This is a genomic window from Paenibacillus sp. J22P277, assembly GCF_059383675.1.
Genome location: NZ_JBXENS010000003.1, coordinates 57672 through 173014, shown reverse-complemented (window position 1 = coordinate 173014; position 115343 = coordinate 57672). Strand labels below are relative to the sequence as shown.

Genomic DNA, 115343 nt, shown 5'->3' with positions numbered 1-115343 from the left:
GAAACTGCGTCCGATGCGGCGCGGACGGGTATATACAAGTTGTGCAAGACTCCTTCAACCGGTTGGAGAACGCAAGCCTAAATTGCTTGTCCAAGGAGGAATCCATCATGAAAACGATGTCCGATTTACACCGCACGGGAGAACAGGTCGAAGAAGCGGGCAAGTATGTCTGCGAAATCGGCGAAACGAAGCAGCTAAGCCGCGGGGATTCATTTCCCGCTTGTCCCCGGACGGGAAAGGCTACGAACTGGCGGCATGCCGACCACGAGCATAAGACGGGCCAGTCCGTTACGGAAACCGGCCGGTACGTCGACGCGAGCGGCCAGCAGGTGGAGCTGAAGGTCGGAGACGCCTTTCCGAACTGTCCGAGTTCGGGCAAGGAAACGAGCTGGAAGCATCTATAACCGAGCCGGGGGGCAAGCTCGAGCCATCTTGAACCGAGCTGGAGGCATCTAGAACCCAATTGGAGACTCTTAACCGAGCCGGAAGCGCTATCATCGAGCGGGAAGCTTTCTAATCGAAAACGAATGCAAACGGTCCGCGAACGAACGCGGACCGTTTTGCCATGCGCTTAAGCAACTGCTTAAGGGGCACAAACAATTGTACGGGTTACCCGATAATCCCCCCATTCGCCGACTCCTGTAGCTGCTCCGCTTCCGCGGGAAACACGTATCGGGTTCCCCTGGCGGGCGTTAAGCCGACGAACAGCAGCAGGATTGCCGCGACGACGAGAAGCAGCATCGGCACCGTCCAGTTGCCGACCGTCCCGTGCAGCATCCCGAACAGCAGCGGACCGACCGCCGCGAGCAGGTAACCGATCGATTGGGCCATGCCCGAAATCTCGGACGCTTCTTGCGCGGTTCGCGTGCGGAGGCTGAAGAACATCATGGCCATGCTGAAGGACGTGCCGCCCGCCGCGCCAAGCACGATGACGGAGACCGCGGTCAGGACCATGCCGCCGTGGGTGACCAACAGGCCCGCGAATCCGGCGAGATACAAGCAGCAGGTGGCAACCAGCAGGCCAAGCTGACTTGGAAGCCGGCCGGCCAGGATCGGGATCAGGAAGGTGAACGGAATCAAGCCGATCTGCAATAACGAGAGCATGTAACCGGACTGCGCGCTGCTCATTCCCTGATCCAGCAGCATATCCGGCATCCAAGCGACGAACACGTAGAAGATGAACGATTGCAGCCCCATGAAGAGCGTGATTTGCCAGGCCGGCCCCGAACGCCAGACGGAACGCTTTCTGCCGGTCGTCGCGGCGGAGATCCGAACGGTTTTGGTATTATGCTTCAACTGCGGGATCCAGAGCAGGACCGCCGCCAAGCAGGCGATCGAGATGACCATCAGCGTGCCTCGCCAGCCGTAATCCGTCCGGGCGGCGATCGGTACGCTGACGGCCGAGGCGGTCGCGGCAAAACTGTTCATGGCGATCGAATAGAAGCCGGTCATGAGGCCGACGCGCAGCGGGAACTCGCGCTTGATCAGCGCGGGCAGCATCACGTTGCCGGCGGCGATGCCGAGTCCGGTCAAGACCGTGCCCGCCAGCAGCGCAAACTCGCTGCCGGCGTCGCGGACAAGGCTGCCGGCGAACATGACGGCCAACGCGGCGAACAGCGTATGCTCCATGCCGTACGCGCGCGCCATCCGGGGCACGAAGGGCGAGAGTGCCGCGAACGCGAGCAGCGGCAGCGTAGTCATCATGCCCGCCAGCGTGCCGGATATCGGAATGTCCCTGCGGATCAGCTCGATCAAGGGACTCATGGAAGTGAGCGGCGTGCGAAGATTGGCGGCGATCATCAGGATGCCGGCAATCAGCCATACGGCGTTTCGGCCGTTCGACGGGCGCTCGGGATGCAAGGTCAACGCGCGTGCGTTCGTAGGTATCATAGGAATCTTCCTGTCTATTTATAAATGAGGTCAAGGGTAACAGGGTCAGGCGTCTTGATCATGCTTGCGGAGAACGCTTTTGTTCACGACGATGTACGCGTCGACTTCCTGGACGGCTCGCTCTGCATTCCGATCCCGAATCGCCTGCAGCAAAGCGGGATGACCGACCAGCGCGTCATTGCCGAATTCCGTCGTGCTCGCGATGGACATCTGGATTTCCTCGAACAGATTGGCGTAAATATCGGTCAACAGCGCATTATGGGAGGCGGCCGCGACCGCTTGGTGCAGGAGCCAATCCGCCCGGACGAACCGCTCCAGGTCTTGTTCCCGGAAGGCCGTCATGCACAGGCGCTGAAAATGCCCGAGCGTCGCCAGATCCTCGTCGGTACGTTTCGCGCAGGCGAGGACAACGGCCTGCCTGTCCAGCGCGTGCCTGACCTCGATCGTCTCGAGCAGCGTCGAATGCTGCACGCGCTTCTGCAAGATCGCGTTCAGCTCGCTGGTGGCCATGACGAACGTGCCGTCGCCTTGCTTCGTCTCCAGCATCCCGACATGCACCATGGCGCGGATGGCTTCGCGCAGCGTGTTGCGGCTGACGCCGAGCTGCTCCATCAGCTCCGTCTCGCTCGGAATTCGGCCGCCGGACGGCCATTTCCCGGAGGCGATCATCTCGCTCATCTCCATGTAGACCTGATCGGCAAGCGAGGTACGGTTCAGTTTCTTCAGCATAGGGCTCACTCCCTCCATATTTAAACGTAGGATGTTTGGTTTATTGGTTGTTTTATCTTAAAGCATAGCCGCGCGAATGTAAATGGGACGCCTTTACATCGGCCTTCCGTTGTTGGCTTTCGGCCAATTTTGATTTCCTTGCGGGCAGCGGCGGATTTTGCATAATGGGGCAACGGCAAGTAAATACTTCCATAGAGCCTGAGAACGGATTTCCTTGGGAGGGACGATATGGAAAAGCGGTCGTTGGAAATCGAAACCTCGGTTGCCGGGAACGTGAGTACGCTGAGGCGGGAATACGCGGATAACGAACAAATCTGCTTCCATCACTTTAGATCGAAGGACGGCGAAGCGTTCGCGGCCATCGCCTATCTGAAAGTCTTGATCGACGAGCTGCGATTAAACCAGCATATTATTCCGAAGCTCCGCAATAACCTGCGAGAAGGCGCTCCGGACCCCGTCGAGTCGATTCTGGAGTCTGCGCGTGCGCAGGGCCTCGAAATTCCGCTTCCGGATATGGATGAAGCGGTTCGCATGATCGCCGATGCCGGCATCGTCCTGTTTATCGAAGGCCGGACCGATGCGTTAGGCATTTGTTTGCCGGGTTACGGGAAACGCGCGGTGGAAGAGCCGATGATGGAAGTGAACGTCCGCGGGCCGCGCGCGGGCTTTATCGAAGATTTGGATACGAATCTGGGCATGGTGTACCGCCGATTGAAGACTGCCGAGCTGAAGTCCAAATCGTACGCGATCGGTCAGGAGAGCCAGACGGACGTCACGATTCTGTATCTGGAGGATCAGGTGGAGCAATCCGTGCTGCGCGAGGTCGAGCGGAGGCTGTCGGACATCCGGTTGAACGTGGTCGTGGACAGCGCCCAGATCGAAGAATGGATTCAGGATAGTCCTTATTCGCTTTTTCCCCAAATTCAGAACACGGAACGGCCCGACCTCGTCGCAACGGCGTTGAATCAAGGAAAAGTCGCCATCTTGACGGACGGAAGCCCGAACGTCCTCTTGGCGCCCGCGGTCTTCACCGATTTCCTGCATCCGAGCGAGGATCTGTACGAGAAGTTCTACTTCGCCAATTTTCTGCGCGGCTTGCGCGTGATCACGCTCGTTATATCCTTATTCCTTCCCTCGCTCTATATCGCGATGACGACGTTCCATCTGGAGATGATTCCGACGCCGCTGATGCTGACCTTCCTGTCGACGAAGGCCGGCATTCCTTTCCCGACTTTTCTGGAAGCGCTGATGATGGAAATCGCGTTCGAGGTGCTGCGGGAAGCGAGCTTGCGCCTGCCGCAGGCCGTCGGCCAATCCGTCAGCATCGTCGGGGCGCTCATCATCGGCGAAGCCGCCGTGCAGTCCGGCATCGTGTCCCGGCCCATGGTTATCGTGGTCGCGTTGACCGGGATCGCTTCCTTTACGATTCCATCGTTCAATGCGGCCATTACGCTGCGGATGCTCCGGTTTCCGCTTATTTTTATCGCGGCCTGGACCGGCGTGCTGGGACTGGCTTTGAGCATGTTCGCCATCGTCCTGCATCTATGCTCGCTGCGATCCTTCGGGAAGCTGTACCTGCCGACGTTCGACACCCGTCGCTGGAAAGACGTGCTGGAGCATTATGTACTCCTTCCGATCAGGTTCCGCAGCATTGCGAATAACCAGGCTTCGCCTGCAAGGCTGAGAGGGCAGGATCATGAAGAGGATTAGCAGGCATGTTCTGTGGCTGGCGCTGCTGCTCCCCCTCGCGGGCTGTTCGCCGGACGTGCGCGAGATCAGCGACATCGCGCTGGTCATGATTACCGGGATCGACTACGACGAGCAGAAGCACAATTATATTTTCACGATGTATTGCATCCACGCCTCGACGAACAGCACGCAAGAATCGGAGCGCAAACTCGAGTGGATCGCGAGCGAAACCGGCGAGACGATTTTCGATGCGGCCCGTAATCTGCGAAGCCGTGCCGGCAAGAGTCTGGTCTGGCAGCATGACAAGTTTTTCCTTGTCGGCGAAAGCGCCGCCCGCCATTCGATTTACGAGATCATAGATTTCTTGTCGCGCTCCAGGGAATTTCGCATGTCGAGCTTCATGCTGATCAGCGAAGGGAGCGCAAGGGAAAGCATGCAGGTCAAATCCGAAACCGGGGATTTAAGGGCGAATGAAATTCTCGGTAAAATCAAAAACGAAAAACTATGGGGCAGAAGCTTGTCTCTGACGATCAAGGACATCACCAATTATTATACCAATCCTTATCGGGGCTTCGTGACGGGGAAGCTGATCAAATCCAAGTCGTTAAACAAATCGCGCGACGTGCTCTATCTTAGCGGAGGTTCGGTCGTTAATCGAGGAAAGCTCGCAGGCTGGCTGCCGGGAAAGGACGTGCTTTCAATCCATCTCATGACCGATAAGAAGGAGTGGCGGAATATGGAATTCGCGGAGAATATTCCGTACAATTCCGCGAAGGTCAGCGTGCTGATGAAGGTCGCCAAGCGATCCATGCGCTTTACGAGTACGAACGGAAAGCAAGCCTTCGATCTTCATATCCGCATCAATGGTACCTTAAAGGGCATGAACCGTCCGCTGGAGGTGGCCGAACCGCAGATCGTCAGCGAGCTTGAACAAGCGGCCGGGACGTATATGGAGCATCAGATCGAGGACAGCCTGGCGCTATTCCAGCGGACATTGAAGGTAGATGTCATCGGCTTCTCCGATTTCTTGCGGCAGCATCACCCGTATGCGTGGAAAAAAATGGCCGGCGCTTGGACGACGGACATCTACCCGTCGATCCCGATTCGCGTCCATGTCGAAGTTGCCATTCCGACGATCGGAATGAGCGAAGAGCTGGGAGGTCCTTAACATGCTGGGCTACGTGCTGTCCGTATTCTATTCGATTTATTGCGCCCGGGTGGTCGTCAACCAGATAAAGCGGCGGAAGAAGCGCGACGCCTTCGTGCTTGGATTCTTTGCGCTGATCAGCATCGGGTATTTCGTTCCGGCCTCCGCCGCCGTAATGCCCACGATGGAGACATTGAACAAATTCGTCTACCTGCCGATATCCGATTACGTGGAGGGATTGCTTAAGCTCAAGCCGGAGGTCCAAGCCTCATGACGAACGAACGAATTTCGCCGTTTCAGCTCGGCTGTCTTTGTTTCTCGTTCATGTCCGGCTTCTCGACGCTTTTTTTCCTGGAAGCCAAGATCATCGTGCAGGATGTTTGGATCGCCAACATAGCGGCCATGTCCGCCGTCCTTGTGTTTTTGAAGATGATGACGTACGTGCAGCGTCGTTTTCCGCATCGGAATATGAGCGAAATCATCGAGATTTTATTCGGCAAATGGGTAGGGAAGCTCATCCTTTTGGTGTATCTCCAGGGCATGGCGGGGCTTGGCGTCTTATCGCTAAGAGCCGTTTCGGCGTTTTATACGACGGCCATTCTGCCCAATACTTCGCCGAATTTGATCATGCTGCTCGCGCTCGCCCTTACGACGTATGCCGTCTCGCTCGGACTTGGCGCCATCGCGCGATCCGTGCAGGTGATTCTTCCGTTCTTCATTCTTGCCATGCTGGTCATTTGCGTGTTCATTTACCTGGATATCGACGACAATCCGTTCCTGCCGCAGTTTCAGCACCCGTTCCCTTTGATCTTGTACGGGTCGATGATTTCGTTCGGATTTCCGTTCGGTAAAACGACCGTCATGATGTTCGTCTTCTCCGAGGTAACGAACCAGAACAAGCTGTTCAAAAGCTGCGGCACCGGGGTGGCCATGTCGTGCTTGTATTTGCTGGCTTCCACGTTTCTCGCGCTTGGCTGTCTAGGCGAGGAGATGTTCAGAACGGTATCGTTCCCGTTCTTTTCCTCCGTCCAGCTGGTCAAGTTCGGCGAATACCTCGAACGGATCGAGATCACGATCATCGGTATCTGGACGATTCTCGTCTTGTACGAGGTCATCATGGTGCAGTACGTATTCGTGAAAATATTGGCAAAGCTGTTCGAGTTGAAGCAGGCGAAAACCTTTATATTGCCTGCCGGCGTCTTCTTTTTTGCCCTGGCCGTCAACAGTTTTGCCAACCCGACCGACTTGATGACCTACGACAAAAAAGTGCTGCCGTTCTCGGTTATTTTGCCTTCCATCATCGTTCCAATCTGCTTGGTCGGGTTGACCTGGCTGAAGAAACGAAGAAGCGGAACGGCAGAAATCAAGCATCCTTGACGATGCCGGCCATCGCGCGGAATCCAACGCCAGCGACAAAAAACCACCAATGCCGGCATTGGTGGTTTTTTGCCATTCCTTCAAGACTCGACCGGCAGCCGCAATTCCGTATTGACGTATCGCGTAATCCGTTCGAGAAGCATCGCGATGGCGTCCGGATAAAGCTTTTGCATCAGGATCGCGCCTTCGACCATCGAGAAGATAAACATCGCGGCGTCGCGCGCATCGAGTTCCGGCCGAATCTCGCGATCGGCGATGCCGGCCCGAATGGTCTCTTCCGTGAAACGCAGCACGTTGTCCATCGCTTCCTTGGCTTGCGAGAACAGCGGCTCGGAGACGAAGCGGGTTTCGCTGGCCATGTTGGCGATCGGGCAGCCGCCCGGATAGTCGACCCGGCAATAGGCGGTCAGATAAGCGAGCAGCCGATCCACGGCATTCGGGCCGGCCTCCTCGGCCGCGCGGTGCACGTACTCGCCGAGCGCGTCGCAGTTGTGTTTGAACGATGCCAGGGAGAGCTCTTCTTTATCCCGGAAATGATTATACAAGCCGCCCTTTTGCAAGCCGGTCGCATCCGTGATCTCGGACAGGGTCGTGGACAAATATCCGCGTCGATTGAGCAGCAGGGAAGTCTGCTCGATGACATGCTGTTTGGTTTTCTCGCCCTTTCGAATGGTGGACCCCTCCCGGTAGAAAACATATTGCATCCATTGTAGACGCAATGAATCGGCTCGTCAATCATTATAAAAGACAGTACGTTCATACTTTCAATATGGAAGCAGGCCGGGATCCTCTGCTGCGCCCGCTGCTTGTTCGTTATCGACCGGAGCGGCGGTGAAGCGTTATGTTTTGAAGGCAATCATGTATTTCACAGCGATCGCGGCGGCCGGATAAAGTCCCGGATGCAGGAATTCGCATTTTTTACAGCTTTATTTCCGCTTTTCGCGGATCTCGCAGTATACGGACACGAGCGGACTGCGCGAAAATAAGGAAGGAAGGAGGGAAGCAAGCAGTCGATCATAGGAAATCAGGTATATCGCAGTCAAACTACGGAATAGAAAAGAGGGACTCATGACGATGACCAGAAATACCCGGCAATCCGGGTCGACGATGACCAGAAATACCCGGCAATCCGGGTCGTGGAAAATGAAAGCGATCCGTTTATTCGGCGCGGCCGCGCTGCTGCTGCCGGTCGTTCCGGCAACCTCGGCCTTTGCCGCCACGATCAATGTAACCGCTTACGGCGCGAACGGAAGCGATTCGGCGGACGATTTGACCGCGATCCAAAACGCCGTCAATGCCGCGTCGAGCGGGGATACGGTGCTGCTCCCGGCAGGAACCTACTACTTATCCGGAACGGTCAACGGCAAGTCCGGCGTCAAGATCGCGGGCGCGGGCCGCGACGTCACGACCGTGAAGCCGATCGCTTCCTCGGCGACGACGTTCTTCTATCTTCATAACGTAAGCAACGCGGAAGTATCGGACATGACGCTGGACGGCAGCAGCAGCACGGTCCTGCTGTCCGCGGTCACGTCCGAGTCGGGCGACGGCAACAAGATGCGCCATCTGCGGGTCAAGGATCTGGCCGCCTCCGCGGGCTTCGGGCCGTTCGCGCTCTACGCGATCGGGTCGACCAACCTCGAGATCTCCGACAACATCGTCTCGAACAGCGGCGTGAACTCCGATTGGGGCGCGGGCGTGCGCGCGGGCTGGGGCTCCAGCCATGCCCTGATCGAGAACAACACGATCTCGAATACGGGACGCGGCGGAATCTTCGTCAATGACGACAGCCCGTACGCGACCGTCCGCGGCAATACGATCACGGGCACCGGCAAGCACATGGAAGGCCTCGGCATCGAGCTGCACACCAACGTCGATTACTCTCTCATCGAGAACAACAACGTCGACCACTGGATCAGCGCGGTGCGCTCCAAGTACATCGCGGTCCGCAACAACGTCGTCAAGGCGAACGACGGATCCGTCGGCAACATGGGCCTCGAGGTCATGGTCGATCACGGCATCACGTCGGGCAACCTCGTGGACGGCGGCCAGCAGGTCGGCATGCAGCAATCACCGGGCACCGGCTATCAATTGTGGAATTACAACACCGTCCAAAATATCGTCATGTGGGGCATGCAGCTTCAAGGCGCGGGCACGGGCTTCACGGAGCAGTATCAATATTTCTATAAAAACACTTGGCAGAACGGTCCGACCGGCAATCCGGCCGCGGCGTATCCGGGCTACGACGGCAATGCGGTCCGTATCCACGGCGATACGAAGAACATCGTCTTCGACAGCAACCAGATTCTGAACAACGGCCGCAAAGCGATCGAGATCACGACCGCTTCCGGCACGGACCGCCTGAGCTTCATCAATAACACGATCACGGGCAACGGCGGACCTTCGATCGACCAGTATCCGTCCTCCGCTGCTGATCTCGAGTGGAGCGGCAACACGGTAAGCGGCAACGCCACGAACACGCAGCTGACGAGCCGCGGCTTCGGCGATGCCAAGCCCGTGGCGAATTTCACGGCGCCGCTGACGGTGCAGCTCGGCCAGCCGATCGCCTTCACGAACACGTCGACCGATAACGGCACGATCGTCGAGACGCTGTGGGATCTGGGCGAGGGCATCCCGGTCACGACCGCAAGCCCGACGTATACGTATCAGAAAGCCGGCACCTATCATGTCATCCTCGGCGTCTGGGATAACGGCGGCCGCGCGAGCGTGAAGGAACAGACGGTCACCGTCTTCACGGGACCGCCGGACACGACCGCGCCGTCCGCGCCGGGAAGCTTGACTTCGCCGGCCAAATCGAACGTCACGGTGAACCTGTCCTGGACGGCATCCACCGATAACGTCGGCGTCATCGGCTACGATATCTACAAGAACGGCGCGCTGGCCGGCTCTACCTCGGGCGCGACTTCCTTCGTCGTCACGGGCCTTACGCCTAGCACGGCGTACAGCTTCACGGTCAAAGCGAAGGACGCTTCGGGCAACGTATCGGCTGCCAGCAACACGCTGAACGTCACGACGGACGCGGGCGATACGCAAGCGCCGACGGCGCCGTCAAGCCTGACCTCGCCGGCGAAGACGGATACGAGCGTGAGCTTGTCCTGGTCGGCTTCGACGGACAACGTCGGCGTCACCGGGTACAACGTCTACAACGGTTCGACGCTGGCGGGAACGACGACCGGCGTGAGCGCAACCTCCTTCACGGCAACCGGACTGGCTTCGAACACGGCGTTTACGTTCACGGTCAAAGCGAAGGATGCCTCCAACAACATATCGGCCGCCAGCAACGCGGTGACCGTGACGACGGATCCGGCGGCGAACTGGGTCAACTGCGCGGGCGAGAACAATCCGTGCAATTTCACGGGCACGAAGCAGGTGCGATACGGGGTTCCGGGCAGCTACGTCTACGGAACGTTCACGAATACCGTCATGTGCTCCAATAACGCTTTCGGAACCGACCCGGCCGCTGGCCAATACAAGACTTGCGACGTGAACCTTGCGGGCGGGGGAGGAAGCGGCGATACGCAAGCGCCTGCGGCGCCGACGGGACTAACTTCTCCTTCGAAAACGAGCAGCAGCGTGAACTTGTCGTGGACGGCTTCGACGGATAACGTCGGCGTCACGGGTTATAACGTCTATAACGGCAGCACGCTTGCCGGTTCGACAACGGGCGCGACGTCCTTCACGGTCAGCGGCCTCTCCGCCGGCACCGCGTATACGTTCACGGTCAAGGCGAAGGATGCGGCGGGGAATGTATCGGCGGCGAGCAACGCGCTGAACGTGACGACGAATGCGAGTAGCGACACGGCGGCGCCGACCGCGCCGACCGGGTTGACGTCGCCGTCGAAGACGAGCAGCAGCGTGAGTCTGTCCTGGACGGCCTCGACGGATAACGTCGGCGTTACGGGCTATGACGTCTACAACGGCAGCACGCTCGCCGGTTCGACGACGGGCGCGACGAGTTTCACGGTCAACAGCCTCGCGGCAAGCACGGCGTATACGTTCACGGTCAAAGCGAAGGACGCGGCCGGCAACGTATCGGGGGCGAGCTCCGCGCTGAGCGTAACGACGAACGCGGCCGGCACGCCGACGAACGGCTTGCTCGGGCAATATTATTCCGGCGATTTCGGTACGCTGGCCTTGTCGCGGACCGATGCGACCATCGACTTCGATTGGGGCGGCGGACGCCCGACGGACGACGTGCCTGGCGAATGGTTCACGGCGCGCTGGACGGGCAAAGTCCAACCGCAATACTCCGAGACGTATACGTTCTACACCAACACGGATGACGGCGTGCGCCTGTGGGTCAACGGCGTGCAGCTGATCAACAACTGGGTATCCATGAACGGGGAGCTGAGCGCGACGATCACGCTCGCCGCCGGCGTGAAATACGACCTGAAGATGGAGTTCTTGGAAAACGGCGGCAACGCGCACGCGCAGCTGTCCTGGTCCAGCGCTTCCCAGACGAAGCAGGTCGTGCCGAACAGCCGGTTGTTCACGAGCTGATCATTCACGAGAACTACGATCACGCAGGAGCAGCCGACCCGCTAGGGGTCGGCTGCTTTCTTGTTATAGCGAATAAACGGAAAACGGGCGATTTGCTGCGGACGTGCTTCCTTACGGCGATCAAGCTACAGGCGATCAAGCTACAATAGAGAGCATCGAGCAGTAACGGCGCATCGCGATGTGTCGGTAGAACTGCAATCTAATGGAGGCATACGGCATGAAATTAACCGACGAGCAAATCATCGGCGAAGTGGTTGCGGCGATGGCGATTCACGGCGGCGATGACGGCATATAACGGATTCAGACGGCCCATCGGCTTAAGCTCGCCCGTTTCTGGGGCATCGCGGGGGGGGACCGCATTCTCGAGATCGGCTGCGGGCAAGGCGACACGACAGCCGCGCTTGCTTATTTGGCCGGGGAAAGCGGCTTCGTTCACGGACTGGACGTCGCCCCGCCGGACTATGGCGCCCCGCTACCTTGCGGGAAGCTGCCGAGGAGTTGGCGAAATCCAAGCTCGGCGGCAGGCTGCGCATGGATTTCGACACGGACATGTTGTCGACGGAGATCGATTTTCCCGAGCGCGCCTTCGATAAGATCGTGTTATCCCATTGTTCCTGGTATTTTCAAACCGCGGCGCAGCTATCGGCCGTCTTGGGCAAAGCGCGAAAATGGGGCCGGACGCTCTGCTTCGCCGAGTGGGATGCCAGAATCTCGGACATCGGACGGTATGCGCATTGGCTGGCGGCGTTGACCCAGGCGCAATACGAATCGCTTAAGCCGTCCAGCCTCTCCAATATCCGCACGTTGTTCACGCCGGATACGATCGAGGAGATCGCGGCGTCGGCCGGATGGAACATAACCGCGGAAGAATCGATCGATTCGCCGCTTCTGCAGGACGGCGATTGGGAAGTATCCCATGCGCTGAGTCAGGCGAACGCGGAAATCGGCGAGTTTCGGCATGTGCCGGACAAGCTGGCCGCGCTCGTCGAATCCGAACTAACGCTCTTGAAGCAAGCCGCGGCCGCCCACGGCGTCAAACTGATGTCGGCATTCGCGTTCACGGCGAAGTAAGTTCAAGACGTGTAATCCCGGCCCAGGCCAAGCTCCGTCAGCAGCTGCCGGTACGCGATCGAAGTCCGGTCGGCCGGGATATGGGCTTCGGCCATGAGATCGAGCGGGAGGTCCTCCGGGGTCTGGGCTTCGACCATTTCCCGGTCTTCGGCGAATACCCGCAGGTTGAAGGCGATCGTGTCCTCGGCCGGGACGGATTTATCGAAGTTGCGCGAGACGGGCGAGAACAGCCGCGTAGATCGGGCGGATACCGGAGACGCGCAATTCAGGATCATCAATCTGCCGTCGTTCGGAAAATGAACCGTGATCGAAGCCGCGAACGGCGCGAACACGCGAAACGCGCGCAGCCACATGAACCCGTCCGGCGCCGGATTCTCTTGGCCTTTGCCGTAATTGCTGACCGTGCTCCAATAGTCGGCGCGCAGCTCGTTTCCTTCCCGCGCGACCTTGTACTGCGGCACCTCGGTATTATTGCGGTCGCCGAACGTTTCCGTGTGCACGTAGGCAAAATGAGAGACATCCAGAAAACCCTCCAGCTGACGCCCCGCGGAGCCCGCGATATCGAAGCCCGGAGGCAGCACGTTCACGTAGTCGGGATCGTCCCACCCGGGGAAGTCCGGGATCGTTGATTCGGACGCTCCGGCAAGCGACGTCCAGATCAAGCCGTAGCGTTCCACGGCGGGATACAGGATCAGTTTCAGCTTAGGCGAGATTTTGGCGCCGGGATGGGCGGGAACGGCCGTGCAGGCGCCTTCGCAATCGTACCGGAAGCCGTGGTAGGGACAGACGATTTCGTCGTTCTCGAGCCAGCCTTTGCTGAGCGGGGCGCCCCGGTGGAAGCAGAGGTCGCGGGCGACCACCACGGTGCCGCGGCTCCGGTAGCAGACGAGCTTGACGTCGAGCAGCTTCGCGGCGACCGGCTTATCCGCGATGTCGCCGGCGATCGCGATCGGATACCAGTATCGGGCGAGCACCTGCCAATCGTTCGGCGTGAACGTGCAGTCGCGGGGGAGTTGCAGGCGGGAATCGGCAGACGGGTTCATGGCATTCATCTGGAATCGCTCCTTTTGAATAAGGTCCGGGTACCAAAAAGCCCCAAGCGAAAGAGGCGCGAGGCGAAGAAGGCTTTACTTCGAACATCGAAATAAACGCCGTTCCTCGCATGCGGCCTCTTGTAGCCTGGGGCAATTTACGGTTGCCTGGTCGAGACGCTCACTCCGATCAATGAGCTTATACAAGAGCGTAAAGGATGTGTTAGATAAACTAACATTAAGAATGTAATTTCATTCTATTCACGCACGTATCTTTTGTCAATAACGACTTTCGTTGAAAATAACGTTAAGTTATATGACGTTGAATTGGGCGAAAACAACCGTTGACCCGCCATTGATTTGCCTTCGCTGCATGCGCTACACTAGATAGGCAATACATCTATCCGCATAAGGAGTCGACGCCGATGTTTCATACCGAACACTACACGGAATCCAAGGCGCAAAATTACGAATTGGTCATCCGTCAGCTGCAAGCGCTCCTGGATGGCGAATCGGATCGCATCGCCAACCTGTCCAATAGCTCGGCACTGCTCAATCAATTTCTGAACGACATAAATTGGGTCGGATTTTATGTATACCGGGACGGGGAATTGGTGCTTGGCCCGTTCCAGGGGCTGCCGGCCTGCGTGCGCATCCCGCTGAACCGCGGGGTTTGCGGGAAAGCGGCGGCCGAGCGGACGACGGTGCGCGTGGCGAACGTCCACGAGTTTCCCGGACATATCGCGTGCGACGCCGCCTCGCAATCGGAGATCGTCATCCCGATCGTCAAGGACGGCGAGCTCATCGGCGTGCTCGACATCGACAGTCCCGTGCTCGATCGCTTCGACGAGGAGGACCAGCATTTCTTGGAAAAATTCGTGGCCCAGCTCAGCTTGCACCTGTGAGCGGCATGGCCCGCTAGAACCGCCCGTCAAGGGCGGTTTTTTTGTATCTGCGGTTCAAGTTCCCGCTGCGGGAATGCTGTCGGTGTATAATGGCACGATCGCGCTGAAGCTGGACCCGCGTGTTCCGGTACTGTTGGAGCTTATCTAACCGCTCCCGAAGTCGCCGCCATGCCGAAAAGGAGCTTACCCGCCTGTCATGCACGCATGATCAGGGGGCAAGCTCCTTTGTTTGTTCGTTGACCTCGTCAGGTCAGCCGTTGGCGCGCGTGCCGGCAAGCCAGGAGACGGCTTCGTCCATCGCGTCGAAGTTCACCAGCTTGTAAGGGAGCAAGCCCAGTCCGTCGAGGGTGCGATCCAAGCTCAGCTTCGCGACCATGCTCGTCGGCAGCACCATGGCAAAGTAACGGAGTCCCGCCGCGTATGCGCGGCCGACGAAATGCTGTGCGACCCATGCCTGATCCTCCGCTTTGATCGCGGAGCCTTTGCGGGCGTCCATCAAGATTCTGCTGCTCTTATGTTGTTCCAGCACGTCGATGCCCTTCAGCAAGATGGCGCGAAATTCGTCTCCGTGGGAAAATCCTTTCCACTCGATGACGATCGCGAGCAACTCTTCGTTCCAGGCAATTTCCCCGTGGGCGGAGTGATAATCGATCATGGCTTCAGCTCCAATCGTGTTTTTCTTCTGCACCGGTTGCAAACCGTTTCCTTCCATTTAAAACCAACCGTTCGTTTTTTTATTATAATCCTTCTTGCGGAATCGTCAAGATGTATCGTAAATGCGCGCCATGACCTTTCCGTTCGGAATGAAGGAACTTGGCGTCGGATGCTTATGGAGAGGCCGGCGAAAATGCCGACGAGAAACGGGACATATTAAGCGTTGACAGCAATCAACGTCCATGATTATAATTAAAAACGAACGGTCTGTCTTTTATGGTGGTTTCGGATAGGCGCTGCCGCAGGCCGATTGACTAACCGGCGCCGGACATCTACATTTCATTGCACAGAGGAGCGATACAGGCATGAGCAGAGTATGGTTTATTACGGGAACATCGACGGGATTCGGCCGCAAATTCGTGGAGCAATTGATTCCGACGGGAGACAAAATCGTCGCTACCGCGCGCAATATCAACGACATCGCCGACCTGAAGGCGGCATCGCCGGACAACGTTCACGTGGCGGCGCTGGACGTCACGAACAAGGAACAGATCCAAGCGGCGGTCGATGAAGCCGTGGCGACGTTCGGGAAAATCGACATCGTCGTCAACAATGCCGGTTACGGCTTGTTCGGCATGCTCGAGGAATACACGGACGAACAGATGCGCCATCAATTCGACGTCAACGTGTTCGGCATGCTGGACGTCATCCGCGCCACGCTGCCCGTATTCAAGAAGCAGCAATCGGGTCATTACGTGAACATTTCCTCGATCTTCGGCGTTTGGGCCATTCCGGCCTACAGCATGTATGCCGCATCCAAGTTCGCGGTCGAAGGCTTCTCGAAATCCATGGCCGTCGAGCTCGCGCCGTTCGGCATCAAGACGACGATCGTCGAGCCGGCCATTTTCGTGACCGAATTCATGGGCCAATCGAGAAAAATGGCCGATCCGCTGCCTGAATACGCGCCGGTGTACGACGCGTTCAACAAGAGCTACGAAGCCGTGCCGAAGGGCGACCAAGGCAAAGCGGTCGAAGCCATCATCGCGATGATCGACAGCGGGAATCCGCCGCTTCATTTCCCGGTCGGCGGGATGGCGTCCATGGGCATCCGCGACGAGCTCGGCAAACGGATCGACGAAGTGGTTCAGTGGGAAGCAACGTCGCGTCTCGCGGACTGAGCGTCTTCGAGGCATATCCATAAAGAGGCGAAGCAGCCATCGCCGCTGCGCGCTTCCATCTGATTCGCAAGTATCAAACGGCAAAACGAAAACAACCGCTTCTCATTCGAGGATCGGTTGTTTTTGTCTGTCTGCCAGCGCGGCAAAACTCGCATTCATCCTTGCGTCGTCCCCTACCGCGAAGATCCGTATTCTTAGCCGGCGCTGCTGGCGAGCGGCTTTCGCATCCAGTTCGAGATTAGCACGCATAGGGCAAGGAAGGGAATGTAGCCGTACAGCAGGATGCTGCCGGCGTACCGGCTGATCGTCTCCAAAAGCGCGACCGCCAGGATGTCCTCCGACCATGTGACGACGACGAATACGATCGCGGCCGTTACCCACAACGAGACGCGGCCGGAGAGGGGCGTGGAGAAGCGGAGAATGCGCGCGCTGCCCCATAGGACCAGACAGCAAGGCGGCGTGATGATGAAGATCCAATTGAAGATGTAGAAGTAGTCGAACCGCTCCAGGAACGTGAAATGAATGATCTTGGACATGCCGAGCGTCGGCCAAACCGAGTGCTTGAGCTGGCCCAGGTTGTAATACGCGAACGTGGTTATAGTGAAGATTCCATACAGCAGATACGAATGCATGACGCCGATATGCGCCCATTTGATCGCTTTCGCGTTGTCTCGAATGTAGGGATAATAAAGCAGCAGCAGTTCCGCGCCCATGTAAAGCGGGACGCTGCGTTCGGCTGAATACGCGTAATCGGGCAGCGCGTGATTGAACACCGGAAGAAAATTACGCCAATCCGCGTACTGCAACGGGATGAACAGCGTGATGATCAACAGGCTCGGGATCAGGACGAACCAGAATGAGAGTCCCGTGATGACGCGCAAGCCGCCGTCGGCGATATAGACGAACAGCAGCAGAAAGACCAGGCCTACGCGCCATGTCGGAATGTCGGGGGACACCAGCGTCTGAATGACCTGCGAATACGTGACGAGCTGATTGCAGACGAACAGGAGCAGATACAGCCAAAAGACGCCGTTCAGCAGGGTTCCGAGCCATTTCCCGAACAGCTGGACATGCAGCGAGATGAGATCGCCCTTTTTCGCATGCTTGAGCACGTAGAACATCAACAGCACGACCAGATGCATGGACATGCCCACCAGCAGCACGGACACCCAGGAATCCTGTTCGGCCCCGTACGCGATCTTGCATTGGAAATCGAGCACGGCGACGCCGGTCTGCGATTTATGGATCAGAAACCACAGCAGGTACGGCGATACGGTTTTGGAGAGAGAGGCTTGATAGCTCATGGTTTTTATTCTCCGGCTCCGGAATTTTTTAGAATCGCCTTCACGCGCACGTCGAACTTCATGGCCGGATAGACGTTCCGGTAGAACTCGGCCGCGCTCCAATGCCGGTCCACCGATCTGAATTCTTCTCCGACTCCCAATGAATCGATGCCGTTCGCTTGAATCTTCTTCAAGAGCGCGTGCAGCTTTTCCATAAGTTGATGTTCGATCGAAGCGGCCAGATCGTCGACTTCGAAGAGGTTTTTGGCGATGCGGTTTCCTTGGAAACTCCGAATGCCGCCGTTCAAGCGCACCTCGAACCGCGCTGCGGCCGGGACCGCGCGAATATTGGCGGAAAGCCGGGTGCTTCCGTGATGGATCGATAATACGTAGAGCTCCCCTTTGTACGTAAAAGGCACTTCGCCCTTGACTTTCTTGCCCAGCAGGATTTCGAAGAGGGTCATTTCGGACGTGTCCAAAACAAGCTGGAGCCGCTCTTTCTTGAACAGCGCATACCCGTCGATTTCGATTTGCCGCTCGGCGTCCAGCCTCAGGCTCGGCATGGAGGGATCCTTGCCCTCCGAATAGTAATCGTGAAGGAACAGGTAGAGGTTGGACAGCGGGACGCTGCCGTCGTGAACGTTCTGCTGCACGACATTGTAAGGCGAATCCTCGAGTTCCTGACGGTCCAGGCTGTTGATCACCTTCTCCGCGGAACACGAGGATACGGCCAGCAGCACGTTCCCGCCGAGCGAAGGATCGCGAGCGACCGTGTCGATGAGCCTGGAGATGCCTCCGGCCGCGATTTCCCGGCTGAAGACGATCGTATTGATTTTGTTGTATTTGATTTTGCGCGGCGTTTGCAGCGAGAGATGCTGCAAGATCAGCTTCGGGTTGCTGCCGGTTCCTCTCATGATCGCCAGGCTGCCTTTCCGGTGGATATAATTCGGATAAGCGACGGTTCCTTTGTACGCCTCGCTTTCCCGATCGAAGCCGACCGCCACCAAGATTCGAATCCGATTGACGATGTTCGCGTTCCCGCAGCCGGCGAGCAGCATCGCGCTCAGCATAAGCATGCCCAGCAGCTTAGTCCTCATGATCGATATCTTCCTTCACGGTGTCCGGTTTATAACGTTTCTTGCGCTGGGGGTTCAAGTACAAGGCGCGGTTGGTCGTATATTGATAGGAAGAACGGACCAGGCTGTCGGCGAAATTGCCCGCCCGAAACGGATAGAACGGAACCAAGTACGGCGTATCCAAACTTTTGAGCCGCAGCAGGTGGGCCAGCAGCAAGATAAAACCGATCACGATACCAAGACCTCCGAGAAATGCGGAGAGCAGGATCAATGGAAACCGGAGCACGCGAATCGTATTGGCCATCTTGAAGATCGGCGTCTTAAACGAAGCGAGCGCTGACAGAGCTACGATAATCAGCAGAATATTGCTCGTCAGTGCCGCCTGCACCGAAGCTTCGCCGATGACAATGCCGCCGACGATGCCGAGCGTTTGTCCGATTTTGGCGGGCAATCTGGCGCCGGCCTCCCGCAGCAGCTCGATGGTCGTCTCCAAGAACAGCACTTCCATTACCGGCGAGAAAGGCACGTGCAGCCCCGACAGCATGATCGGATGCAGCAGACGCGTCGGAATCACTTCGAAATGATAGGTGAGCACGGCGATATAGATCGGCGAGGCGAACAGCGAGAACAACACGCTGAGCATGCGGATGATCCGAAAAAACGTGCCGGAAATCCAGTTCAAGTAATAGTCCTCCGGCGAAACGAAAAAATCCATGAAGGTCGACGGACCGGATAGCACGTAAGGCGAGCCGCTGCTTATCACGGCCACTTGGCCGGAGGACACGGCGTATGCGATCCGGTCGACTCGTTCCGTGGTCAGAAACAGCGGAAATGGCGTATTCGAATTATCCGCGATGACTTGTTCGAGTAACGCGCTGTCGTAGACGAGATCCAAGTCGATGCCCTTCAGCCGTTTTTTCATCGTTTCGACGATCCGAGGATTCGTGATTCCTTCGATATAGGCAATAACGACCGTCGTTCGGGAGAGCGAGCCGATCGTCGTCTCTTCGAAGATCAGCTGCGGGACGGCGATTTGCTGCCGCAGCAGGTGCATGTTGATCGTCAAATTCTCGACGAAGCCGGATTTGGGGCCGATGACGCTGAATTCGTTCTCGGTATCGTTGTTCGTCCGATGACCCATGTTCTCGTCGCGGACGTTGACGAGCAGCGCTTGGCCGTTGCCGGCTTCAATCTGGATCATGGCGTAGCCCTGCTGCAGCTTCTGGACGATTCGGTCCGTCTCGCGCTCGGCTTTCACGTCATCGAACGGAAGATGCGCGATAATGTCAGGCCAGCCTTCGACTTTCTCTTGAATCCTGCGGAGCGCGGGCAGGAGGTTGTCGTGCACCTCGCGGCTGTCGGTCATGGACAGATAATAGCTGAGCGTAAGGCGGTTGGGGCCGGTAGCCATGGTAATCCGCAGAAAATCGCTGGACTTGCCGATCAAGGATAGCAGCTGATCGAGCGATTCGATTTTCAATTGTTCGGCCGGGTCCACGCGGGTTATCCTCCCCCCAAAGAAAATCGCCGTACGAAGAAATTGGAAATAACTGAACGTAGTGTGGCCAGAATTCGGCGAATTATTCCGGAAGACGCGGGAGACCGCGCGCCTCGCGCTTGACCTCGAGTATACTCCATCGGCTAAGATGCAAATAATAACGGTCAGCCATCCGGTCGGCCGGAACTCAAGGAGGCGGCGAATCATGGAACCCGTATTGTCGATCGCGGACATCGCCGAAAGGACGGGGCTCAGCTACGATACGATCCGCTATTACGAGAAGATCGGGCTGCAGCCGCCCGCCAAGCGCGCGCCGAACGGGCAGCGGACATACGACAAGTCGGATCTCGAACGATTCGTCTTCATTACTCGTCTGAAACGGACGCAAATGCCATTGAAGGAAATCGAGCGCTACATGAAGCTCGCGGCGGCGAAAGAGCTCGAGAGCTGCAGCCGCATGTTAATCGAGCACAAACGCCATATCGAGTCGCAGATGGCAGAGATGAGCGATACCTTGAATGCCTTAAGCTACAAAATCGAGCATTTCGAACACATGATGCAAGTGTCGGGAATAGGAGGGAACTAAGATGCAGACGAACACCGCATATTGCATCACCCCGCAGGCGCCGATCCCTTCGGGCTTCGGTCCGCTGACGACCGCTCGCGAAGCGTTGGGCGGCCGCGATCTGGGCGGCAGGACCGCCATCGTGACCGGAGGTTACTCCGGCATCGGCCTGGAGACGACCCGGGCGCTGGCGGAAGCGGGCGCGACGGTGATCGTGCCCGCGAGGACGCCGGAGAAAGCCCGCACCGCCGCGGCCGGCATCCCCGGCGTCGAACTGGAGACGCTCGATCTGACCGATCCCGCATCGATCGATGCTTTCGCGCGGCGTTACCTGGATTCGGGACGGCCGCTCGCCATGCTCGTCAATAACGCCGGCATCATGGCCGCGCCGCTGACGCGCGACGCGCGCGGCTACGAGTCGCAATTCGCGACGAATCACCTCGGACATTTCCAGCTCACGACGCGGTTATGGCCGGCGTTGAAGCAGGCGGGCGGCGCGCGAGTCGTCTCCGTCTCTTCGGCCGGCATCCGCTTCGGGGGCGTCGATTTCGACGATCCGAATTTCGAACGGCGTCCTTACGACAAATGGACGGCGTACGGCCAGTCCAAAACCGCCAACGCGCTGTTCGCCGTCGCTCTCGACAAGCGCGGCTACGAGCATGGCATCCGTGCTTTTTCCGTGCATCCGGGCCGGATCATGACCGATCTGGTCCGGTTCATGTCGGACGAGGAGAAGGCCGCAGGAGGGACGGCGTACAAGACGGTCGAGCAGGGGGCGGCGACCAGCGTCTGGTGCGCGGCGAACGCCGGATTGGAAGGAATGGGCGGCGTTTATTGCCTGGATGCCGACATCGCCGAGGTCATCCCGGCCATCGCGCTCGAGGGTACCGGCCAAGTGCTGGAAGGCGTGCTTCCGCGGGCGGTCGATCCGGACTTCGCGGAGCGGCTGTGGCGGCTTAGCGAGGACATGACCGGCGCGCGGATCGAATAGCCGGCGAGGATCAAAAGATTGAAGAAGGATGAAAAAGGATAAAAAAGGCCGCCTTGCGCCGCAAGGCGGCTGTTCGCGTTGGCCGAGACCGGGACTCCGGAACCATGCGCTTCGACGCGGATCTGCAGCCGATGGAGGGAAACGCGCGCGCTTCTCGAAGTAGTTAAGGGAGGAACGACTACTCATGGAGGTGCGAAGAGGTGGAAGAACAGCAACGAAATTGGGCCGGCAATTACAGGTACGGCGCCTCGGAAATCCATTTTCCCGATAGCTTGGAGCAGGTACAGGATTTGGTGGCGCGAAGCGGACGGTTGAAGGTGCTCGGCACGCGGCATTCGTTCAACGACATCGCCGACACGACCGGCGCGCATGTCTCGCTGCAGAAGCTGAGCCGGGTGATCGCGCTCGACCGCGCCCGCAATACGGTAACGGTCGAAGCCGGTATTCGGTACGGCGACCTGTGCGCGTACCTGCACGACAACGGCTGCGCGCTGCATAACTTGGCGTCGCTGCCGCACATCACCGTCGCCGGCGCGTGCGCTTCGGCCACGCACGGCTCCGGCGTCCGGAACGGCAATCTGGCCACGGCGGTCCGATCGCTCGAAATCGTCCAAGGCGACGGGGAAACCGTCGTCTTCTCCCGCGGGGACGAAGACGGGCGATTCGACGGCGCGGCTGTCGGGCTCGGAGGCCTTGGCGTCGTAACGAAGCTCACGCTGGATGTCGTCCCGGCGTTCGGCATGACCCAGCAGGTGTACGAGAATCTGCCCCTGGCTCAGCTGGAGTCGAACGCGGACGCGATCCTCTCGGGCGGCTACAGCGTCAGCTTGTTCACGGATTGGAAGCAGCCGGCGTTCAATCAAGTATGGGTAAAGACGAAACACGCGGGCCGCGCGGACGTTCAAGCCCTGCCCGAGCTGTTCGGCGCGAAGCCTGCGCGCGAGAACCTGCATCCCGTGCCGGGCCACTCGGCGGAGAATTGCAGCGAGCAGCTCGGCGTGCCGGGGCCGTGGCATGAACGGCTGCCGCATTTTCGCATGGCGTTCACCCCGAGCGCGGGCGAGGAACTGCAGAGCGAATATTTCGTGCCGCGCGAACGGGCGTACGAAGCGCTGCGCGCCGTCGATCGGCTGCGCGACGCGATCTCGCCGCTGCTGTATACGTCCGAAGTGCGCACGATCGCCGCGGACGCGTTTTGGATGAGTCCGTGCTATCGGCAGGATTCGGTCGCGATTCATTTTACGTGGAAGCCGGATTGGGCCGCGGTGCGGGCCGTGCTGCCGTTGATCGAGGAGGGGCTGTCGCCCTTCGACGCCCGTCCGCACTGGGCGAAGCTGTTCACGATGGCGCCCGCGCGGGTGCAATCGCTGTACGAGAAACGGCCGGATTTCGTCCGCCTGCTTGAGGACTGCGATCCGCAAGGGAAGTTCAGCAACGGCTTCCTGCGAAAATACATCGCCGAGAATGCCGTTTAGCTGTTTCGCATAACGGCAGAGCGGTGTAGTTATGCTAGGGGAATAAAACGTTCGTTCGCGTCTCGAGCGCGCCATGCGCTTGGCGAAGATCGATCGCAGCCCCGGATAACGGTTACATTGGGGTCTTCAGGAGGTATGCGACATGCAGGATTTGGACGTCGTCGGTCAGCAATCGGTTTTCGAACACGTATTCAAGCATGCGCCGATCGGCATCGCGCTCGTGTCGATCGAGGGGGATTGGATCAGCGCGAATCCTGCCGTCTGCGCGATATTCGGCTGCACCCTCGAAGAATTGCTAGGCCGGCCGGCAACGGACTTCATCTACTCGGACGATCCCGCGGTCAACGCGCGGGTACTGCAGGAATTGTTCGACGGCGACTCCCATACCTTCGAGGTCGAGAAACATTTCATGCATCCGAACGGCTGCAGCGTTTGGACGTCGCTGCATGTCTCGCTCGTTCGCGATGAGGAGACCGGGGTGCCGCTGTATTATATCTCGCAAGTGCTGGACATTACCGCGACCAAAGCGACGGAGCTCAAGCTGCAGGAGAGCATCGAACGCTACACGTCGCTGAAGAAATACAACCACGACGCGATCGTCTCGTTCGGGCTGGACGGCACGGTCATCAACGGCAACGTCAGGACGGAGAGCTTGACCGGTTACAAGATACCGGAGCTCATCGGCACGAATATCGCCAACTTGATCGGCGAGCTTAACCTGCGCAACGTCTTGACGACGCTCGACGATTACACGTCGGTCGAGAACGACATCAACCTCATCCGCCATAGAGACGGGCATCAGGTGGAGGTGCTGGCCACGGTCGCGCCGATCATCATTCACGGCAAGAACGTCGGCTTCTACCTGATCGCCAAAGACATGACGGAGCAAAAGCGGCTCATCATCGAGAAAGAAGCGGCGGAAAAGACGAATCGGGCGAAGAGCGATTTCCTCGCCATGATGAGCCACGAGATCCGGACGCCCATGAACGGCGTCATCGGCATGACCGACCTGATCCTGCAAACGCCGCTCGATGCCGAGCAGCAGGATTACGTTCAGATCATCAAGAAAAGCGGGTCGACGCTGCTCGCGATCATCAACGACATTCTCGACTTCTCCAAGATCGAATCGGGCAAGTCGGAGCTCGTCGAGGAGCCGTTCAGCGTCAGGACCACGCTCTCGGATGCGCTGAACGTGATCCTGCCGAGGACGCTCGAGAAAAACCTGGCGCTCACGACCTCCATCGCGCCCGACGTCCCGCAGATCGTGCAGGGAGACGTGACGAAACTTCGCCAGGTGCTCATGAACCTGATGAACAACGCGATCAAGTTCACGCCGAACGGCGCGGTGTCGATCGAGATCCGGCGCGATCCGCCGTCGGTAGAGGGCACGGTCACGCTGCGATTCTCGATCCGGGATACCGGCCTCGGCGTCGCCGCGGACAAGGTCGTGCATCTGTTCGATCCGTTCTACCAAGCGGATTATTTCATGACGCGAACGTTCGAAGGCACCGGCCTGGGGCTCGCCATCTGCAAGAAGCTCGTGGCGCTGATGGACGGCCGGATCTGGCACGAGCACAACGGCGATCAACCGGGCTCGACGTTCGTCTTCACGGCCGTCTTCCGCCAGGTGGATCTACCGGTCGTCCCGTATGCGGAATCGGAAGTGATCGATTCGGCGGATCCGCTGCGGATCTTGATCGCGGAGGATAACGAGGTCAACCAGACGGTGCTCAAAAAAATGGTCGAGAAGCTTGGCTTCAATTCGACCCTCGTGGTGAACGGGGCGGAAGCGATCGAGGCGGTCGAACGCGCCCCCTACGACATCGTCTTCATGGACATTCAGATGCCGGTCGTCGACGGCGTCGAGGCCGCCCGCGTGATCAAAGAAAACGTGTCGGCGAAGAAGACGCCGTACATCGTGGCGGTTACGGCCCATGCGCTCAAAGGCGACAGGGAGCGGTATTTGGCGGCCGGCATGGACGAGTACATCAGCAAGCCGATCCAGATGGACGCCGTCTCGTCTGCGATCGAGAAGTGTTTGGCAATGAAACGCAGATGCTGAACGCCCGAAGCCTTGGGCGCAAGCAAAGCAGCCGATCCTCCGCATCAAATGGAGGGCGGCTGTTTCCGCGTTCGCGGCGGAACAACATGATATGCGACAAGGAGAGATGGTTATGTCCGAACGGACGACAGGCATTCATCACATTACGGCGTATTCGCGGGATCCGCAGACGACCGTGGACTTTTATACGGGAATATTGGGACTGCGGCTCGTGAAGCGGACGGTCAATTTCGACGCGCCGGATACGTATCATCTGTATTTCGGCGATCCGACCGGCGCGCCCGGAACGGTGATCACGTTCTTCCCGTCCTCGACCGCGCGAGACGGACTGGTCGGCGGGGGACAACCGGGCATCACGACGTTCGCCATACCGGCCGGCGCGAGCGGGTACTGGGAGGAGCGGCTGACGGAGCGCGGCATCGTCACCTCCTGCGAGACGAGGTTCGGGGAATCCTATCTGCAGTTCGAGAACGGCGAGGGGCTGCGCATGGAGCTGGTCGAGCGGGCAGAGGGGGAAGAACGCGAGGACGATTACGCGGGCATTCCGTCCGGTCAAGCGATCAAGGGCTTCGGCGGCGCGGTTCTCTTCAGCAGGGATTACAAGCCGACGCTGGATACGCTTGAGCACGTGCTGGGGCTGGCGAAGGTCGGCGAACAGGACGGCTTTGCCCGGTTCGTCGGTTCGGCGGACAAGGGCGGCGTGATCGACGTTCCGTTGAGCGACATGGAATGGGGCAAAGGCGGGGTAGGTACCGTGCATCATATCGCTTTCCGGGCGAAGGACGAGGAAGAACTCGCGCGCTGGCGGGAGCTGCTCGTTCAGGGCGGCTATCAGCCGACCGAGATCAAGGACCGGCATTACTTCCATGCCGTCTATTTCCGCGAGAAAGGCGGCATTCTGTTCGAGATCGCGACGGACGCGCCTGGTTTCGCGCGGGACGAGGCGCCGGGCGAATTGGGGAGGAAGCTCATGCTGCCGGCCTGGTTCGAACCGCGCCGCGCCGAATTGGAAGCCGCCTTGAAGTCGATCGCGGTACGGACCGCGAACGAATCGCAAGGGCTCGGAGGCTAATGCTCCATGCCGCGCCGGTATACGCGGGGCGAGATCCCGTACCGCTGTTTGAACAGCTTGGAGAAGTGGAACTCGTCGTAAAACCGCAGCGACGCGGCGATCTCCTTCACGGAGGCGCTCGTCGTCTCGAGCGCCGCCTTGGCGGACGCCAGCTTAAGCTCCTGCATATAGCGGGCGGGCGACATGCCGGTTCGTTCGCGGAAGCGCGCGAAGAACGCGGTGCGCGACAACCCGCTCCGGCGGACGAAGTCGCCGACCGGCACAGGCTGCCCGATATGCTGATGCATGCGGAACAAGATGTCGTCGAGCTCCGGATGCCGCCGCTGGCCGGTCGCTTCCTGCTCCCTGGCGAAGAGCAGCAGCAGTTCCTGCGCGGATTGGCGGACAGTGTAGCCGTAGCCGATCGGCCGGACGATGAGGCTGTCGATGAGCCGCTCGCACAGCCGGACCGCTTCGGCCATTTTGGCGGTCGAGACCGGCCGTCCGACGGCCAGCTCGAGCTCGTGCGCCATGTCCATCGAATCGAATTGCATAAAATAAAATTTCCATTCGCCTGCCGGACACCGGTAGGCGCACGGAACGCCGCCCGGGACGACCATATAGGTTCCGGCGTCCAATTCAAAGGCACGATCCGCCAACGCGATCGTGCCTTTGCCGTCGAACGTGACAAAGATGCCGGGATACTCGAACCCCTGCGGCTTGGCGGCTTGGTAGGTATCGTTCGTCAGTACTTTCCAGATCATGTTGAACTGAAATTCGCGGAGCGCGACGGGATCGTCCAATCCATAAGGGATGTTCATGTAGGGCATGCAGGGCGGCCTCCAGATTACGCTAATCTAACTTGCGATACATGTACGATTATACATGTTTTAGCGATTTCGCTCCATGGAACGTGGCGCCGGCGGCGGCTACAATGAAGCTATCACGCGCGATAGGAGTGCTGCCGCATGTTCGTCAAGGTAGGAAGCCGGGAGCTGGAGCTTGGAGGGCCGCATTTAACGGAATTGAAGGATTCGAACGACATTTTGCACGATGCCGATGCGCTGCGGAAGCGGATTGCGGAGGACGGGTACTTGCTGCTGCGCGGGTTTCACGACCGGGAGCAGGTGCTGGAGGCGAGGCGCGCCGTCCTGGAAAAGATGCGCAGGATGGGCAAGCTTGACCGGGACACGCTGCTGGAGGAAGCCGTCATGGCGGACGGGAGCAAGTCGCTCTTCATGGGCGGAACGAACGAGGACCTGCCGGAGCTGCTGAACGTGCTGAACGGCGATCGCATCATGCGCTTCTTCGATCGGCTGCTGGACGCGCGGGCGCTGACGTATCATTTCAAATGGCTCCGGGCCGTCGGCAAAGGCGACTTCACGAGCGCGCACTACGACATCGTCTATATGGGCCGGGGCACGCATAACGTGTACACGGTCTGGTCCCCGCTCGGCGACGTTGACTACGCGATGGGCGGGCTCGCGCTTTGCCTGAATTCCCACCGCTTCGAAGACCTGAAGCAATCGTACGGCAAGAAAGACTCGGACCGGGACGGCATCGGCCATTACACGGACGATCCGCTGGTGATTACGAACAAATACGGCGGCCAATGGGCAACGACGGAATTCCGGGCGGGGGATATTCTCATCTTCGGTATGTTCCTCATGCACTGCTCGCTGGAAAACACGACGAATCATTATCGGCTCAGCGTGGATACGCGATATCAATCGACGCTGGAGCAAGTCGACGACCGCTGGAGCGGCAAAAAGCCGCGCGGGCACTACCAAGATCCGGTATCGCCTTGACGAACGCACAAGGCGACCTGCGTTGGATTCATCGGCGGCAGGATTCATCCTGCGCTTCGGCCAGCTTGCCGCAGCTGGCTATAGGTGCGTAGGCAGCAGGTTCCGGTCCGCTCATCGTCCAGACTGCACCTATGGCCGCTCTAAGAAAAATGCTTGCCTTAAAGTAAGCTTTAAGGCGTAAGATGGGATGACATTCCGGAAACTTAGACAATCTATAAGGGACCAAACGGAATGAATTCTATCGAAGGCGGTAACCGCATGACCCCATATACAGCAAACGACACAACGCCGCAGGCGCCGATCGGCTCCGGATTCGGTCCGCGCTCGACGGCGCGGGAAGTGCTTGCCGGACGCGACTTGACCGGTAAAATCGCGATCGTGACGGGCGGCTATTCCGGCATCGGACTGGAAACGACGCGCGCGCTGGCCGGCGCGGGCGCCACGGTGATCGTACCCGTGCGGTCGCAGGAGAAAGCGCAAGCCGCGCTTGCGGGTATACCGCGCGTGGAGACCGATCTGATGGAACTTACGGACCCGGCCTCGATCGACGGCTTCGCCGAGCGGTTCCTGGCTTCGGGCCGGCCGCTCCATATATTGGTGAACAGCGCGGGCATCATGGCGAACCCGCTGATGCGCGATGCGCGCGGCTACGAGTCGCAATTCGCGACGAACCACCTCGGGCATTTCCAACTGACGGCCAGACTGTGGCCCGCGCTGCGAAAGGCCGGCGGCGCGCGGGTCGTCGCGGTCACCTCGCGCGCGCATCGGCTGGGCGGCATCGACTTCGACGACCCGAATTTCGAGCGGCGGGCGTACGACAAGTGGAAGGCGTACGCGCAGTCCAAGACCGCTAACGCTTTATTCGCCCTGGAGCTGGACAAGCTGGGCAAATCCAGCGGGGTCCGCGCGTTCTCCGTTCATCCCGGTCTCATTCCGACCGATATCGGCCGCAGTTTGTCCGACGAGGAGAACGGCGTCCAGCAGGTGACGGACAAGAACGGCGCCAAGGTCGGCGACGCGAACGCGGATCAGATGAAGACCTCCCAGCAGGGTGCGGCAACGAGCGTCTGGTGCGCGACGAGCAGCCGATTGGAGGGGCTGGGCGGCGTCTACTGCGAGGATAACGATATCTCCGAAGCCGTGCCGGCCGACAGCGTGAAGGGTACGGGCGTTCGTCCGTGGGCGGTCGATCCCGAAGCGGCCAAGCGCTTATGGACGCTCAGCGAAGCGCTGACCGGCGTGAAGCTCGACGACTGACCGCGGACGGCCGCAAGCATCGGACGGTCGCTTGACATGGAGTTTGCTCCATCGGGTACGATGCAGGTGTACGCCAATCAAGCATCGCGAAGGAGGAGGCTCCATCCATGAAACGCAGAATTCTCGGCGCAACCGGCATCTCGGTCAGCGAATTTACCCTTGGCGCCATGATGTTCGGCGCGATGGGCAACGCGGATCATGACGAATCGGTCCGCATGATCCACTCGGCGCTGGACGCCGGCATCAACTTTATCGACACGGCGGACGTCTACTCGAGAGGCGAGTCGGAGGAAATCGTCGGCAAGGCGCTCAAAGGAAGGCGGGACGACGCGGTGCTCGCGACGAAGTTCGGCCTTCCCATGGGCCCGGACGCGAATCAACGCGGCGGTTCGGCCCGCTGGATCAAGCGTGCGGTCGACGACAGTCTCCGCAGGCTCGGGACGGATTACATCGATTTGTATCAAATCCACCGCCCGGATTACGATACGGATATCAACGAGACGCTCGCGGCGCTGTCCGATCTGATCCGCGCGGGCAAGGTGCGCGCGATCGGCTCGTCGACGTTCCCCGCGGAGCTGGTCGTCGAAGCCCAATGGGCCGCGCGGCAGGGCGGCCATCATCGTTTCCTGACGGAGCAGCCGATGTACTCGATCTTCGCGCGTAAGCTCGAAGCGGCTGTTCTGCCGACCGCGCAGCGCCATGGCATGGGCGTGCTCACCTACAGCCCGCTGAACGGCGGCTGGTTGTCCGGACGCGCCGACCAAATGGCCAGCCACCGGGCGGGAAGCAGGCCATCGCTGTACGACACGACGATCCCGGCCAATCAGGGCAAGGCGGAAGCGCTGCGACAACTGAACGTCCTCGCGGACGAGACGGGCATCGCGCTGCCGCATCTCGCGCTGGCATTCGTCCGGTCGCATCCCGGCGTAAGTTCGGTGATTATCGGCCCGCGGACGCAGGAACAGCTGGACGGTCTGCTTGCCGGCGCGGAAGTCGAATTGAGCGGCGAGATCCTCGACCGCATCGACGGGATCGTCCCGCCCGGCACCGACCTCAATCCGGCGGACAATTACAGCGCCGATCACCCGGCGGTTCTCGACAAACGACTGCGCCGCAGATAACGGCAGCGGATCGCTAAGCATTGATCTCTTCGTCTGTCGTCATGCGATAGATTCGATTTTTCATACCGCGAAGAACCTCCGACCTGGACAAGTCGGGGGTTTTTGTCGTCCGCCGGGGCGCCCGAGACCGCACCACGCCGCTCCGCCGGGTACGGAATTTAAGAAATATTTTATGTTTAACGCGTTTTCTTTTTAACTAGTTCGCCTTATGCTGGGACAGACGAACGTTCAGGAGGAACATTGCAATGAAGAAATGGATCGTAGTGCTTGCCGTCCTGCTGCTGATTGGCTACCGGGCGTCGCAGCACAAATCGGAAGCGGACCGCGAGCAACCGCCGGCGGTTGCGGGCCAAGCCCAGTCGTCCGATCAAGCCTCCGGGCCGGATCCGGCCTCCGAACCGGAACTGGCGCCTGCATCCGATAATCAAGCGCAGGAGACGGATGCATCCGAACCGGAGATGAATATCGACGTGACCCGGGAGCAGATTCACCGGGGCGATCTCCTGCTGGTCAACAAGGACAATCCCGTGCCGGAGGGCGGCGCGGAGACCGAGGCGGTCAACTTATACCGGCATAAGGAGCTGTTGGACGGCTTCGGCTTGCTCGACAGCTCGATCATGCTGTCGCCGGACTTGGCCGAGAAATTCTCGACGATGGTCGACGCGGCGGCGAGCGAAGGCGTCAAGCATTTCATCGTCAGCAGCGGCTACCGGGACGAAACCAAGCAAGACGAGCTCTACAGGCAAATGGGCGCCGACTACGCGATGCCTGCAGGCTACAGCGAGCATAACCTGGGCTTGTCGCTCGATATCGGTTCCACCCTGGGGGAGATGAACGCCGCTCCCGAAGGCAAGTGGTTGGAAGAGAACGCGTGGAAATACGGCTTCACCTTGCGTTATCCGGCGAACAAGACGGCCGTTACGGGCATCTTGTTCGAGCCTTGGCATTTCCGGTACGTCGGATTGCCGCACAGCGCCATCATGGCGGATCATGATTTCGTCTTGGAAGAGTACCTGGCTTATCTGAAAGAACAGCAGAAGGCGTCCGTCACGGTCGACGGGGAAACGTACGAGATCTTCTATTTCCCGGTCGCGGAGGATACGACCCTGCATGTGCCGGCGAAGGGCAGCTACGACATATCCGGCGACAACACGGACGGCGTCATCGTAACCGTGAAAATATAAGCGTGCCTATCCGACCGCAACCACGCAAGCCTAACCTACGGCACGAAACGGCCCGTCCAGCTGAACATGGCATGAACGGGCTTTTTGGCCTGCGGACCATTACGGACGCCTATGACGAAAGGCAGGGGGGGAAGATAGTGTCGATCACCATATTGATCGCCGACGACGAAGCGGAGATCGCCGATCTGATCGGGCTCCATTTGGAGAAAGAGGGTTACCGCTGCCTGAAAGTATACGACGGCCAGCAGGCGATCTCCGCGATCCAGGCGAATGCCGTCGATCTGGCGATCTTGGACATCATGATGCCCAAGATCGACGGGTACGAGGTCACGAGGCAAATTCGCGAGCAGCATCATCTGCCGATCATCTTCTTGAGCGCCAAAGCGAGCGACCTCGACAAGATCGCCGGACTCGTCAGGGGGGCGGACGATTACGTGACCAAGCCGTTCAACCCGATGGAGCTGGTGGCGAGAGTGAACGCCCAGCTCAGGCGGGCCAAGCAGTTCAACGCGTCCGCGCCAGCGAACAAGCCAACGATCGAAGCCGGCGGACTGGTCATCCATCCCGATGAACGGGCCGTCTTCCTGTACGGCGAGCCGATCGAGCTGACGCCCAAGGAATTCGATATCCTGCATCTGCTGGCCAGTTATCCGAAGAAGGTCTACAGCTCGGAAAACATTTTCGAGCACGTATGGGGCGAAACCTATTACGAAGGCAGCAACACGGTGATGGTGCATATCCGCACCTTGCGGAAGAAGCTCAAGGAAGACGCGCATAAAACCAAATTGATCAAAACCGTCTGGGGAGTGGGGTATACGTTCAATGGCTGACATTATCCGGAGCTTCCGTTTCAAAATGATTCTGCTGTTCGGACTGAGCATGCTGTGCGCCGCCGGGATCACGTACGCCATCTATAAAGCGCTGCAGCTCTATTACTATACGACCAAGGTCGAGAATCCGCTGACGAAGGTGCGCTATTTCATCCGGGATATCGGCGATGTAAATTTTTTCCTGATCGTATTCATCCCGCTGTCCGTCTATTTCTTCTTCGTGCTCACCAAGCGGTACGCCGGGTATTTTCGCGAGATCTCGAGCGGCATCAACCAGCTCGCGAACGGCGACTTCAACAATCGCGTCCGCATCCCCTCCACGGACGAATTCGGCGCGATCGCCAGGGATATCAACCTCGCCAGCGTGAAATTGCAGGATGCGATGGAGCGGGGGGATTTCGCCGAGAACAGCAAGGAACAGCTGGTCCTGAACCTGGCGCATGACCTGCGCACGCCGCTCACGTCCGTGCTCGGGTATCTGGATTACATCATTCGCGACGACGGATTGTCGGCGGCGGAGATGAAGCATTACGCGAATATCTCGTTCGCGAAGTCCCAACGGCTCGAGCGGCTGATCGACGAGCTGTTCGAGATCACCCGCATGAACTACGGCAAGCTTGCCGTCGACAAGAAAACGATCGACCTCAGCGAGCTGCTCGTTCAATTGAACGAGGAGCTCTTTCCCGTGTTCGAGCGCAGCGGCCTGACGACCCGGCTGGAGGTGCCGGCCGGCGTGAGCATCCAAGGAAACGGCGAGCTCCTGGCGCGCGTATTCGAGAATCTGATGACCAATGCCATGCGCTACGGCAAGGACGGCCAATTCGTCGATATTCGCTGCACGGCGAACGCGGACGAGGCGACGATTCAAGTGATCAACTATGGCGATTGCATTCCCGCGGAGGAGCTGCCTTTTATTTTCGACATGTTCTATACCGGCGATCATGCGCGGACGCATCAAGAGGGGAGCACCGGCCTCGGCCTGTTCATCGCGAAGAACATCGTCGAGCAGCATCAGGGCGACATAACGGCCCAGAGCAGCCTGATCCGCACGTTGTTCGAGGTGCGGCTGCCGTGCCGGTAAGCGCGGCGGAGCTGCCTTTTAGGGAAATTTAATCTTTCGCCTACTTCTTTCTTTATCCGCCCGCTTTATTGTTGAGGCATGAAAGGCAGGTGGACACAGAATGTGAGGAAGAGATGGCAGGGATGGAAAACGGGACGTAGGCCGGCGCGGTGGTTTCGCACGGACGCGGCGGCGGCTTGGCTGTTTCTGGCTCCGAGCGGCGCCGGGTTCGCGCTGTTCTATCTGATTCCGTTCGCGATGGGCGTTTTCTATTCGGTGCTGGACAGTCCGGTGGACGGGCATTTCGCCGGTCTCGCGAATTACCGCGAGCTGCTGGCGAGCGGCTCGTTCCGCAAGGCGGCAGCCAACAGCGCTTATTTCAGCGCGGTCAGCGTTCCGCTCAATCTCGCGATATCGCTGGGCTTGGCGCTGCTGTTGAACAAGAGACTATATCTGCGGAGATGGCTGCGGACGGCTTACGTGCTTCCGCTCGTCGTCCCGGTCGCCTCCATCGTGCTGGTCTGGCAGATGCTGATCGATTGGAACGGTTCGCTGAACGCGTGGCTGAGCGCGTTCGGCTGGGAACGGACGGATTGGATGAAGACCGGAGCGGCGCGCAACGTCATCGTCGTCGTGTACCTCTGGAAGAACGTCGGCTATAACGTCATCTTGTTCTTGGCGGGCTTGCAGCAGATTCCGAAGGATTACTACGAGACCGCCCAGATCGAAGGCGCGGGACGCTGGCGTCAATTCAGCGGCATCACGCTCGTGTATCTGACCCCCACGATGTTCGTGGTCGCGATCATGTCGATCATGAACTCGTTCAAAGTATTTCGCGAGACGTACCTGATCGCGGGGGATTATCCGCATGACAGCATCTATATGCTGCAGCATTACATGAACAACATGTTCATGTCGCTCGACATTCAGAAACTGACCGCGGCGGCGACGCTGATGGCGGGCTGCATCCTGCTGATCGTCCTCGGCTTGTTCGCGGTCGAACGCCGGTATCGGCAGTTCATGGAATAGGAGGGAGCGCGCGTGCCCATCGCCAAGGCGCTGCAAAAAAGCGCGTTAACGCTCGTGCTCGGCATGATAGCGCTGCTGTTCGTGAGTCCGATCGCGATCACGTTCACCAATTCGCTCATGACCGCGCAGGAGCTGGATATCGACTACGGTCCGATCGGGCAGGTGAAGACGGCATCGGGGAACGAGCCGCCGTTCGCGAACCTGAAATTGCTGCCGGATCTCGTGTCCCTGAAGCAGTACGGCGAGGTCTTGCTGAGCAGTCCGAGGTACTTGCGGATGTTCTGGAATTCGGCGTACATGGTGGTGCCGATCATCGCCGGTCAGACCCTGATCGCGGCGCTTGCCGCCTATGCGCTCGGCAAGCTGAACTTCCGCGGCCGGGAAACGATTTTTCTCGTCTACCTGCTGACGATGCTCATGCCGTTCCAAGTCACGCTCGTGCCGAATTACATCATGGCCGGCAAGCTGGGGCTGCTGAACAGCCCCAATGCGATTATTCTGCCCGGCATCTTCGCGGCGTTCGGCGTGTTCATGCTTCGGCAGTTCGCGCTGCATATTCCCTATGCGTATATCGAAGCCGCCAAGATGGACGGCGCCGGACACCTGCGGATCTTTCGCGCGATTATCCTGCCCATGATCAAACCGGGCTTGGCTTCGCTCGTGATTCTCTTGTTCGTCGATTATTGGAACATGGTCGAGCAGCCGCTTATTTTTCTGGATAATCCGTTCAAGCAGCCGTTGTCCGTCTATTTATCGCGGATCAACGGCGAGAAGGGAATCGCGTTCGCCGCGTCGATGCTCTACATGACGCCGATGGTACTGTTGTTCTTATATGCCGAAACGTATTTCATCGAAGGCATCCAATTATCCGGCATCAAAGGATAACCAGGGCCGCGCAAAACGGCGACCGCGGATCGCGGTTGGCCACACGAATCGAACGGAGGAGAAGACGGAAGATGGAATTGGCAGCAGCGCAGTCGGACCGCAGGCGCAAACGGATCATGCTGATCGCCTTCTCGGTTTTTGCGGGACTGCTCGCGTTCATGACGTTATTCGGCAACACGCTGCAATCGCTGACGCTGCCGAAGGTGCGGACGGAACAGCCGGTTCGCGGCAGCCTGGGATTCACGCTCGAAGCCGGCGGCCGGATCGAACCCTACGCGGAAGCGGAGCTGCCGAACCCGGCCGGCTGGAAGGTACGGGCGGTACGGGTGAAGGCAGGCGAGCGCGTGAAGAAAGGGCAGCCGCTCGTCACGTACGACGGCGCGTCCGCGGCACGCGAATTGGAAGACGAACGCTCCTTTGCGAAGAAACAGGACATCGAGCTGCAAAACGCCCAAGACCAGTTCATCCTGACGTCGGCGGGGGGAGACGCGCTCGAGATTCGCAAAGCCAAACGCGCGATCGAATCTTTGAAGCTCGATCTGGGCGCGCAGCAGCGGAAAATCGCCGATCTGACCGAAAAGCTGGCCGCCGAGCGGGAAATCCGCGCGCCGTTCGACGGGACGGTCACGCAGGTGAATGCCGTCGAAGGCCTGGCCTCCGCGGGCGAACCGGATGTTCGCATCGCGAACGGCAGCCTCGGCTACCGGCTGGCGGTGACGGCGGATCGCGCGCTGATCGCCAACCTGGGTTTGACGGTCGGGAAGCGGCTTGACGTCGAGGTACATACCGTTCAAGGGCAACAGACGCGCATCGTCGCCGGAACGATCGACGAGCTGGAAGAAGCGCCGTCGCGCGCCGCCGGCGACGATGCGGCGAACGCGCCGCCGATCCCGCAGCAGGCGATCAAGCTGAAACTCGCGGATGCCGGCTTGCATGGCGGCGAGGAGGCGAAGCTCCTGCTCAAGCAGGCTTCGCCGCAATCGGGCTTGCTCGTCTCCAATGCGGCGATTCATCGCGACGGCACCGGCGCATTCGTCTATGTCGTCGAAGAGCGGCGAGGCGCGCTCGGCAATGTCTTTGCGGCCCGCCAAGTCCGAATCCAGGCCGTTCAATCGAACGACGACCAGACGATGGTTCAATCGGACCTCTTGAGCGAGGACGAACGGATCATTCTCGAGAGCGGCGAACCGCTCCAGGACGGGAACCGCGTTCGCTTGCAGTAACCGAAGCAGGATGAATAAACAAAACGGAGGCATTTCAACGATGAAAAAATGGCTGTGCACGGCAGCGTTGTTCCTGACCTTGACGACCGCATGCAGTTCCGGAGACGAAGGGGAAGCGAACACGGCAGACAACAAGGGAACGGAAGGCGAAAAGTCGACCGTGACGTTGTCGGTCCGGCAATTGACCCCCTTCTACCAGACGCTGGAGAAGAAGTTCGAAGCGAAGTATCCGGATATCGATTTGCAAATCAAGGCGTATAAGCAAATCGGGGAAAAATTCGAGCCCGAGGATTACGAGAAGTACCAGAAGACGACGAATACGGCGCTGCTCTCGGGGAAAGGCGCGGATGTCTACGAAACGGACAATTTGCCGATCGAGGAGTACGTGGACAAGAAGCTTTTTCTGAACATGGACGATCTCATGGCGAAGGACGACCTGCCGAACAAAGGCGACCTGGAAACGAACGTCTTGAACGCGGTGAAAATGAACGGCGGCACGTACGCCATGCCGGCCGGCTTTAACGTGCGGGCTTTCGTGGGCGACGAGGACGCGCTCGCGCAGGCCGATTACGACGAAGCGACCTGGACCTGGGAGCAGTTCGTAACGATGGCGAAGGCGATCATGCAGCAGGACCAGCAGAACGGCAAGGAACGCCGATATGCCATGGCGGATATGCCGCCGGATGTCCTGCTGCAAGAAATGGTGGTCGATAATTACGCCAAATTCGTGGACGCCGACGCCAAGAAGGCCAGCTTCGACTCCCCCGAATTCGTAAGCTTGCTGAAGCAAGTCAACCAAATCTACGCGGATAAGGTCATGACCGCGGAGCCGACGGACATGGGCAAGCAATTGTTCTATTCGGCCGTCGTGCAATCGCCCGCCGACGTCATCGACGGCCTGCATACGTATTTCGCCCATCCGCGCGTGGTGCAGAAGCCGCACATCGGCGAGGCGAGCGGCATGCGGATCATTCCCGTGATGCAGTTCGCGATTCAAGCGAAGTCTCCGGCGAAGGAATCAGCCTGGAAATTCATCGCCTTCCTGCTGTCCGAGGAAGGGCAAACCGCGGAGGGGAAAACAGGCTTCTCGCTGCTCAAATCGGTGAACGACAAGCAGTTGGACGATCTGGCGGAACAAGTGAAAAGCGGCTCCCGCAAGCTGCCGAACGGACAAACGGCGACCGTGTCGGACGAGGAATTCGCCCGCTTCAAGGAGCTGCTCCATGCAACGACGAATTATGCGCAGCTGGACGGCAAATTGGTCGGGATCGTCGGGGAGGAAGCCTACGCGTATTACGGCGGGCAAAAGACGGCGGAGGAAGCGGCGAAGCTGATCCAGAACCGCGCCACGACCGTTTTGAACGAGTAAGCGCGCCGATCGGAATCGACGAAGGAACAGCCCGTGCCGCGGGCTGTTTTTTCGTTCCTGCCGGGCAGCGTTTCGGTCCGGAATGCAGCTATCGCATTCGCGAAGGACGCAAGTTTTATAATTATTTAAGATTTACCTACTTTCTCTTTAAATTGTTTTTCTTATGCTGAAGAGGTAGAAAGGCCAGGAAGAAAGCGAGGAAACGATATGACACCCAACAGACGGTTGAACGGCTTTATGATTCGCGCGCTGCTTGCCATGTACGTATACGCGTTATTCGAAATCATTTTATTTAAATTCCGCCTCATCGACGCCAAGTATCTGTGGCACCAGCTTCTGAGGAGCTTGGCAAGCCCGGATTATCTCAGCTGGCAGCTGCACAGCGGCAACCTGACGCCCTTCAAGGAAATCGCCAGAACGCTGCACGGCCAGTCGCCGCACGACCTGATCAACCTGGTGGGGAATATCGCGATCTTCATTCCCCTCGGCCTGTTTCTCGGCTTGCTGTCCAAGAACGGCGGCATGGCGCTGACCGGCACGATGCTGGCTTCGTTCGGCCTGAGCTTGCTGCTCGAAGGCGGGCAGGCCGTATTCGCCATCGGCAGCTTCGACGTCGACGATCTGCTGCTCAATACGGCAGGCGGCGTGATCGGCGGTTTGGTATTCAAATTAAGCGCGGCTTACCTGGCGGCGGCATCCGAAGGCAGCCAAGCCGCGCCTGCCCCCCAGCTGGACCAAGCAGGAGGAGTTCTCCATGCAAAAGGATGAAGCGACGATGATGGATCTTGGCGCAAACGACGTATTCAACGCGCTGTATCAGAAGCATTACAAACAAGTGTATTATTATGCGTATTCGATCTTAAGAGACCATTTTCTGGCGCAGGACGCGGTGCAGGAAACGTTTATCAAAATATTCCGGCGGTTCAACGCGCTGAAGTTCGACGACATCCAGGAGGCCTGGCTCAACGTCATCTCCCGCAACACCGCGATCGATCTGTACCGGAAGCGGATGAGAAGCCAGGAATTCTCGTACGAACGCATGGAAGTCATCTCGGGTGCAGTTGACGGAGGCATGGAGAGCGCCCTCGAAAAATCGGACGAGTTCGAGCTGCTCGAGGTCTTGAAGCCGGAGCAGCGAAAGGCGCTGCTGCTCGTGTACGGCTACGGGCTGACGTACAAACAGCTGGCGTCCATTCAAAAAATATCGATCGGCGCCGTGAAGACCCAGATCCATCGCGCCAAGAAGAAGCTCCAGGCGATGTCGCGCGAGATGGAGCCGGCGTATTGACGGGGGACATGCCCGCCGCGGCAAGAAAAAAGCAGCCCGTTCGGATGAACGAGCTGCTTTATCGCATTTGGCGTCGGTTACGGATTCAGCCGCAAAGCCGCGCATCGGCAGGGCCGATAGGATCGGCGCAGGCCGGTCGCCGGCTCCGCACCGGATAAGTTCCTACCACTCCCAAGGCATTTTGACCGGGTAGCCGACTTTCTCGCTGCGGAGCAGCTGCTGGGAGCGCTTCGGCAGGGCGTCGTACGTTTCCCGCGGGATTTGGATCTGATAGCCGCTGCCGAACCAGTCGCGGTTATAGATCAGCGCGATGTTCGTTCTGCGGTAGTCCGAACGGTTCGGCGTGCCGCGATGCCACATCCGGATGTCGCGGATGACGATGGAGCCGGCGGACATGTAGACTTTCTCCGAATGCATGTGTTCCGCCGCGCGCACGATATGCATATGCGGATTGACGATGCCGCCGAGCGTATCCTGGTTCGCGCGGTCGCCGTGCAGATGCGTGCCGCCCGGCCAGACTTCGAGCGGGCCGTTCTCCTCGGTCGTGTCGACGAGCGGGATGTTCAGCACGAGGCTGAACGGCGGCAGGGCGACCGACATATCCGGGAACAGCGGGTTGATGTCGCAATGCACGGCTTGATAATCCGAGCCCGGCATCGGCGTATCGGACGCGAAGTACGAGATCTTGTTATACGCGCCGAGCAAGCCGTCGATTACGGCCATCGCGATCGGATGCTCGATAATGGAAGGATCGTTGAACGGCGCTTGGAACGGCAGATGCATCTGCGCCCGGTTCGTGCCGGTGTTGTAGCCCCGGCGCTCGATGTATTCGTCGAACATCGGGTCGAAGGCCCCGCGCAGCCCGGCGACCTGCTCGTCGCCGTACACTTTGTCGAACACGATGTAGCCGTTCGCTTTCACTTGTTCGATCGCGATCGCGAGCTTCTCGGGTTCAAGCTTGCCGTTCTTGATTTCTTCGGCTGTCAATGTCATTTTCATGGTCGTATGCCTCCGTGTAGGCACCGAGAGGGCGCCGGTTAGATTAGTTAATGAATCGGTTATCGCTTGTCGGAATACAGCAGGGGGAAATACTGATTGTCGTACGGTTGTCCTTCCCGCGGACGCGGACCCAGCAGTCGGATGTTATCGACATTGTGACGACCGTGCTTCTTGTAGGCCATGCCGTCCGGCATCAGATGGGCGACGACGGACAAGCGCGGCTGCTCGGCATAATTTTGCCCGGAGCCGTGAATCGTCAGCGCATGGTGGAAGCTCGCTTGACCGGCCTTCAGGGTCACCGGGACTTCCTTCCATGCGCGGCCCGATTCCTCGGCGATTCTGTTCTTGACCGCTTCGAGGTCGCGGTTGAAGAACGCGTCGCTGCCTTCGAGCAGGCCCCACTTGTGCGAGCCGGGCACGACCGACATGCAGCCGTTCGTCAGGTCCGTATCCTGCAGCGCGATCCATGCGGTGACCAGATTGCTCGTATCGGTGCATTGCCAGTAGATATAATCCTGATGCCAGCCGACGTTGCCGGGGGAGAGCGCGTCCTTCTCGCCGGTGCCGGTTCCCGGCTTGTAGATCACTTGGTCGTACCATAACCGCGACCCGCCGCTGTCCATGAGACCCGCGCCGAGACGCCCGAGCACGGGATTCGTCACCGTCTTGCGGACGGCATCGTTGATCCACCAGGAATTATCGATCTTGCGGAGCATCTTGGGATTATTCGTCGGGCGCCATTCGTCGAGCGGATAACCGTCGCCGTCGTAGTCGTACGCCCAGATGCGCTCATGCGCCCGGCGCAGCTCTTCGAGCTCCTGCTCGTCGAACAGGACCGGGCTGACCCAATAGCCGTTCTCCTTGTAAAATTCCTTGTCCGCTTCTGTGATAAGGCCGATGTTGTCCTTCATGCTTCACATCCCTCTTGTCGTGTTAGGAAGCCGCGAATCTGAATTGAGTATAGTGCAGAATCCGGAAGCCGTATTGTATAGTTGATCGATCAATTGTAAAATTGTAAGAAAAAGTGAGGATTGCTATGCGGATGCACCATTCAAAGCCGGCGTCGCATTTGAAGACGCTGATTGAACTGTTCGACCGGGAATGGCAGCGGTTCATGTTCCCTTCCTTCGGCTTCTGGCGAGACCGGGGATGGAACGGCTCCGGCTCGGGATTCGAATTGAACTATTACACCCGCGGCGTCAACGCCGTCGTCCAGGACAACCGCACGCTGCACTTCAAGCACGGCGATCTGATCTACGTCCCGGACAACGTGCGCAGCAGCTTCTGCGAGGAAGGCTCCTTCGATTTGTATTATTTGATGTTCCGTTTCGATTGCCCCGATCTGAACGCGCGGATGGGCGAGCTGTTCCAGCGCCTCGAGTTCGAGAAGGCTCCGCTGCCGATGCCGGGCTTGCAGGCGGAATTCCGCGCGCTCATCACCGAGCTCCGCATGGACCGCCAAATCTCGGTGACGGCCAAAATTTATTTTCTTCATATCTTCGTGCGGATCTATATGGACCAGATCGAGAATACCGGGCATCCCAACAAGCACGAGATCATCGTGCGGCAAGTGATCGAAGACATTCAGGAGCGGATGGACAGCGGCGGGAAAATCCTGCTGCCGGACATCGCGGCGCGGCATGCGCTAAACGAACGGTACCTGAATCAGCTTTTCAAGAACGTCACCGGCACGACGATCGGGAAGTACGTGCTGTCCGCCCGCATCGAGAGCGCCAAGCGGCTACTGGAAACGACGGCGATGCCGATCACGGAAATCGCGATCGTCAGCGGCTTTTACGACGGGGCGCATTTCTCCAAAGCGTTCAAGGCGAACGTTGCGCTGACGCCGCAGGAATACCGCGAGCAGAACGGCTTCTTGTAATATGGGGGCGGAGCGGAAGGGGAATGGAGTTCGTGCTCGAAAAGTAATAATTTACAATTGGACAAGGCAGGATTTTCGGGCAGGAAGAGAGGATGTGCGGCGAACCTGTCGAAAAAAGCCGCGTCAGGAAGGAATTTTACCCGAAAAACGAAAAAAATGGCGAAGCCCGAATTCGGGACCGCCATTTTTTTATGACAATTTTACAAATGAACTCCCGATTGTACAATACGGTCCAAGATAGAGGCACTATAATGCAGACAGATGTTCTAAAGCGCTTACATATCCAGCGCTGCAAGGATGCGCTCACCCGGGTCCAGCGGAGCATGCAAGGAATGAAGCAGCCGACTTATTCAAAACGACGGGCCGATGCGGCTCGTACAGGGGGAAGATCTGCATGAATAAGAAGAAGGTTCTCGCAAAACCGGTTTCGCTTGCGGTATGTCTATCGTTATCGCTTTCCTTGGCGGCTTGCGCCGACAATGCCGGTTCGAACGGCTCCGCGACGAACGGTGCCGCGACGAACGGTACCGCGTCTAATGCCGGTACGGCGAACGGCGATGCGGCGTCCGACATTTCCAAGCTGCTCGATCCGAATGCGGAGCCGGCGAAGGATCCGCTGGGCAAATTCGATCCGCCGATCACGGTCACGACCGTGCATACGAACAACGAGGTCGCGTCTAACCTCAAGAAGCCCGACACGCTCGAAAGCAACATCTATACCCGCACGTGGTCGGAGAAGCTCGGCATCAACCTGAAGTTCAATTGGACGTCGCCGGGCGCGCAGGGCGAAGAGAAGATGAACCTGATGATCGCAAGCGGCGATTTGCCGGATTTCTTCTACGTTTCCCCGTCCCAGTTCGAGCGGCTCGCCTCGACCGGCCAACTCGAGGATCTGACGCAAGCGCTGCAGGATTACGGCTCGAAATACATGAAAAAATATTTGACGGGCGATTACGCCGGTCTGCTCGAGGGCGTAACGAAGAACGGCAAGGTATACGGCATCCCGAACGGCCAGACGTATCACGATTCCGGCTTCATGCTCTGGATGCGCTCGGACAACGTGGAGAAGGCGGGGCTGGCCCTGCCGAAGACGGTCGGCGACCTCGACAAGATCCTGGCCGCGTTCAAGAACAACGACTACGACAACAGCGGCGGCGAGAAATACCCGATCGCGCTCGCGGACGCGAATATCGCGTCGAACTTCTGGGGCATCGGCGACGCCTTCTTCAATATGTTCCATGCCTACCCGAACATTTGGGTGGAGAACGGCAAGGGCGAGCTGGAGGACGGCATGTTCGGTCCCGAGCACCGGGAGAACACGCGCAAGGCACTGCTCAAGCTGCAGGAGTATTACAAGCAGGGCTACGTCAACCCGGATTTCGCGACGTTCGACGACGCGAAGTACAACGAATCGATCGTCAACAACCAGTCCGGCGTCGTCTTCGGCGGCTTATGGGATGCCTGGTGGCCGCTTAACCTGAACCTCGACAAGCATCCGGATTCCAAATGGCTGCCCGTCGCCATTCCGTCCGCGGACGCCGAGCCCGCCAAGTCGTCCGTCACGGCCGCGACCGTCCTCGGCATCAGCGTCGCCAAGAAGGGCGTCGCCCATCCGGAAGCGCTCGTGGAGATGGAGAACCTCTACCACGACCTGAACAACAACCCGGAGACGATGCAGTTCGGCAAATACAATACCGATCCGGTCGACAATTCGGGCATCTTCCTGGCTTACCCGATGCCGGTCTATAATCCGTCGTTCAACTACGAGGCGTTCCAGGTGGTAAGCGGAGCATTCAAGACGGGCAAGGCCGACGGCATGCCGGAATCCGACAAGCTATTCTACGACCAAGCCAAAGCCTATGCCGACAAGAACGACAAAGCCGGCTTCCCGTCCTACCTGTCGTACACCGACCAAGGCAGCCTCGCGGTCGTCGACGGCTACATCAAGAACAAAGCGTTCCAAATGAACGAATACACCGCGATGCCGACCCAAGAAATGATCGACAACGCGCCGATCATCAAGAAAGCCTACGACGTCATGTTCCTGAACGTGGTCAAGGGCGGCGACATTAGCCAATACGACGACTTTCTGAAGCAGTACGACGCGCTCTACATGTCGGCGGTATACCCCGGCGTGAACAAATGGTTCGAGGCAAAGAACAAAGACAGCATCCAAAAATGGTTCGAAAGCAAATAAGGCGCTCCGAGTACTCGTAATCCTTGAATAGAGGTGCAGCCATGAAACTTTTGCAAGCCTTCACGATCCCGCGCAAGCAGCTTGCGCTTTACGTCATGCTGATCGCGCCGGTCATCGTCTTGTTCGTATACGCTTATCTTCCGATGTTCGGGGTCGTGATGTCGTTCCAGCGCTTCGAGCCGAGTCTCGGGTTCCTGCACTCCGATTGGGTCGGATTCGATAACTTCCGCCGCCTCATGTACATTCCGGACGTGAAGCAGGTCGTCCTTAACACGCTGTTCATCGCCGCGATGAAGATCGTCGTCGAGACGCTCGCGGCCATCGTCGTCGCGATCCTGCTGAACGAGATCATCTCCAAGCTGTTCAGGCGCGTCGTGCAGACGATCATTTACTTCCCGTATTTTCTCTCGTGGGTCATCCTCGGCGGCATCCTGCGGGATATGCTCGCGCGCGAAGGCTTGATCAACGTGCTGCTCGGCAAGCTCGGCATCGCGCCGATCGTCTTCCTGTCGAAGGCGGCGCTGTTTCCGTTCGTGCTGGTCGGCACGGAGACCTGGCAGGTGACCGGCTTCGGGACGATCGTCTTCCTGGCCGCCATCACGACCATCGATCCGACGCTGTACGAGGCGGCGGTCATGGACGGGGCGAGCCGCTTCAAGCAGATCCTCCACATTACGATTCCCGGCATCAAATCGACGATCATCCTCATGATGACGCTCAGCATGGGGTACATCCTGAACGCCGGCTTCGAGCAGGTGCTCATGCTCTACAGTCCGCTCGTCTACTCGACCGGCGACGTCATCGATACGTGGGTGTACCGGATGGGGCTGCAGCAATCGCAATATTCCCTCGCGTCGGCGATCGGGTTGTTCCGGTCGGTCGTCAGCCTGCTGCTGATCTCGATCTCCTACTACGTCGCGCGCAAGGTATCGGATCATCGGATCTTTTAGGAAAGGAAGGCGAGGACAATCATGCCGGATCGTTCGATAGGAAGACGCGTGTTCACGTCGCTAAACGGGCTGCTGTTCATCCTTTTCTCGCTGAGCTGCGTGGTGCCGATGATCCATGTGCTGTCGGTATCGCTGAGCGCGAGCAGCGCGGTCAACGCCGGCGACGTGACGATTTGGCCGGTCAAGCCGACGTTCAAGTCGTACGAATACATTTTGAACAAATCGGAATACTGGACCGCGATGGCCGTATCGCTCGAGCGCGTCGTGCTCGGCACGGCCGTCAGCATGCTGCTGACGATCCTGATCGCCTATCCGTTGTCCAAGAACAAGGCATCCTTCAAGCACCAGTCGACCTTCGCCTGGTACCTTGTCGTGACGATGCTGTTCTCCGGCGGGCTCGTGCCGTCGTTCATGATCGTCAAGTACACGGGCATCCTCGATTCCATGTGGGCGCTCGTGCTGCCCGGCGCGGTCTCGGTGTTCAACGTGCTGCTGCTTTCGAATTTCTTTCGCAATATTCCGCGTGAGATCGAGGAATCGGCCTTCATGGACGGAGCCGGGCATTTCCGGATTCTGGGGCAGCTGTACCTCGCGTTGTCGATGCCGATCATCGCGACGCTGATCGTGTTCATCGCGGTCGGCCATTGGAACGCCTGGTTCGACGGCTTGATCTACATGAACAACCAGAAGCATTATCCGCTGCAATCCTACCTGCAGACGATCCTCGTGCAGTCGAATTCCGTAGTGATGACGCAGCAGTACGCGAAGCTGATGAGCATGGTGTCCGACCGCACGATCAAGTCGGCGCAGGTGTTCGTCGCGTCGATTCCGATTCTGTGCGTGTACCCGTTTCTGCAGAAATATTTTATCTCGGGCATCATGCTCGGGTCCGTGAAGGAATGACGGTCGGCTCGAACGGCTGGGCGGATCCTGCCATGCCGCGCAAATAAGCGCCTGAATGCCGGGAACAAGCCGAGCCGCGCAAACATGCGTACTGGTACGACGCGCAAGTTACTTGGCCGAGCCAAAAGACAATCCAGCCGAACGCCGCCGCGCCGCCCGCGGGCGGCGTTTTTTTCGTCCGATTTCCTCTGCCCGCGGAGAAATTGTTTTGATACAATGGAACAGTAATTATTTTCCACGGGAGAGGTAGTGTATTCATGAACAGCCGGCGCGTTGCTTACGAGGATTTCAAAGGAAAATTGCAAACGGGGGACCTGCTGCTCTGCCACGGCATCTTTCCGGAGGCGATTCAAGTGGAGGCGGTAGAAGGCGCGCCTTGGTCGCATATCGGCATGGTCGTCAGGCTGCCGGGCGTAGAAGAGCCGCTGTTCTGGGAATCGACCACGACGCAGACCATCCCGGACGTGGAGCTGCACCGCATCAAGACCGGCCCGATGCTCGTATCGCTGCGCGACCGCATCTCGACGGACGTTTCCGAGCAGTACGATGCGTTGTTCGCCTTCCGCCTGCTCGAGGGGGAACGCGGCGCCGATACGGCGGAGAAGCTGCAGGCGTTTATCGAAGAGGTTCACGGGGCGTCCTTTCCGTCGCTCGAACGAATGGCCTTCGAACTGCTGGAGGGGAAGCTCTTCCGCGCGCAAGCGGGGTATGCCAGCTTTTTCTGCAGCGAGCTCGTAGCGGAAACCTACATGCGGCTCGGCATCATGGATCGGACGGTGCCTTCCAACGGTTACCGGCCCGTCGACTTCTCCGACCGCACGAACCTGCCGCTGAGCGGAGGTTATCGGTTAAGCGACGAGCTGCTATATCTGAACGATGTCTAGACCGCTTCGACTCCTGTCGCTGCTCGTTCTCATCGCGATCGCGCTGGCAGGCTGCAGCGCGGCCGCGGCGGGCGGGGGAGCCGATAACGCGCCGCGCGCGGTTGCCGGCGCATTGGATTTGTCGGACTGGGATTCGCGGCAAGACGGGCCGGTGTCCTTGAAAGGCGAGTGGGCGTTCTACTGGTCGAAGCTGCTGACGCCGGACGATTTTCGGGGACCCGAGGTTCCCGATCCGACCGGTTATTTCGCGTCTCCCGGCTACTGGAACCGCCACGCCGTAAGCGGCCGGAACTTTCCGGCCGACGGCTACGCGACGCTGCGGCTGCAGGTTCGCGTCAAGCCGGGAGACGGCGTGCTCTCGCTCAAGGCGGCGAATCTGTTCACCGCCTACCGGATCTGGGTGAACGGCGAGCCCGTCGCTTCCGCGGGAACGGTCGGCACCGATTCGGGGAGCGCGGTCGCGCGGCAAATCGTGCAGACGGCGCCGCTGCGCATCGCTTCGGGGGAGGATCTGCTGGACATCGTCGTGCAGCTGTCGAACTACAGTTATACCAAGAGCGGCCTTCAAAACAACATCCAGCTCGGATCTGCGGCGGGCATCGAATCGCTGTACAGGCGCAGCATGGAAGGGACGTTCATCGCCTTCGGCGCCTGCACCATCATGGCGCTTTATCATCTGGTGCTGTACATGCTGCGCCGGCGCGAGCGCTCCGCGCTGTACCTGGGCATCTTCTCGCTGCTCGTGGCGGTGCGCATTCTCTTCGTGAACGACAGGTACATCTATAACTGGTTTCCGAACCTGAATTGGCAGCTGTTCTGCAAGGTGCCGTACGCCGTCTTTTTCTTCGGGCTCATCCTGATCGTCATGTTCGTGCGGACGCTGTATCCGCGCTACTTCGACAGACGGGTCGCGACCGTGACGCAAGCGGCGGGCGGTGCCGCGACGCTCTTCTGCCTGTTGACGCCGCAGCGGTGGTACGACAAGATCCTGATTCCGTTCGAGCTGTTCACCTGCGCGCTCATCGCCTACACCTTGTACGTGCTGCTGCGGGCGATGCGCGACCGGCAGGCGGGCACGCTGGTCTTCCTGATCGGGTATGCCGGGCTCGCAGGAACGATCATGCACGACTTCCTGTACATGAGCGAGAAGACGCATCTCGGTTCGCTGGCGCCGTACGGCTTGCTCGTGTTCATCGTTATGCAATCGCTCATTCTGGCGGGCCGGTTCGTCCGCGCCTTCGCGTCCGTCGAGCAATTATCCAGTCGGCTGCTCGCGATGGATAAGCTCAAGGACGAGTTTCTGGCGCAGACCTCCCATGAACTGCGGACGCCGCTGCACGGCATGATCGGGCTGTCCGAGTCGCTGATCGACGGCGTGGCCGGTCCGCTGCCGCGGCAAGCGGTCGACAATCTGCAGCTGGTCGTCGCAAGCGGGCGACGGCTCGCCACGCTCGTGGGCGACGTGCTCGATTACGCCCGGCTTGAGCATAAGGAACTGACCCTGCACCGGACGGAGATCGATCTGCGCACCGCCGTCGACGCCGTTCTCCGATTGAACGGGCCGCTCCTGCGCGGGAAGAAGGTCGATCTCGTCAACGAGGTGCCGGAGGACCTGACGGTGCTGGCGGACGAGAACCGGCTCCAGCAAATCCTGCACAATCTGATCGGCAACGCGGTCAAGTTCACTGAAGAAGGCAGCATCGCGGTAACCGCCGAGGCAAGCGCGGGGGAAGCGGAAATCCGGGTGACGGATACGGGAACCGGCATAACCGAGCCGCTCCGCGAACGGGTATTCGAAGCTTACGAGCAGGGCGAGGGCGCCGCGCATCAGGGCACCGGGCTCGGCTTGGCCGTGACGAAGAAGCTCGTAGAGCTGCACGGCGGCGCCGTATTCGCGGAATCTCCACTTGGCGGCGGAACGCGCATCGTCTTTACGCTGCCGAGAGCGGCCCGCTTTCCCGCGGGGCTTCCGCGCGCGCCGGTTGCCGCGATCCGCCTTGAAGAAGCCGCGAGCGGCTTCTTTGCCAGTGCCGATTCGTCGCCGGCCGACCGGGAAGCGGCGGGGATGGCCCTGGCCGATTCGTCCGAACCGGCAGAGACTTCAGCACGGACAGAACCGGCAGAACGCACAAAAACGGCGGGGCGCATCCTGATCGTGGATGACGAAGCGGTGAATCTTCAGGTGCTGCGCAACCAGCTGACGATGGCCGGCTATGCCGTGACGGAGGCTGCCGATCCCGCCGAGGCGCTGCGGCTCATCGAAGCCGAGGGCAAGCCGGATCTGGCCGTGCTCGACGTCATGCTGCCGAGAATGTCCGGCTTCGAATTATGCGCCCGCATTCGCGAGTCGTATTCGGCGATCGAGCTGCCGGTTATTTTCCTGACCGCGAAGCCGCTCGACATCGATCTCGTCGAAGGCTTCGGCGCGGGCGGCAACGATTACTTGACGAAGCCGGTCGTCAAGCGCGAGCTGCTGGCGCGCATCCGGCTGCATCTGCAGCTCGCGCAATGGAACCAATCGCTGGAGCAGCGGGTGAAAGAGCGGACCGAGCAGCTCGAGGAGACCCTTGCTTCGCTGACGCAGGCGAGAAGCCGGCTCCTGCAATCGGAGAAGCTCGCCTCGCTCGGCGGGCTCGTCGCCGGCGTCGCGCATGAGATCAACAGCCCGATCGGGATCGGCGTAACCGCGTCCTCCCACTTGGTGGAGCGATCGAAAGCGCTGCTGGCGCGGTACTCCGAGGGGCTGCTCCGGCGCAGCGAGCTGGAAGCGTTCTTCGCCGAATGCGGGGAGACGGCGTCGATTCTGCTCGGCAACTTGCAGCGCACGGAGAAGTTGATCGCCAGCTTCAAGCAGGTGGCCGCGGACCAGTCGTTCGAGGAACGGCGCCCGTTCCGCGTGAAAGCGTATCTGGAGGAAATTCTGATCACCTTGTCGCCCAAGCTAAAGCAAACCCGCCACGAGATCGCGCTGATCGCGGACGACGGGCTGGAGGTGCGCGGTTACCCGGGCGCGCTGTACCAGATCGTGACGAACCTGGTGCTGAATTCGCTGCTGCACGCCTTCGACGAATTCCAGGCCGGGCATATCGTCATCCGGGCGGAATCCGACGGACGCTCGCTGATCGTCACGTTCTCGGACGACGGCCGGGGCATCGAGCCCGGCCTGCTGCCCCGGATCTTCGATCCCTTCGTCACGACGAAGCGGGGGCAGGGGGGCACCGGTCTCGGGCTCAGCGTCGTGTATAACCTGGTCGTGCAAAAGTGGGCCGGAACGATTGTATGCGACAGCGTCGCGGGCCACGGAACGGCTTTTCAGATGGCGCTGCCGCTGCAAAGCGCGGAATTGGAGGGAGCAGGATGAACGATACGATAGACTTGTCATCGGATTTGGTGCAATTGGCGAACGACGATCCCGTCGACGCTGCGGATATGCGCTCCTGGAAGTTTCTCATCGTCGACGACGACCGGGATATTCATAAGGTGACGAAGCTGGTGCTGGAAGGCCACGCGTTCGAGGAGCGCAAATTGCATTTCTTGAGCGCTTACTCCGCCGGCGAAGCGATTCTCCTGCTCGAACGGCATCCGGACATCGCCGTCGTGCTGCTCGACGTGGTCATGGAGACGGACGATGCCGGTCTCGCGCTCGTTAGGCACGTGCGCGGCGCGATGGGCAATTCGCTCGTCCGAATTATCCTGCGGACCGGGCAGCCCGGGCAAGCGCCGGAGCATACGGTCATCCGCGATTACGATATCAGCGATTACAAGGAAAAGACGGAACTGACCAGCACCAAGCTGTACAGCGCCGTCTATGCCTCGATTCGCACGTACCAGCACTTAAGCGGCGTCATCGCCGCCAAGGAAACGCTGGAGCAGCGGGTTCGCGAGCGGACGGAGGAGCTGGAGGCGCGGGCGAAGGAGCTTCAGGCATCCATCCGGCAGGCCTACGAAGCGATGATGGAGGTCTCGGTCCTCGAAGAACGCAACCGTATCGCGCGGGACATCCATAATGTCGTCGGCCATACGCTTACCGCGGCCGTCGTCCAGCTGGAAGCGGGCAAATTATTGATCGACGTCGACGCATCCCGCGCCGCGTCCAAAATGGAGCTGGCGGGGCAGCTCGTCCGCAAGGGCTTGAACGAAATCCGCAGCTCCGTCCATCAGCTGGCGGAAGAGCGGGAGACGATCGATTTGCGCGAGGATGTAGAGCGGATCGTCCGGGAGACGGTTGCGCACGCGGGCGTCGACATCGACTGCAGCATAGGGCCGCTGCCCAAGCTGACGTTCTTTCAGATCAAGCTGATCTGCCACGCGCTGCAGGAAGGGCTGACGAACGGCATTCGGCACGGACGAAGCTCCCGCTTCCATTTCGAGCTCGGGTTGCTGGACAGCCTGATCGCGTTCACCTTGCGCAATAACGGGTCCGCGCCGCCCGGCGTTCGTTTCGGGTTCGGCCTTGGCGCGCTGCGGGATCAGGTGGAGCTCGCGCACGGCACGCTCGCCCTGCAAGCGGCGGCGGAGACCGGCATGGAGCTGCGCATCCTGCTGCCGGTGCCGCATACGGAGACGGGAGCATGACGGCGCTGCGCATCGTAATCGCCGACGACCAAGCGCTCATGCGGGACGGCCTGCAGACGATCCTGGAGCTTCAGCCGGACCTGGAGGTGGTCGGCACGGCCGAGAACGGGCAGCAGGCGCTCGAAGCCGTCCGCGCCCGGAAGCCGGATCTGATCCTCCTCGACATCCAGATGCCGGTCATGAACGGGATCGAATGCACGCGGCGGATCAAGGAAGAGGCGCCCGGGACGGTCGTGCTGCTGCTGTCTACCTTCGCCGAGGATAAGTACATCATGGACGGCCTGTCGCAAGGCGCGAGCGGATATCTCCTGAAGGACATGGAGGGCGCGCGGCTCGTGGAGGCGATCCGGGACGCCGCCGCCGGGAAATTGATGATGCCGGCCGTCATCGCCGCGAAGCTGGCGGCCAATCTGACGCGGTTGTCGGCGGCGGCGGAGCCGCGGGACGGCGCGTCCCATGCGCTTCGCCGCGAGATCCGCTTGACCGAACGCGAAGCGGAGGTCTCGCGGCTCATGCTGCAGGGGCTGTCCAACAAGCAAATCGCCAAATCGCTCTATATGCACGAAGGCACCGTGCGCAATTACGTCAGCGTCATCTATTCCAAAATCGGCGTCAGCGACCGGGCCAAGGCGCTGCTCGCGCTGAAGGAACTGCCATCGTTCTAATCATTCCGCCGACCCTTAGGGGTCGGTTTTTTTGTCATATGACAAAAACGATGACGGCCGTAACTGCCGTCATGACTGTCATTCCCGGTATAACTGTATACAGAAAGACCATCACATTCGCGCAAGAGGAGAAAGGAGGAGCGTCAATGGGAAAAGGACTCGATACGACGGTCAACTGCCATTCGCTCGCCGCTGCCATCAAGGAAGCGGGGTATGACTTTGTGTGCAGGTACTACAACCGGAACAATCCGGGCAAGAACCTGACCGCCGCGGAGGCGGCCGCGCTGTCGAATGCCGGCCTGCGCATCGTCGCGGTCTGGGAAAACGGGTATCCGACGTCGCGGGCGTATTTCTCTTACGAGGCCGGCAAGAAGGACGGACTCGACGCTCACCGTTGCGCCAGGTCCATCGGGCAGCCGGCGAAGACGCCGATTTACTTCGCCGTCGATTACGATGCATCGGCGGAAGACTTGGCTGGCGGCGTCGGCGCGTACATGCGGGGGATCGTCGATGCATTCCGGGCCGAAGCGGCAACGGGCGGGGAATACGAGATCGGCATTTACGGCTCGGGCAGGACCTGCCGGCACATGCGGGATGCGTATCCGGGCATTCGCTATGCGTGGCTGGCCGAATCGCGGGGCTGGGGCGGATACGACGCGTTCGGCGATTGGAGCATCAAGCAGCTGTCCGGCGCGACGGTGGCGGGCATCCCCGTGGACACGAACGTCAGCTCCGGCGACGGCGGCGGCTTCCAAGTGAAAGGAGCGTGACGGACGGATGGCGCAATTGCGGCTCGCGCCGCTGCCGAGAACGATCGGCCTGACCGGATTCGCCGGCCTGCTGGGCATCCTGGCGCTGCTGCTCGCGCTTCCCGGCTTGCTCGTGCACGCCAATCTGACGAAGCCGGCGGCGAAAGAGCTCGTCATCGCGCTCGACCGGGAGCTGTACGGCAAGGAACTGACGATGCGGGACCTCTCGGATGCGAGCGTCATGAAGACCGAGCTGAACCGCATCCTGGCCGGCGTCCAAGACGGCGCGAAGCCGCCGGTATCGGACGAAGCGCTTCGTCAGGCGGCCGCCCTCGGCGAGCATGCCAGCGCCGGGCAGGGCGCCTTGTGGATCGCGGCGCTCGTCCTCATGGGCTGCTTCTTCATGATCGTCAGCCTGCGGGTGACCGGGAGACCGTTCGGGCTTCTCGTGAACGAACGCAATCTGATCAGCCTGTCGCGATTTCAGACGGTGCTCTGGACGCTCGTGCTGCTGTCCGCTTACTACACGGCCGCTTCGCTGCGCATCTACGGACTGCAGGATATCGAGAACGCCCTCGATATCGCGATGGATTGGCATCTGTGGGCGCTCATGGGCATCAGCTTCACGTCGCTCGTCGCGACGCCCCTCATTCATACGACGAAGCAGATCAAGACGATCGACCCGGACGAAGCCGATAAACTGCAGCCCGCGGACGTGGAAGGCAGCGACGGCATCCTGTTCGCCAATCCGAGCTTCGCCGACGCTTCCTGGACCGACATGTTCGAGGGAGAAGAAGTGAAGAACGCGAGGTACGTCGATCTTGCGAAGCTGCAAATGTTCTTTTTTACCGTCATAGCCGCGCTTAGCTATGCCGCGCTGCTGCTGCAAATGTTCGGCAGCCGGGCGCCCGGCGAGATCGCGGCCTTCCCGGCCGTCAGCGAAGGATTGCTGGCGCTGCTCGGCATCAGCCATGCAGGCTACCTGACGAGCAAGACGATCGACCGCACGAAGAGTACCCAATCACCATAATCAGAGGAGAGATAACGATGAGCGACAGCAAAAACACGCTAACCGATTTCGATCTTAGTTTGGCGCTTTCCCAGAAAGCGATCAACAGCCAAATGGCCTATGCATGGAAGGCGTGGAAACGACGGAAGCAGCTGGACGAAACGCTGTCCGTCTATCCGAAGAAAGAAGACGGCACGACGTCCAAATTCGGCATGACGGCGGTCATTGCCCCGCTTGACGTCAGTCTGAACGTGGCGGACGGGAAGCTCGGCCAAGTGAAAGTGACCCTGACGCTGCAATCGGGCAACGTTCATTATTACGACGAAGACGAAGAGGAGACCGGCGATCAGGCGATCGCGGACTGGCGCGTCTCGTTCCTTACCGATCTGGACAAAAAGCCGGTCGACCTGAAGACGCTCGCGCTGATCGACGCCGACGCGCACCAGGCGGCGCAGCAGACGATCGACGCCAGCGGACTGCCGGAGGACGTGTTCTCGATCGAGTACTTATTCATGAAATTGACGGAAGTGGATCTGCTGCTGTCGGACAACAAGGACGTAGCTATCCCGGACGGCGTGTCGAAGCATGCCCGGACCAAAGCGCTCAGCTGCCTCAACCTCCTGCTTCAGGGCGATCTGGGCGATTACATGCTCGGTACGGTCGTGCGGCGCAACACGACGCATCAAACGCCGACGTTCGCGATGACGGATTTCGTCTTCGACGTGCACGCCGATTGGCAGGCTGCGGATGCCGCGACGCTCAGTTATCTCGGCATGTTCTCGGGCAGAAGCCTTCCCGCCGACATCAACGCGGCCAGGATCAAACTGGCGGACGGTTGGATCGATCCGGCGATGATCGACGGGACGAAAGGACTCGTGTCCGGCTTGATGGCGATCCGCAAGGAAGTGTTTCTGGACAATTACCTGATGCCGCAGTTCAAGCGGGCGCTCGGTTCCGATCCCGTCGTCGACGGGTTGAAGCGGCGGTTCGTATTCGAGGATTCCGGCAGCCATACGAACCGGGATCTCGTGGACCGGAAAGTGGTGCAGACCCGCAGCTACCTGCTCGAGATCGCCATCGTCCCCGGCGCGAACCGCCTCGACATCTCGGGCAGTATCGACGGATCGTTCACGTATACCGAGCATACGCTCGGCCCGCTCGGCACGGAGACGGCCCGCCTGGAAGCGGCGGGGTACCGGCCGATCAGCGGCGCCGTCACGCTTACGGCGCGGGGCGGGACGAAGGATTTCACGGTGGATTCGCAGTTGAATTACGGCATCGGCGACTTCAAGCAGACGAAGGACGATGCCAGCGGCTTCGGCGTCGTCGAGAACGGCGTATCGTGGATACCGAAGATTCTCGGGATTAACGGCGGCACGATGCTGGAGATGCTCGGCAATATCGTGACCGACAAGGTGGACGCCATGAATGCCGCATTGCAGAACGCGCTGGGCCACATCGCGGTCGATCTGTCCCAAAGCCACTTTATTCCGCCGGGCGGCGGCGTGTTCTCGTTCCAGAATCTGCGGTTCTCCGACCAGACGGGCGACATGCTGCTCGATGTGATCTATCAGGCGCCGTGAACGCAAGGTGCGGGCAACAAGCTTGAAACAGTTTGAAACCTATAAAAGCTTGCAATCGAAAGGGGAATGACCATGAACCAACCGCGAGTGGCGCGTTTCAATGCGAAGGATACGTCAGGCAATCCGGTGCAGTTTACCGTCTCGAACGACATTATCGATCATATGGAGGCCGCCCGGACGTTCGGCCTCGAGGATCTGGCCGACCCGTCCGCGCACGGCAGGTTTCAGCGGCGCGTCATCGCGATGCCCGACCGCAGGTCCGGCATCGTCACGCCGATGGTGCTGACGATCGGCAATCAGAACGGACTTTACCTCGTCCGCAAGGACGGGAACGCGGAAGGCGGCTGGAGTCGGACCGATCTCGGCGCCGCGCTCGCTTCCGCGGTCGGCGGCCCGCCGCAAGTGCGCGCCGTCGGGGCCGGCTGGACGGACGACGACCGCATGACGGTCGCCGTCGCGGTCGATGCCGGACCCGGCCAGACGCAAAGCCGCGTCTTCGTGGCTTACGACGTAGCCAGCGCGAACGGCGACTGGACCAAGCTCGCCTGGGCCGATTGCGGCACGAGGGAGAGCGTCCGCGTCGAAGGCATCCGCGTGCTGGACGAGGGCGACGGCACGTGGACCGTCGCGCTTGCGGGAAGCAGCGGCCCGAACGAAGCCGTCTATCTGCTGCGCAGCGGCAGAGCGGCCTCGTTCCCGGGAGCGCTCGTCTTCAATCCTGCCGTGACCTTGGAGGAAATCCTCGATTTCGAAGCCGGCGTCCACCCGACGTACGGCGGCGGGCTTCTCGTGCTGGGCACGGGCGGCGGCGACCGGGTGCTCGCCTTCCGGCCTTTTCCCGACTACGACGACGCCGGCAAGCCGACCACGATTCCGCCGGTCGTCGGACTTCCGTGTCCGGCAGGCGCCAACGTGATCGAGACCGGAACCACGACGGAGAACGGCACGAACGTCTATATCGGGGGACAGGGGCTGCAGCTCATCGCGGCCGAAGAGCTGGACAACGCCGACGATGCGCAGGTGGCGCCGATCGTCGATGCCGCGGCCGCGGCGAACGTCCGGGACGTCATCGTCGGCGAAGCCGCGGACGGCAGCGTCTCCGTTTGGGCGCTGCTGCAGAACGGAGACTTGATCGTCGCGAAAAGGCCGAACGCGGGCGCGGATTGGACGCCGTCGCTCCGGCTGAGAAGCGGCGTGCAGGAGATCGCGCCCGTCCCCGGCGACGGCCATGCAACGACCTCGATATTGGCCGTGTATGCCGACGCCCATGCCGGATACGTCTGGCAAGACGCGGCGACCGGCGTCTGGCAGGAGACGACGCTGCACGTAGCCGATCCGGAGGGCATGATGCAAACGACCTGCTACGGCACGTCGCTTCGCATCCTGGGCGACGGAGTAGCGCCCAAGCAGGCAGTGAAAGTGTCGGTCGCGGCGTCGGTGCTCTCGAGCGTCTCTTTGAATGGCAGTGCCGTGCTTATCGGACCCGGCGCCGCCGTCGAGGCGGACACCGACTTGAACGGCGGTATCCTCCTGTTCAACCGGGTCCGTTCGTTGACGCCGGCCGTCTACCGGTTCACGGTGGACGGGATCGACGGGCATATCGACGTTAACCCGGCTTCCGGCGTATTCGACCGGTTCAAGACGATGACCGGCGACGAGCTTCGCGGCGCGACGGTGAGCACGCCGAACGGCGAGCAGCCGCTGCTGCCGGATAACTTCCGTTCCGGCGCGGACCGGGATCAAGTCGACGCGGTGGCGGCTTCGCTCAATCAGGCGGCCGGCATCGCCTTCTCCTCGGACGGTGCGGCTCCGGACGTACGGACGGTGCCGGCGAATGCGCCTTACAGCTCGGCGCTGCGGGCCGATGCGCTGCCGGATTCGTTTCGTTGGGGCATTCAAGCCGACGGAAACGGCGTGCGGGCCATGCAAGGAGACGCGTTGTCGAAGCTCATCGGAGCTGCGGAGAGCGCGGAGCATTTCTTCGTCAACCTGGGCCACACGATCGCCGATTTCTTCGAGGGCATCGGAGAGAAGGCCAAGGAAGGCCTGACCTTCGTGCTGCACAAGGCGGAAGGGGCATTCCGGTTCGTGTGCGCCATAGGCGACAAGATCAAGAAATTCGTGCTTTCCACGCTCGAGGAGGCCGGCGCTTTCTTCAAATGGCTCTGGACGCAGGTGAAAACCGGCTTGGAACGGCTGTGGGATTACTTGAAGTTCCTGTTCGATTGGGAAGACATCGTCCTGGTCCGCAACGCGATGGTCGAGGCGACGGACGAAGCGCTGACTTCGCTCAAGGACAAGGTGGATTTCCTGAAAACGCAGGTCGCGGGCGGCTTCGGCAAAGCGATCGCCCAGATCGAGTCATGGCGGGGAGACGGAAGCAATCTGCCGGCGAAGCCGAGCCGTCCCGGTCCGGGCCTCAGCCTCATGGACGATATCGGCCGGGCGACGGCGCCGATCCAGAAGCTGCTCGACGACGTAAGCGGCAACAGCGTCGTAGGCTGGGTTACGCAGAAGCTCGGAAAGCTCGCGGACGATATCGTGCACGTGGAGGGACCGAACCCGGCGACCGAAGCGGTCGCTGCCGCTGAGGCGTTCGTCGAGGGTTTGCTCAGCGACGAGCTGAATGATCTGATGGCCGTGTGGGGCAAATTGCAGCACGACCTCGGCCGGCTGTTCGACGGCACGATGCCGAAGGCGGGGGAGTTGAATTTCGAGACGATCAAGGCCGTGCTCGTCACGATCGGAGCGGATGTCCTGGAAGGCGTGCTGGCAGGCCTTCGCGACTTCGTGCTGCGCGCGCTCGACCTGATGCGGGATCTGATCGGCGTCGCCCGCGACGCGCTGTTCGCCAGGATCAGCTTCCCGTTCATCGAGAAGCTGGTCAAACTCGTCGCGCCGGGCGCCCATATCGATACGTCGTTCCGGATGATCGACGGCGTCATGATGCTGACCGCCATTCCGGCCACGATCGCCTACAAGCTTATGCTCGGCGAGGCGCCGTTCAAGAAAGGCGACGTCATTCCGTTCTCGTTCGGCAGCGTCACGGTCCAATCCGGCGTCGACGGGCTGCGCAAATTTTCGTGGGCGGGAGGCCTGGCCGGGTCGTTCATGAGCATGATCATCGCGGGTTACCAAGCCTTCACGCAGGCCAGCGTCGCGACGAAAGGCGGCAAATCGGAGCCGGCCAAAGCCTGGCAGCTCTGGCTCGGGGCGGGCTTCGGCGCCATCGGCGTCGCCGCGGAAGCGTTCGGCATGCACGTGAACAAAGGCGAAGACGTGTCGGCGCTGGAGTGGACGATGCTGGCGCTCTCCGGGGTGCTGTCGGTCAAATCGGTGGCGCTGCTGCTCGCGGAGAACAAGAGCGGCGCCGATGCCGACAAGCTGCGCAAGGTCAGCTCCGGTATCGACGTCGTCGGCAATGTCGTGCATTTCATCCTGCGCACGGCCGTATTCGGCAAAGTCATCGACGAGGACGTCAAGGCGAACACGCCGGAAGCGAACGACGAGAAGACGACGGAATCGCTCGCCTGGATCGAGAGCTTGTTCGATCATGCCGGCTCCGCGCTCATCTCCGCCGCGGATTTGGACGACGACGAGGAAACGAAGGCGATCCTGCTCGCTTTCGGCGGAGGCGGCAAAGGTCTTGCCTTCGTGCTGGACTTGATCCGCGTCCCGATCACGGCCCAGAAGGAGCAGCTGCTGACCAATTAATCGGCGGCGAGGTCGCGCGGATCGACGGCCGGCCAGCGGAGACCGTCGGCGTCCGCGACTTCCCGCCGGATACGGCGCAGCCGATCGACCAACGCATCGACCGATTCTCCCGGGAACGATTGCCGCAGCGCGGCTAAGCATCCGGCGACGACCGCGGCCGCGCCGCTCGTCTCGCCGGGCTCGCCCGGCAGGGCGAAGAAGGTCGTGCTGCATCCGGTAAGCAGACTGGCATGAAGGCGCTGGCTCGCGTTCGCGAGCATGGCGCCTTCTTCGCGGCCGGCCAGCGCGCCGGCGCTGACGGCTTCGCGGATGATCGCGGGCCACGCCATGCCGTGCCGGCTGCGGGCGCGATGCTCCGGGTACCAATTGCCGGCCGCGGCAGCCGTCGGGACGCCCGCATCGCGCAGCTCCGCGATCAGCCGCTGCACCGACGTGCCGCGCAGCGTCTCGTCCGAGACGCGGTGGCTCGAATCGGCAAATGCCGCGCAGACGACGCCGATCTCGAACTCTTCCCGGCGCGCCGAGATCCAAGAGAAAGCCGATTCGATGAGGGAGACGTCGCGCAGCACGCCGCGCCGGTTCATCGTCTTGACGGGCAGGAGCCGGACATCGGGAGCGATTCGCAGGATCGTGGACGCCACGGCGGTGCCGTGCCCGGCCGGATCGCCCGTGGCGGCGATATCCCCGTCGCCGCTGAGGTTCACGCCCGGCAGGAGAACGGTTCCGGACGGCAGCCGGTCCGGATCGATCCCGGAGTCGACGACAGCGACGACGGTACCCGCAGCGGAGCTTATTGCGTGGTAGTTAACATCGTTAAACAAAGAGGAACGACATCCTTTCGCACAAGACTACGGAATTGATTTCGAGACGAAGCCGGCGAATCCTTCACGAACCTTCGAGCCGTCCGAGTATCCCGCGACCGTCATTCGGCGGATAAGCAGCGTAATGGCGCCGAGAGAACTGAGCTAGCTTAATTACAAACGAAAATCCCCCATAAGCGGCACCTGCAGTCTTGTTCTGCACGTGTCTGCTTGAAAGGGGATTCTAACTGATTCCGAACCGTCCGGTTAATACTCCGTCATCGGCATGCTCGTATTCATGGCTTATCGACTCTCTAAAGCGATCTCGGCTTCCCTTACGGCAGTTCGATCGACTTCCCGATCGCGCTCATCGTCTTCTCGCCCATGAGGCCGAGACGCCAGAAGGCGACGCCCTTGAGGCCGTATCGTTTGGCGAGCCCGATCTTGCCCGCGACGGTCCGGTCGGTCTCGCTGCCCATCGAGATGCCGAGCACCAGCTTGGATTTCGGCACGGCGTTCGCCGCGAGGCGAATCGCCTCGTCGATGCGGTTCAGCGGCTCGGGTCCGCTCTCGTACGAGTATTCGTAGGCCATGATGATGATTTCGTCCGCGTAGGCGCTCAGCTGCTTGTAATCGTACCCGCGATAGGAGCTGTTAAGGGGATGGAGGGCCAGCGTCAGCTTCAGATTCGCGGCCTGCGCGCGCTGATCCAGCTTTTTCACGAAAGCCGTGAACGACTGCTGGATCGCCGGCAGATCCCCGGACAGCCCAAGCCCTTCGAAATCGAGCGTGATGCCGCTGAAATGGTTGTCCGTTGCCAGCGTTACCAGCTGCTCGATGACGCTCGCCTGGAGCGCCGCGTCCTGCAGCAGCTTGGTCAACTCGCCCTTGCCGTCGGTCGCGACCGCCATCAGGTTCGGCTTGCCTCCCGCATCGACCGCATCCTGGACGATCGATTCGGGCGTCACGTCGCCCGCTGCTTGGGGCCAGAAGAAATCCTTGCCCTGCAAGGTCAGATTGCCCGTATCGTCGATGCGCGTCCATCCGAACGAGACGGCATTGAATCGCTGCACGAGCCCGACTTCCTTGTACGAGGAAATGGCGTAGAACGCCTCGGAGTACATGGGCTCGACAGGCGACGTGATCGAGACGGTCAGCGCAGCGCCGTCCCAGTTCACGGCGGCTCCGAACTGCGAGCTGAAGAAGCTGAGCGGCACGAAGACGGAGCCGCTCTTCGATATCGGCGCCACGCGCAGGAGCTGCTGCTGTCCGTTCACGGCTGCTTTCTTGTCGTTCTGGCGAAGCACGACCGTCGTCGTCGCGCCGTCGCGCGATTTGGTAGCCGTGACGGTATGCGCCTGCGCGGACCATACGACCTGGATGTTCAAGGCTTCGGCGATCGCGCGGAAAGGAACCATCGTCGTGCCCTCCGTAACGAACGGCGCGGCGGGGAAGGGAAGCGGGAAGCCGTCCAGCAGAATGCCGATCGGCTTCGGAGGAGCCGCGGCAGCCGAGGCGTTCGCGGCTCCCGTCAGTCCCGACAACAGGACCAGTGCGGAACCGGCGGCAAGCAACGAGGTACGGAGTTTCGTACCGAAAGCAATATGAGGCATCGTACATCTCCTTATGGGCAAAATGATAGAATCGCCTGCCGGGAAAGCGCAAGCGGTCTCTATTATAACGCATCGGAGGTACGCCGAGTTGCGAGATTGAGAGAATTTTCCATGCAAAGGCATCTGCGCGCATCAAGCGTCGCCCGCTTCGGATGAAGCGCGAAGACTTTCGGCGTCCGGCCGCGAGCGGACGTTCACGTTTGCGTCTCGCGGCCGTTAGCAGCTCGATAGAGCACTTTCCGGCAGCGTGAAGCTCGCGCCGCGACATACCGTCATTACATCGATGTCCGCATAAGACAAAATCTTGGCTTGACCCGTCAAATACAATCCGATCGCAAATCGCTATAATTATGGCTATTATAGCGAATGCGGCACTCTTGTCCGCCATGAATAGGAGCGTATACCGTGCACTATCCGACAAAACCATGGAAACTCCATATCCTGCACCACTCGCATACCGATATCGGGTATACGGACCGCCAAGAGAAGATCGAGCGGTATCACGTGAATTTCATCAAGCAGGCGATCGAGATCAGCGAAGCGGCGCATTCGGGCAAGCGTCCCGAGTGGAAAGGCTTCCGCTGGATCTGCGAAACGTTCTGGGCCGTCGAGCGTTTCCTGTTGTCGTCTGGCGGCGATTGGCTGGAGCGGTTCAAGCTGGCCGTTCTGCGCGGCGACATCGAGCTGACCGGCAATTATTTGAATTTCACGGAGCTACCGGACGAAGAGCTGCTGGCGGCATCCCTGCGCAGGGCGCAGCAGTACGCGAGCGAGTCGGGACTGTCGATCCGCTCCGCGATGACGGCCGATATCAACGGCTATGCCTGGGGCTATGCGCAAGGACTGCTGGATGCCGGCATCGAGAACCTGTTCTCCTGCGTGCACACGCATCACGGCATGTTCCCGCTCGGACGCAAGCAAATTCCGTTCTGGTGGGAAACGGCCGGCGGCGAGCGGCTGCTGGTCTGGAACGGCGACCACTATCATCTCGGCAACGAGCTCGGACTCGCCCCCAAAGCGATTCATTCCTACATGATCAGGGACGAGTTCGATACGCCTCCGATCATGGAGAACCACTTCGCGTTCGCCGAGACGCGGATCGGCCGGTACGTGCGCCAGCTGGAGGAGGAGCAGTACCCGTATGACTTCGCGCCGATCATGGTGTCGGGCCTGATCACGGACAATTCCCCTCCGAACACGGCGATCGTGGACTTCGTCAAGCAATGGAACGCGAAGCACGGCCATCGCATCGAGCTGGAGCTGACGACGCTGCAGGGCTTCTTCGATACGCTCCGGGCGTCGGACGCCGACATTCCCGTGCATCGCGGCGACTGGCCGGACTGGTGGTCGGACGGCGTGTCCTCGACGGCCTTGTCCACCCAGTTGTTCCGGGACGCCCAGCGGACGCTGCGTTCCGTTCGCGCGCTGGATGCGGCGAAGCGCGCCGATCACGGTTTGTTGGATGCGGCCGAATACAACCTGATGATGTACGCGGAGCATACTTGGGGGTATTCTTCCTCGATCGGCGAGCCGTGGCATCCCATGGTGCAAGCGCTCGAAGCGCGCAAAGCGCAATTCGCGGCGGAAGCGCATCGCTTGGTCTACTCGGCCTTGGACGACGTCCTCGAGAGCAGGGGAGAGGTCACCTTGTCCGCAGAGACGGACCTCAGCTATCTCGTCATTAACTCGCAGCCTAACCGGAAAACGGGACTTGCCGCCCTCCATATCCATTACTGGCAGCTGCCGGTCATCAGCCAAGGCTTCGAGGTGTTGAACGAAACGACCGGCGATTACGTCGCGCATCAGAAGCAAAAATCCGCCCGCGGCACGCTCGTCATCGTACCGTACGACCTGGAAGCGGGGAGCGAATCTCGCTACCGGATCATTCCCGCGCAAAGCGCGAAGGCCGCGGGCTCGACCTCGAGCTTCCTGTTGATCGGCGCCGACGGCGTTATCGATGCCGGCATGACGGAAGAAGCCGCGGAATATCCCGTGCAGGTGCGGGAAAATACGCTGACCTCTCCTTACGTGCGGATTCGCTGGCAGCCGGGCGAGGGAATCGTCTCCTGGCAGGATGCGGTCAGCGGCCGGGAGCTGCTGCGCGACGACCGCGATCACGGCGCGTTCACGCCGGTCTACGAAGTCACGCCGGTCGCCGACCGCCGCCAGACGACGGGCACGCGAACCCGCATGGGACGCAACCGCAAAGGCGAGGCCGTACGGCGCACGGCGGGCCGTTTGACCGCGGCCAACCGCGTGGAGCAAGGACCGCTGATGGCGACCGTCGAGCTGATCTTCGAGACGGACGGCATGGAGTTCTACTCGGTCTTCGTCACGGCGTACGCGCTGGAACCGAGAGTCGACGTCAAAGTCAGGATGCACAAGCAATCCGTGTGGGAGCCGGAGAACGTCTATCTCTCGCTGCCTTTCCGCACCGGTCTGCAGGGCGAGCAGCTATGGGCGGAGAAGACGGGCACGCTCTTCCGTCCCGCAGTCGATCAACTGCCGGGAACGGGCACCGATTTCTATTGCATTCAGGAAGGGACCGCGCTCTGGGCAGACGGCACCGGTATTGCCATCGGGATGCCGGATACGCCGCTGCTGCAGACGGGCGCACTCGCCTTCGGTTCCCGCAAGCTGATGGGCCATCCCGCGCTTGGGTACGAGAAACGGCTGTTGTACGCATGGGCGCTGAACAACTATTGGGAGACGAACTTCAAAGCCTCCGTCGGCGGCTTCTACGAATTTCGGTTCCCGGTGAGATGGGGCAGCTTCTCCGACCCGGCCGCGGCCATTCAAGCTTGCCGGCTCATGAATGCGGAGCCGAACGTCATTAAAGTCGCGGACCTGCCGCAGCCTTAGCAACAAGCGCGCACGAACGATCTTCATCATTGAACGCAGGACAGCCCGGCATGAATGCTCATGCCGGGCTGTCTTTTTGACGGTGAAGGATAAGATATGGCGTTATGGATTGCCATCATGCCGGATTGTCTTCGATCTGCCGATGTTCGCAGCTTCTAAGCCGAGAAGTCGTAGGCATCGAATCGCATCCCGTTGCGCAAGCTGGTCCAGATATCGCTGCTCTCGCCGCCCATGTACCAATACGCGGTTCCGGCCAGGGAATACGCATCGCCCAGTCTCGCTTTGAGGGTTAAGGACCGTCCGTCCTCCAGCCATATGCGATGCAGAGCGGACTTGTCGCCGTATTGCGCGACGTATTGACCGAGCCGTTCATCCCACTGCAGCGCCGGTTTCTTGGTCAGCACGAGGCTGTTCTGCCGCAGGAGATCGATCTCCGCAGATACGGCGCTGCCGTCGGCGCTTGTTTGCCAATCGCGCGTGTAGAGCGGCACGGCCAGGATGGTTTTGTCCGCGGGCACCTGCAGGAGCAGCGTGTTCAGCCCTTGCCGCAGCCATGGCAGCGAAGAGACCGAGCCCGCGACCGGATCGCCGCCCCAATGCTCGTCGTAGCCCATCAGGACGACGTAATCCGCGTTTTTGCCGAGGGCTTCGTAATCGAAGACTTCCGTCCAGTCCGAGCCGAGATCCGGAGAGACGTTCACGGACAGGACGGCCGGAACGGCCATCAGTTGTTGATGCAGGGCCGTTATGAACGCGGTGAAGCCGTCCCGGTCCTGGGGCATCACGTTCTCGAAATCGACGTTCAAGCCGTCGCTGCCGTACTTCCGAACGCGATCCGCCAATTGCTGCACGAAAGCCTGACGCCGGGCCTTGTCGGACAGCATCGCGTGCGTCGCGGCCTGGTCCGAGTGATTGCCGACCATCGCCCATACCTGCTTGCCCTGTCGATGCGCCCATGCGATCAAGGCGGCGTCCGTATGGTCTTCGATCGCGCCGGTCTTCCCGAGGTAGTACCACGGCGGGGACAAGGTATTCACGGTCGATTGCGCGACCTGCCGTTCGAACTGCGCCGTCGTCTGGGCATACTGCCAGCCGAGCTGGATCGTCTCGGGCGGCGATGACTGCATCTGATCGGACCATCCCGGATGCGTCCACGCCCGGTTCATGATGACGGCGGCGTCTTGCCGCGTGATCGAGGTCCCGGGACGGAAATTCCCGTTCTCGTCGCCGGCGATCAAGCCGAGGACGGACAGGCGCGCGACGGAAGGCTGCGCCCACGAAGCGATCCGATCCTGATCGAGATAGCGCGCATCCGGCAGGGCGACCGAGGCTGCCGCAGATTGCTTTAAGGCCCTGGCCAGGATGACGGCCGATTCTTCCCTGGTGACGGGGCGGTTAGGCTCGAACGTGCGGGGCGAAGTGCCCTCCACGAGTCCCAGCTGGATCGCCGGCTGCACCCACGCGTCGTACCAGGCTGCCTTGGGCACGTCGGCGAAGGGCGGAATCGCGCCGGATACCGGCTGAATGCCGAGCATGCGGCCGATCATCGTCATGAACTCCGCGCGGCTGATCGCTTTGTCCGGCTGGAAGAGGCGATCTCCCGTTCCGGTTATGAAATGAAGCTTCGTCATATTGACGATCGCTTCCGAGGCGTAATTGTCCCGTATATCGTCGTAAGGCAGCGCAGCCGAGGCCGCGGATGAAGCATGGGGATAAAACCCGATGGCCATTCCCATAATAAGCAGAAGTGAAACCGTCGTTCGTCGAAACGCTTCCTTGCGAATCATAGCCAGGTTCCCGCTTTCCGAATGTTTTTGCAAGCACGACTGATCCTATCGTAATCATTCGAAGCCGGATTACCTATCCTCAATTATTGGAAGCGGGATGTAAGCGTTGACGGAGAGATTCGACCGGAGCGAAAAATCGGACCGCGATCCGCGGATGCCGGTTTACAAGGCGATTGCGATTTGTTACCATTGACAGCATATCCAAACGCGATGACGAGAAGAGTAAGGGATGGCGCGCTTGCACAGGGAGCTCCGGCAGTTGAGAAGGAGCGAAGCGGCGATCCTCGAAACAAGCCTCCGAGCAGCGCGCCGGAACCTGATTGCAGTCGGGGGATGGCATGACGGGCGCTCCCGTTACAGGGCTAGAGTATCGCATTGTCCGCAATGCCGTACTCGAAGAGGTTAATATGGCGACATATTAATGAACCTGGGGTGGTACCGCGAAAATTTCGTCCCCAAGACCGGAGGTCTTGGAGGTGAGGTTTTTTTATTTGCGCGGATTTCCATTCAGCTTGTTCATAGGAGGCGTCGGCCATGGGGCATGAGAAGGATAGCCATAACCGTAAGCATCACGGGAACGGTAACGATCACGCTAGCGGAAACGAGAATAACAAATTCGAGAACGAGAACGAGAACGTTAACTATAAAGAACGCGGCTCCGACCATTTTCTGGCCAGGCTGATCGACGAGGAAGCGGCGTCGAATCCCTTCGATCGGGCGATGTGCACGCGTTTCCCGCCCGAACCGAACGGTTATCTGCATATCGGAAGCGCCTACGCGATCCATACGAATTATTCGCTGGCGGCCAGATACGACGGGACGTTTCATTTGCGCTTCGACGACACGAATCCGCTGAAGGAGGATGCGGCGTATGTCGACGCGATCCTCGAGGATATCAAGTGGCTCGGTTACGATCCCGGCGACCGCGTCTATTACGGGTCGGATTATTCCGACGCCATCTATCGGGCTGCCGTCGCGTTGATCGAGAAAGGCAAGGCTTACGTCTGCGACCTGACGCCGGAGGAAGTGACCGCATACCGGGGAACGTTGACGGAGCCCGGCAGGAACAGTCCTTATCGCGACCGGTCGGCCGAGGAGAACCTCTCGCTCTTCGAGCGGATGAAGAACGGCGAGTTCCCGGCGTCCTCCAAGGTCGTCCGCGCCAAGATCGATATGAGCTCGCCCAACATTAATCTGCGCGATCCGGTCCTCTACCGCATCATTTTCGCCGCGCATTACCGCACGGGCACGGAATGGTGCATCTATCCCCTGTATGATTTCGCCCATCCGATCCAGGACGCGATCGAGGGGATCACGTATTCCCTGTGTTCCAACGAATTCAAGGACCACCGGCCATTGTACGAATGGGTCTTGAACGAGCTGGATACGCAAGAGCCGCCGCGGCAAAGGGAATTCGGACGTCTGAACGTGACCGGCGTCGTGACGAGCAAACGGTTCCTGCGCCAGTTGGTCGAAGGCGGCTTCGTGGACGGGTGGGACGATCCCAGGCTGCCGACGCTGCGCGGCCTGCGCAGGAGAGGCTTTACGCCGGAGAGCATTCGCGGGTTCATGGAGCAGATCGGCAGCATCCGCGCCGAAAGCACGGTGGATATCTCGCTCCTCGAGCAGGGCCTCAGGCAGGAGCTGAAGGCATCGGCGGCGAGCATCATGGCGGTGCTTCGCCCGCTCAAGGTCGTCATCGTCAACTATCCGCCGGATGCTGCGGAATACTTGACGATCGAGAACAACGCGGAGAACGAAGCGCTCGGCACGCGGGACGTTCCGTTCTCCCGCACCGTCTATATCGAACGGGATGACTTTATGGAGCAGCCGGTCAAGGGCTTCCACCGGCTCGCTCCGGGCACTGAGGTCAGGCTGAAGGGCGCTTATTACATTCGCTGCGAGAAAGTAGTCAAGGATCCGGCGACAGGCGAGGTCGCAGAGCTTCGCTGCACGTACGATCCGCTTACGAAGAGCGGCACGGGGTTTGCCGGGCGCAAGGTGAAGGGGACGATTCATTGGGTCTCGGCGGAACATGCCGTCCGGGCCGAGGTTCGATTGTTCGACAAGCTGCTGCTGGACCGGCATCATCCGAAGGACGACGGCGGCGATTGGGCGAATGCGCTGAACCCGGATTCGCGGATTATCCTTGGCGATGCTTTGTTGGAGCCCTCCGCGCGAAATGCCCGCCCGGAGGAGCGCTTCCAATTGATCCGCCACGGGTATTTCTGCGTGGATAAGGTAAGCGGGCCCGGCGGCGGACTGATCCTCAACCGGATCGTGCCGTTGAAGGATTCGTGGAACAAGACATGATCGCCGCCGTCCGGTCGCGGCGCGAATCGTTGAATCTTTGCTGCAAGCCGCCGATTGCATTCGGCGGCTTTTTTGATGCGAACATTTGCGGAATTGTTGCCGCTCGACCGTTCGCGGCTCAACCGATGGTGAAGGCCTTTACTTACTTCAAGGTTACTGAGTAATCATTTTTTCAGTTCTTATCAGGCTCCGGCGCGCGCTGGTATACTGGAGACGAGACCATCATGGAGAGGGGACAAGCAGATGAAGCTATTGATTACCGGCGCGACCGGGAGCGTGGGCTCCGGGGCGGCCGAAGCGCTGCGCGCGACGCACGAGATCCGTTTGTCGGATATTACCGCGATGGATACGACGCTGCCGTTCTACCCGGCGGATGTCCGCGAGCCCGGCGCGTTGGACCAAGCCGCCGAAGGCGCGGATGTCATCGTCCATACGCCGGCGTGGCATGGGATCCATATGGGACAGCGCTCCGAGCGCGATTTTTACGAGCTCAATATTACGGGGACCTTCAACATGTTCCAGTCCGCGGTCAACAATCGGGTGCGCCGCGTGGTGTGGCTGTCGAGCATGTCGTTCTACGGTTCGGATTTCTATGCGTACACGAAGAAAATCGGCGAGCAGCTGTGCCGCTATTACCACGATCAGCATGGCATCGAGGTCATTCTTCTGCGTCCGGCGGATTTTACGCCTTATACGGACGCGCGCCACTATGGCGAAAGGCTGCTTCACGGCGGCGTCGACCGCCGGGACGTGATTCAAGCCGTGGCGTCCGCCGTCGTATGCCCGCAGGCATACGGGACGTATCATATCGTGCGGCATGACGCGTTCACCGAAGCGGACAAGCAGAGCTATGCGGCCGCTCCCGCCGACGCGTGGGAACGGCTGTACCCCGGCGCGAAGCGGCTCATCGAAGCTTATCGCTTAGAGCTGCCTGCCCGGCTCGAGACGATGGACTTATCGCGGGAACGCGCGGAGCTCGGGTATGAACCGCATTATCATTTCGGCACCTTCATCCAGGAATTCACGCAGGACGGAACGATCGTCGGGCGATAATAGCGCACCAAGCAAAGAGAGGAGCCAGGCAACCATGAGCAAGGAATCAAAGCTGGGCTTAGGCGGACATTCATTCATCGAGGAGCTCGGAAACGATCCCCATGCGTCGTTCGAAGAGCAGTGCGCGATCGTGGCCGCGTGTCTCGATACGGCATCGCCTTGATCGACACGACATACTATCAAGAACGCGTCGCGCTCGGGCATGTGCTGAAACGGCTCGGCCGGCGGGACGAAGCGCGGATCATGGCATGGAATTTCTTCAAGCAGCCCGGCCGGGAAAACGAGCTGGTCGACTATACGCCGTACGAGCCGCAGCATCTCGATCTCATGCTGGAAGAACTGCAGACGGACGCGATCGATCTCTTGGTGATCCACGCTCACGACGATACCGCGAAGCTCCGGGAAGAATTGGCGCTCGCGCAGGACTGGGTGCAGGCGGGCAAGGTCAAGCGGGTGGCGCTCGGCATGGCGCAGCTCGGGCATTTGCGGCAGCTGCCGGCCGTTCATCCGGTATCCGCGGTATTGGCACCGTACAATGCGTTCCATCCGGAAGCCAAGGAGATGTTCGAGACGGCGAGATCGCTGGGGATGGACGCGATCGCCTTGTCGCCGTTCGTCCGCGGATGGAAGCTGGATGAAATCGGAGCGGACAAGGACGCCGCCATCCTGCTCCGCTGGGTCGCCGCCGAGCCGCTGGTCGACCATGTCGTCGTTTCCATGCGCAAGGCGGAGTGGGTTCGCGCCAATCTGCGGGCCGTCGGCCAAGGGCCGCTGACCGAAGCGGAGGACGCGCAGCTGCGGAAATGGCTTGCGCCGCGTTAAGGCAGAATCCGGCCGAGGATAGCAGCATTGTGCGAGAGGGGCGTACAGCCCCTCTTTTTCTATGCCGGCGCATGGTCTTGCGCAGCGGTGCGTCAACTATTTCCGCCTAGGGGTAAACAGAACTAAGTTCGAATTCAAGACCGAGAGGAGTGGCGGATCGATGACAACGTTAAACGACGGGCAGCTGAGGGAACTGGACCGCATGCTTCGCGACGAGAAAAGGGAGCTGGAGGCTCATTTCGAGCGCGGGGACGCGGGAGGCGGCTTGGCGGAATCGGAAACGGCGGCGACCGGAGAGCTCTCCGCCTACGATAATCACCCCGGAGACTTGGGCACCGAGACGTTCGAGCGCGAACGGGACATGGCGATCGACGAGCGGCTGCGGCAACAGCTTGACGAGGTCGAGGCCGCGCTGGGCCGATTGGCGGACGGTACTTACGGCCGGTGCGAGACATGCGGCGAACCGATTCCGTTCGATCGGCTCCGGGCGATTCCGGCCGCCGCGCGCTGCGCCAAGCATGCCTCGGATACGATATCGGAAGAACGGCCGGTGGAGGAGCAGGTCATGACACCGCCGCCGGCCGGAGCCGGCGCGGGCAGACAGTCGCACGCCGGACGGTTCGATGACGCGGACGCTTGGAAGGCGCTTGCGGACTACGGGAACGCAAGCGGCACGGCGCGAACGGACGAGGACGTCTGAGCACGAGCCGAAGGCGCGGATAGAAGGCATGGATAAAGGGACCGATAGAAAAGGCGGCATCAAGGCGATGCCGCCTTTTCTATCGGCCCGGCGGGGGACCCGAGCCGTGTTTGACCAGCGGATCGCCGCTCATTTCGGCCTCCGGTTCAATCCGAAGCTTCGCTATGGTAAACTAGCTGTAACTATAATTAGCTTGGAGGCAGCGCAATGAGTAAACGCTATCGCATTACAAGAGAACTTAACGAAAACGGGGATCCGACAACCATCACGCTGGAGGAATGCATGCTTTATTTCGGGTCCAAGCCGGAATTCTCCTATACGCCCGTCTTTACCGTGACCGGATCGACGACCATGTCGATCGAAGGCGATTTCTTCATGTGGAGCCACGGGGACGCGAAGATCCCGTTCCGTCATTATCAGGGAGATATCTACGTATCCGGTACCAACGAAGCCGTCATTCCCAAGATGATGGAGGTGGCCGGCGATCTGGAGGCCGCGGTGACGGAAGGGTAATGACAAGGTGAATGGCTTGCAACGAAGGGCTGGCATCGGCAAACAATCAGGAGCACATCATGCGCAACGAGCGAAAGATCCAACCGTGCCCAACCGGCTCGTCATCGACGAATCCAAGGCGTATTTCAGCGGGCAAAAGTCGGCGGAGGATGTCGCGAAACTGATTCAGAACAAGATGACGACTTATCTTAACGAGTAGCCCGAACGTTGCGCGCGAATCACAATTGGATGGTCCGAACCGCCGTCAATTGGCGGGTGCGCTCTCGCGGCCGGTTCATTATAATGAAGCCGGGTGATGAGAATGACGGGGTTAATCGTGCTTGTCGTAATCGTGTTGTTAGCCGGCTTGGTGGGGACGATCATGATCGGGGAATCGAAGGACAACAAGAAGGAAAATCCGGGTTATTTCCAAAATACCGATCGAAAATGGCGCAGCTTAAGCGGGATTTACGTGATCGGTCTCCTCATAGCCGGCATTTGCTTGCTGGTATTCTTTAACCATTGATTCGCACGCAAACGCAACAGAACCGCGCAGCTTATGCAGCTGCGCGGTTCTTTGCGTTTACCGGGACGAGGGCTGGCCGCCGGCGGTCCTCGCCGTCGCTTCCCGCAGCGCATCCGCGAATCTCGCGATGCCCGGGCCGATGTCCTCCGCGCGCGGTCTCGCGTACGTGAACCGCACGAAGCCGGAATCCGAGCCGTATACGCCGCCGGGCACGAATACGACGCCCGCCCGGATCGCTTCCTCCAGCAGCTTGCCGTCATGCACCTCGCGAAGCAGCTTGCACCATAGGTGCAAGCCTCCGTCGGGAACGGCGAACGCGATCTGACCGGGGAGCTCCCGGCGCAACGCATCGATCAACAGGTCCCGTTTGAACTGGAGCTGCATCCGCAGCCGTTCGAGATGCGGCATGAAATAGGGCGATTGCATAAATTGCGCCACCACCTGCTGCGGGATTACGCTGAGGCCGAAGTCCATTTGCTGTCTCGCGTCCGCGAGCCGCTCCACGATCGCGTTCGGCGCGACCATCCATCCGATGCGCAGGCCGGAAGCCGCGATTTTCGAGAACGAGCCGATATACAGGACCGAGCCGTTCGCATCGAAGGATTTGAGGGGAGCCGGGACGTTCGGCTCGAACGAAGTCAAGCCGAACGGATCGTCCTCCACGATCGGCAGCCCCAGTTCGCTTGCGACTTCGAACAGTTGCTTGCGCCGCTCGGGGCTGAGCACGGTCCCGGTCGGGTTCTGATAATTCGGGTTCGTAAACACCATCTTGATGCGATGCTTCTTGTACAACGCGCGTATATCCTCCGGACGAATCCCGCGTTCGTCGACGGGCAGGCGGAACAGCCGAAGGCCCGCCGATTGAAACATCGGCAGCGAATAGCAGTAGGAAGGATCTTCGATCGCGACGGCATCGCCGGGGGACAACAAGCACTGCGTGATCAAAAATAACGATTGCTGGGATCCGGACGTCACGAGAATCGAAGATTCGGTCGTGCGGATGCCCCGATATTGCTCCAGGTAGGACACGAGCGCCTGCCTCAGCGGAATGTAGCCTTGCGGGTTGTCGTATCCCAGATAAGCGGTATAGCGATGCTCGTTCATCAGCGCGGCGATCTCCTCGGTCGGCGCCAGATCCGCCGAAAGCTCGCCGCTCGCGAAATCGATCAGCCCGGGATGCTGCGCGAGCGATTCGCGGATTTTGCGCATGAAAGGGACATTGGGCAGGAAACCGCCGCCTTCGGCGTACCGGCGCCAATTGGGCGTATGCTTGGGCGTGGCTCCCCATTTGGTCATGCTCACGCGGGTCCCGCTGCCCGTGCGGCTCTCGATGATGCCGAGCGCGCGAAGCTCCCCGAACGCCAGAATGACGGTGCTGCGATTGACGCCGAGCTGTTCCGCCAACCTGCGCTCGGAGGGGAGCTGGCTGCCCGGCGGGAATTCGCCGAAGGCGATCCGCTGCTCCAGATGATCGGCGATTTGTTCATACAGCGGCTTTTTGCTGTCTCGATCGGGCTTCCACATGTTAGGACGACCTCCGGCTTGTCGATAACGACGATTCGATTGTTATCATACCACTTTTTCCCCAGTGAACAGGCTTTGATTCCGCGTTAACCGTGACGATTCTTCGGCTTTTCCTTGCCTTGCAAGCAGAGGGACGCGCCGCACGGGGAGTCCCGAGCAGCAAGTGGAGGGTCCGATTTCATCCGTCATTGGATGGTTTCACGCTTTTGCTTATCTTCTATGATTGTCGTCAAGCAGATACGCAGCGCTTGGGTGACAAGGTCTTCAGATCGATGTGAAGCTTGCCCGCGCCGACCGGGTCCGGTGAACGAGCATCTGCATAGGAGGGAGTGGTGGAATGAAAGCGCAACGGATCAAAATCGCGGTCGTCCAAGCCGCGCCGATCCTGTTCGACAAGCAATCCGCGATGGACAGGATCGCAAGCCTATCGAAGGAGGCGGCCGCGCAAGGCTCGGACTTGATCGTGTTCCCGGAAGCTTTTCTCCCCGGGTATCCGCGCGGCTTGAGCTTCGGCGCTCGCGTCGGCAGCCGCACGGAAGACGGACGCAAGGATTGGGAGCGTTACTGGATGGGCGCCGTCGACGTGCCGGGTGCCGAGACGCTGCTGCTCGGCGAATTGGCCAAGGAGCTAGGGGTATACCTGGTCATCGGCGTCGTGGAACGCGACCAGGAATTCAGCGGAGGCACCTTGTATAACTCGCTCGTCTACTTCGGTCCGGACGGAGCGCTGCTGGGGAAGCATCGCAAGCTCGTCCCCACGGGCTCCGAGCGGCTCATATGGGGACAGGGCGACGGCAGCACGCTGACCGTGATCGATACCCCTTTCGGCCGAATCGGAGGGCTTATCTGCTGGGAGAATTACATGCCGCTCGCCCGTACGGCGATGTACGCGAAGGGCATCGACATCTACCTCGCGCCGACGGCGGACGCGCGGGATACTTGGCAGGCGACGATCCGGCATATCGCCTGCGAAGGCCGCTGCTTCGTCGTGTCCTGCAACCAGTTTGCGACCAAGGCTTCTTACCCCGCGGACTACGCTGCGCATGAGGATATTCGGGACGATCGCGAGATTCTTTGCCGAGGAGGCAGCGCCGTCGTCGGGCCGCTTGGCGAATACGTCGTGGAACCGCTATATGACCGGGAAGGAATCGTGCTCGCCGAGCTGGATCTTTCGCAAGTCGCGCAAAGCCGCTTCGATTTCGACGCGGTCGGCCATTACAGCCGGCCGGACGTTTTCCAGCTGGTCGTCAACGAGCGGAAGCAAGAGATCGTTCGTACGGCAAGCCGCGATCCGGTCGCCGGTTGACCGGCTTCCCGGGCAACGGCTATAATACTCGGCATAACCGACAAGGATGGTGCCGAATGCTATGATTACTGGAACGAAAGTCGAATTAAGGCCGGTATCGCTGGAAGACTTCAAGCGGACTTGCGAATGGCGCAACGATGAAGAAACCGCGAAGCACGAGGCGGGCACCGGCTTGTACCGCTTCAGCCATGTGCCCGTCGAACAGCTCGAGCATACGTATCAGGCGGCCGTTCTTCAGCTGGACAAACGGGAAGAGGGAAAATTCAGCATTTATTCGCGCGAGGAGCAGCCGAAGCATATCGGCATGATCGTATACCGGGAATTGAATATCGTCTCCCGTCGCTGCACGATCGGCATCGGCATCGGGGATAAGGCGTATTGGAGCAACGGATACGGCTCTGATGCGGTCAAGGCGCTCGTTCGTTATCTATTCGAGACCATGAATCTGAACCGCGTGCAGCTCGATACGTGGAGCGGGAATACGCGAGCCATCCGGGCGTACGAAAAATGCGGGTTCGTCGTCGAAGGACGCTTGCGCAGCGACGCCTACATCGACGGGACGTATTACGATACCGTGATCATGGGACTGTTAAAGGACGAGTTTACCTACTAAGGCCGCCTGGCGACAGGCGGCCTTTCGCTTCGGATTCCCGGCAGCGAACGCGCCGGCCCGCTACTTAAAGAGCTTCTGCAGGAACGGCACGGGAAACGAAGGCGGATCCACCTCCGACAAGCCGTACAGATCGCTCCAGTTCAGTACGACCAGAAACGGCAGGAGACCGATCGCGACGATGGCAAAGACAAGGCCGACGAGAAACAGGCGAATGGCTTTTCCGGCATGCAAGGCACTTCATCTCCTCAAGCTGGATTGTGCGGAACCTCATAGCATTATCTTATGCCGGCAGCATGCATTTCAGCAGCGGACTATGAAACTGCCGGAATCGGCCGCGTCAAATCTAGAAACAAGAGCTCCACGTTCGCGGTATAAAGCTGTCGGAAACGCTGTTGCTTGGCTATATAATTAATGTCATTAAGTATGTGTGCTTGTTGAATGCCGTACGGATGAAATGCGCGGCGAATTTCTGTTCAGGACCTATTGTACGAATCGCATCGGAGGTATATAATCAAATGTGCCCGGGCACATGAATAATGTAACCGCTGACATTGACCCTTTGTCCTAACCTTCACGCTCATGTATCGTAATCCCGATTTGTCTGGAGGGAGCAAATTGAACCGTTATTCAGCCGATGCATCTCTTCAAGACGGCATGACCGTAATCGTGTTGACGGATATTGCGAGTCGGTCCGAAGCGAAGCTGCTGCCGGAAGCCGGCAACAATCTCTTCGGGTTCGGCAGCGCGGGCCGCGAGGCGATCCGGACGCGGGTCGGCCTGCGGACGCTGCGCGATTCCGCCCGCACGAAGTACGGGACGCCGCTATTGTTTCCGCCGAACCGGATTCGGGACGGACAGTTTCGTTTCCGGGACCGGTCGTACGATTTTCCCATCAACGAACCTCCCGATCACCACCTGCACGGCGAGCTCAGCAATCGCGCATGGAAAGCGATGCAGTACGGCGCCTCGGAGGAAGACGGGGCTTGGGTGACCAGCCGGCTGCGCTATGGCGATCATCCGGATATTCTGGCTTATTTCCCGCACCCGCTGACGTTTACGGTGACGTATCGTCTCTTGGAAGGGAAACTGCACATGGAAAGCACGATCAAGAACGAGGGAGCCGATGAAGCCCCGTTCGCGTACGGGCTGCATCCTTATTTTTCGATTCCCTATGAAAGCGATCTCAATGTGGAGCTGCGACTGCCGGCCAAGGAAGAGTGGCCGATCACGAACCTCTCCTTCGCGACCGGAACGCCGGCGCCCACCGCGTTCAGCCGCGCTGTCGATGGCGGCGCCTTGCTGGGCGGCTACCCCAAGCTCGGCTGCTCGATGCTGTCGCTTGACCCGGAGGCAGAGCCGGTCTGCCGCATCGCCATGAACGATACCGGCTATACGATCGCGTACCGGGTGGACGAACAATTTCCGTTCGTGCTGCTGTTCCGCCCCGATTGGGACGATGCGTTCTCGATCGAGCCGTATACCTGCGTAACGGATGCGTTCAATTTGCCGTACGCGCATGCGCTTACGGGAGCGGGAGGCATTCTTCCCGGAGAGGAACGCGTTCTGCGAACGTCGCTCTGGATCGAACCGCATCACACTTAGCCGCAAGGGAGGATACATGGATGGCGCTTATCGATTTCGACGCAATCATTCGACCCGAGCTACCGAAGCGAATGGATTACCGGATCGGCTGCATCGGCTCGGGCTTCATCATGCGGGATTGCCACCTCGTCGCTTACCGCGATGCCGGGTTCAATCCGATCGCGATCGCGTCCCGCACGTACGAGAATGCCCAAGCCGCCGCCGAGCTCCGCGGTATCCCAAGGGTGCACCGCACCTGGCAGGAGCTGGTCCGGAATCCGGACATCGAGATTCTGGATATCGCGTTTCCGCCGGACCGTCAGCTGGAGGTCGTGCGCGAGGCCGTCAAGCAGCCGCATATTCGAGGCATCCTGTGCCAGAAGCCGCTCGCGATGAATACGCGCGAAGCCCGCGAGATCGTCGGACTGTGCGAGGCGGCGGGGATCAAGCTCGCGGTCAATTCCAATATGCGCTGCGACCAGTCCATTCGCGCGCTCAAAGCCGTTCTCGATCAAGGCTTGTTGGGACAGCCGGTGCTGGCGACCGTCGAGATGCGGGCGATTCCGCATTGGCAGCCGTTCCTCGAACGGTACGACCAGCTCGAGATTCTGAACATGGGCATCCATCATATCGATGCCTTCCGGTATCTGTTCGGCGACCCGGAGCGAATCACGGCGGTCGCGAGACGAGATCCGCGCACGGCGTTTCCGCACATCGACGGCATCGCGCAGTATACCTTTCAATACGCCGGCGAGCTGATGGCGACGAGCTTGGACGACGTCTGGGCATGGCCGGGCGAAGGCACGGAGAAGGACATCTACATCAAATGGCGCGTCGAAGGGCTGGACGGCATGGCCGCAGGAACGATCGGATGGCCGCTGTATCCGGAGAGATCCCCGAGCACCCTGGCGCTGACGACGAGACAAGCGCCGAACGAATGGATTCGTCCGAAGTGGGATCAGGCGTGGTTCCCGGACGCGTTCCAGGGCACGATGGCGCAACTGCTGCGCGCCGTCGAGACGGGCGGCGAGCCGGAGATCGGCGGGCGCGATAATTTGCGGACGATGGCCGCGGTCGACGCCTGCTACAAGTCGATCGCCGAAGGCAGAACGGTACGATTCGCGGAAGTATTCAACGAAAACTAACTCGTGGGAGGTATGTTTCATGCTTTCAGTCGGTATTTTCAATGCGTACTATCCGTATTCGCTGCAGGAATCCATCGCCCGGATCAAGAAGGACGGCTTTTCCTGCGTGCAGTTGGACCTGGCCTTCAAGGACATGGATCTAACCTTGGCATCGCTGACCAAGGAGAAATGCAATCGCATACGAGACGCGTTCCGCGAAGCCAATCTGCCGATCGTCTGCATCTCCGGCTACACGAATCTCATCCATCCGGATCCGGCCAAGCGCAGCCGGAACGTGAACGGCGTGAAGAAGATTTTGGAGTTTGCCCGCGACTTGGGCAGTCCTTACGTGGTGAGCGAGACGGGGACGTTCAATGCCGAGAGCGACTGGGTATGGGATCCCAAGAACGGTACCGAGGAAGCCTACGAGGAAGTCTGCAAGCAAATCGAAGCCTTGGCCAAATACGCCTATGACAACGGATCGGCGTTCCTGGTCGAGAACTACGTGAACAACGTGATCGGTTCCGTGGATCAGGTGGCGCGGCTGTTCGCGGACGTGAACCATCCCGGACTCGGCCTGCTGATGGATCCGACGAATTATTTCACGGATGCCAATATCGATCATGTCGACGAGACGCTGCACCGCGTCTTCAACGCGCTCGGCGACCGCGTCGTCATCGCCCACGCCAAGGATTGCAAGCGGGCGGAAGAGACCGCCGAGAAGCACGCCGACATCGACGCCTCCGAGTCGCATACGTTCCGGGGGGCGGGCGCCGTGGAGCTGCCGGCTCCGGGACTTGGCGATTTGAATTACGACCTGTACTTGAAGCGCCTGTCCAAGCTGCATCCGAACATTCCGATCATCATCGAGCACCTGGACGAAGCGGACATTCCGCGCGCGAAAGCGTTCCTGGACCGGAAGCTCGCGCAAGCCGGCGCGTAGAACGGGCTCGACAGCTTCAACGATCGGCGGCGGGGGCTGCGGCACGAGACTCTTGTGAGCGGGAACGAATCGCTCTATAATGATTGTGTGCCCGAGCACATTCAGAATATAGGAGCGGATTATGACAGTTACCATCAGGGAAATCGCAAAACAGGCAGGCGTCTCGAGAGGCACGGTCGACCGGGTGCTGAACGACAGGCCCGGCGTGAAACCGGATGTCCGGGATCGCATCCTCGCTATTATCCAGGAATTGAATTACGTGCCGAACATCGCGGCCAAAGCGCTCGCCTACCAGAAGAAACCCGTCGTCTTCGGAATCGTCATGCCGCCGAAGGACATCCTGTTCTTCGAAGCGATCCGGGGCGGGATCGGCAGCGCCGCGGCCGAGCTCAAGGACCTCGGCGTTCGCCTCGAATACCGGTACGTGGACAACAAGCGCCCGGACGAAGGAGCAGCCGCCATCCGCGAGCTGGTGGAGGAAGGCGTCAGCGGCATTCTATTCTCCGTCATGGACGACGAGCTGATCCGGGCGAGCATCGATTACGCCGCCGAGCTGAACGTGCCGGTCGTGACGTTTAATTCGGACGTGGAAGGCAGCCGGCGCCTGTGCTTCGTCGGCCAGGATCTGCGGAAGAGCGGAGCGGTGGCCGCCGGTCTGATGAACCGCGTGCTGCAGGCGGACGCCCAAGTCGCCATCGTCACGGGCAACATGAAGTTCCATGCCCATCGTTCGCGCGTCGAGGGGTTCAAGCAAGGACTGGCGGCGCAGGGCAGCCGGCTCGAAGCGCTGCAGGTGATCGAAGGCTTCGATCGCTATGCGGATACGTTCGAGCAATTGGACCTTATGCTTCGCGAGCATGCGGAGCTCGGCGGAATCTACATGGCGACGGGCGATATCGACGCCTGCGTCGACGTGATCAAGCGCCACGGGAAGGAAGGACGGATCCGGGTCGTGTGCAACGATTTGCTTCCTTCCACGGAACAAGGCCTGCGCGATCGGATCATCGATTTCACGATCGTCCAGAATCCGGAGCGCCAAGGCTACTTATCGTTGCGGCTGTTGTACGATCGCGTATTCGCGGGCAAGCAGCCCGAGACGGAGCATTTTTATACGGAAACGCACATTTATATTCCCGAGAGCCTGTAGGGCTTTCTTTTTTGGACTTGTCCGTGCCCGGGCACAGGGAGACATCGACGAGGAGGGGATCAGAATGGCAGTCGTGGTTCAGCGAAGGGACTATAGTTTGAGGGGCATCGAGAGCAAGCGGGCGGACGAGAAGGGGCTGGCCTCCGCCGATTGGCATGCGACGCCCATTCCGCGCGCCAAGATGAAGGAACTGATGAAACGGAAGGACGGCCCGGCGATTCGGGATACGCTGATTTGGTTCGGCGGGCTCGTTCTTCTGGGGTTCGTGGCCTATCAAGCCTGGGGGACCTGGTGGGCGGTTCCGGCGTTCTTCCTCTACGGGCTGCTCTACGCGACGCCCGGCGATTCCAGGTGGCATGAATGCGGACACGGCACGGCCTTCAAGACGCCTTGGATGAACGATGCCGTGTACCATGTCGCTTCGTTCTTCGTGCTGCGCTCCGCCACGCCTTGGCGCTGGAGCCATTCCCGCCATCATACCGATACCATTATCGTCGGCCGGGATCCGGAGATCATTACCGCGAGACCGCCGATCTGGAAAATTCTCTACATGCAGCTGTTCCATCTCTACGGCGGCCCGATCGAGATCAAGCGTTTCGTCCTGCACGCGTTCGGCAAGCTGGAGGAGCAGGAGAAGGATTACATTCCCCCTTCCGAATATCCGAAAGTGTTCCGCGAAGCGCGCATATACATGCTGGTCTTCCTGGCCGTCCTGGCAGCCTGCTTGGTCACGGGCAGCATCCTGCCGGCGATGTTCGTCATCCTCCCGTCCTTCTACGGCGGACTGCTGGTGCTTCTCTTCGGCATTACGCAGCACCTGGGGCTGTACGAGGACGTGCTGGACCACCGGCTGAACACGCGGACGATCTATATGAATCCGGTATTCCGTTTCCTGTATTGGAACATGAACTACCACACCGAGCACCATATGTTCCCGATGGTTCCGTTCCATGCCTTGCCGAAGCTGCACGAGGAGATGAAGAGCGATTGCCCCGAAGCGCGTCCCGGCCTATGGGCGGCGTTGCGCGAAGTCGTTACCGCGCTTCGCAAGCAAAAGCGGGATCCGGCCTACGTCGTCGTGAAGCCGCTGCCGCCAACGGCGATTCCTTATCGTTACGGACCGGCATCCGGTCAGAACCTGCAATCAAGGAGTGAAGCCTAATGACGAACGGCGAATGGGTGGAGGTATGCGAGGTCGGAGAGATCGAAGCCGAGGACGTCATCCGATTCGATCAGGCGGAGCGGTCCTTCGCGGTGTACCGCACGGATAAAGGGGATTATTACGCGACGGACGGCTTCTGCACGCACGGTAAGTTTCATTTGGCGGACGGTCTCGTCATGGGCAAGGTGATCGAATGCCCGAAGCATAACGGGAGATTCGATATCCCGAGCGGCGCCGCGGTGCGCGTGCCGGCCTGCAAGGATCTTCAGACTTATCCGGTCAAGATCGAAGCGAACAAGGTCCTGATTCTGATATAATCGGCTTGTCATCCTTACTGCCAAATCACCGCATTGCCATCGAAACAACTACCGATACGAGGTGAATCGTCATGCCGGTCATTCGCGCCGACAATCAGGAGCACTACCCGGAGTGGAGCGAGCTTAACCACTACGGCATCAATCATTTGAAGGCCGGGCAAGAGGTGCCTTTGCATTATCACGACTGCAACGAGTACTGGATCATCGTGAGCGGCAGGGGTATCTGCACGACGGAGGGAGACGCGTACGAGATCGGACCCGGGGATATCGTGCTGACGAAGCGGGGAGACGAGCATTCGCTCGTCGTGACCGAAGAGATGACGGCGGTGTACATGTACGGCGTGCTGCCGCCGGGAGGATCGATCGGATACCGCTATCGCTGATCGCATATGCGTCGGACTCGCACCAGATGCGAACGGGAGGAAGGGGAGACGAGCTTGAAATTAAAACTGATCCAAGTCGGCCTTGGCGCTCACGGCAGCGGGGTGGGCCGGGAATTCGTCCTGCAGTCGCCCGATTTTGCCTATGCGGGCTTGGTGGACATCGCGCCGCAGGCGCTGTCGGCATTCTCCGAGCAGAACGGGCTTTCCCGGGACATGTCGTATACGGATTACCGCGAAGCTTTCCGGCAAACGGACGCCGACGCCGTTCTGATCGTCGCCGCGTCTCCGTTCCACTACGAGATTTGCAAATCGGCTTTGGAAAACAACCTGCACGTGCTCGTGGAGAAGCCCTTCGTCCTCGACTTGGACGAGGCGGAGGAAATGGTCCGGATGGCGGCCGAGCGCGGGCTGCAGATCATGGTGAACCAGAATTACCGCCACCTCTCGACGGTGTTGACGCTCAAGCAAGCGTTGCGGCAAGGTCCGGTCGGCAAACCGCTGTTCATCAGCGCGCAATTCTTCTGCGATCATGACGGCAAGCCGTATCAGCGCGAAATGACCGACTATATCCTGTTGGAAATGAGCGTCCACCATATCGATATGATTCGTTTCCTGCTCGATTGCGATATCGTAAGCGTGCTCGGCAGCACCTGGAATCATCCGGGCAGCGGCTATCGGGGCGACCCCAGCGTCAATGCCCGCTATCGCACGGAAGCCGGCGTTCCGGTCAGTTATGTCGCCAGCTTGATCGCCAAGGGCGCGCGGATGCCTTGGGAAGGGGTTTGGCGCATCCAATGCGAAGCGGGGGCCGTCCTCTTGGATGATGCCGGCGATGGTTACGGCGTATATGTCGTCGATGCGAACCATACGGTGACGAAGCAGCCTCTTCTCGTGCCCGAACGCGAGAGCATCCACGGCACGCTCGGGGAATTCGCGCTGGCGATCAGGGAGCAACGGGAGCCGGGCTCGTCGGGACGCGATAACACGAGAACGCTCGCCGCGCTGCTGGCTACCGGCCGATCGTCACGGGAAGGCAAGGAAATTCGGATCTAGGCATGCCGGCGCAGTCGGCAATCGGAGAAAAGCTTGAGCGATCAAGCTTTTTTGCTGTCCGGTTTTCCGCGCGAAACGAACGGACAGGTCTTGCTCCTCTTCCCGAGGGCCGATGTTTCTTTCGGCGGAACGCACCGAAAATCGCGCGTCGCTGCGAATGACTATGAGAATGAACGCAAATCTAAATGAACGCAGATCGATAGGAAGCGCATGGGGGCAATCGCATGAAACCAGTCAACAAAGAAAAAGCTCCGAAAGGGAAGCGGCGGACGAAGGCCATCGTCATCGTCGTGCTGGCGGGTGCGCTGTTCGCCGGCGCGGGCTGGGCGGTCTTCGGCATGCTGGTCGCGAAGCAGGATATCTCCCTGCTGGAGAAGCCGCTGCCGGCGCCGACGATCATTTATGATCGGGACGGGAAGGAAGCGACCCGAATATCGCAAAACACGTCCGAACCCGCGAGCTACGACAGCTTGCCGAAGCAGCTGGTCGACGCGGTCGTCGCCGTGGAGGATAAACGGTTCTTCGAGCATGGCGGAACGGACGCTTGGGGGATCGGACGCGCGTTTGCGACCAATCTGTTAAGCGGGAAGACGGTACAGGGCGGGAGCACGATTACGCAGCAGCTCGCCAAGAACGTCTTCTTGTCGCAGGAACGGACATGGACGCGCAAATGGAAGGAAGTTCTGCTGGCCCAGAAGATCGAGCAGCAGTACGATAAGCCGCACATCATGGCGATGTACCTCAACCAGATTTATTTCGGCGAAGGAGCTTGGGGCATCGAACGGGCGGCCGAGGTCTATTTCGGCAAAAAAGCCGAACGGCTCACGCTGTCGGAGTCGGCCTTGCTGGCGGGCATCATCAAGGCGCCGTCCGCGCTTTCGCCCCGCAAGCATTTGACCGAGGCCAAGGAACGCCGCGGCGTCGTGCTGCAGCTGATGCGGGACCAAGGCATGATCAGCGCTGCCGAGTATGATTCGGCGAACCGCGCACCGATCGTGCTCGGCGGTTCCGAGCCGAGCGCCAATGAAGCCATGAAATATCCGTATTACGTGGATGCGATCATTCGCGAAGCGGCGGCCCAGTACGGGCTGACCGAAAATGAAGTGCTGCATGGCGGGCTTCGCATCTACGCGGCATTGGATACGGACATGCAGCAGGCGGCCGAACGCGTGTATGCGCAGGCCGACGTATTTCCATCCAGCGCATCGGATCAGCTCATCCAGAGCGGCGCCGTTCTCGTCGATCCGCGCGACGGCGGGATCCGGGCGCTTGTGGGCGGACGGGGCGATCAGCCTTTCCGCGGGTTTAACCGTGCCGTGCAGTTGAAGCGCCAGCCCGGATCCACGATGAAGCCGATCTCGGTGTACGCGCCGGCCTTCGAACGAGGATACGGTCCCGACGACAAGCTGCTCGACGAGCCGGTGGATTTCGGCGGCTACCAGCCGCAGAATGCCGGCGGGGGCTACCACGGCGAAGTGTCGATCCACGACGCGATCGTCAACTCTTACAATATTCCGGCCGTGCGATTGCTGAACGAGATCGGCATCGATGCCGGCATGGATTCGTCCGCCCGGTTCGGCATCTCGCTAACGGATGCGGACCGCACGCTCGCCTTGGCGCTCGGCGGCCTGCAGGAAGGCGTGTCGCCGCTCGATATGGCCGAGGCGTTCGGCGCGTTCGCGAACGATGGGACGCGCATGCCGGCGCATGCGATCAGCCGCATCGAATCCGCCGACGGCGAGCTGCTGGCGGAAGCGCCGAAGAATGCCGGCATACGGACGACGGAAGCGTCGGTAGCCCGAACGATGACGTCCGTGCTCGAAGACGTCGTGCGGGACGGAACGGGGGAGGCCGCCGCGCTGGGGGATCGCTCGCTCGCCGGCAAGACGGGAACGACCCAGATGCCGGGCACCGGGGGCGAGGGGATCAAGGACAATTGGTTCGTCGGCTATACGCCGCAGCTCGTCGGAGCCGTGTGGCTCGGGTACGATCATACGGACGCCAGCCATTATTTGACGACGACGTCGAAGGCGGCGGCGGCCGTCTTCCGGGAGCTGATGGGCAAGGCGCTCGAAGGGGAGCCGGTGCTGGACTTTCCGAAAGCGCCGGGCATCCCGGCCAAACACGAGCGCCCGTCGGACGACGGCACGAACGAGGAACCTAAACCGCCGCCGCCCGGGAAGAATCATGAGGATAAACCCGGCAAGAATCACGATAAGCCGAATAAGCCGCCCGCGGACGGCGGTCCCGGCAAGCATGGCAAGCCTCATCCGCCCGGGCATCACGGTCCCGGCAAGCCGGGCGGCAACGATAACGACGACGGCGACGAGTAAGAGAATCGAATGAAGCTAGCGGCACCGGGCTTCCTCGATCGACAAAACCAAGACGCAAAACAGGAGCCGGACGAATATCGCCCGGCTCCTGTTTTGCGTCTATCTTCACGCGACGTCGTATTAAATCTGCGAAACCTTGGCGAATCTCTTCCTGTACAGCTGCTCGAGCCCGACGGAGATCAGATGGAAGCCGAGAATGAACAGGATGTATGCCGCGAGCGGGATGAAGAGCACCCATTGATACATGTACACATTGTCCCTTGCGGCGCCGATGAGTCCGCTCCACTCGTTCGTGAGGCTGGAATATTCGATGGGGTCGAAGGTCATCTTCGTGCCGCCGAGGAAGATATTGAAGATCGCCAGTTGTCCGAACAAGCCCAGGACGATCACGATTTCCTGCACGAAGAGAATAATGAAGCTTTCCTTCATATGCGGGAAAATATGCGTGCGCACGATCGTCCATTGACTGGCCCCGATCGATTTGGCCGACAACACGAATTGCTTTTCCCGAAGGACCATCGCTTTCTCGCGCATCGTGGAGGCAACGGACGGGATGCCGGCTAGCGCCAGCACGATCGTGAGAATCAGCGTCATCTTGAGGGGGGAGGTCAACGGATTCATCGTCATGCCGATCATGATCATCCAGACGATGATGAAGATCGGGATGCCGTTCAGCAGGTTCCAGATGGAAAAACGGCCTTCCCGGCGTTTCTTCGGTTGGCCGAAGAAGCCGAGCATCAAGCCGAGCGTGCCGCCAATCGCCAGGCGGGCGAACGCGACCCCGATGGAGCCGAGGATCGTATATGGCGCCCCCGCCAACAATTTGGCCATCATGTCGTAACCGTATTTATCGGTTCCGAACGGATAGTCGTCCGACGGAGGCGTCGGCGGCACGATCAGCGTGCCTTCGCCGTTCGCATCGACGTGGTAGCTGACTTGCTGGGACGCGTTCAAATCGTGAGGGGCGAAATAGTTGCCGAAGAGTGCAGCCGCCATAATGACGAGCGTAATGAATAGACCCGCGAACAAGGTTTTGTTCATCGCACGACCACCTTCTCCCAGCCATAGATGACGAACCGCAGCAGGGCGTAAACGATGGCATACAGCACGAAGAGCGTAAGAATGCCGTTCACGACGAGGTTGTACTGGTAGCTGCCGAATACGAAAGCATTGGAAAAGACGAATAAGGTCACGCCGTTCAGATTGTATAAATATTCGAAAATGAACAAATTCCCGAATAAGATGCCCATGAACTTATGCAGGTCCGCTTTGAGGTAGGGCAGCACGTTCGGCACCGCATGAAAGAAAATAATATACGTTTTGCCGAGACCGCGCGCCTTCGCGAAGCTGATATAATCCTCGGTCAGCGTCAGATTCATATGCAGCGCGACGTTGCGGATCATGTAGTTGGCCGGGATAATGACGGTCGACAGCAGGGGCAGCGCGATCGCGGGGTCATCCATGGAGGGACTGGCGACCTTGACGAAGACGAATCCGGTCTCGGTGGCGATATACACGATCAGGAACTGCAGGAGGAGCACGATGACGAAATCCGGCAGCACGCTCGTCAATTCCAGGAGGCGCTTCAGCCACGCGGCGCGGCTCACCGCAAAATAAACGCCGAGCAGGACGCCGATCGTGATTCCCGCCAATGCGCCGACGGCCATATAGAACAGCGTGACGGTGAAGCTGCCGCCGACCTGCGACCAGAACGACAATTCGTTATTTCCGGATAAATAGCGGAAGGCTTGTCCGTTCCCGATCCCCTCGATGTAATCGCGGATGCTCGAAAACCCGTCCTTCCAATCGACGTGCAGCACGCCATCGAGTGGACTGGAATACAGCACCGCGGGGAACATGGCAAACAAGAGGACGACCAAGAGCGTTCCGGGAACGATCCAGGCGAGTTGTATGGCTTTTGGCATGCAAGCGTTTCCTTTCAATTGGATTTTCATTTGATCATTTTTCAAGTATAGCCCGTAACATAATAATTACAAGACTTGACGAAATACGATGTAAGTTTAAAAATTCACCTTTTTCGGCGGCGAAGAAGCGCGAAAACCGTCGAATGAACGGCTATCCGGCGTTTTCTATATAAAATGAGGCAGGCTGCGGCATGATTTTCGTTCCGGCTGGCATGTCATCTGATAGAATGGAAGAAAAGCTTTTTTCCGAAGGAGCGATCTCGGATGACCGTGCACCCTCGTTTGACCCGCAGGTATGAGCCGGATTACGTGCATGCCGTTCCCGTCTTGAAGCATGGCGATACGGAGGCCGATCTTCAAGGAGCGCGCGAGCCGTTCCTTTTCCAACATGAAAGCGTCTTCTATCTGCACTATGACGGAAACGGCGCGTCCGATTGGGGCTGCTCGCTCGCCGTATCAACCGATCTGTTCCACTGGGAGAAGAAAGGGAGAGTCCTCCGGGCGGGGGAGGACGGGGATGCCGACCGCGGCGGCGCCTGTTACGGACCGACCTTCGCGTTCGACGGCAGATGGTACCTGTTTTACGTGTCGGTGGAAAATACGTCGGGGGCGCCTTGGTTTATTCCGGCACTGCCGTACCGCACGGGGCTCGCGACGTCCGATCGGCCGGACGGCCCATGGACCAAAGCGACGACGGACCTGTTTCAGCTGGGAGCGCCGGGCAGCTGGAACGAAGGCTGTATATGCGCGCCGTATGTCGTCCGAGAAGCGGATGCGTACTATGCCTTCTACAGCGGAAGCAGCCTCGGGCCGAATTACGCGCGCACGATCGGGCTCGCGAAAGCCGATTCGCCGGGAGGACCTTGGATGGACAGCAAGGCGACGATCCTGCCGCTGGGAGAGAATTTGGAAAATCCGAGCTTGTATTACGAGCCGGCCTGCGGGCTATGGTTCATGTTCGTCAATCACGTGGGCAAGGACGAGGACGGCGCGGAATACACCGATGCCATCTGGGTCTACTGGAGCGTATCGCTGACGGAATGGAATGCCGCGGACAAAGCGGTCGTGCTCGATCGGACGAATATCCCGTGGGCAAAACAAGTCGTCGGCCTGCCGGCCTGCCTCGTCGACGGCGGCAAGCTTTGGATCGCATTCGATGCTTCGGCAGGCACGACAGCGGAGAATTTCTACGGCCATTGCCATCGCGACATCGGCATAAGCTATTTCAACCTGCCGCTGCGCCGGCCCGGTAGCTAGCACGGACGTTCATCCGTTTATGGAAGGGGGTGCGACTTATGGAAATCATTCGGCATGCGATTAAAAATCCTCCCGGGTTTACAATCATGATCGCCATGACGGCATTAGGCGCGATAATGCTGATGAATGCCATTCGTTATTGGGAGCGGCAGGAACGCCTATTGCTTTCCTTCGTTCCGGCAATGCTGGCGCTCTATTGCTTGGTTGCTGTAGTCTGGTCGTTGTATAGCGCGTTCAAGAAACCGGCAGAACTTCATCTATGCCCAGGAAAGCTCCAACTGAACGGGAGAACCCTTGAAGCGAAGGAAATCAAGGTCATCATGAAGAGGGGCTATTTCAGGCCGGTGCTCGGAATAAAGCCGGTCGGCAAAGCGATCGTTCCCGTTTCGCTCAGTTTTCGATTTTGCGCCAATGAAGAACAAGGCCTCGCGGATCTCATCGCATGGGCGGAGAGGAACAAGATCGCGGTGATTCATAAAGCGTTCATGAGATGGATATGACGGGGGAGTATGGAGGGCGCGAAAATTGCGTCCTTTTTCCCGTGCGGCTATGTATGGAACGGAAATTAGATTACATAACTATAGTTATGTAATCTAATGAGAACTGGAATCCGACGAATTCCAACCAAAAACGTCATTTTCCAGTTGAAGGATATATGCTCTTGACATGCACGCTTGCCAAGAACATATATCCTTCCCGCAATTTCGTCAGTCGGCGGTTACGAAGGCGTGTAGGATAAAGTCGCGCTAAACGAGAGTTGGGTAATATCGGCTGCCGAAGGATCCGTCGACGCAAGCGTCCTGACGCGAATCCCGATGCGATCGCCCGCCGCAACGACCAAAGAGCCCAAATTGATATTCGTAGCCGAGCGGAAGGTACCCGCCGTAATGATATTATTCGGGAATCCGAATCGAACCGAGCTCGTCAGCGGCGTCGTCACGTATGCCGATGCAATGTGATCGATTCCGTTATTGGGAACCGAAGGGGAGAGGAAAACCGTAAAATCGTATTGAAGACCGAGCGTATTGATCGATACCACGGAAGCCACCAACAGATCCGCGCTGATTTGTAAGTTCTGGACGGTACCGGCGAACGGAACCGGGAAAGCGAACCCGCCGGCTTCGGGCGGCATCGTCGATTCTCCGGAACCGTCGATCACTTCGACCGTGCTGCTGCCGAAGCCCATTAAGATCGGAGCAGCGGATACGACTGCCGCGCCGCTAAGGATGATTCCCGTCGAAAACGGAATTATTCCTCCCGCTGCGCCTGAGGGACCTTGGGGTCCTTGCGTCCCGGCTGTACCGGTCGTTCCTTGGGGTCCTTGCGCTCCCGCAGCCCCAGCGGGTCCTGCAGCCCCAGCGGGTCCTGCAGCCCCTGCCGGTCCCGCAGCCCCAGCGGGTCCTGCCGGACCTTGCGCACCCGTCGCACCCGTCGGCCCAGCCAGTCCGGCTGCTCCGAGCGCGCCCGCAAGTCCCGCAAGCCCAGCCGGGCCAGCCGCGCCGATCGCCCCCGCGAGTCCGGCCAAACCGGCCGGTCCAAGCGCGCCGGCCAGACCTGCCGCTCCGGCTTCTCCGATCGCACCTGCAAGGCCTTGAAGCAATTGCGGTCCTTCCGGCGCAGGTCCAGCAGGTCCTTGCGGACCGCGCGGTCCCGCCGGTCCAGGCGGACATTTACATTTACCCATCGTTCCATCTCCTTGTTCGTAGTCTCATGCATGCGCATCGCAACGACTTGCCAACCTCACTCTTTGATTTTATCAGCGTGGGGGATACGTCGGTTGCTATGTTTCAAGTCTCTTTAAGTTATGTCATCGCGCTACCAAATGCTTGGATATTTGCCAGGGAGGCAAATGATCAACGCCAAATGTCCTGCTAGACGATCGGATGCTTTTCAGATGAACGATATGAAAAGAAGCATGAAAGCCGCAGAAATGCGCGAGGAAATGCATAATAGTTTACATAACAATAGATATGTAAACTAATAAACATAGCTCCCGATTTATGCTATAATAAGTGCGCAAAATCAGTGTTTTGCGCACTTTCGGATCAGAACGGCTTTCTTGAGTTTTCGCTGCCGATAGGCTTACATAATAGAATGAGGTGAACGCGGATTGCCTGGTCCATACGAACTGGAGGAAGCCTACGGGGAGCAGACCCATGCCTTTCGCATCTGGATGAAGCAAGCCGGCTATACGGATGCGACGCAAAAAGAATACGCGAGAGAAATCGGTGCCTATCTGCAATCGCTGGACGGGCTCGCGGTCGATGCCGCCGGGAAGATGAACGTGATCGCCTTTCTGGTGTCCAAGCGGACTACCGCCGGCGACCGCACGCGGAACCGGACGCTGTCCGCCATTCGAGCTTTTTACGCGGCGCTGATCGATTTCGAGATGGCGTCGCGCAACCCGGCGTTGGAAGTCAAGAAATCCAAGACCGAGAAGAACAAGAAGCCGGTGTACCTCGAGGAGGAGGAGCTGGTCGAGACGCTTGCGCATGTCGGCGGGCGTTACCGCAGCCGCAACATCGGCATTTTCCTGCTGATGAGCTACTGCGGCCTGCGGGTCGGCGAGATCCACCGCTTGAATCTGCGGGACTTCAAGAAAGCGAAGGGCATCATCGAGGTGTTCGGCAAAGGGCGCAAATGGAACGAAATTCCCGTGCCCGAGGTGCTGCTGTCGGTGCTCGGCGAGGTCGAGCAGGAGCGGATCGCGCCGTACCGCGCCAAGGAAGACGCGTTCTTCGTCTCGCAGAAGGGCAAACGCTTGTCCATTCGCCAGATCCAAAAGATCGCCGGACTGACCTTCACGGCCTTCAAGGAACAACATCCGGATCTGGCGGATATGAAGCTGTCCTGCCACAAATTAAGGCATACGTTCGCGACGATGCTGCTGAAGAACGGCGTCGATATCCGCGTCGTGAAGGAGCTGATGGGCCATGCCTCGATCGAGACCACCATGATCTACACGCATGTCAACGACAGCCAGAAGAAAGAAGCGATGTCCACGATCAACATCCCCCTGCGCGCGATCCGTTAATCGCCGGAAGACTCCTTTCGAAACCAGATGCCTCCCCATGGCGGCTTCTGGTTTTTTTGCCGTTTGGCCGTTTCGCGCCGAAGTTCCGCGATCGAATTTATAAAATCCCCCGTGGATGGGAATAATTTGGTAGTCCAATGATTTCCAGACGCACCGCACGAAGCCGATGCGTTATCGATCCTACACCGATTTCCCGAGAGGAACCATCCATGTCTACCACAATCGAACAACTCAGCCAGCGCGCGCACGAGCTGGCGCTTCAGCATCATGCCAAAGCCGCGGCCGGCCAGCCCGGTTATATAAAGAAACAATTCGAAGCGGACATCGCCGGCATTCGTTCGTTCGTTGCCTTGCTGCAGGGCGAGCCGGCCGGATGCGGCCAACAGGCCGAGGAATGGCTGCTCGACAATGCGGAATTCATCGAAGAGCAGGCACTCGACGTAAAGCTGCACCTGGCCAAGCCGTCGCTTGTCCATCTGCCGCGGCTGCGCCGGGAAGAACGGCTGCGCATCCATGCGCTTTGTTTGGCGTACCTCGATCAGTCCGACGGCATTCTCGACGAGGGAACGCTGCGCTTCTTCCTTAACGCCTATCAGGAAGTATCCGTGCTTACGCTCGCCGAGACGCGGGCGATTCCGATCATGCTGAAGGTGTCGCTCATCGGCAAGATCGCCGAAACGATGGCCTTGGTGCGGGATCGGCGGGAAGTATGCAGCGGGGTCCAACAGCTGCTGAAGCGGATCGAGCCGTCCAAACTGAGCGCGGAAGCCATCGGCAAAGCGTTGGAGCAGGCGGGGCAGGGCGAGCCGCTGTCCGGTCCGTGGGCCGCGCATTTGATCAGCCATCTGCGTGAATGGTCGGGCGATTCGGCCGCCATACGCGAATGGCTCGTCTGCAAATACGAGAACGGCTCGGAGGATCTCGACCGCGTCGTCACTTACGAAGCCAAGCTCCAAGCCGCCTATCAAGTCAAAGCGGGCAACCTGATCACGAGCCTGCGCAGCAACGAGCGCAGGGATTGGGCGGAGCTGTTCGAGGAGATCAGTCTGCTCGATCGCACGATGCGCGAGGATGTCACGGGCCTCTATGCCCGTTTGGATGCGGGAAGCAGGAACGAGATCCTGAATCGGATCGAGGAGCTGGCAAGACGCATGCGCGTGCCGGAAAGCCTCGTCGCGTCGCAATCGATCGCGCTTGCCAAGCAACAATACGAGATCGCCGGCGCCGATAGGGGAGCGGCCGTTACGAGAGCAGCCGAGATGAAAACGGCCGAAATGAGGGCGATTGAAGGCCGGGATGCCGGAGGAGCGCCTTCACCCGCTGCGATTGCGCCAGATGCGCAACCGTCGGACTTGCAGCCGCAAGACGAGCTCGCGCGACAAGCCTTTGCGGCGTATTACGTCTTCGAACCGGCTGGCGTCAGCCGCCTGGTTCAAGCGTTGAAGCGATGCAGCGAGCCGCGCGGCATGCCGGCAGAAAGCTTGGCTAGGCGCGCGCCCGCGAATTATTTCGCCTCGCTGCTCGGGCTGTTCGTGCTGCTCATGATCGCGCTCGCGGCGTGGATCGTCGATTGGCGCACCGTCTCCGCCGCCGGCATGGTCGCGGTCCTGCTTGCCCTGCTGTTCCCGGTAAGCGAGTGGGTCATGACGGGGCTGCACTTCGGCATCGAACGCATCTGCCGGGCCAAGCCGCTGCTGCGGTACGATTACGCGAACGGCATCGCGCCCGAAGCCGCGACGATGGTCGTCATACCGGCCATCTGGTCGACGGCCGAAGAGGTGGAGGAGCTTGCCGACCGGCTCGAGATCCACTACTTGGGCAACCGGGACCCGCATATTCATTACGCCCTGCTGGGCGATTTCGCCGACGCGAAGGAAGAACGCCTCCCGGCGGACGAGCCGCTCATCGCCGCGGGCAAAGCCTGCATCGACCGCTTGAATCGCCTATACGGCGGAGAGGGCGGCTCGACCTTTCATTACTACCAGCGAACCAGGAAGTGGAACCCCGGCGAAGACGTATTCATGGGCTGGGAGCGCAAACGGGGCAAGCTTGTCGAGTTCGTGGAACTGCTGCGCGGCAGCCGAGACACCAGCTACGAGGTGGCGCACGGCGACCGTGACGTGATGCCCGGCATTCGGTATATCATCACCCTCGACGCCGACACCCAGCTGCCGCTCGGCAGCGCGCAGCGGCTGATCGGCACGCTGCATCTGCCGTACAACCGGCCGCGCCTGAACAAAGCGGGCACGCGGGTCGTGGAAGGCTACGGCGTGCTGCAGCCTCGCGTCGGCACCAGCCATGAATCCGCCATGCGTTCGCGCTTGGCGTACTTCTGGTCCGATCCCGGCATCGACCCGTACGCGTTCGCCGTCTCCGATCCGTATCAGGACGCGCTCGGGGCGGGCATCTTCACGGGCAAAGGGATCTTCGACGTCGACGTATTCGCCCGCTTGCTCGGCGAGCGCATCCCGGACAACACCGTGCTGAGCCATGATTTGCTCGAAGGCGGTTTTCTGCGGGCGGCGCTCGTGTCCGACATCGAGCTGATCGAGGAGCATCCGTCGACGTTTCTTTCCTTCCAGAAACGGATGCACCGGTGGATCCGCGGCGACTGGCAGCTGCTGTGCTGGCTCCGCGCCAAGCTTTGCGACCGGCGCGGCGTGCTGCAGCCGATCGATCTCTCCCTGCTGACGCGCTGGCAGATCGTCGATAATCTGCGGCGCAGCCTGCTGCCGATCGCGCTCTTCGCGCTGTTCGCGCTGGCCGTGACCGTGCTGCCCGGGTATCCGGCGCGCTGGCTGACGCTCTTGATCGCCACGCTGCTGCTGCCGCTGATCAGGCAGCTCGCCGGCAGCAATCCGGCCGATCCGCAACCGAAGCGCCTGTTGTCGACGTTGGTGCTGGCCGGCATCGGATTCTGGACGCTTCCGTTTCAGACCGCCGTGCTGCTGGATGCCATCGTCAAGACCTTGTACCGCATGGCGTTCAGCAAACGCCGGATGCTGGAATGGACCAGCTTCTCCCATACGGAACGAAGTCAGGGCCAGGCGCGGCGCAGCATGATACTCGGCGGCGGCGGCGGTTATTCGCTGATCGTGTTATTCGCGGCCGCGACCGTGCTCCAGCCGCTTGGCGGCCTCATGTGGTTCGGGCTGGCGCTGTGCCTTTTCTGGGCGCTCGCGCCGCTGGCGGTTCGCTGGCTGGATCAGCCCGTGGTCGAAGCGGCGCGGCCGCTCGAAGCATCGGAGGCGGAGCAGCTGCGCGGCTTGGCGAAGGAAATCTGGCAGTTTTACGAGGACTACGCCGGGAAAGAGGATCATTTCTTGCCGCCGGACAATGTGCAGATCGAGCCCGCGAACGGCGTCGCTCACCGCACGTCGCCGACCAATATCGGCTTCCTGCTGACGGCGGCCGTAGCCGCGAGGGAGCTGGATTTCATCACGACGCCGGTGCTCGTGGAACGCTTGGAGCGGACGGTCGGCGTGATCGAACGGATGGAGAAGTGGAACGGCCATTTGTACAATTGGTACGATACGTCCACGCTGGGACTGCTGCATCCGGCCTACGTCTCGACGGTGGATTCCGGCAATTTCGTGGCCAGCCTGATGACCGTCAAGCAAGGTCTGCTTCGCTGGCTGCGGGAGGACGGCCGGCAAAGCAGGGGAACGGGGCGCAGCCGAGGGCATCTGGCCGCGGTCGGCGCGGAATTCGCCGTGGAGCTGGATCAGGTCCGCCCGGAAGAAATCTACGATGCGCGGCAAGAAGCGCTGCATCGGGAGAAGGATGAGCTGCCGCCCGCGGCGAATCCGTGGGTCGGCCGCGGATACGAGCTGGTCGACCGTTTGGAACGGCTGATCGTCGCGACGGATTTTCGGGAGCTGTACGACGATAAAGCCAAGCTGTTCGTGCTCGGCTATCATGCCGATTCCGGCCGGCGGGATACGATTCTCTACGATCTGCTGGCGTCGGAAGCCAGGCAGACGAGCTTCGTCGCCATCGCCCTCGGGCAGATCTCGGTCGCCCACTGGCTGGCGATCGGCCGCACGGCCAAGAAGCAGGGCAGCCACACGGCGCTGATTTCCTGGTCGGGCACGATGTTCGAATACATGATGCCGTGGTTGATCATGCGGACGTACCCGGGCACGGTCTGGGACAGCACGTACCGCGGGGTCGTGCGGCGCCAGATCGAATACGCGCAGGAGCGCGGCGTGCCGTTCGGCATCTCGGAATCGGGTTATTACGCGTTCGATTATCAGCTGAATTACCAGTACCGCGCGTTCGGCGTGCCGGGACTCGGCTTCAAGCGCGGGCTCGAAGAAGACCTGGTCGTGGCGCCCTACGCGGCGATCATGGCCCTCCCGTTCGCGCTGCGCGAAGGCTTGCGCAACCTGGCGCGCTTGGACGAGCTCGGCGCGCGCGGGCAATACGGCTACTACGAGGCGATCGACTTCACCGCCGGCCGGCTGCCCCAAGGCGAATCGCACAAGGTCATTCGCAGCTTCATGGCGCATCACCAAGGCATGAGCCTGCTTACGCTGGCGAACATGCTGGCGCCGGCGTGCATGATCGATTATTTTCACGCGGACAAGCGCGTCCGGGCCGCCGAACTGCTGCTCATCGAGCGGATCCCGCCGAAGTCGGCGATTCTGAATCGGGAGCTGCCGGGCAGGACGAGAAGCGGCGGCGCGCCCCAGCCGGCGCATAACGACCCGCTGCGCGAATTCGCGGCGGTGCCGGCGCTCGTGCCCGAGGCGAACGTGCACGGCAACGGCTCGCTGACGACCGTCCTGACGGAAACCGGCAGCGGCTTCATCCGGTACAACGGCCTCGATCTGACGCGTTGGCGGGAGGATCCCGTCACGACCCCGTGGGGCAGCTTCATGTACATTCGGGACGTGGCGAACAACGTATGCTGGTCCCCTTCTTATCTGCCTTGCCGCAAGCAAGCCGATCAACAGAGCGTGCAGTTCCTGAAGGAGCGGACGACGTTCCGGCGCGAGGACGACGGGCTGCTGACGACGCTGGAGGTGACGGTGTCGGCCGAACATAATGCGGAGCTTCGCCGGTTGACCTTGACCAATACGACGCGGGAGCCGCGAATCGTCGAAGTGACGACGTTCATGGAGCTTGCGCTGGCCGCCCATGACGCGGACAAAGCCCACCCGGCTTTCACGAAGCTGTTCGTGCAGACGGAATTCGCTTCGGAGGCGCAGTGCCTGCTCGCCCGCAAACGGCCCCGCAACGAAGGAGAGCCGTCCTTATGGGCGTTTCACGTCCTTGGGGGAGACGACGGCATTCAGGGCGAGGCGGAATTCGAGACCGACCGCGCGGCATTCATCGGACGGGGACATACGCTCGCGAATCCGCGCGGACTGGACGTCCGTCTCGGTGGCGCGGTCGGCTCCGTCGCCGACCCTGCCTTCATCATGCGCAGGCGGGTCCGCGTCGAGCCGGGCAAGCAGGTCGCCCTGACGGCCGTGACCGGCGCTGCCGACAGCAAGGAGCAGGCGCTCGATATCGCGGCGCGGCTGTCGCCGCCGCGGCAGGCGGAGCATACGTTCCAGCTGGCATGGACGAGAAGCCAGATCGACCTGCAGCATCTGCACATCGCCGACGCCGATGCGGCCGCTTACCAGCTGTTGGCCGGGCGCATCCTGTTCGCTTCGCCGCTGAGGCCGGAGCAGGAGGTCAGCGTCGCCGCCAACGCGAAGGGGCAGCCCGGCCTGTGGGCGCACGGCGTATCCGGCGACCGGCCGATCGCCTTGGCGCGCATCGACGATACGTCGAGCCTGCCGTTCATGAACAAGCTGCTGGTCGGGTATGAATACCTGCGCCGGAAAGGGCTGAGCTTCGATCTGGTCATCTGGAACGAGTCCTCCGGCGGCTATCAGCAGGAGCTGCGGGACGCGCTGCAGCGGATGATCGAACAATACGTGCATAACCAAGGCAACGGCGCCGGCGTGCACATCATCGCGGCATCCGCGCAATCGGACGAGGACAAGCATCTGCTGTTCGCCGCGGCCCGGCTGATCCTGCATGCGGACGGGCCGAGCTTGCGTGCCCAGCTGCTGCCTCATGATCCCGCGCGCGCCGATCAGACGCCGGAGCTCGCGCCCGTCGCGCCGCCCAACCGTTATCCCGCCAAGCCGGCGCCTGAGGAGACCGCCGACCTGTTCTTCAACGGCTACGGCGGCTTCTCGCCGGACGGCGGCGAATACCGCATCACGCTGCGGGGCGGCCAGCATTTGCCAGCGCCATGGATCAACGTGGTCGCGAACGCGAATTTCGGCTTCCTGGCATCCGAGCTGTACACCGGCCAGACCTGGTGGCGCAACAGCCGCGAATGCAAGCTGACGCCGTGGTCCAACGATCCCGCCCTCGATCCGCCGGGCGAAGCCGTCTACGTGCGGGATGAATTGAGCGGCGAATACTGGGGCATGGCTCCGTCCCGCAAATCGGAAGCGACGGCGGTTTACGCGGTGGCGCACGGGCAGGGCTATTCCCGCTTCGAGCACGAGAGCCACGGGCTCCGGCACGAGATGACCGTGTACGTCCCGCCGGAAGACTCGGTCAAGATCGTCCGCTTGCGGCTGCGCAACGGGACGAGCGACGTGCGGAAGCTGTCCGTGACGTATTACGCCGAGTGGGTCATCGGCGTGCACCGCGAAGGGAACGCCTCCAGCATCGTCACGGAATGGGATGCGGACGCGCGCATCCTCCTGGCACGGAACACGTACCAGGACACGTTCCGGGAGGCGACGCCGTTCCTGGCGATTCAGCCGCGGGAGCCGGAGGCGGAGTTGTCCTGGACGGGCAGCCGGCTGTCGTTCATCGGGCGCGAAGGCGATCTCGAGGACCCGGCCGCGATGCGCATGGCGCGCCTCTCCGGCGAGACCGGGCCGGCGTACGATGCCTGCGGTGCCGTGCAAGCCTCCGTATCGCTCGAGCCCGGCGAGGACCGCGTGGTTTACATCCTGCTCGGCTGCGGCGATTCCCGCGAATCCGCCGCGCGGCTGGCGCTGAAGTACGGCGAAGCGGACGCCTGCGAGCAGGCTTTGCAAGACATGCGCGCGCTCTGGAAAGACGTGAACGGCACGATACGGGTCGCCACGCCTGCTCCCGAGATGGATATCATGCTGAACAACTGGCTGCTCTACCAGTCGTTGTCCTGCCGGATGTGGGCGCGCACGGCCTTCTATCAGGCGGGCGGAGCCTTCGGCTTCCGCGATCAACTGCAGGATTCGCTGGCCATGCTGCATATCCGGCCCGATATGACGAGAGAGCAGATCATCCGCCATGCCTCGCACCAATACCTCGAAGGCGACGTGCAGCATTGGTGGCACGAAGAGACGCACCGCGGCATCCGCACGCGCTTCTCGGACGACCTGCTCTGGCTGCCGTACGCGGTCGTCCGCTATCTGGAACACACGGAGGACGAGAGCATTTTGGCGGAAATCGCGCCTTTCTTGCAGAGCGGGCTCCTGAAGGAGGACGAGCACGAACGGTACGAGGAAACCGTGCAAGCGCAGGAAAGCGGCACGATTCTCGAGCACTGCTTCCGCGCGCTGGACCGCGCGCTGCGGTTCGGCGAGCACGGGCTGCCGCTCATGGGCATCGGCGACTGGAATGACGGCATGAGCAATATCGGCCCGCACGGGCGCGGAGAGAGCGTATGGCTGGGCTGGTTCCTGGGCGACGTCCTGCAGGGCATCGCCGGCATCTGCGAGCATCGCGGCGAGCGGGAACGCGCGGAGCGTTACGCGAACGCCCGCCGCGAACTCGAGCAGGCCATGCAGGAGGCGGCCTGGGACGGAAATTGGTACCGCCGCGCGTTCACCGACGCCGGCGATTGGCTTGGGTCCGTCCACAACGCGGAATGCCGCATCGACGCCATCGCCCAATCCTGGTCGGTCATCTCCGGCATGGCGCCGCCGGACCGCGCGCAGCAGGCGATGCGCTCCTTCGACCGCGAACTGGTCGACCGCCATCTTGCCGTCGCGCATATCCTGACGCCGCCGTTCGACAAAACCAAGCCCAGCCCGGGCTATATTCAAGCCTATCCGCCCGGCATTCGGGAGAACGGCGGCCAATATACGCACGGCGTCATCTGGAGCATCGTGGCGTGGAGCATACTCGGTGACGGGAACAAGGCGTTCGAGCTGTTCCATATGTTCAACCCGATCACGCACACGAAGTCCGCGTTCGAAGCGCGCACCTACGTCGGCGAACCGTACGCGATGACGGCCGACGTCTACACGGAGCCGCCGCATCGCGGCCACGCGGGCTGGACGTGGTACACCGGCGCGGCGGGGTGGATGTATCAAGCGGGCATCGAATGGATATTGGGGCTGAAGCGAAGAGGGGAGCGGCTGCTGATCAAGCCTTGCATACCTGCCGAATGGCCGGAATTCAGCGTCACGTATACGTACAAACGCACGGCATACCGAATCCGCGTCTATAATCCGTCGCGCAAATCCGGCGGTTGTACGTCCTTGCGCATCGACGGGCGGGACGCCGAGCTCGGCGCGCATCTGATGGACGACAGTCCGTTCATCGCATTGGAGGACGATCAGGCGGAGCATGTGATCGAGCTGACGTTATAGCGCCGTAGCCGTGTTCGCAGCGGATGCGCAGCCGGCCTTGCATCGAATCGTGAACCTGCAATTTCAAAAACAAAACCGCAAAAAAGCCGCGTAACAGCGGCTTTTTGTGCTGTCTCGGCCAATAGCGCCTGATCCTCCGCCGACTGCGTCCGTAACGGAGGAGGAGATTTGAAATAACGACTTGACCCTGACAGTAATGGCAGGGTTTATAATGAAGGCGTAACGATCGGAGAAGGAGGCAGGACGGCATGAAAATCGGCGAATTGTCCAAACGGACCGGGGCGAGCATCCGATCGCTGCGTTATTACGAGCAAGAGGGGCTGCTGGCTTCAGTGCGCATGGACAACGGATACCGGGCGTATAACCCGACGGCCGAGGAGCAGGTGCGGACGATTCAATTTTATTTGTCGCTTGGGCTAACGACGGAGCAGATCGGCAGCTTCCTGAACTGCGTCCTGAAGAACAAGGAGGCGTTTTGCGCGGAGGTGCTTCCGATCTACGAGCGCAAGCTGCAGGAGATCGATGCCCAACTGCTGCAGCTCGGCCAGATCAGAACGAATCTGTTGGACCGCATCCGGTCGATACAGGAAAGCCAATAACCGTCCCGGGAGGAATGGATATGACGATGATCGCGGTAAACGAGGCTACGTTTCATGAAGGAATCAGGCAGGAAGGCGTGACGCTGGTCGAATTCGGGGCCGCATGGTGTCCGCCCTGCAAGGCGATCAAACCGCTGCTGGACCAGCTGGGCGCGGAGCATGGAGACGCGCTGGCAGTACTCGAGATCGATTGCGACGATTCGCCGAAGATCGCGACGGAATACGGCATCATGTCGATGCCGACGGTGATCGTGTTCCATGACGGCCAACCGGTGGAGAAGCTCGTCGGCCTTCGGCCGAAAGCCGTTTACGAGACGCTGGTCGCCAAATACATGGCGTAACGAATCATTTCGAATCGCCAAACATTTAACTGCATTAATAATGTCCGAAAAGCTGCGCCTGGCGCGGCTTTTTTCTATGTGCAGCCTATTCGATTGCCTTTCGGCATCTATTTAATCCCGTTAACTATTCTGCTTGGAATTTCGGACACCGCACGGTTGCCTCGGTCGCTCCGATCACGCCGGTTTATGCGATCGGAACGGAGACGGTCCTGGTCCGGCTGCGGCGAGCATCCCCGGCCGGCGATCGTTGTCGGGATTTGATGAACCGTAGGGGAGGAATATGCCCGAAGTTGCAACCGAATACAGACCGGAGGTACATGCGGTACGCCGACTCGTTTGCTATAGTCTTCTTGCCGATTGGGCGATCGTCCCAGGGCGGATACGGCTTCCCCTAAAAAATCCAACGATTGGAGAATCGCCCCCCATGACGAACGTGAAACGAATCACCGATCTCGTCGATTATCAGTCTGTCCTGCCGTATGCCAGCGAGCTGTTCGGCGTCCATCAATCGCTGATCGGCTGGAAATCGAAGCGCGTGCTCGACAAGATGCAATCGAGCGCCAAGCTGGACAAAAGCGCCTTGCTGCCGCGGCTGCAGCAATACATGGCGAATCGGACGCCGATCGACATCAATGAAGACTGCTACGTGTCGGCGCCGAACCTGAGACCTGCGGGATTCGCGGGACCTAGGCTGAAGCAGCAGGATTCGATCCTTCTGCGAACGATCAGCGGCAATCTGCGCGAGCTGGGCGGCCTCCCGGAGAGCGTCGACGAATGGAAAAAGTTCGTCAACGGCGACGAGCTGGGCGGCATTTTGAATAATCAGGTCATCGAATTCTACGGCCAGGCTTCGATGGACCAATGCAAAGTAATCGGCAGAAATAACGCGAACGATCCGGCGCTGGTGAACCGCCTGCGCGAGCAAAGCAAGGCGGACGTCCGGCGGGCGCTCGAGAGCGAGACCGAGATCGCCGGCGTGCTCAACGAGCTGTTCGTCAACGGCCGGGTGGCCGAGCTGATGCGGATCTTCTTCGCCGACCTGGACTTCGACGCCAAACAAGCGTTTTACGACACGCTCGCGAAAGCCGATGCCGATTCGGCCGCCGATCCGTACCTCTCGTTCGATCCCAAGAAAGACGTGCAGGACGTCTCCTTGTCGCCGCTCGGGATCGTCCATTTGTACCGGCAGTATTTCTTCGAGCTGGACAGCTTTCTCGGAACGCCGACGGGCCATGTGTGGCTAAGTCCCGGCTCCACCGTCGAGTTGATCGAGGTCAGCACGCGCAAGACGACCATCGAGAAGACGGTCGAGACGTCCCTGGAGACGACGAAGAAGACCGAGACGAGCACGACGGATCAGGACGAGATCAGCGAAGCGGTCAAGGAGGACAACAAGGACGACTTGAAGCTCGGCATTACCTCGACGGTCAATCAGTCCTGGGGGACCGGTAGCGCTTCGGCCACGGCCAGCCTGAATATGGACAAGACCCAGCAGGTGGCGCGGGAGACGACCCATAAGAAGATGCGGCAGCAGAGCGAGAAGCTCTCCAGCGAGATCCGCGAAAATTACAAGTCGACGTTCAAGACGGTCACGGAGGTGACGGATACGTCGAGCAAGCGGTACGTGCTGGCCAATACCACGGAGAAGCTGATCAACTATGAATTGCGCCGCAAAATGAGGCAGGTCGGCGTGCAGGTGCAGGACGTCGGCACCTACCTGTGCTGGGAAGCGTACGTGGACGAGCCGGGCGACAGCCTCGGCCTGGCCAATCTGATCCATATCGCGCAGCCGGCCAACCTGCTGCCGGTTCCGGATCAGACCGAGATTCCCGTGCCCGCCGACCAATTCGTGTCGTTGAAGACGAACGCGGTCTGGAACTTCGGCGATTCGCGCAAATCCGGCTTCGTCACGGTAGCGGTCATGGATCCTCCGGCACCGCCGGAAGGGTTCGACGTGGCCAAGGAAGCCGGCGTTTTTCAAGCCGCGCAGCTCTCCGCCTCGGGCGAAGATTTTACCGGCGTCTGGGCGTTCGGCGCCAGGTTCAACGGCAGCGGCCAGATCGAGATCGGCGTCATTACCGGGGCGGACGGCATCGAGTGGGACGAACGGATCGATTTCGCGGTCGGCACCGTCGTGAGGTGCACCGCGAGCGCGGCCAAGCGGGCGGAGATCGCCGCCGCGAACACCGCGAGGAAGCTGAAGGGCGACGCGGCCACCGCCGAGAACGACCGCATCACCAAGGAAACGTTCGTGAAATCCGCCAAGGAGCGCGTCGAGCTGGCCCGCGGCATCGCGAAACGCAATTACGAGGAGCTGCGGGAAGAGGAGCGCATCGTCGTCTACCGCAAGCTGATCAGCTCGCTCATGACCGGCTTTCAATATTATTCGGCGAGCGACGGCAGCCGGCATATCCTCTCCGAGCTGCTGCTATCGATCTTCGATATCGACAAGATGCTCTACTTCGTGGCCCCGGAATGGTGGAAGCCGCGCGCGTACCAGCATCTCAACCTGCCGGATCTGCAGTCGCAGCTGGCCGACAGCATCGTGACTTGGAGCGACAGTACCGTGCGTCAGGACAATTACCTGATCACGGAGAAATCCGCGCCTGCGCCGATGGGAAGCTCGCTCGGCTGGCTGCTGCAATTGGACGGCGATAATCTGCGCAACGCCTTTCTGAACGCGCCTTGGGTGAAGGCGGTCATCCCGATCCGTCCCGGGAAGGAGCAAGCCGCGCTCAACTGGCTGCAGAACGCCAACGTCGAAGGCTCCGACGGGTTGGAGGCGTCCTATGCCGCGACGGACGACGAGCTGAAAGCCATTCGCGCGCGACTCGGCTTGGCTCCCGACGCGACCGTCTCGATCCGGAACGCCATCGATTTCCTCTGCCTCGAGGTGGCGGACAAGAACACGGAATCGAACGAGGTCAAGCCGTATCCGAACACCGAGATCAACGACGACAACAAGGTTCATTCCACGCCGGTGGAGAAGGTGTTCGAGCACGGCTTCTATCCGCTCCAGGGCGGTTTCCGCGCGGATCCGAACAGCTTGAAGCCAGATCCCAACAATACGGACCGGCATTTCCAGGTCTTCGATCAATGGATCGAGGTGCTGCCCACCGATCAAGTCGTGCCGGTCGAGGTCGTTTACGATCCCAAGACCGGGCGGCAGCTCTGACGGGCGGGGGAGTCGCGATGGACGCGGAAGATATCTTTGTCGGTCCCTTGCTCCGGCGGGCGCAGCAGGATCTCGTCGTCATTTGCTTGGCCGTTTTCAAGCCGATCAATCTGGTCTTCTCGGTCAGGGAGCACGGGAAGGAGCAGTGGCTCGGCCATGACGATACCCCCGTGCCGATCCAGGTCTCGCCTACGCTGTTCTTTTATTTCGGGCGCGTGACCCCGAGCGAGCCGGGCAAGCCGTTTCCGGTTCGCACGCTGCTGGAGTACGGCATCGGCGTGCTCGACCCGGACGAGCACGCGGACTACGGGCCTTTCGAGACGATCGCGGCGACGGACGGACTCGGCCTTGCGTACGGCGTGCGCAAGCTGCCGACGTTCTTCCTGCAGAGCCCGGCGCAGAAACTGAACGTGCTGTACGGATCCTGCCGCAAAATCCATGACGAGCAGGGCGGCAAGCTGGATGCGCTCGGCAACGGCGACAAGCTCATTGCCGCGAACGCCGGCGATCTGGATAAACGCCCCGCGATTCTATGCCTGGGCGGCGACCAGATCTACGCCGACGACGTGAACCCGGCCGTCATGGCGGAAGTCATAGCGTTGGCCAAGCGGATCGAAGGCGCGGAGACCGAGAAACTGCCCGTCGCCGCGAGGTTGCCCGGAATCGGCGGGAGAAAAGATTTCGTAACCAAATACGCCAAATTCACGTCCGGGGAGAGCGATAACCATCTGGTCACGTTCGCCGAATATTTGGCGATGTACGGGTTGATGTGGAACGCGAACAATTGGAAGGCGCCGTTCGGCGAGCTTTATTCTTTCACGAGCAGCTTGGGCGATGTGCGGCGGCTGCTGGCGAATATCCCGACCTACATGATTTTCGACGATCACGACATCACCGACGATTGGAATTTATGCGTCAAATGGCAGAAGGAGGCCGGCAGCACCCCGCTCGGCAACCGGATCATCGCCAACGGCTTGATGGCGTTCTGGCTGATGCAGGGCTTCGGGAATCATCCCGATTTGTACAGCGACAAGACGCTGTTCGAGATCGCGGACCGGATCCGCGACCGGCACAAGCAGTACGAACGCGTCGAAACGTTATTCTGGGGACTGCGCGATTGGGAGTTTCATACGCCGACGTATCCGCTGATCTATTTCCTCGACACCCGGACGCAGCGCGGCGTGAAGGACGGGCTGCGCGGCAGCGACGAAGGCGCACCCGCTTACCTGAAGGACCCGTATTCCTGGGCCGCGACGAAAGGGAAGCTGGATGTCCTGCTGAAACGGCAAAACCGCAATCTGCCGCTCGTGCTCGTGGCCGCGGCGCCCGTATTCGGCTTCAAATTCATCGAGGACCTGCAGAATGCCGTGTCCGCGGCAGCCGGCCCGTATTTTCTGGATCTGGAGAGCTGGTCGGCGAATCGGCGGCATCTCCTGCTGTTCCTCAATCTGATGGCGGACCGGGATGTCGTCCTCCTGTCGGGCGACGTCCATTACGCCTTCACCTCGACGATGAAGACCGTCGTCTACGACGACCTGACGCTGAGGGAGATGATCAAATGGCTGCCTTCCGGCACGACGCTCCCCAAGGTGCCGTCCGGCTCATCGCCGACGTACGAGCCGCTTTGGTCGGCGCGGTTTCTGCAGCTCACGAGCAGCGCCCTTAAGAACTATGCCAGCAGCACTTTCACCAAGGTCCCGGCCAACCTGACGACGGCGGATACGGCCTCGATTCTGACGGAAGACGGAAGCACGCTGACCGGCGACCCGGAGAACGGCGGCTTCGCGATCGTCGAATGGGATCTCGCCGAAGGAAGAAAGGTCGTCGTGCACAAGAAAAAAGAGGACGTCAAGCCGGCGCGGCTGTTCAGGCAGCGCGTGAACGACTCGGCCAACTCCAGGTACGTGGGCGAGCATAATCTGGGCGTCGTCTCGTTCCAGGACAGGACCGTGACCAACTATTTCTATACGGTGAACGGCAGGGAGCAGGAGCGCACCTGGAATTTCGCGAACGGCAGTACGTGGGATTGAACGGGGAGTGGACCAGGCATCTCGTAATAGTTGAAGGTCTATGCAGACAAGCACTGTCGGGTATTCACGGCGGCGCTTGTCTTTTTTATTTTGCTAACCGGACACGGCGCGGCTTGTTGCCCGTTTATTCTGCAAACCTGCACGCCAGGTCATTCATTCATGATAAAATTGTGAATCTTTGCAACCGGAAATACGTAAGTTGAATAAGTGATCGGCAGCAATTTCTAATAATTTCCAAACGAAAAATGAGAAGAAAGCGAGGTTTTCCAACATTTATTGACAAGTCTTTCATTGACAATACTTTCATCGGTCGTTTACTGTAAATCTTGGTAGAAACTCCAAGTTCGAAAGGGTGTAAGCGTTTGGATAATGGAATATCCGTCATCTTGTACGAGAAGAGCGCGGGCGGCGAGCTGATTCGGATCGACGAACGGACCTGGTCGCTGAACATGGTCGCTTCGCTCGAGCATGTGAACTATATCACGGTCGGCGCGCGCGAATACGAGACGCTGGAAGGCCGATTGAATCTGGATAACGGCAAGCTGGAAATCCTGGTCGTTCCGATGCAGAACGACTGAAACACCGTGAGCGACAGGGGGAAGCGCAGTTGAAATGGGAAGCCAAACCGGATGAACCGGTGAGATCCAAGCTTTTTACGAAGGACGGCAAGCCGCTTCGAATCTTATCCACCTCGATGGTCATCGCGCTGCTCGCGAGCGCCGTGTTCGGATCCTCGTCGCATGCCGCGGAAGGCACGGCTACGGGCGATCAGCCGAAGCTGGTCGAGTGGTCGTCGGACGAAGTCAAGTCGTATTTCGATCCGGCGGTCGATTGGAACATTCCGCTGCTGGAAGAAGACGAAGAAGCCGGGGGAGCAGGCACGGACGCGACCGCCGGGACCGGAGCGGTCAGTCAAGGCGGCGGCTCCGGCGATACGGTCATCGTCAATAACGGTTATTCTTCCGGCTTCGGCTGGGACGATCTGATTCTCTATCATTTATTGTTTAACGGCGGTTCCTCGTATTCGACGCGTTCCTGGTCCAGCTCGCACACGACCTATTACGCGGGAACGAGCACGCCTTACAAGACGAAGAGTTACGCGAGCGGCAACTTCCAGAACAAGCCTGTCGTGGGCTCGACCGTGCATCCGAAGACGACTGCCGCCTCCGGCACGATTACCCGGCGTTCCTCGTCCTCCAAGCCCGGCGGCATCGGAGGCACGTCGAGCGGCGTGAGCAGCTCGAGTTCGAGCAGCTCCAAGCCGTCCAGCGTATTCAGCTCGTCCAAATCCGGCTCTTCCGGCTCGTCGTCCGGCTCGAGCAGCAGCTCTCATTCTTCCGGAGGATTCGGCGGTTGACGATATTCGAAGTATGGGGACAACCGGATCCGGATCGCGCCGCCCGGGTCGCGCAATTGAATGAGATCGGCTTCGCTTGGGCGGACCTGGAGGCCGAGGAGTACTGGATCGACCAGATCGTGCTGATGCCGCGCGAGACGCATGCCGAGCTCGAGCTCGCGTCCGCGAAGCTGTGGCGCATACTCGACAAGACCGTCCGCCACCTGGTCGGGAAACGCGAGCTATACGAACTGATCGGCATTCCCGAGATCTTGTGGGATACGCTCGATCTGCTGCCTTTGCCGCCCGAAGGCTTGATCAGCCGCTATGCGCGGTTCGACTTCGCGATCGCCGGCGACGGAACGATCAAGCTGCTGGAGTTGAATGCGGATACGCCGACGGGCTACGTCGAATCCGCGATCGCAACGCCATGGCTGTGCGCGAGGGCCGGCATTTCGTCGCCGAACGCGGGCATGGCGGAGCTGGTCGCCGCGGCATGGGCGGAGGAACGGCCCGAAGCGGCCGCTTGCGTCGGTTACGGCGAGCATCTGGAGGATTCCGGCACGATCGAGGCGCTCGTGCGCCACAGCGGACTCGACGTTCGCTGCGTCGATTGTCTCGATCTGTGGGTGGACGAGGGCGTGCTCAAGGACGGAACAGGCACCGAGATCAAACGGATGTTCGCCTTGTATCCGAAAGAATGGCTGGCCATCGACGAAGGCGGCGACGCGCTGCTCTACGCGGTGGACAACGGCCATTTGGCGCTGTTCAACGCTCCGCACAGCATCATGCTTCAATCCAAGGGATTGCAAGCCGCGGTCTGGGGGCTGTACGAGCTGGGACAGCTGTTCGACGCCGAGGAGCGCAAGACGATCAGGCGTTACATGCTGCCGACCTACAATAAGCCGGTATTCCAGGGCAGCTTCGTGTCCAAGTCGATGTTCGGCCGCGAAGGCGGTTCCGTTCGCTTGTTCGACAAACAAGGCGAGCTGGAAGTGGAGGATCGGGACGGGTTCGATACGAGCGTCTTGTTCCCGATCGTCTATCAGAAACGGGCGGAGCTTGCCCGCATCCGGACGGCGAAGGGCGAGTTCCATCTGCTGACGGGCATGTTCATGCTGAACGGCAAGCCGGGCGGCATGCTCGGCAGGGCCGGAGGCCTGATTACCGGCAATACGAGTCATTTTATCCCGTTGGGAGTGAAGGATTGACTATGACAGACAACCATGCAAGCCAACTCGCGGCATCCCGCGCGGCCGGGATCCGATCCCGCCGCCGGCTCAAGCCGCTCGGATTCCTGATGCTTGCGCTGTTCGCCGTCGTGCTCCTCAGCGCGTGCGCGAACGATCAGCAAACCGTTTTCCATACCGATTCGGATACGGCTGCCGCCGAAGCCGGCGGCGATACGAACCGGATTCCGTGGGACTACAAGATCGTGAAGGGTACGGTAGGCGATCTGATCGGCAGCGACATGACGATTCTGCCCGACAACGCGCTGCTCCCCAACGACGGCAACTACGCGACCGGCGACAGCGTCTGGACGATGCAATTCATGAGCGCCGACATGACGACCAACGCCAGCGGCCGCGACGAGGTCCAGCTCTCCGCTTGGACGACGATCAAGTCTTATCCGGACGAGGCCAAGGCGAAGGCGGATCTCGCCAATCTCAAAATTTCGCTGCAAACGACGGTCGCGTTGGTCGGCGTGTACAAGACGGAATATCAGGGCAAGACGCGCAACTTCGCGGTGCTGACGCTGCCGTCGGGCAATCAGCTCAAGCAGCCGATCGACGAAGACCGTTACAAGACGCTTAAGAGCTTGAAGAAAGTGCCGATCAAGGTCGAGGAGATTCATGATTACGTCGACTACGACTTGGCTTACGCAAAATTCAGGGGGTGGGCATGATGGTCGTCGTGACCAATATCGTCGTGAGTGTAATCGTGATTTTCCTGCTTCAGCTGATCGGGATGCTCATCTTCAGCTGGATGACGCCGTTCAAGGATCTGGAAGAGCTTCGGAAGGGCAATATGGCCGTCGGCCTCGCGCTGGGAGGCAAATTCCTGGCAACGGCGATTATTCTCGGCGTGTCCGCCTATACGAATACGTCCATCTGGTACATGATGCTGTGGTTCGCGGTCGGCTACGTCTGCCTGATCGCCGCCTACTGGCTCTTCGAGCTGATCACGCCCGGACTCAAGATCTCCGAGCATCTGCAGAAGGGCAACACGGCCATCGGCATCCTGCTCTGCTTCGTGTTCCTGGGCACGAGCTTTGCCATCAGCAGCCTGATCGTGTAGATGCGCGCTGCTTGAATTACCGCTGAAATTTCATCACGCTCTGCCCGCACGCAAGCCGGCAGAGCCATTTTTTTGCGGCATGTACCGAATAGAGCCGAAGAGGATGAGGGTCAGAGATGTATTTTTTCCTGCGATTGTTCCTAAAGACGATGCACTTCAAGAACACGTCGCTCTTCTTCGCCGCGGCGGTGTTCATTCTGGTCAGCACGTCGCTCGCCTACATGCTGGAGCCGGATACGTTCCATTCTTGGTTCAACGCGCTGTACTGGGTGCTGACGACGATGTCGACGGTCGGCTACGGCGATTATTACGCCAAGACGGTGCTCGGCAAGCTGCTCACCATCTTTTTGTATATCTTCGGAATCGGGCTGCTCAGTCTCCTGATCGGCAAGGTCATCGATTCCATCGCATCCATCCAACGCCAGAGGGAGGCCGGTGAATTGAGCTTTCAAGGGAAGGATCATTTCATCATCATCAATTGGAGCAAGAAAGCGCAGTATGCGGTCGAGGAAATTCTGGCCTATCTGCCCGAAGCGGAGATCGTCATCATCGACGAGTCCGACCGGCATCCGCTGCAGCGACGGAGCAACGTGCATTTCATCAGCGGGGACCCGGCATCGGACGAGACGCTGGCGGAAGCGAACCTAATGACCGCGCGGTCGGCGATCGTCTTCGCGGATTCGCGCATCGACGAGGCCGCGCTGGCCGACGGGAAATCGCTGCTGATCGCGTCGAGCATCGAGCGGCTCGCGCCGGCCATTCATTCGACGGTGGAGATCGTGCAGGAGAAGAACATTCAGAACTTCCGCTACATCAACGTCAACGAGTTCGTGCTGTCCCATGACGCGATCTCGCGGCTGGCCGTCCGCGCGGCGCTGCAGGAAGGCAATTCGGAGATCTTCAGCCAGCTGCTCAGCCGGCAGCACGGCGACGATATCTACGAGGTTCCCGTGCGGCCGGGCTGGCGGACGTACGGAGATGCCTTCCAAGACCTGCTCGGCAGGGGAGCGACGCTGATCTCGGACCGCGGCGATCTCGGGGTCAACCGCAAGCTGGACGTGCCGATCCCGGCGGACGCAAGATTGTACATGATCGCCGACGAAGCGACTTACCGCGCGATTACCGGCAAATAAGGAGACCTTCGGGTCTCTTTTTTTCATTCGTGCGCGGCGTCCTGCAAGGCGCTTAACGGACGATCTGATGGTTCTATCAATCATTACTATAAAGGTTGTTTCCGGAAAAATGTCTCTATTACGCCGCTGAGTGCCCGTTCTGTTGTATACTAGAAGGTAGGCTTTATACAAGTAGAAACAGCGGAGCGTGAGTAAGTTGGCAAAACCCAAGATTCCGAAGCGTCCGACCCGGGACGAATTCGTGTTGGAGGAAATAGGCAATCAATTGAGCGAGGCCTTCCACGAGGAGACGACGATCGTGTTGTCGGTGTGGGGGAAGGACGAGTCGGTGCAAGGGCAGATCATCGCGATGGACTCGCGGACCGGGAAGGTCCATGTGGCGACGTCCGAAGGGATGGAGAAGGTCCCCTTCATGGATATCATGCAAGTGAATTACCCACGGAACTAAACGAACGGATCCTTGTTCTTGTCCGCAGCGCGGCGGGAACGGGGGTCCTTTTTCGTTTGGAAAGATCGGTTTTATATATAACTATTGACATATAACTTGATTTGTTATAACGTCTTAGAAGTTAAATATCTTAATCGCTAAGTTATTTAAGCGACAAGGTATCGACCGCGCGATGGATGCCATGCTCTGAACGGAGGGAGAAAACGATAGGAGATTCAAGCACGAAAGAAGCCAAACTCTCCGAGCTGCAGCTTATTATGGAACGGTGGTCCCAGAAGGCGAAGAACAGCCTGAAAACGGTGGAAAACCCGCTCCATCTGGCTAACGGCCAGATATTCGTCCTGTTTTACCTGCATCATGCCGAAACGTGCCGGGTCAACGACGTCGCCAAGATTCTCGGCATCACGTCGGGCGCGGCGACCGGGCTGACCGACAAGCTGACCGCGCTCGGCCTCGTGGAACGCGCGCGCCAAGAGGACGACCGCAGAGTCGTACGGCTTAGTTTGACGGCGAAGGGCAAAGAGACCGTTACCTTGACCAGACAGCGGCGCAACGAATGGTTCGCGGGCATCGTCGGGCAGCTGGAAGAGTCCAAATTGGACGTCGTCCTGGATGCGTTCAAGCTGCTGCTGGATGCGCTGGACGACAAATCAACTCACAACAAGGAAGTGGAACGATGACGAACATCAGTCCTCGGCAGATCCGTTGGATCGTGACCGGACTTATGCTTGGCCTGCTGCTCGGATCGCTCGATCAAACGATCGTGTCGACCGCAATGCCGCATGTCATAGCCGAATTGAACGGATTCAACTTGTACAGCTGGGTATTCACGATTTATATGCTAACCTCGACGACGGCCGTGCCGATCTTCGGCAAACTGGCGGATTTGTTCGGCAGACGGCTCGTGTATTTGATCGGGATGGCGCTCTTCCTGATCGGCTCCGCGCTCTGCGGCTTGTCGCACGACATGACGCAATTGATCGTCTTCCGCGCGATTCAAGGAATCGGGGCAGGCGCCCTGATGCCGATCGCCATGACGATCATCGGCGATATTTTCCCTCCGGACCGCCGCGGTAAGATGCAGGGCATCTTCGGCGCCGTATTCGGCTTATCCAGCGTCCTCGGTCCGGCCGTCGGCGGATTTATCGTCGATCACCTGGCTTGGCAGTGGATTTTTTACATCAATCTTCCGTTCGGTATTTTCGCGGCCATTATTTTATCCGTCTCGCTCAAGGAATCCAAAAGCACCGAGAAGAAATCGATCGACTGGGGCGGAGCCGCCACGCTTACCGGCGCGGTCGTCGCGTTCCTCCTCGCCATCGAGATGGGCGGCAGCGGCGGCTCGGCCGAAGGCGGCATGACGAAGTACGCATGGGATTCCCCGCAGATTCTCGGTTTATTCGGCGCCAGCATCGTGCTGCTCCTGTTGTTCCTCTGGATTGAGCGAATCGTCAAAGAACCGATCATCCCGCTGAAGCTGTTCAGCGTGCGCGCGATCTCGGTATCGAGCGTCGTGGGCTTCATGATGGGAATGGGCATGTTCGGCGCGATCACGTACATTCCGTTGTTCTCGCAAGCCGTCATCGGCACGTCGGCCTCGAATTCCGGGTATATTTTGACGCCGCTGATGCTGTCGTTGATTCTATCCAGCATTATCGGCGGCCGGCTCATTACGAAGGTCAGCTACCGGTCGATCGTCGTGACCGCCATGGCCATCATGACGGTCGGATACTTCTTCATGTCGCAGATGAGCGTCAATACGAGCAGTTTTGAACTGATCCTCTACATGATCGTCGTCGGAGGCGGCATGGGCGCCTTGATGCCGGTGCTTACGATCGCCGCGCAAAGCGCCGTCGGGCATGACCTTCGGGGCGTTGCCACGTCGACGACGCAGTTCACGCGTTCCATCGGCGGTACGGTCGGCGTTGCCATCATGGGCGTGATCATGTCCAGCAAGATGACGAGCGGAATCGCGGACATTCGAAATGATTTCCAAGACATTCCGGACGACCAGTTCGCTCAGCTGGGCAATCCGCAATCGCTGCTTCAACCCGAAGTGAAGGCGCAAATTCCGGCCAAACTGCTTTCGGCGCTGCAGCACATCTTGAGCGACGCGGTGACCTCGGTCTTCGTCATCGGAATCGTTGTGGTTCTGATCGGCTTGGTCGCAGCGGTCTTCTACGGCAAGCTGCGGATGCCGAAACGCGCGGAAGGCGCGCCTGCGGTTAAAGTCGAAGCCGAAATGATGTAATTTCTATTTACCCCCAGCCAAGTCTCGGTCGAGACTTGGCTTTTTGCGTTTCAAATTGCCGGCAAAATAAAGAAACCGTCCAGTATAGGACGGTTTCTTTATTTTCACATGAATGCCGCGGTGTAAGAAGCCGCATGAGCGATTTTAGGATTCCGGCCAGCCCGCGAGCGCAAGGTCGGCGATCCGGTGAAGCTGCTCGCGCGATACGCCGCTTACCGCTTGTACGGAGATGCCGAGCAATACGGTCGAGATGTATTGCGCCAGTTCGCGAGGGTCGGCGTTGGCCGGCAGGTCGCCCGATGCTTGCGCGGATTCCAGCCGCCGCCGAAGAGCCGCTTCGCTGGCTGCGCGTTCCAAGATCAACTCCTGCCGGATCGGTTCGGATTCGTCCCCGCCCGACAACGCGCCGTGGACGCGGAGGCAGCCGGGCGGATGATCCGGTTCGGTGAAGAAGTCGATGGTGTCGTGCAACAGCTTGTCTACCGCGGCGCGGGCAGTCGGTTCGCGCAGCGCCGCCGTGGCCGACGGGGATGACTTGAAGCCGTAAAGCTCGACGACCTTGCGGAACAGTTCTTCTTTGTTCCCGAAGGCCGCGTACAAGCTCGGGCGGTTGATGTCCATCGCTTTCGTCAGATCCGCCAAGGTGGTGCCTTCGTAGCCTTTCTGCCAGAACAGATGCAAAGCCCGTTCCAGCGCTTGGTCGGCGTCGAAAACGCGCGTGCGTCCTTTGCCCATCTTGATTCGCCTCCAACTATCCACTCGTTTAGGTGAATCCATTTAACCGCAGGATCCGACTTCGTGTCAAGTTCGCCGGAAGCGGCGACGGAAGGCCCAAAAAAACAAAATAAGGTTGACAGGCACGTTGGTATCGTTTAATGTACCTGTAGGTACAAAATTTAAAATTAAGATTTATATCATTAGAATAAACGAGGAGGATTCAACAATGGAAACACGAGCAAGCCATGCAGGCGATTTTAGGACGCTCGTTCAGGAAAGGCATTCGGTGCGCAAGTATGATCCGACCTTCAACATTCCCGAACAGGAGCTGAAGGACGTGTTGAACGAGGCTTCTCTGGCGCCTTCGGGCGCCAACATGCAGCCCTGG

General features: G+C 60.0%; 98 protein-coding genes and 1 riboswitch (1 of these 99 only partly in view). Of the genes, 77 read left to right on the top strand and 21 right to left on the bottom strand.

The genetic code is table 11. From position 1 onward, the window contains the following. Nucleotides 1-107: 107 nt before the first annotated feature. Nucleotides 108-404 (top strand): hypothetical protein, encoded by a 297-nt coding sequence (locus tag AC50YL_RS09805; protein ID WP_494831475.1) that lies wholly within the window; start codon nt 108-110, stop codon nt 402-404. A 205-nt stretch (nt 405-609) separates the two neighbouring features. Here AC50YL_RS09805 and AC50YL_RS09800 read toward each other — a convergent pair whose 3' ends face one another. Both AC50YL_RS09800 and AC50YL_RS09795 read right to left on the bottom strand, forming a co-directional pair. Beyond that, nucleotides 610-1890, bottom strand: coding sequence for a CynX/NimT family MFS transporter (locus tag AC50YL_RS09800; protein ID WP_494831473.1), 1281 nt, complete (start codon nt 1888-1890; stop codon nt 610-612). Between the two features lie 45 nt (nt 1891-1935). After that, a complete protein-coding gene (locus tag AC50YL_RS09795; RefSeq protein WP_494831471.1) occupies nt 1936-2619 on the bottom strand; it encodes a FadR/GntR family transcriptional regulator in 684 nt (227 codons plus the stop codon). A 228-nt stretch (nt 2620-2847) separates the two neighbouring features. On the opposite strand from AC50YL_RS09795, the gene AC50YL_RS09790 reads away from it, so the two are divergent. From AC50YL_RS09790 to AC50YL_RS09775, 4 genes are read left to right on the top strand one after another with little or no spacing between them, the layout of a single operon-like run. Continuing rightward, the gene (locus tag AC50YL_RS09790; protein ID WP_494831469.1) at nt 2848-4329 is read left to right on the top strand and encodes a spore germination protein; all 1482 of its coding nucleotides are present in this window, start codon (nt 2848-2850) and stop codon (nt 4327-4329) included. Further along, on the top strand, nt 4316-5476 hold the full coding sequence (locus tag AC50YL_RS09785; RefSeq protein WP_494831467.1) for a Ger(x)C family spore germination protein: 1161 nt from the start codon (nt 4316-4318) through the stop codon (nt 5474-5476). Before AC50YL_RS09790 ends, AC50YL_RS09785 begins: the two co-directional genes overlap by 14 nt. 1 nt (nt 5477) lies before the next feature. Continuing rightward, the gene (locus AC50YL_RS09780) at nt 5478-5729 is read left to right on the top strand and encodes a hypothetical protein (protein ID WP_494831466.1); all 252 of its coding nucleotides are present in this window, start codon (nt 5478-5480) and stop codon (nt 5727-5729) included. Then, a complete protein-coding gene (locus AC50YL_RS09775; protein WP_494831465.1) occupies nt 5726-6832 on the top strand; it encodes a GerAB/ArcD/ProY family transporter in 1107 nt (368 codons plus the stop codon). Before AC50YL_RS09780 ends, AC50YL_RS09775 begins: the two co-directional genes overlap by 4 nt. An 80-nt stretch (nt 6833-6912) precedes the next feature. On the opposite strand, the gene AC50YL_RS09770 is transcribed toward AC50YL_RS09775, so the two are convergent. After that, a complete protein-coding gene (locus AC50YL_RS09770; RefSeq protein WP_494831464.1) occupies nt 6913-7551 on the bottom strand; it encodes a TetR/AcrR family transcriptional regulator in 639 nt (212 codons plus the stop codon). Between the two features lie 355 nt (nt 7552-7906). On the opposite strand from AC50YL_RS09770, the gene AC50YL_RS09765 reads away from it, so the two are divergent. Next, on the top strand, nt 7907-11350 hold the full coding sequence (locus AC50YL_RS09765; protein ID WP_494831462.1) for a fibronectin type III domain-containing protein: 3444 nt from the start codon (nt 7907-7909) through the stop codon (nt 11348-11350). Nucleotides 11351-11848: 498 nt separating this feature from the next. Next, on the top strand, nt 11849-12421 hold the full coding sequence (locus AC50YL_RS09760; protein ID WP_494831461.1) for a class I SAM-dependent methyltransferase: 573 nt from the start codon (nt 11849-11851) through the stop codon (nt 12419-12421). A 2-nt stretch (nt 12422-12423) separates the two neighbouring features. Here AC50YL_RS09760 and AC50YL_RS09755 read toward each other — a convergent pair whose 3' ends face one another. Beyond that, nucleotides 12424-13473, bottom strand: coding sequence for a Rieske 2Fe-2S domain-containing protein (locus tag AC50YL_RS09755; RefSeq protein ID WP_494831460.1), 1050 nt, complete (start codon nt 13471-13473; stop codon nt 12424-12426). Between the two features lie 103 nt (nt 13474-13576). Then, nucleotides 13577-13679, bottom strand: a riboswitch (purine riboswitch). A 198-nt stretch (nt 13680-13877) separates the two neighbouring features. On the opposite strand from AC50YL_RS09755, the gene AC50YL_RS09750 reads away from it, so the two are divergent. After that, nucleotides 13878-14357: a GAF domain-containing protein gene (locus AC50YL_RS09750; RefSeq protein WP_494831458.1), complete on the top strand. Its 480-nt coding sequence runs from the start codon at nt 13878-13880 to the stop codon at nt 14355-14357. A 250-nt stretch (nt 14358-14607) separates the two neighbouring features. Here AC50YL_RS09750 and AC50YL_RS09745 read toward each other — a convergent pair whose 3' ends face one another. Further along, nucleotides 14608-15012: a hypothetical protein gene (locus AC50YL_RS09745; protein WP_494831456.1), complete on the bottom strand. Its 405-nt coding sequence runs from the start codon at nt 15010-15012 to the stop codon at nt 14608-14610. 364 nt (nt 15013-15376) lie between these two features. On the opposite strand from AC50YL_RS09745, the gene AC50YL_RS09740 reads away from it, so the two are divergent. Next, nucleotides 15377-16189 (top strand): SDR family NAD(P)-dependent oxidoreductase, encoded by an 813-nt coding sequence (locus tag AC50YL_RS09740; protein ID WP_494831454.1) that lies wholly within the window; start codon nt 15377-15379, stop codon nt 16187-16189. A 194-nt stretch (nt 16190-16383) separates the two neighbouring features. Here the strand turns inward: AC50YL_RS09740 and AC50YL_RS09735 are convergent, their stop codons facing one another. From AC50YL_RS09735 to AC50YL_RS09725, 3 genes are read right to left on the bottom strand one after another with little or no spacing between them, the layout of a single operon-like run. Next, nucleotides 16384-17493 (bottom strand): GerAB/ArcD/ProY family transporter, encoded by a 1110-nt coding sequence (locus AC50YL_RS09735; protein ID WP_494831453.1) that lies wholly within the window; start codon nt 17491-17493, stop codon nt 16384-16386. A gap of 5 nt (nt 17494-17498) precedes the next feature. After that, nucleotides 17499-18569 (bottom strand): Ger(x)C family spore germination protein, encoded by a 1071-nt coding sequence (locus AC50YL_RS09730; RefSeq protein ID WP_494831451.1) that lies wholly within the window; start codon nt 18567-18569, stop codon nt 17499-17501. Beyond that, nucleotides 18559-20046 carry a spore germination protein gene (locus tag AC50YL_RS09725; protein WP_494831450.1) on the bottom strand — a complete coding sequence of 496 codons (1488 nt, stop codon included), beginning with the start codon at nt 20044-20046 and terminating at the stop codon, nt 18559-18561. Before AC50YL_RS09725 ends, AC50YL_RS09730 begins: the two co-directional genes overlap by 11 nt. Nucleotides 20047-20251: 205 nt before the next feature. Between AC50YL_RS09725 and AC50YL_RS09720 the strand changes: the two genes are divergently transcribed. From AC50YL_RS09720 to AC50YL_RS09700, 5 genes are all read left to right on the top strand, one after another. Beyond that, nucleotides 20252-20632, top strand: a complete 381-nt coding sequence (locus AC50YL_RS09720; protein WP_494831449.1) for a MerR family transcriptional regulator — start codon at nt 20252-20254, stop codon at nt 20630-20632. Nucleotide 20633: 1 nt separating this feature from the next. Next, complete coding sequence (locus AC50YL_RS09715; protein WP_494831447.1) at nt 20634-21602, top strand: oxidoreductase; 969 nt, start codon at nt 20634-20636, stop codon at nt 21600-21602. Between the two features lie 200 nt (nt 21603-21802). After that, the gene (locus tag AC50YL_RS09710) at nt 21803-23077 is read left to right on the top strand and encodes an FAD-binding protein (RefSeq protein ID WP_494831446.1); all 1275 of its coding nucleotides are present in this window, start codon (nt 21803-21805) and stop codon (nt 23075-23077) included. Nucleotides 23078-23219: 142 nt separating this feature from the next. Then, on the top strand, nt 23220-25139 hold the full coding sequence (locus AC50YL_RS09705) for a PAS domain S-box protein (protein ID WP_494831445.1): 1920 nt from the start codon (nt 23220-23222) through the stop codon (nt 25137-25139). 112 nt (nt 25140-25251) lie between these two features. Continuing rightward, complete coding sequence (locus AC50YL_RS09700) at nt 25252-26211, top strand: ring-cleaving dioxygenase (RefSeq protein ID WP_494831444.1); 960 nt, start codon at nt 25252-25254, stop codon at nt 26209-26211. On the opposite strand, the gene AC50YL_RS09695 is transcribed toward AC50YL_RS09700, so the two are convergent. Next, on the bottom strand, nt 26208-27020 hold the full coding sequence (locus AC50YL_RS09695; protein ID WP_494831442.1) for a helix-turn-helix domain-containing protein: 813 nt from the start codon (nt 27018-27020) through the stop codon (nt 26208-26210). The genes AC50YL_RS09700 and AC50YL_RS09695 overlap by 4 nt on opposite strands. 138 nt (nt 27021-27158) lie before the next feature. Here AC50YL_RS09695 and AC50YL_RS09690 point away from each other — a divergent pair, with 138 nt between their 5' ends. The 12 genes from AC50YL_RS09690 (at nt 27159) to AC50YL_RS09635 (ending at nt 39244) form a co-directional block, all read left to right on the top strand. Continuing rightward, a complete protein-coding gene (locus AC50YL_RS09690; RefSeq protein WP_494831441.1) occupies nt 27159-27998 on the top strand; it encodes a phytanoyl-CoA dioxygenase family protein in 840 nt (279 codons plus the stop codon). 258 nt (nt 27999-28256) lie between these two features. Next, on the top strand, nt 28257-29255 hold the full coding sequence (locus AC50YL_RS09685; protein ID WP_494831440.1) for an oxidoreductase: 999 nt from the start codon (nt 28257-28259) through the stop codon (nt 29253-29255). 107 nt (nt 29256-29362) lie between these two features. Beyond that, nucleotides 29363-30376, top strand: a complete 1014-nt coding sequence (locus tag AC50YL_RS09680) for an aldo/keto reductase (RefSeq protein ID WP_494831439.1) — start codon at nt 29363-29365, stop codon at nt 30374-30376. Nucleotides 30377-30621: 245 nt separating this feature from the next. Continuing rightward, nucleotides 30622-31560 (top strand): M15 family metallopeptidase, encoded by a 939-nt coding sequence (locus AC50YL_RS09675; RefSeq protein WP_494831438.1) that lies wholly within the window; start codon nt 30622-30624, stop codon nt 31558-31560. Nucleotides 31561-31694: 134 nt separating this feature from the next. Then, nucleotides 31695-32390 carry a response regulator transcription factor gene (locus AC50YL_RS09670; protein ID WP_494832518.1) on the top strand — a complete coding sequence of 232 codons (696 nt, stop codon included), beginning with the start codon at nt 31695-31697 and terminating at the stop codon, nt 32388-32390. Continuing rightward, nucleotides 32383-33471, top strand: a complete 1089-nt coding sequence (locus AC50YL_RS09665; protein ID WP_494831437.1) for a HAMP domain-containing sensor histidine kinase — start codon at nt 32383-32385, stop codon at nt 33469-33471. The genes AC50YL_RS09670 and AC50YL_RS09665 overlap by 8 nt, the downstream gene beginning before the upstream one ends. Before the next feature lie 102 nt (nt 33472-33573). Continuing rightward, entirely contained in the window at nt 33574-34479 is a 906-nt protein-coding gene (locus AC50YL_RS09660; protein ID WP_494831436.1) for a carbohydrate ABC transporter permease, read from the top strand. Between the two features lie 63 nt (nt 34480-34542). Continuing rightward, entirely contained in the window at nt 34543-35364 is an 822-nt protein-coding gene (locus AC50YL_RS09655; protein ID WP_494832516.1) for a carbohydrate ABC transporter permease, read from the top strand. 71 nt (nt 35365-35435) lie between these two features. Further along, nucleotides 35436-36587: an efflux RND transporter periplasmic adaptor subunit gene (locus tag AC50YL_RS09650; protein ID WP_494831434.1), complete on the top strand. Its 1152-nt coding sequence runs from the start codon at nt 35436-35438 to the stop codon at nt 36585-36587. Between the two features lie 40 nt (nt 36588-36627). Beyond that, nucleotides 36628-37956 carry an ABC transporter substrate-binding protein gene (locus AC50YL_RS09645; RefSeq protein WP_494831432.1) on the top strand — a complete coding sequence of 443 codons (1329 nt, stop codon included), beginning with the start codon at nt 36628-36630 and terminating at the stop codon, nt 37954-37956. Nucleotides 37957-38163: 207 nt separating this feature from the next. Beyond that, a complete protein-coding gene (locus tag AC50YL_RS09640; RefSeq protein ID WP_494831430.1) occupies nt 38164-38724 on the top strand; it encodes a VanZ family protein in 561 nt (186 codons plus the stop codon). Beyond that, the gene (locus tag AC50YL_RS09635) at nt 38711-39244 is read left to right on the top strand and encodes an RNA polymerase sigma factor (RefSeq protein WP_494831428.1); all 534 of its coding nucleotides are present in this window, start codon (nt 38711-38713) and stop codon (nt 39242-39244) included. Before AC50YL_RS09640 ends, AC50YL_RS09635 begins: the two co-directional genes overlap by 14 nt. Nucleotides 39245-39406: 162 nt before the next feature. On the opposite strand, the gene AC50YL_RS09630 is transcribed toward AC50YL_RS09635, so the two are convergent. Further along, nucleotides 39407-40243, bottom strand: a complete 837-nt coding sequence (locus AC50YL_RS09630; RefSeq protein WP_494831426.1) for a phytanoyl-CoA dioxygenase family protein — start codon at nt 40241-40243, stop codon at nt 39407-39409. 59 nt (nt 40244-40302) lie between these two features. Beyond that, a complete protein-coding gene (locus AC50YL_RS09625) occupies nt 40303-41154 on the bottom strand; it encodes a phytanoyl-CoA dioxygenase family protein (RefSeq protein WP_494831424.1) in 852 nt (283 codons plus the stop codon). 131 nt (nt 41155-41285) lie between these two features. Here AC50YL_RS09625 and AC50YL_RS09620 point away from each other — a divergent pair, with 131 nt between their 5' ends. From AC50YL_RS09620 to AC50YL_RS09565, 12 genes are all read left to right on the top strand, one after another. Further along, complete coding sequence (locus AC50YL_RS09620) at nt 41286-42125, top strand: helix-turn-helix domain-containing protein (RefSeq protein WP_494831422.1); 840 nt, start codon at nt 41286-41288, stop codon at nt 42123-42125. A gap of 394 nt (nt 42126-42519) precedes the next feature. Continuing rightward, nucleotides 42520-44322, top strand: coding sequence for a type 2 periplasmic-binding domain-containing protein (locus AC50YL_RS09615; RefSeq protein ID WP_494831421.1), 1803 nt, complete (start codon nt 42520-42522; stop codon nt 44320-44322). A 41-nt stretch (nt 44323-44363) separates the two neighbouring features. Next, nucleotides 44364-45272: an ABC transporter permease gene (locus tag AC50YL_RS09610; RefSeq protein WP_494831419.1), complete on the top strand. Its 909-nt coding sequence runs from the start codon at nt 44364-44366 to the stop codon at nt 45270-45272. Nucleotides 45273-45293: 21 nt separating this feature from the next. Continuing rightward, nucleotides 45294-46175, top strand: a complete 882-nt coding sequence (locus tag AC50YL_RS09605) for a carbohydrate ABC transporter permease (RefSeq protein ID WP_494831417.1) — start codon at nt 45294-45296, stop codon at nt 46173-46175. A gap of 257 nt (nt 46176-46432) precedes the next feature. Further along, nucleotides 46433-47059, top strand: coding sequence for a hypothetical protein (locus AC50YL_RS09600; protein ID WP_494831415.1), 627 nt, complete (start codon nt 46433-46435; stop codon nt 47057-47059). Further along, the gene (locus AC50YL_RS09595) at nt 47052-50420 is read left to right on the top strand and encodes an ATP-binding protein (protein WP_494831413.1); all 3369 of its coding nucleotides are present in this window, start codon (nt 47052-47054) and stop codon (nt 50418-50420) included. The genes AC50YL_RS09600 and AC50YL_RS09595 overlap by 8 nt, the downstream gene beginning before the upstream one ends. Further along, nucleotides 50417-51634, top strand: a complete 1218-nt coding sequence (locus AC50YL_RS09590; RefSeq protein ID WP_494831411.1) for an ATP-binding response regulator — start codon at nt 50417-50419, stop codon at nt 51632-51634. The genes AC50YL_RS09595 and AC50YL_RS09590 overlap by 4 nt, the downstream gene beginning before the upstream one ends. Next, entirely contained in the window at nt 51631-52299 is a 669-nt protein-coding gene (locus tag AC50YL_RS09585) for a response regulator (protein WP_494831409.1), read from the top strand. Before AC50YL_RS09590 ends, AC50YL_RS09585 begins: the two co-directional genes overlap by 4 nt. Before the next feature lie 146 nt (nt 52300-52445). Continuing rightward, a complete protein-coding gene (locus AC50YL_RS09580; protein ID WP_494831407.1) occupies nt 52446-53069 on the top strand; it encodes a DUF1906 domain-containing protein in 624 nt (207 codons plus the stop codon). A gap of 7 nt (nt 53070-53076) precedes the next feature. Then, on the top strand, nt 53077-54078 hold the full coding sequence (locus AC50YL_RS09575) for a hypothetical protein (protein WP_494831405.1): 1002 nt from the start codon (nt 53077-53079) through the stop codon (nt 54076-54078). A 17-nt stretch (nt 54079-54095) separates the two neighbouring features. After that, nucleotides 54096-55640, top strand: coding sequence for a hypothetical protein (locus tag AC50YL_RS09570; RefSeq protein ID WP_494831403.1), 1545 nt, complete (start codon nt 54096-54098; stop codon nt 55638-55640). A 72-nt stretch (nt 55641-55712) separates the two neighbouring features. Continuing rightward, a complete protein-coding gene (locus AC50YL_RS09565) occupies nt 55713-59354 on the top strand; it encodes a hypothetical protein (RefSeq protein ID WP_494831401.1) in 3642 nt (1213 codons plus the stop codon). Here the strand turns inward: AC50YL_RS09565 and AC50YL_RS09560 are convergent. Beyond that, nucleotides 59351-60175 (bottom strand): S8/S53 family peptidase, encoded by an 825-nt coding sequence (locus tag AC50YL_RS09560; protein WP_494831399.1) that lies wholly within the window; start codon nt 60173-60175, stop codon nt 59351-59353. The two genes, AC50YL_RS09565 and AC50YL_RS09560, sit on opposite strands and share 4 nt — an antisense overlap. Nucleotides 60176-60489: 314 nt before the next feature. Next, nucleotides 60490-61767 (bottom strand): stalk domain-containing protein, encoded by a 1278-nt coding sequence (locus AC50YL_RS09555; RefSeq protein ID WP_494831397.1) that lies wholly within the window; start codon nt 61765-61767, stop codon nt 60490-60492. A gap of 405 nt (nt 61768-62172) precedes the next feature. Between AC50YL_RS09555 and AC50YL_RS09550 the strand changes: the two genes are divergently transcribed. Beyond that, nucleotides 62173-64629 carry a glycoside hydrolase family 38 N-terminal domain-containing protein gene (locus tag AC50YL_RS09550; protein ID WP_494831395.1) on the top strand — a complete coding sequence of 819 codons (2457 nt, stop codon included), beginning with the start codon at nt 62173-62175 and terminating at the stop codon, nt 64627-64629. 155 nt (nt 64630-64784) lie between these two features. Here the strand turns inward: AC50YL_RS09550 and AC50YL_RS09545 are convergent, their stop codons facing one another. After that, nucleotides 64785-66449 carry an S-layer homology domain-containing protein gene (locus AC50YL_RS09545; protein WP_494831393.1) on the bottom strand — a complete coding sequence of 555 codons (1665 nt, stop codon included), beginning with the start codon at nt 66447-66449 and terminating at the stop codon, nt 64785-64787. A 501-nt stretch (nt 66450-66950) separates the two neighbouring features. On the opposite strand from AC50YL_RS09545, the gene AC50YL_RS09540 reads away from it, so the two are divergent. The 9 genes from AC50YL_RS09540 (at nt 66951) to AC50YL_RS09500 (ending at nt 72322) form a co-directional block, all read left to right on the top strand. After that, nucleotides 66951-68729, top strand: a complete 1779-nt coding sequence (locus tag AC50YL_RS09540; RefSeq protein ID WP_494831391.1) for a glutamine--tRNA ligase/YqeY domain fusion protein — start codon at nt 66951-66953, stop codon at nt 68727-68729. Then, a complete protein-coding gene (locus AC50YL_RS09535) occupies nt 68726-68893 on the top strand; it encodes a hypothetical protein (protein WP_494831389.1) in 168 nt (55 codons plus the stop codon). Before AC50YL_RS09540 ends, AC50YL_RS09535 begins: the two co-directional genes overlap by 4 nt. Before the next feature lie 79 nt (nt 68894-68972). After that, nucleotides 68973-69782, top strand: a complete 810-nt coding sequence (locus tag AC50YL_RS09530; RefSeq protein ID WP_494831387.1) for an NAD-dependent epimerase/dehydratase family protein — start codon at nt 68973-68975, stop codon at nt 69780-69782. A 34-nt stretch (nt 69783-69816) separates the two neighbouring features. After that, nucleotides 69817-69945, top strand: a complete 129-nt coding sequence (locus AC50YL_RS09525; protein ID WP_494831385.1) for a hypothetical protein — start codon at nt 69817-69819, stop codon at nt 69943-69945. Then, on the top strand, nt 69921-70604 hold the full coding sequence (locus AC50YL_RS09520; protein ID WP_494831383.1) for an aldo/keto reductase: 684 nt from the start codon (nt 69921-69923) through the stop codon (nt 70602-70604). The genes AC50YL_RS09525 and AC50YL_RS09520 overlap by 25 nt, the downstream gene beginning before the upstream one ends. Nucleotides 70605-70764: 160 nt before the next feature. Continuing rightward, the gene (locus AC50YL_RS09515; protein ID WP_494831381.1) at nt 70765-71304 is read left to right on the top strand and encodes a TraR/DksA C4-type zinc finger protein; all 540 of its coding nucleotides are present in this window, start codon (nt 70765-70767) and stop codon (nt 71302-71304) included. Nucleotides 71305-71511: 207 nt separating this feature from the next. Next, nucleotides 71512-71817 (top strand): hypothetical protein, encoded by a 306-nt coding sequence (locus tag AC50YL_RS09510; protein WP_494831379.1) that lies wholly within the window; start codon nt 71512-71514, stop codon nt 71815-71817. Nucleotides 71818-71824: 7 nt separating this feature from the next. Next, nucleotides 71825-72016 (top strand): hypothetical protein, encoded by a 192-nt coding sequence (locus AC50YL_RS09505; RefSeq protein ID WP_494831377.1) that lies wholly within the window; start codon nt 71825-71827, stop codon nt 72014-72016. A gap of 102 nt (nt 72017-72118) precedes the next feature. Further along, nucleotides 72119-72322 (top strand): hypothetical protein, encoded by a 204-nt coding sequence (locus AC50YL_RS09500; RefSeq protein WP_494831375.1) that lies wholly within the window; start codon nt 72119-72121, stop codon nt 72320-72322. A gap of 57 nt (nt 72323-72379) precedes the next feature. On the opposite strand, the gene pdxR is transcribed toward AC50YL_RS09500, so the two are convergent. Next, nucleotides 72380-73846, bottom strand: coding sequence for a MocR-like pyridoxine biosynthesis transcription factor PdxR (gene pdxR / locus AC50YL_RS09495; RefSeq protein WP_494831373.1), 1467 nt, complete (start codon nt 73844-73846; stop codon nt 72380-72382). 337 nt (nt 73847-74183) lie between these two features. Here pdxR and AC50YL_RS09490 point away from each other — a divergent pair, with 337 nt between their 5' ends. Together AC50YL_RS09490 and AC50YL_RS09485 are read left to right on the top strand one after the other, a co-directional pair. Beyond that, nucleotides 74184-75152, top strand: a complete 969-nt coding sequence (locus AC50YL_RS09490; RefSeq protein WP_494831371.1) for a carbon-nitrogen hydrolase family protein — start codon at nt 74184-74186, stop codon at nt 75150-75152. Nucleotides 75153-75213: 61 nt separating this feature from the next. Next, the gene (locus AC50YL_RS09485; protein ID WP_494831369.1) at nt 75214-75765 is read left to right on the top strand and encodes a GNAT family N-acetyltransferase; all 552 of its coding nucleotides are present in this window, start codon (nt 75214-75216) and stop codon (nt 75763-75765) included. Nucleotides 75766-75825: 60 nt separating this feature from the next. Here the strand turns inward: AC50YL_RS09485 and AC50YL_RS09480 are convergent, their stop codons facing one another. After that, nucleotides 75826-75996 (bottom strand): hypothetical protein, encoded by a 171-nt coding sequence (locus AC50YL_RS09480; protein ID WP_494831367.1) that lies wholly within the window; start codon nt 75994-75996, stop codon nt 75826-75828. A 384-nt stretch (nt 75997-76380) separates the two neighbouring features. Here AC50YL_RS09480 and AC50YL_RS09475 point away from each other — a divergent pair, with 384 nt between their 5' ends. The 9 genes from AC50YL_RS09475 to AC50YL_RS09435 all read left to right on the top strand — a co-directional run bounded on the left by AC50YL_RS09475 (nt 76381) and on the right by AC50YL_RS09435 (nt 85808). Then, a complete protein-coding gene (locus AC50YL_RS09475; protein ID WP_494831365.1) occupies nt 76381-77367 on the top strand; it encodes an aldose 1-epimerase in 987 nt (328 codons plus the stop codon). A 20-nt stretch (nt 77368-77387) separates the two neighbouring features. Then, nucleotides 77388-78491 (top strand): Gfo/Idh/MocA family protein, encoded by a 1104-nt coding sequence (locus tag AC50YL_RS09470; RefSeq protein WP_494831363.1) that lies wholly within the window; start codon nt 77388-77390, stop codon nt 78489-78491. Nucleotides 78492-78510: 19 nt separating this feature from the next. Continuing rightward, nucleotides 78511-79413: a sugar phosphate isomerase/epimerase family protein gene (locus tag AC50YL_RS09465; protein ID WP_494831361.1), complete on the top strand. Its 903-nt coding sequence runs from the start codon at nt 78511-78513 to the stop codon at nt 79411-79413. A gap of 121 nt (nt 79414-79534) precedes the next feature. Further along, nucleotides 79535-80560 carry a LacI family DNA-binding transcriptional regulator gene (locus AC50YL_RS09460; protein ID WP_494831359.1) on the top strand — a complete coding sequence of 342 codons (1026 nt, stop codon included), beginning with the start codon at nt 79535-79537 and terminating at the stop codon, nt 80558-80560. Nucleotides 80561-80624: 64 nt separating this feature from the next. After that, nucleotides 80625-81722: a fatty acid desaturase family protein gene (locus AC50YL_RS09455; protein ID WP_494831357.1), complete on the top strand. Its 1098-nt coding sequence runs from the start codon at nt 80625-80627 to the stop codon at nt 81720-81722. Next, nucleotides 81722-82039 (top strand): MocE family 2Fe-2S type ferredoxin, encoded by a 318-nt coding sequence (locus AC50YL_RS09450; RefSeq protein WP_494831355.1) that lies wholly within the window; start codon nt 81722-81724, stop codon nt 82037-82039. Before AC50YL_RS09455 ends, AC50YL_RS09450 begins: the two co-directional genes overlap by 1 nt. A gap of 71 nt (nt 82040-82110) precedes the next feature. Continuing rightward, nucleotides 82111-82422 (top strand): cupin domain-containing protein, encoded by a 312-nt coding sequence (locus AC50YL_RS09445; RefSeq protein ID WP_494831353.1) that lies wholly within the window; start codon nt 82111-82113, stop codon nt 82420-82422. Nucleotides 82423-82476: 54 nt separating this feature from the next. After that, entirely contained in the window at nt 82477-83475 is a 999-nt protein-coding gene (locus AC50YL_RS09440; RefSeq protein ID WP_494831351.1) for a Gfo/Idh/MocA family protein, read from the top strand. 224 nt (nt 83476-83699) lie between these two features. Beyond that, the gene (locus AC50YL_RS09435; RefSeq protein WP_494831349.1) at nt 83700-85808 is read left to right on the top strand and encodes a transglycosylase domain-containing protein; all 2109 of its coding nucleotides are present in this window, start codon (nt 83700-83702) and stop codon (nt 85806-85808) included. Nucleotides 85809-85928: 120 nt separating this feature from the next. Here AC50YL_RS09435 and AC50YL_RS09430 read toward each other — a convergent pair whose 3' ends face one another. Together AC50YL_RS09430 and AC50YL_RS09425 are read right to left on the bottom strand one after the other, a co-directional pair. Next, complete coding sequence (locus AC50YL_RS09430) at nt 85929-86849, bottom strand: ABC transporter permease (RefSeq protein WP_494831347.1); 921 nt, start codon at nt 86847-86849, stop codon at nt 85929-85931. Beyond that, nucleotides 86846-87733, bottom strand: a complete 888-nt coding sequence (locus AC50YL_RS09425) for an ABC transporter permease subunit (protein WP_494831346.1) — start codon at nt 87731-87733, stop codon at nt 86846-86848. The genes AC50YL_RS09430 and AC50YL_RS09425 overlap by 4 nt, the downstream gene beginning before the upstream one ends. Nucleotides 87734-87997: 264 nt before the next feature. Here AC50YL_RS09425 and AC50YL_RS09420 point away from each other — a divergent pair, with 264 nt between their 5' ends. After that, a complete protein-coding gene (locus tag AC50YL_RS09420; RefSeq protein ID WP_494831345.1) occupies nt 87998-88990 on the top strand; it encodes a family 43 glycosylhydrolase in 993 nt (330 codons plus the stop codon). Between the two features lie 38 nt (nt 88991-89028). Next, nucleotides 89029-89490 (top strand): hypothetical protein, encoded by a 462-nt coding sequence (locus tag AC50YL_RS09415; protein WP_494831344.1) that lies wholly within the window; start codon nt 89029-89031, stop codon nt 89488-89490. A 218-nt stretch (nt 89491-89708) separates the two neighbouring features. Here the strand turns inward: AC50YL_RS09415 and AC50YL_RS09410 are convergent, their stop codons facing one another. Together AC50YL_RS09410 and AC50YL_RS09405 are read right to left on the bottom strand one after the other, a co-directional pair. Next, nucleotides 89709-90176, bottom strand: coding sequence for a hypothetical protein (locus tag AC50YL_RS09410; protein WP_494831342.1), 468 nt, complete (start codon nt 90174-90176; stop codon nt 89709-89711). Nucleotides 90177-90238: 62 nt separating this feature from the next. Beyond that, a complete protein-coding gene (locus AC50YL_RS09405) occupies nt 90239-90706 on the bottom strand; it encodes a hypothetical protein (protein WP_494831341.1) in 468 nt (155 codons plus the stop codon). A 394-nt stretch (nt 90707-91100) separates the two neighbouring features. On the opposite strand from AC50YL_RS09405, the gene AC50YL_RS09400 reads away from it, so the two are divergent. The 15 genes from AC50YL_RS09400 (at nt 91101) to AC50YL_RS09330 (ending at nt 114238) form a co-directional block, all read left to right on the top strand. Further along, nucleotides 91101-92024, top strand: a complete 924-nt coding sequence (locus AC50YL_RS09400) for a tyrosine-type recombinase/integrase (RefSeq protein ID WP_494831340.1) — start codon at nt 91101-91103, stop codon at nt 92022-92024. Between the two features lie 209 nt (nt 92025-92233). After that, nucleotides 92234-100627 (top strand): GH36-type glycosyl hydrolase domain-containing protein, encoded by an 8394-nt coding sequence (locus tag AC50YL_RS09395; protein ID WP_494831339.1) that lies wholly within the window; start codon nt 92234-92236, stop codon nt 100625-100627. 248 nt (nt 100628-100875) lie between these two features. Continuing rightward, complete coding sequence (locus tag AC50YL_RS09390; protein ID WP_494831338.1) at nt 100876-101226, top strand: MerR family transcriptional regulator; 351 nt, start codon at nt 100876-100878, stop codon at nt 101224-101226. Nucleotides 101227-101246: 20 nt separating this feature from the next. Further along, nucleotides 101247-101567 carry a thioredoxin family protein gene (locus AC50YL_RS09385; RefSeq protein WP_494831337.1) on the top strand — a complete coding sequence of 107 codons (321 nt, stop codon included), beginning with the start codon at nt 101247-101249 and terminating at the stop codon, nt 101565-101567. Between the two features lie 424 nt (nt 101568-101991). After that, the gene (locus tag AC50YL_RS09380) at nt 101992-104742 is read left to right on the top strand and encodes a peptidoglycan-binding protein (protein WP_494831335.1); all 2751 of its coding nucleotides are present in this window, start codon (nt 101992-101994) and stop codon (nt 104740-104742) included. A 17-nt stretch (nt 104743-104759) separates the two neighbouring features. Further along, the gene (locus tag AC50YL_RS09375; protein ID WP_494831333.1) at nt 104760-106772 is read left to right on the top strand and encodes a metallophosphoesterase family protein; all 2013 of its coding nucleotides are present in this window, start codon (nt 104760-104762) and stop codon (nt 106770-106772) included. Between the two features lie 362 nt (nt 106773-107134). Continuing rightward, nucleotides 107135-107350, top strand: coding sequence for a hypothetical protein (locus tag AC50YL_RS09370; protein WP_494831331.1), 216 nt, complete (start codon nt 107135-107137; stop codon nt 107348-107350). A 29-nt stretch (nt 107351-107379) separates the two neighbouring features. Next, on the top strand, nt 107380-108129 hold the full coding sequence (locus tag AC50YL_RS09365; protein WP_494831329.1) for a hypothetical protein: 750 nt from the start codon (nt 107380-107382) through the stop codon (nt 108127-108129). A gap of 2 nt (nt 108130-108131) precedes the next feature. Further along, nucleotides 108132-109319: a glutathionylspermidine synthase family protein gene (locus AC50YL_RS09360; protein WP_494832515.1), complete on the top strand. Its 1188-nt coding sequence runs from the start codon at nt 108132-108134 to the stop codon at nt 109317-109319. A 2-nt stretch (nt 109320-109321) separates the two neighbouring features. Next, nucleotides 109322-110014, top strand: coding sequence for a signal peptide protein (locus AC50YL_RS09355; protein ID WP_494831327.1), 693 nt, complete (start codon nt 109322-109324; stop codon nt 110012-110014). Further along, nucleotides 110014-110406: a DUF350 domain-containing protein gene (locus AC50YL_RS09350; protein WP_494832513.1), complete on the top strand. Its 393-nt coding sequence runs from the start codon at nt 110014-110016 to the stop codon at nt 110404-110406. Before AC50YL_RS09355 ends, AC50YL_RS09350 begins: the two co-directional genes overlap by 1 nt. A 116-nt stretch (nt 110407-110522) precedes the next feature. Then, a complete protein-coding gene (locus AC50YL_RS09345; protein WP_494831325.1) occupies nt 110523-111539 on the top strand; it encodes a potassium channel family protein in 1017 nt (338 codons plus the stop codon). Between the two features lie 196 nt (nt 111540-111735). Further along, nucleotides 111736-111987 (top strand): YolD-like family protein, encoded by a 252-nt coding sequence (locus AC50YL_RS09340; RefSeq protein ID WP_494831323.1) that lies wholly within the window; start codon nt 111736-111738, stop codon nt 111985-111987. A gap of 257 nt (nt 111988-112244) precedes the next feature. Further along, nucleotides 112245-112667, top strand: a complete 423-nt coding sequence (locus AC50YL_RS09335; RefSeq protein ID WP_494831321.1) for a MarR family winged helix-turn-helix transcriptional regulator — start codon at nt 112245-112247, stop codon at nt 112665-112667. Next, nucleotides 112664-114238 (top strand): MDR family MFS transporter, encoded by a 1575-nt coding sequence (locus AC50YL_RS09330; RefSeq protein WP_494831319.1) that lies wholly within the window; start codon nt 112664-112666, stop codon nt 114236-114238. Before AC50YL_RS09335 ends, AC50YL_RS09330 begins: the two co-directional genes overlap by 4 nt. Nucleotides 114239-114382: 144 nt before the next feature. Here the strand turns inward: AC50YL_RS09330 and AC50YL_RS09325 are convergent, their stop codons facing one another. Further along, nucleotides 114383-114973: a TetR/AcrR family transcriptional regulator gene (locus AC50YL_RS09325; protein WP_494831318.1), complete on the bottom strand. Its 591-nt coding sequence runs from the start codon at nt 114971-114973 to the stop codon at nt 114383-114385. 208 nt (nt 114974-115181) lie between these two features. Here AC50YL_RS09325 and AC50YL_RS09320 point away from each other — a divergent pair, with 208 nt between their 5' ends. Next, nucleotides 115182-115343: the start of a nitroreductase family protein gene (locus AC50YL_RS09320; RefSeq protein ID WP_494831316.1), read on the top strand. It continues 486 nt past the right edge of the window; only the first 162 of its 648 coding nucleotides appear in the window; the start codon lies at nt 115182-115184; its stop codon lies off the right edge, out of view.

Excerpts from the sequence above, each read along its gene's own strand:
- AC50YL_RS09640 (WP_494831430.1), top strand. The coding sequence starts at position 38,164 with ATGACACCCAACAGACGGTTGAACGGCTTTATGATTCGCGCGCTGCTT.
- AC50YL_RS09375 (WP_494831333.1), top strand. The coding sequence starts at position 104,760 with ATGGACGCGGAAGATATCTTTGTCGGTCCCTTGCTCCGGCGGGCGCAG.
- AC50YL_RS09680 (WP_494831439.1), top strand. The coding sequence starts at position 29,363 with ATGAAACGCAGAATTCTCGGCGCAACCGGCATCTCGGTCAGCGAATTT.
- AC50YL_RS09395 (WP_494831339.1), top strand. The coding sequence starts at position 92,234 with ATGTCTACCACAATCGAACAACTCAGCCAGCGCGCGCACGAGCTGGCG.
- AC50YL_RS09655 (WP_494832516.1), top strand. The coding sequence starts at position 34,543 with ATGATAGCGCTGCTGTTCGTGAGTCCGATCGCGATCACGTTCACCAAT.
- AC50YL_RS09325 (WP_494831318.1), bottom strand. The coding sequence starts at position 114,973 with ATGGGCAAAGGACGCACGCGCGTTTTCGACGCCGACCAAGCGCTGGAA.
- AC50YL_RS09380 (WP_494831335.1), top strand. The coding sequence starts at position 101,992 with ATGACGAACGTGAAACGAATCACCGATCTCGTCGATTATCAGTCTGTC.
- AC50YL_RS09630 (WP_494831426.1), bottom strand. The coding sequence starts at position 40,243 with ATGAAAATGACATTGACAGCCGAAGAAATCAAGAACGGCAAGCTTGAA.
- AC50YL_RS09540 (WP_494831391.1), top strand. The coding sequence starts at position 66,951 with ATGGGGCATGAGAAGGATAGCCATAACCGTAAGCATCACGGGAACGGT.
- AC50YL_RS09610 (WP_494831419.1), top strand. The coding sequence starts at position 44,364 with ATGAAACTTTTGCAAGCCTTCACGATCCCGCGCAAGCAGCTTGCGCTT.
- AC50YL_RS09450 (WP_494831355.1), top strand. The coding sequence starts at position 81,722 with ATGACGAACGGCGAATGGGTGGAGGTATGCGAGGTCGGAGAGATCGAA.
- AC50YL_RS09625 (WP_494831424.1), bottom strand. The coding sequence starts at position 41,154 with ATGAAGGACAACATCGGCCTTATCACAGAAGCGGACAAGGAATTTTAC.
- AC50YL_RS09785 (WP_494831467.1), top strand. The coding sequence starts at position 4,316 with ATGAAGAGGATTAGCAGGCATGTTCTGTGGCTGGCGCTGCTGCTCCCC.
- AC50YL_RS09500 (WP_494831375.1), top strand. The coding sequence starts at position 72,119 with ATGACGGGGTTAATCGTGCTTGTCGTAATCGTGTTGTTAGCCGGCTTG.
- AC50YL_RS09515 (WP_494831381.1), top strand. The coding sequence starts at position 70,765 with ATGACAACGTTAAACGACGGGCAGCTGAGGGAACTGGACCGCATGCTT.
- AC50YL_RS09420 (WP_494831345.1), top strand. The coding sequence starts at position 87,998 with ATGACCGTGCACCCTCGTTTGACCCGCAGGTATGAGCCGGATTACGTG.
- AC50YL_RS09745 (WP_494831456.1), bottom strand. The coding sequence starts at position 15,012 with ATGATCGATTATCACTCCGCCCACGGGGAAATTGCCTGGAACGAAGAG.
- AC50YL_RS09800 (WP_494831473.1), bottom strand. The coding sequence starts at position 1,890 with ATGATACCTACGAACGCACGCGCGTTGACCTTGCATCCCGAGCGCCCG.
- AC50YL_RS09535 (WP_494831389.1), top strand. The coding sequence starts at position 68,726 with ATGATCGCCGCCGTCCGGTCGCGGCGCGAATCGTTGAATCTTTGCTGC.
- AC50YL_RS09635 (WP_494831428.1), top strand. The coding sequence starts at position 38,711 with ATGCAAAAGGATGAAGCGACGATGATGGATCTTGGCGCAAACGACGTA.
- AC50YL_RS09330 (WP_494831319.1), top strand. The coding sequence starts at position 112,664 with ATGACGAACATCAGTCCTCGGCAGATCCGTTGGATCGTGACCGGACTT.
- AC50YL_RS09455 (WP_494831357.1), top strand. The coding sequence starts at position 80,625 with ATGGCAGTCGTGGTTCAGCGAAGGGACTATAGTTTGAGGGGCATCGAG.
- AC50YL_RS09795 (WP_494831471.1), bottom strand. The coding sequence starts at position 2,619 with ATGCTGAAGAAACTGAACCGTACCTCGCTTGCCGATCAGGTCTACATG.
- AC50YL_RS09460 (WP_494831359.1), top strand. The coding sequence starts at position 79,535 with ATGACAGTTACCATCAGGGAAATCGCAAAACAGGCAGGCGTCTCGAGA.
- AC50YL_RS09650 (WP_494831434.1), top strand. The coding sequence starts at position 35,436 with ATGGAATTGGCAGCAGCGCAGTCGGACCGCAGGCGCAAACGGATCATG.
- AC50YL_RS09695 (WP_494831442.1), bottom strand. The coding sequence starts at position 27,020 with ATGCCCTACATGAACATCCCTTATGGATTGGACGATCCCGTCGCGCTC.
- AC50YL_RS09530 (WP_494831387.1), top strand. The coding sequence starts at position 68,973 with ATGAAGCTATTGATTACCGGCGCGACCGGGAGCGTGGGCTCCGGGGCG.
- AC50YL_RS09465 (WP_494831361.1), top strand. The coding sequence starts at position 78,511 with ATGCTTTCAGTCGGTATTTTCAATGCGTACTATCCGTATTCGCTGCAG.
- AC50YL_RS09590 (WP_494831411.1), top strand. The coding sequence starts at position 50,417 with ATGAACGATACGATAGACTTGTCATCGGATTTGGTGCAATTGGCGAAC.
- AC50YL_RS09720 (WP_494831449.1), top strand. The coding sequence starts at position 20,252 with ATGGAACCCGTATTGTCGATCGCGGACATCGCCGAAAGGACGGGGCTC.
- AC50YL_RS09565 (WP_494831401.1), top strand. The coding sequence starts at position 55,713 with ATGAACCAACCGCGAGTGGCGCGTTTCAATGCGAAGGATACGTCAGGC.
- AC50YL_RS09555 (WP_494831397.1), bottom strand. The coding sequence starts at position 61,767 with ATGCCTCATATTGCTTTCGGTACGAAACTCCGTACCTCGTTGCTTGCC.
- AC50YL_RS09620 (WP_494831422.1), top strand. The coding sequence starts at position 41,286 with ATGCACCATTCAAAGCCGGCGTCGCATTTGAAGACGCTGATTGAACTG.
- AC50YL_RS09700 (WP_494831444.1), top strand. The coding sequence starts at position 25,252 with ATGTCCGAACGGACGACAGGCATTCATCACATTACGGCGTATTCGCGG.
- AC50YL_RS09675 (WP_494831438.1), top strand. The coding sequence starts at position 30,622 with ATGAAGAAATGGATCGTAGTGCTTGCCGTCCTGCTGCTGATTGGCTAC.
- AC50YL_RS09615 (WP_494831421.1), top strand. The coding sequence starts at position 42,520 with ATGAATAAGAAGAAGGTTCTCGCAAAACCGGTTTCGCTTGCGGTATGT.
- AC50YL_RS09740 (WP_494831454.1), top strand. The coding sequence starts at position 15,377 with ATGAGCAGAGTATGGTTTATTACGGGAACATCGACGGGATTCGGCCGC.
- AC50YL_RS09350 (WP_494832513.1), top strand. The coding sequence starts at position 110,014 with ATGGTCGTCGTGACCAATATCGTCGTGAGTGTAATCGTGATTTTCCTG.
- AC50YL_RS09385 (WP_494831337.1), top strand. The coding sequence starts at position 101,247 with ATGACGATGATCGCGGTAAACGAGGCTACGTTTCATGAAGGAATCAGG.
- AC50YL_RS09690 (WP_494831441.1), top strand. The coding sequence starts at position 27,159 with ATGTTCGTCAAGGTAGGAAGCCGGGAGCTGGAGCTTGGAGGGCCGCAT.
- AC50YL_RS09335 (WP_494831321.1), top strand. The coding sequence starts at position 112,245 with ATGGAACGGTGGTCCCAGAAGGCGAAGAACAGCCTGAAAACGGTGGAA.
- AC50YL_RS09755 (WP_494831460.1), bottom strand. The coding sequence starts at position 13,473 with ATGAATGCCATGAACCCGTCTGCCGATTCCCGCCTGCAACTCCCCCGC.
- AC50YL_RS09780 (WP_494831466.1), top strand. The coding sequence starts at position 5,478 with ATGCTGGGCTACGTGCTGTCCGTATTCTATTCGATTTATTGCGCCCGG.
- AC50YL_RS09510 (WP_494831379.1), top strand. The coding sequence starts at position 71,512 with ATGAGTAAACGCTATCGCATTACAAGAGAACTTAACGAAAACGGGGAT.
- AC50YL_RS09735 (WP_494831453.1), bottom strand. The coding sequence starts at position 17,493 with ATGAGCTATCAAGCCTCTCTCTCCAAAACCGTATCGCCGTACCTGCTG.
- AC50YL_RS09580 (WP_494831407.1), top strand. The coding sequence starts at position 52,446 with ATGGGAAAAGGACTCGATACGACGGTCAACTGCCATTCGCTCGCCGCT.
- AC50YL_RS09705 (WP_494831445.1), top strand. The coding sequence starts at position 23,220 with ATGCAGGATTTGGACGTCGTCGGTCAGCAATCGGTTTTCGAACACGTA.
- AC50YL_RS09805 (WP_494831475.1), top strand. The coding sequence starts at position 108 with ATGAAAACGATGTCCGATTTACACCGCACGGGAGAACAGGTCGAAGAA.
- AC50YL_RS09430 (WP_494831347.1), bottom strand. The coding sequence starts at position 86,849 with ATGAACAAAACCTTGTTCGCGGGTCTATTCATTACGCTCGTCATTATG.
- AC50YL_RS09575 (WP_494831405.1), top strand. The coding sequence starts at position 53,077 with ATGGCGCAATTGCGGCTCGCGCCGCTGCCGAGAACGATCGGCCTGACC.
- AC50YL_RS09525 (WP_494831385.1), top strand. The coding sequence starts at position 69,817 with ATGAGCAAGGAATCAAAGCTGGGCTTAGGCGGACATTCATTCATCGAG.
- AC50YL_RS09585 (WP_494831409.1), top strand. The coding sequence starts at position 51,631 with ATGACGGCGCTGCGCATCGTAATCGCCGACGACCAAGCGCTCATGCGG.
- AC50YL_RS09595 (WP_494831413.1), top strand. The coding sequence starts at position 47,052 with ATGTCTAGACCGCTTCGACTCCTGTCGCTGCTCGTTCTCATCGCGATC.
- AC50YL_RS09485 (WP_494831369.1), top strand. The coding sequence starts at position 75,214 with ATGATTACTGGAACGAAAGTCGAATTAAGGCCGGTATCGCTGGAAGAC.
- AC50YL_RS09345 (WP_494831325.1), top strand. The coding sequence starts at position 110,523 with ATGTATTTTTTCCTGCGATTGTTCCTAAAGACGATGCACTTCAAGAAC.
- AC50YL_RS09435 (WP_494831349.1), top strand. The coding sequence starts at position 83,700 with ATGAAACCAGTCAACAAAGAAAAAGCTCCGAAAGGGAAGCGGCGGACG.
- AC50YL_RS09445 (WP_494831353.1), top strand. The coding sequence starts at position 82,111 with ATGCCGGTCATTCGCGCCGACAATCAGGAGCACTACCCGGAGTGGAGC.
- AC50YL_RS09605 (WP_494831417.1), top strand. The coding sequence starts at position 45,294 with ATGCCGGATCGTTCGATAGGAAGACGCGTGTTCACGTCGCTAAACGGG.
- AC50YL_RS09600 (WP_494831415.1), top strand. The coding sequence starts at position 46,433 with ATGAACAGCCGGCGCGTTGCTTACGAGGATTTCAAAGGAAAATTGCAA.
- AC50YL_RS09730 (WP_494831451.1), bottom strand. The coding sequence starts at position 18,569 with ATGAGGACTAAGCTGCTGGGCATGCTTATGCTGAGCGCGATGCTGCTC.
- AC50YL_RS09715 (WP_494831447.1), top strand. The coding sequence starts at position 20,634 with ATGCAGACGAACACCGCATATTGCATCACCCCGCAGGCGCCGATCCCT.
- AC50YL_RS09425 (WP_494831346.1), bottom strand. The coding sequence starts at position 87,733 with ATGCCAAAAGCCATACAACTCGCCTGGATCGTTCCCGGAACGCTCTTG.
- AC50YL_RS09355 (WP_494831327.1), top strand. The coding sequence starts at position 109,322 with ATGACAGACAACCATGCAAGCCAACTCGCGGCATCCCGCGCGGCCGGG.
- AC50YL_RS09645 (WP_494831432.1), top strand. The coding sequence starts at position 36,628 with ATGAAAAAATGGCTGTGCACGGCAGCGTTGTTCCTGACCTTGACGACC.
- AC50YL_RS09390 (WP_494831338.1), top strand. The coding sequence starts at position 100,876 with ATGAAAATCGGCGAATTGTCCAAACGGACCGGGGCGAGCATCCGATCG.
- AC50YL_RS09790 (WP_494831469.1), top strand. The coding sequence starts at position 2,848 with ATGGAAAAGCGGTCGTTGGAAATCGAAACCTCGGTTGCCGGGAACGTG.
- AC50YL_RS09750 (WP_494831458.1), top strand. The coding sequence starts at position 13,878 with ATGTTTCATACCGAACACTACACGGAATCCAAGGCGCAAAATTACGAA.
- AC50YL_RS09490 (WP_494831371.1), top strand. The coding sequence starts at position 74,184 with ATGAAAGCGCAACGGATCAAAATCGCGGTCGTCCAAGCCGCGCCGATC.
- AC50YL_RS09765 (WP_494831462.1), top strand. The coding sequence starts at position 7,907 with ATGACCAGAAATACCCGGCAATCCGGGTCGACGATGACCAGAAATACC.
- AC50YL_RS09405 (WP_494831341.1), bottom strand. The coding sequence starts at position 90,706 with ATGCATGAGACTACGAACAAGGAGATGGAACGATGGGTAAATGTAAAT.
- AC50YL_RS09685 (WP_494831440.1), top strand. The coding sequence starts at position 28,257 with ATGACCCCATATACAGCAAACGACACAACGCCGCAGGCGCCGATCGGC.
- AC50YL_RS09470 (WP_494831363.1), top strand. The coding sequence starts at position 77,388 with ATGGCGCTTATCGATTTCGACGCAATCATTCGACCCGAGCTACCGAAG.
- AC50YL_RS09775 (WP_494831465.1), top strand. The coding sequence starts at position 5,726 with ATGACGAACGAACGAATTTCGCCGTTTCAGCTCGGCTGTCTTTGTTTC.
- AC50YL_RS09410 (WP_494831342.1), bottom strand. The coding sequence starts at position 90,176 with ATGGGCTTCGGCAGCAGCACGGTCGAAGTGATCGACGGTTCCGGAGAA.
- AC50YL_RS09665 (WP_494831437.1), top strand. The coding sequence starts at position 32,383 with ATGGCTGACATTATCCGGAGCTTCCGTTTCAAAATGATTCTGCTGTTC.
- AC50YL_RS09570 (WP_494831403.1), top strand. The coding sequence starts at position 54,096 with ATGAGCGACAGCAAAAACACGCTAACCGATTTCGATCTTAGTTTGGCG.
- AC50YL_RS09415 (WP_494831344.1), top strand. The coding sequence starts at position 89,029 with ATGGAAATCATTCGGCATGCGATTAAAAATCCTCCCGGGTTTACAATC.
- pdxR (WP_494831373.1), bottom strand. The coding sequence starts at position 73,846 with ATGTGGAAGCCCGATCGAGACAGCAAAAAGCCGCTGTATGAACAAATC.